113 protein-coding genes, 1 tRNA gene and 2 pseudogenes (1 of these 116 running past the window's edge) are annotated in these 113,614 nt (G+C 48.0%); 82 read left to right on the top strand and 34 right to left on the bottom strand.

What is annotated here, in order from left to right:
* Window positions 1–23 precede the first annotated feature (23 nt).
* From purH to rodA, 6 genes are read left to right on the top strand one after another with little or no spacing between them, the layout of a single operon-like run.
* Window positions 24–1,544, top strand: a complete 1,521-nt coding sequence (gene purH / locus ACHZA1_RS05115) for a bifunctional phosphoribosylaminoimidazolecarboxamide formyltransferase/IMP cyclohydrolase (RefSeq protein WP_394701066.1) — start codon at window positions 24–26, stop codon at window positions 1,542–1,544.
* Window positions 1,545–1,570: 26 nt separating this feature from the next.
* Window positions 1,571–2,593 (top strand): rod shape-determining protein, encoded by a 1,023-nt coding sequence (locus ACHZA1_RS05110; RefSeq protein WP_320054156.1) that lies wholly within the window; start codon window positions 1,571–1,573, stop codon window positions 2,591–2,593.
* Window positions 2,594–2,608: 15 nt separating this feature from the next.
* Window positions 2,609–3,439 (top strand): rod shape-determining protein MreC, encoded by an 831-nt coding sequence (mreC, locus tag ACHZA1_RS05105; protein WP_320054155.1) that lies wholly within the window; start codon window positions 2,609–2,611, stop codon window positions 3,437–3,439.
* The gene (gene mreD / locus ACHZA1_RS05100; RefSeq protein ID WP_320054154.1) at window positions 3,429–3,938 is read left to right on the top strand and encodes a rod shape-determining protein MreD; all 510 of its coding nucleotides are present in this window, start codon (window positions 3,429–3,431) and stop codon (window positions 3,936–3,938) included. Before mreC ends, mreD begins: the two co-directional genes overlap by 11 nt.
* Before the next feature lie 14 nt (window positions 3,939–3,952).
* Window positions 3,953–5,968, top strand: a complete 2,016-nt coding sequence (mrdA, locus tag ACHZA1_RS05095) for a penicillin-binding protein 2 (protein ID WP_320054153.1) — start codon at window positions 3,953–3,955, stop codon at window positions 5,966–5,968.
* Window positions 5,958–7,382, top strand: a complete 1,425-nt coding sequence (gene rodA, locus ACHZA1_RS05090) for a rod shape-determining protein RodA (RefSeq protein WP_320054152.1) — start codon at window positions 5,958–5,960, stop codon at window positions 7,380–7,382. Before mrdA ends, rodA begins: the two co-directional genes overlap by 11 nt.
* Before the next feature lie 210 nt (window positions 7,383–7,592).
* On the opposite strand, the pseudogene ACHZA1_RS05085 reads toward rodA, so the two are convergent.
* Window positions 7,593–7,919: pseudogene (locus ACHZA1_RS05085) on the bottom strand (DUF6261 family protein); the annotation flags it as partial.
* 933 nt (window positions 7,920–8,852) lie between these two features.
* On the opposite strand from ACHZA1_RS05085, the gene ACHZA1_RS05080 reads away from it, so the two are divergent.
* A complete protein-coding gene (locus ACHZA1_RS05080; RefSeq protein WP_320054151.1) occupies window positions 8,853–10,208 on the top strand; it encodes a cyclic 2,3-diphosphoglycerate synthase in 1,356 nt (451 codons plus the stop codon).
* 106 nt (window positions 10,209–10,314) lie between these two features.
* Entirely contained in the window at window positions 10,315–10,884 is a 570-nt protein-coding gene (locus tag ACHZA1_RS05075; protein WP_320054150.1) for a hypothetical protein, read from the top strand.
* Window positions 10,885–10,888: 4 nt separating this feature from the next.
* On the opposite strand, the gene ACHZA1_RS05070 is transcribed toward ACHZA1_RS05075, so the two are convergent.
* From ACHZA1_RS05070 to ACHZA1_RS05055, 4 genes are read right to left on the bottom strand one after another with little or no spacing between them, the layout of a single operon-like run.
* Window positions 10,889–11,023, bottom strand: coding sequence for a hypothetical protein (locus ACHZA1_RS05070; RefSeq protein ID WP_320054149.1), 135 nt, complete (start codon window positions 11,021–11,023; stop codon window positions 10,889–10,891).
* 16 nt (window positions 11,024–11,039) lie between these two features.
* Complete coding sequence (locus tag ACHZA1_RS05065) at window positions 11,040–12,191, bottom strand: cytochrome d ubiquinol oxidase subunit II (RefSeq protein ID WP_320054148.1); 1,152 nt, start codon at window positions 12,189–12,191, stop codon at window positions 11,040–11,042.
* A gap of 3 nt (window positions 12,192–12,194) precedes the next feature.
* Window positions 12,195–13,754, bottom strand: a complete 1,560-nt coding sequence (locus ACHZA1_RS05060) for a cytochrome ubiquinol oxidase subunit I (RefSeq protein ID WP_320054147.1) — start codon at window positions 13,752–13,754, stop codon at window positions 12,195–12,197.
* 7 nt (window positions 13,755–13,761) lie between these two features.
* On the bottom strand, window positions 13,762–13,986 hold the full coding sequence (locus tag ACHZA1_RS05055) for a DUF4492 domain-containing protein (protein ID WP_320054146.1): 225 nt from the start codon (window positions 13,984–13,986) through the stop codon (window positions 13,762–13,764).
* Window positions 13,987–14,238: 252 nt separating this feature from the next.
* Between ACHZA1_RS05055 and ACHZA1_RS05050 the strand changes: the two genes are divergently transcribed.
* Window positions 14,239–14,559, top strand: coding sequence for a hypothetical protein (locus tag ACHZA1_RS05050; RefSeq protein ID WP_320054145.1), 321 nt, complete (start codon window positions 14,239–14,241; stop codon window positions 14,557–14,559).
* A 174-nt stretch (window positions 14,560–14,733) separates the two neighbouring features.
* On the opposite strand, the gene ACHZA1_RS05045 is transcribed toward ACHZA1_RS05050, so the two are convergent.
* The 8 genes from ACHZA1_RS05045 to rsfS all read right to left on the bottom strand — a co-directional run bounded on the left by ACHZA1_RS05045 (window position 14,734) and on the right by rsfS (window position 21,581).
* Complete coding sequence (locus ACHZA1_RS05045; RefSeq protein WP_320054144.1) at window positions 14,734–15,264, bottom strand: methylated-DNA--[protein]-cysteine S-methyltransferase; 531 nt, start codon at window positions 15,262–15,264, stop codon at window positions 14,734–14,736.
* Window positions 15,265–15,315: 51 nt separating this feature from the next.
* Window positions 15,316–15,855, bottom strand: a complete 540-nt coding sequence (locus ACHZA1_RS05040) for an O-acetyl-ADP-ribose deacetylase (RefSeq protein WP_320054143.1) — start codon at window positions 15,853–15,855, stop codon at window positions 15,316–15,318.
* Between the two features lie 13 nt (window positions 15,856–15,868).
* Window positions 15,869–16,213, bottom strand: coding sequence for a gliding motility-associated C-terminal domain-containing protein (locus ACHZA1_RS05035; RefSeq protein ID WP_320054142.1), 345 nt, complete (start codon window positions 16,211–16,213; stop codon window positions 15,869–15,871).
* Between the two features lie 18 nt (window positions 16,214–16,231).
* On the bottom strand, window positions 16,232–17,332 hold the full coding sequence (locus ACHZA1_RS05030; RefSeq protein ID WP_320054141.1) for an AI-2E family transporter: 1,101 nt from the start codon (window positions 17,330–17,332) through the stop codon (window positions 16,232–16,234).
* Window positions 17,333–17,444: 112 nt separating this feature from the next.
* Window positions 17,445–18,095, bottom strand: coding sequence for a phosphatidylserine decarboxylase family protein (locus tag ACHZA1_RS05025; protein WP_320054140.1), 651 nt, complete (start codon window positions 18,093–18,095; stop codon window positions 17,445–17,447).
* Window positions 18,096–18,114: 19 nt separating this feature from the next.
* Window positions 18,115–18,987: a phosphatidate cytidylyltransferase gene (locus ACHZA1_RS05020; RefSeq protein WP_320054139.1), complete on the bottom strand. Its 873-nt coding sequence runs from the start codon at window positions 18,985–18,987 to the stop codon at window positions 18,115–18,117.
* Window positions 18,988–19,069: 82 nt separating this feature from the next.
* Window positions 19,070–21,109, bottom strand: coding sequence for an ATP-dependent zinc metalloprotease FtsH (gene ftsH / locus ACHZA1_RS05015; RefSeq protein WP_320054891.1), 2,040 nt, complete (start codon window positions 21,107–21,109; stop codon window positions 19,070–19,072).
* A gap of 100 nt (window positions 21,110–21,209) precedes the next feature.
* Window positions 21,210–21,581, bottom strand: coding sequence for a ribosome silencing factor (gene rsfS, locus ACHZA1_RS05010; protein WP_320054138.1), 372 nt, complete (start codon window positions 21,579–21,581; stop codon window positions 21,210–21,212).
* Between the two features lie 153 nt (window positions 21,582–21,734).
* Here rsfS and ACHZA1_RS05005 point away from each other — a divergent pair, with 153 nt between their 5' ends.
* Together ACHZA1_RS05005 and ACHZA1_RS05000 are read left to right on the top strand one after the other, a co-directional pair.
* The gene (locus tag ACHZA1_RS05005; RefSeq protein ID WP_320054137.1) at window positions 21,735–22,502 is read left to right on the top strand and encodes a biotin--[acetyl-CoA-carboxylase] ligase; all 768 of its coding nucleotides are present in this window, start codon (window positions 21,735–21,737) and stop codon (window positions 22,500–22,502) included.
* Between the two features lie 76 nt (window positions 22,503–22,578).
* Window positions 22,579–22,746 (top strand): hypothetical protein, encoded by a 168-nt coding sequence (locus tag ACHZA1_RS05000; protein WP_320054136.1) that lies wholly within the window; start codon window positions 22,579–22,581, stop codon window positions 22,744–22,746.
* A gap of 81 nt (window positions 22,747–22,827) precedes the next feature.
* Here the strand turns inward: ACHZA1_RS05000 and ACHZA1_RS04995 are convergent, their stop codons facing one another.
* Both ACHZA1_RS04995 and pyrE read right to left on the bottom strand, forming a co-directional pair.
* Window positions 22,828–23,241: a polyketide cyclase gene (locus ACHZA1_RS04995; RefSeq protein ID WP_320054135.1), complete on the bottom strand. Its 414-nt coding sequence runs from the start codon at window positions 23,239–23,241 to the stop codon at window positions 22,828–22,830.
* Window positions 23,242–23,247: 6 nt separating this feature from the next.
* A complete protein-coding gene (gene pyrE / locus ACHZA1_RS04990) occupies window positions 23,248–23,880 on the bottom strand; it encodes an orotate phosphoribosyltransferase (RefSeq protein ID WP_320054134.1) in 633 nt (210 codons plus the stop codon).
* Between the two features lies 1 nt (window position 23,881).
* On the opposite strand from pyrE, the gene ACHZA1_RS04985 reads away from it, so the two are divergent.
* Complete coding sequence (locus ACHZA1_RS04985; protein ID WP_320054133.1) at window positions 23,882–24,499, top strand: NUDIX domain-containing protein; 618 nt, start codon at window positions 23,882–23,884, stop codon at window positions 24,497–24,499.
* Window positions 24,500–24,570: 71 nt separating this feature from the next.
* Here the strand turns inward: ACHZA1_RS04985 and ACHZA1_RS04980 are convergent, their stop codons facing one another.
* From ACHZA1_RS04980 to ACHZA1_RS04950, 7 genes are all read right to left on the bottom strand, one after another.
* Window positions 24,571–25,977: a TlpA disulfide reductase family protein gene (locus ACHZA1_RS04980; RefSeq protein WP_320054132.1), complete on the bottom strand. Its 1,407-nt coding sequence runs from the start codon at window positions 25,975–25,977 to the stop codon at window positions 24,571–24,573.
* Entirely contained in the window at window positions 25,977–26,456 is a 480-nt protein-coding gene (coaD, locus tag ACHZA1_RS04975) for a pantetheine-phosphate adenylyltransferase (RefSeq protein ID WP_320054131.1), read from the bottom strand. The genes ACHZA1_RS04980 and coaD overlap by 1 nt, the downstream gene beginning before the upstream one ends.
* Before the next feature lie 87 nt (window positions 26,457–26,543).
* On the bottom strand, window positions 26,544–29,000 hold the full coding sequence (gene lon / locus ACHZA1_RS04970; RefSeq protein WP_320054130.1) for an endopeptidase La: 2,457 nt from the start codon (window positions 28,998–29,000) through the stop codon (window positions 26,544–26,546).
* A 92-nt stretch (window positions 29,001–29,092) separates the two neighbouring features.
* Window positions 29,093–30,277 carry a putative sugar nucleotidyl transferase gene (locus ACHZA1_RS04965; protein WP_320054129.1) on the bottom strand — a complete coding sequence of 395 codons (1,185 nt, stop codon included), beginning with the start codon at window positions 30,275–30,277 and terminating at the stop codon, window positions 29,093–29,095.
* An 85-nt stretch (window positions 30,278–30,362) separates the two neighbouring features.
* The gene (locus ACHZA1_RS04960; protein ID WP_320054128.1) at window positions 30,363–30,623 is read right to left on the bottom strand and encodes a type B 50S ribosomal protein L31; all 261 of its coding nucleotides are present in this window, start codon (window positions 30,621–30,623) and stop codon (window positions 30,363–30,365) included.
* Window positions 30,624–30,755: 132 nt separating this feature from the next.
* Window positions 30,756–31,514, bottom strand: a complete 759-nt coding sequence (locus ACHZA1_RS04955; RefSeq protein ID WP_320054127.1) for a Bax inhibitor-1/YccA family protein — start codon at window positions 31,512–31,514, stop codon at window positions 30,756–30,758.
* Between the two features lie 55 nt (window positions 31,515–31,569).
* Window positions 31,570–32,253 (bottom strand): DNA alkylation repair protein, encoded by a 684-nt coding sequence (locus ACHZA1_RS04950; RefSeq protein WP_320054126.1) that lies wholly within the window; start codon window positions 32,251–32,253, stop codon window positions 31,570–31,572.
* A 120-nt stretch (window positions 32,254–32,373) separates the two neighbouring features.
* Here ACHZA1_RS04950 and ACHZA1_RS04945 point away from each other — a divergent pair, with 120 nt between their 5' ends.
* From ACHZA1_RS04945 to ACHZA1_RS04935, 3 genes are all read left to right on the top strand, one after another.
* A complete protein-coding gene (locus tag ACHZA1_RS04945; RefSeq protein WP_320054125.1) occupies window positions 32,374–33,648 on the top strand; it encodes an oligosaccharide flippase family protein in 1,275 nt (424 codons plus the stop codon).
* 159 nt (window positions 33,649–33,807) lie between these two features.
* Window positions 33,808–33,883: transfer RNA gene (locus tag ACHZA1_RS04940), tRNA-His, on the top strand.
* A 202-nt stretch (window positions 33,884–34,085) separates the two neighbouring features.
* On the top strand, window positions 34,086–34,496 hold the full coding sequence (locus tag ACHZA1_RS04935; protein ID WP_320054124.1) for a hypothetical protein: 411 nt from the start codon (window positions 34,086–34,088) through the stop codon (window positions 34,494–34,496).
* 69 nt (window positions 34,497–34,565) lie between these two features.
* On the opposite strand, the gene hydF is transcribed toward ACHZA1_RS04935, so the two are convergent.
* Window positions 34,566–35,765, bottom strand: coding sequence for a [FeFe] hydrogenase H-cluster maturation GTPase HydF (hydF, locus tag ACHZA1_RS04930; protein WP_320054123.1), 1,200 nt, complete (start codon window positions 35,763–35,765; stop codon window positions 34,566–34,568).
* A 944-nt stretch (window positions 35,766–36,709) separates the two neighbouring features.
* On the opposite strand from hydF, the gene ACHZA1_RS04925 reads away from it, so the two are divergent.
* From ACHZA1_RS04925 to dnaJ, 4 genes are all read left to right on the top strand, one after another.
* Window positions 36,710–37,366 carry a DUF4290 domain-containing protein gene (locus ACHZA1_RS04925; protein WP_320054122.1) on the top strand — a complete coding sequence of 219 codons (657 nt, stop codon included), beginning with the start codon at window positions 36,710–36,712 and terminating at the stop codon, window positions 37,364–37,366.
* A 26-nt stretch (window positions 37,367–37,392) separates the two neighbouring features.
* Window positions 37,393–38,700, top strand: coding sequence for a UDP-N-acetylglucosamine 1-carboxyvinyltransferase (gene murA, locus ACHZA1_RS04920; RefSeq protein WP_320054121.1), 1,308 nt, complete (start codon window positions 37,393–37,395; stop codon window positions 38,698–38,700).
* A 109-nt stretch (window positions 38,701–38,809) separates the two neighbouring features.
* Window positions 38,810–39,406, top strand: coding sequence for a nucleotide exchange factor GrpE (locus ACHZA1_RS04915; protein ID WP_320054120.1), 597 nt, complete (start codon window positions 38,810–38,812; stop codon window positions 39,404–39,406).
* Window positions 39,407–39,427: 21 nt separating this feature from the next.
* Entirely contained in the window at window positions 39,428–40,588 is a 1,161-nt protein-coding gene (gene dnaJ, locus ACHZA1_RS04910; RefSeq protein ID WP_320054119.1) for a molecular chaperone DnaJ, read from the top strand.
* 289 nt (window positions 40,589–40,877) lie between these two features.
* Here the strand turns inward: dnaJ and ACHZA1_RS04905 are convergent, their stop codons facing one another.
* A complete protein-coding gene (locus ACHZA1_RS04905; RefSeq protein WP_320054118.1) occupies window positions 40,878–41,189 on the bottom strand; it encodes a hypothetical protein in 312 nt (103 codons plus the stop codon).
* Between the two features lie 218 nt (window positions 41,190–41,407).
* On the opposite strand from ACHZA1_RS04905, the gene ACHZA1_RS04900 reads away from it, so the two are divergent.
* The 4 genes from ACHZA1_RS04900 (at window position 41,408) to ACHZA1_RS04885 (ending at window position 47,318) form a co-directional block, all read left to right on the top strand.
* On the top strand, window positions 41,408–42,349 hold the full coding sequence (locus ACHZA1_RS04900) for an ATP-binding cassette domain-containing protein (RefSeq protein WP_320054117.1): 942 nt from the start codon (window positions 41,408–41,410) through the stop codon (window positions 42,347–42,349).
* Between the two features lie 12 nt (window positions 42,350–42,361).
* Window positions 42,362–43,717 (top strand): ABC transporter permease, encoded by a 1,356-nt coding sequence (locus ACHZA1_RS04895; RefSeq protein ID WP_320054116.1) that lies wholly within the window; start codon window positions 42,362–42,364, stop codon window positions 43,715–43,717.
* Window positions 43,718–43,927: 210 nt separating this feature from the next.
* Window positions 43,928–44,797, top strand: coding sequence for a hypothetical protein (locus ACHZA1_RS04890; protein WP_320054115.1), 870 nt, complete (start codon window positions 43,928–43,930; stop codon window positions 44,795–44,797).
* A 79-nt stretch (window positions 44,798–44,876) separates the two neighbouring features.
* Window positions 44,877–47,318: an ATP-binding protein gene (locus ACHZA1_RS04885; protein ID WP_320054114.1), complete on the top strand. Its 2,442-nt coding sequence runs from the start codon at window positions 44,877–44,879 to the stop codon at window positions 47,316–47,318.
* A 59-nt stretch (window positions 47,319–47,377) separates the two neighbouring features.
* Here the strand turns inward: ACHZA1_RS04885 and ACHZA1_RS04880 are convergent, their stop codons facing one another.
* Window positions 47,378–48,724, bottom strand: coding sequence for a sigma-54 dependent transcriptional regulator (locus tag ACHZA1_RS04880; RefSeq protein ID WP_320054113.1), 1,347 nt, complete (start codon window positions 48,722–48,724; stop codon window positions 47,378–47,380).
* Between the two features lie 512 nt (window positions 48,725–49,236).
* On the opposite strand from ACHZA1_RS04880, the gene ACHZA1_RS04875 reads away from it, so the two are divergent.
* The 8 genes from ACHZA1_RS04875 (at window position 49,237) to ACHZA1_RS04840 (ending at window position 60,552) form a co-directional block, all read left to right on the top strand.
* On the top strand, window positions 49,237–50,154 hold the full coding sequence (locus ACHZA1_RS04875; RefSeq protein WP_320054112.1) for a hypothetical protein: 918 nt from the start codon (window positions 49,237–49,239) through the stop codon (window positions 50,152–50,154).
* 10 nt (window positions 50,155–50,164) lie between these two features.
* Complete coding sequence (locus ACHZA1_RS04870; RefSeq protein WP_320054111.1) at window positions 50,165–51,331, top strand: sigma-54 dependent transcriptional regulator; 1,167 nt, start codon at window positions 50,165–50,167, stop codon at window positions 51,329–51,331.
* A gap of 492 nt (window positions 51,332–51,823) precedes the next feature.
* The gene (locus ACHZA1_RS04865; protein WP_320054110.1) at window positions 51,824–52,201 is read left to right on the top strand and encodes a helix-turn-helix transcriptional regulator; all 378 of its coding nucleotides are present in this window, start codon (window positions 51,824–51,826) and stop codon (window positions 52,199–52,201) included.
* Between the two features lie 700 nt (window positions 52,202–52,901).
* Window positions 52,902–54,644: a WG repeat-containing protein gene (locus tag ACHZA1_RS04860; RefSeq protein ID WP_320054109.1), complete on the top strand. Its 1,743-nt coding sequence runs from the start codon at window positions 52,902–52,904 to the stop codon at window positions 54,642–54,644.
* A 144-nt stretch (window positions 54,645–54,788) separates the two neighbouring features.
* A complete protein-coding gene (locus ACHZA1_RS04855) occupies window positions 54,789–54,965 on the top strand; it encodes a hypothetical protein (protein ID WP_320054108.1) in 177 nt (58 codons plus the stop codon).
* Between the two features lie 836 nt (window positions 54,966–55,801).
* A complete protein-coding gene (locus ACHZA1_RS04850; RefSeq protein WP_320054107.1) occupies window positions 55,802–56,977 on the top strand; it encodes a hypothetical protein in 1,176 nt (391 codons plus the stop codon).
* A gap of 967 nt (window positions 56,978–57,944) precedes the next feature.
* Complete coding sequence (locus tag ACHZA1_RS04845) at window positions 57,945–59,120, top strand: hypothetical protein (protein WP_320054106.1); 1,176 nt, start codon at window positions 57,945–57,947, stop codon at window positions 59,118–59,120.
* Between the two features lie 313 nt (window positions 59,121–59,433).
* The gene (locus tag ACHZA1_RS04840; protein WP_320054105.1) at window positions 59,434–60,552 is read left to right on the top strand and encodes a DEAD/DEAH box helicase; all 1,119 of its coding nucleotides are present in this window, start codon (window positions 59,434–59,436) and stop codon (window positions 60,550–60,552) included.
* Window positions 60,553–60,900: 348 nt separating this feature from the next.
* Here ACHZA1_RS04840 and ACHZA1_RS04835 read toward each other — a convergent pair whose 3' ends face one another.
* Window positions 60,901–61,116 carry a VF530 family protein gene (locus ACHZA1_RS04835; protein WP_320054104.1) on the bottom strand — a complete coding sequence of 72 codons (216 nt, stop codon included), beginning with the start codon at window positions 61,114–61,116 and terminating at the stop codon, window positions 60,901–60,903.
* Window positions 61,117–61,223: 107 nt separating this feature from the next.
* Window positions 61,224–64,349, bottom strand: coding sequence for a glycoside hydrolase family 2 TIM barrel-domain containing protein (locus ACHZA1_RS04830; RefSeq protein WP_320054103.1), 3,126 nt, complete (start codon window positions 64,347–64,349; stop codon window positions 61,224–61,226).
* Window positions 64,350–65,109: 760 nt separating this feature from the next.
* Between ACHZA1_RS04830 and ACHZA1_RS04825 the strand changes: the two genes are divergently transcribed.
* The 5 genes from ACHZA1_RS04825 to ACHZA1_RS04805 all read left to right on the top strand — a co-directional run bounded on the left by ACHZA1_RS04825 (window position 65,110) and on the right by ACHZA1_RS04805 (window position 68,224).
* Window positions 65,110–65,748: a Crp/Fnr family transcriptional regulator gene (locus ACHZA1_RS04825; protein ID WP_320054102.1), complete on the top strand. Its 639-nt coding sequence runs from the start codon at window positions 65,110–65,112 to the stop codon at window positions 65,746–65,748.
* 64 nt (window positions 65,749–65,812) lie between these two features.
* The gene (locus tag ACHZA1_RS04820; protein ID WP_320054101.1) at window positions 65,813–66,025 is read left to right on the top strand and encodes a hypothetical protein; all 213 of its coding nucleotides are present in this window, start codon (window positions 65,813–65,815) and stop codon (window positions 66,023–66,025) included.
* A gap of 20 nt (window positions 66,026–66,045) precedes the next feature.
* On the top strand, window positions 66,046–66,522 hold the full coding sequence (gene trxA, locus ACHZA1_RS04815) for a thioredoxin (RefSeq protein WP_320054100.1): 477 nt from the start codon (window positions 66,046–66,048) through the stop codon (window positions 66,520–66,522).
* A gap of 268 nt (window positions 66,523–66,790) precedes the next feature.
* Complete coding sequence (locus ACHZA1_RS04810) at window positions 66,791–67,405, top strand: CPBP family intramembrane glutamic endopeptidase (protein WP_320054099.1); 615 nt, start codon at window positions 66,791–66,793, stop codon at window positions 67,403–67,405.
* A gap of 51 nt (window positions 67,406–67,456) precedes the next feature.
* Window positions 67,457–68,224 carry a creatininase family protein gene (locus ACHZA1_RS04805; protein WP_320054098.1) on the top strand — a complete coding sequence of 256 codons (768 nt, stop codon included), beginning with the start codon at window positions 67,457–67,459 and terminating at the stop codon, window positions 68,222–68,224.
* Here ACHZA1_RS04805 and ACHZA1_RS04800 read toward each other — a convergent pair.
* Window positions 68,199–69,050 carry a polysaccharide deacetylase family protein gene (locus ACHZA1_RS04800; protein ID WP_320054097.1) on the bottom strand — a complete coding sequence of 284 codons (852 nt, stop codon included), beginning with the start codon at window positions 69,048–69,050 and terminating at the stop codon, window positions 68,199–68,201. The two genes, ACHZA1_RS04805 and ACHZA1_RS04800, sit on opposite strands and share 26 nt — an antisense overlap.
* Window positions 69,051–69,330: 280 nt before the next feature.
* Between ACHZA1_RS04800 and ACHZA1_RS04795 the strand changes: the two genes are divergently transcribed.
* The gene (locus ACHZA1_RS04795) at window positions 69,331–72,603 is read left to right on the top strand and encodes a PDZ domain-containing protein (protein ID WP_320054096.1); all 3,273 of its coding nucleotides are present in this window, start codon (window positions 69,331–69,333) and stop codon (window positions 72,601–72,603) included.
* Window positions 72,604–72,881: 278 nt separating this feature from the next.
* On the opposite strand, the gene ACHZA1_RS04790 is transcribed toward ACHZA1_RS04795, so the two are convergent.
* On the bottom strand, window positions 72,882–73,793 hold the full coding sequence (locus ACHZA1_RS04790) for a hypothetical protein (RefSeq protein ID WP_320054095.1): 912 nt from the start codon (window positions 73,791–73,793) through the stop codon (window positions 72,882–72,884).
* 575 nt (window positions 73,794–74,368) lie between these two features.
* Here ACHZA1_RS04790 and ACHZA1_RS04785 point away from each other — a divergent pair.
* Window positions 74,369–75,118, top strand: coding sequence for a DUF6261 family protein (locus ACHZA1_RS04785; RefSeq protein ID WP_320054094.1), 750 nt, complete (start codon window positions 74,369–74,371; stop codon window positions 75,116–75,118).
* A 468-nt stretch (window positions 75,119–75,586) separates the two neighbouring features.
* On the opposite strand, the gene ACHZA1_RS04780 is transcribed toward ACHZA1_RS04785, so the two are convergent.
* Window positions 75,587–77,944 (bottom strand): UvrD-helicase domain-containing protein, encoded by a 2,358-nt coding sequence (locus ACHZA1_RS04780; protein WP_320054093.1) that lies wholly within the window; start codon window positions 77,942–77,944, stop codon window positions 75,587–75,589.
* Window positions 77,945–78,196: 252 nt separating this feature from the next.
* Between ACHZA1_RS04780 and ACHZA1_RS04775 the strand changes: the two genes are divergently transcribed.
* The 3 genes and pseudogenes from ACHZA1_RS04775 (at window position 78,197) to ACHZA1_RS04765 (ending at window position 80,422) form a co-directional block, all read left to right on the top strand.
* Window positions 78,197–78,892 carry a hypothetical protein gene (locus ACHZA1_RS04775; RefSeq protein WP_320054092.1) on the top strand — a complete coding sequence of 232 codons (696 nt, stop codon included), beginning with the start codon at window positions 78,197–78,199 and terminating at the stop codon, window positions 78,890–78,892.
* A 177-nt stretch (window positions 78,893–79,069) separates the two neighbouring features.
* Window positions 79,070–79,636: pseudogene (locus tag ACHZA1_RS04770) on the top strand (HAD hydrolase-like protein); the annotation flags it as partial.
* Between the two features lie 174 nt (window positions 79,637–79,810).
* Window positions 79,811–80,422 carry an NUDIX hydrolase gene (locus ACHZA1_RS04765; protein WP_320054890.1) on the top strand — a complete coding sequence of 204 codons (612 nt, stop codon included), beginning with the start codon at window positions 79,811–79,813 and terminating at the stop codon, window positions 80,420–80,422.
* Between the two features lie 185 nt (window positions 80,423–80,607).
* On the opposite strand, the gene ACHZA1_RS04760 is transcribed toward ACHZA1_RS04765, so the two are convergent.
* The gene (locus ACHZA1_RS04760) at window positions 80,608–80,883 is read right to left on the bottom strand and encodes a DUF4884 domain-containing protein (protein ID WP_320054091.1); all 276 of its coding nucleotides are present in this window, start codon (window positions 80,881–80,883) and stop codon (window positions 80,608–80,610) included.
* Between the two features lie 77 nt (window positions 80,884–80,960).
* Window positions 80,961–81,362, bottom strand: a complete 402-nt coding sequence (locus tag ACHZA1_RS04755) for a helix-turn-helix transcriptional regulator (protein WP_320054090.1) — start codon at window positions 81,360–81,362, stop codon at window positions 80,961–80,963.
* 108 nt (window positions 81,363–81,470) lie between these two features.
* On the opposite strand from ACHZA1_RS04755, the gene ACHZA1_RS04750 reads away from it, so the two are divergent.
* Window positions 81,471–81,938 (top strand): hypothetical protein, encoded by a 468-nt coding sequence (locus ACHZA1_RS04750; RefSeq protein WP_320054089.1) that lies wholly within the window; start codon window positions 81,471–81,473, stop codon window positions 81,936–81,938.
* Here ACHZA1_RS04750 and ACHZA1_RS04745 read toward each other — a convergent pair.
* A complete protein-coding gene (locus ACHZA1_RS04745; RefSeq protein WP_320054088.1) occupies window positions 81,935–82,873 on the bottom strand; it encodes a DMT family transporter in 939 nt (312 codons plus the stop codon). The genes ACHZA1_RS04750 and ACHZA1_RS04745 overlap by 4 nt on opposite strands.
* A 239-nt stretch (window positions 82,874–83,112) precedes the next feature.
* On the opposite strand from ACHZA1_RS04745, the gene ACHZA1_RS04740 reads away from it, so the two are divergent.
* The 7 genes from ACHZA1_RS04740 (at window position 83,113) to ACHZA1_RS04710 (ending at window position 92,349) form a co-directional block, all read left to right on the top strand.
* Complete coding sequence (locus ACHZA1_RS04740; RefSeq protein WP_320054087.1) at window positions 83,113–84,411, top strand: TolC family protein; 1,299 nt, start codon at window positions 83,113–83,115, stop codon at window positions 84,409–84,411.
* Between the two features lie 27 nt (window positions 84,412–84,438).
* Window positions 84,439–85,692, top strand: coding sequence for an HlyD family efflux transporter periplasmic adaptor subunit (locus tag ACHZA1_RS04735; protein ID WP_320054889.1), 1,254 nt, complete (start codon window positions 84,439–84,441; stop codon window positions 85,690–85,692).
* A 121-nt stretch (window positions 85,693–85,813) separates the two neighbouring features.
* A complete protein-coding gene (locus tag ACHZA1_RS04730) occupies window positions 85,814–86,506 on the top strand; it encodes an ABC transporter ATP-binding protein (protein WP_320054086.1) in 693 nt (230 codons plus the stop codon).
* A 26-nt stretch (window positions 86,507–86,532) separates the two neighbouring features.
* The gene (locus ACHZA1_RS04725) at window positions 86,533–88,866 is read left to right on the top strand and encodes an FtsX-like permease family protein (protein WP_320054085.1); all 2,334 of its coding nucleotides are present in this window, start codon (window positions 86,533–86,535) and stop codon (window positions 88,864–88,866) included.
* Between the two features lie 438 nt (window positions 88,867–89,304).
* Window positions 89,305–89,655: a helix-turn-helix transcriptional regulator gene (locus ACHZA1_RS04720; RefSeq protein WP_320054084.1), complete on the top strand. Its 351-nt coding sequence runs from the start codon at window positions 89,305–89,307 to the stop codon at window positions 89,653–89,655.
* Window positions 89,656–89,696: 41 nt separating this feature from the next.
* Window positions 89,697–91,034 (top strand): sigma-54 dependent transcriptional regulator, encoded by a 1,338-nt coding sequence (locus tag ACHZA1_RS04715; protein WP_320054083.1) that lies wholly within the window; start codon window positions 89,697–89,699, stop codon window positions 91,032–91,034.
* A complete protein-coding gene (locus ACHZA1_RS04710) occupies window positions 91,024–92,349 on the top strand; it encodes an ATP-binding protein (protein ID WP_320054082.1) in 1,326 nt (441 codons plus the stop codon). Before ACHZA1_RS04715 ends, ACHZA1_RS04710 begins: the two co-directional genes overlap by 11 nt.
* Window positions 92,350–92,424: 75 nt before the next feature.
* Here the strand turns inward: ACHZA1_RS04710 and ACHZA1_RS04705 are convergent, their stop codons facing one another.
* Window positions 92,425–94,584, bottom strand: a complete 2,160-nt coding sequence (locus tag ACHZA1_RS04705; RefSeq protein WP_320054081.1) for an elongation factor G — start codon at window positions 94,582–94,584, stop codon at window positions 92,425–92,427.
* A gap of 462 nt (window positions 94,585–95,046) precedes the next feature.
* On the opposite strand from ACHZA1_RS04705, the gene ACHZA1_RS04700 reads away from it, so the two are divergent.
* The 33 genes from ACHZA1_RS04700 to ACHZA1_RS04540 all read left to right on the top strand — a co-directional run.
* Entirely contained in the window at window positions 95,047–96,720 is a 1,674-nt protein-coding gene (locus tag ACHZA1_RS04700; protein WP_320054080.1) for a putative transporter, read from the top strand.
* Between the two features lie 579 nt (window positions 96,721–97,299).
* On the top strand, window positions 97,300–97,719 hold the full coding sequence (gene rpsL / locus ACHZA1_RS04695; protein WP_131837878.1) for a 30S ribosomal protein S12: 420 nt from the start codon (window positions 97,300–97,302) through the stop codon (window positions 97,717–97,719).
* A 26-nt stretch (window positions 97,720–97,745) separates the two neighbouring features.
* Window positions 97,746–98,222, top strand: coding sequence for a 30S ribosomal protein S7 (gene rpsG / locus ACHZA1_RS04690; RefSeq protein WP_320054079.1), 477 nt, complete (start codon window positions 97,746–97,748; stop codon window positions 98,220–98,222).
* 70 nt (window positions 98,223–98,292) lie between these two features.
* Complete coding sequence (fusA, locus tag ACHZA1_RS04685) at window positions 98,293–100,362, top strand: elongation factor G (RefSeq protein WP_394701074.1); 2,070 nt, start codon at window positions 98,293–98,295, stop codon at window positions 100,360–100,362.
* A 15-nt stretch (window positions 100,363–100,377) separates the two neighbouring features.
* The gene (gene rpsJ, locus ACHZA1_RS04680; protein WP_131837875.1) at window positions 100,378–100,683 is read left to right on the top strand and encodes a 30S ribosomal protein S10; all 306 of its coding nucleotides are present in this window, start codon (window positions 100,378–100,380) and stop codon (window positions 100,681–100,683) included.
* A gap of 51 nt (window positions 100,684–100,734) precedes the next feature.
* Window positions 100,735–101,358: a 50S ribosomal protein L3 gene (rplC, locus tag ACHZA1_RS04675; protein ID WP_320054077.1), complete on the top strand. Its 624-nt coding sequence runs from the start codon at window positions 100,735–100,737 to the stop codon at window positions 101,356–101,358.
* Window positions 101,358–101,990 (top strand): 50S ribosomal protein L4, encoded by a 633-nt coding sequence (rplD, locus tag ACHZA1_RS04670; RefSeq protein ID WP_320054076.1) that lies wholly within the window; start codon window positions 101,358–101,360, stop codon window positions 101,988–101,990. The genes rplC and rplD overlap by 1 nt, the downstream gene beginning before the upstream one ends.
* Window positions 101,991–102,001: 11 nt before the next feature.
* Window positions 102,002–102,292 (top strand): 50S ribosomal protein L23, encoded by a 291-nt coding sequence (rplW, locus tag ACHZA1_RS04665; RefSeq protein ID WP_320054075.1) that lies wholly within the window; start codon window positions 102,002–102,004, stop codon window positions 102,290–102,292.
* A gap of 5 nt (window positions 102,293–102,297) precedes the next feature.
* Window positions 102,298–103,122, top strand: coding sequence for a 50S ribosomal protein L2 (gene rplB / locus ACHZA1_RS04660; RefSeq protein WP_320054074.1), 825 nt, complete (start codon window positions 102,298–102,300; stop codon window positions 103,120–103,122).
* A gap of 19 nt (window positions 103,123–103,141) precedes the next feature.
* On the top strand, window positions 103,142–103,411 hold the full coding sequence (rpsS, locus tag ACHZA1_RS04655) for a 30S ribosomal protein S19 (protein WP_320054073.1): 270 nt from the start codon (window positions 103,142–103,144) through the stop codon (window positions 103,409–103,411).
* A 31-nt stretch (window positions 103,412–103,442) separates the two neighbouring features.
* Window positions 103,443–103,856 carry a 50S ribosomal protein L22 gene (gene rplV / locus ACHZA1_RS04650; protein WP_131837869.1) on the top strand — a complete coding sequence of 138 codons (414 nt, stop codon included), beginning with the start codon at window positions 103,443–103,445 and terminating at the stop codon, window positions 103,854–103,856.
* Window positions 103,857–103,861: 5 nt separating this feature from the next.
* On the top strand, window positions 103,862–104,590 hold the full coding sequence (rpsC, locus tag ACHZA1_RS04645) for a 30S ribosomal protein S3 (protein ID WP_320054072.1): 729 nt from the start codon (window positions 103,862–103,864) through the stop codon (window positions 104,588–104,590).
* A gap of 27 nt (window positions 104,591–104,617) precedes the next feature.
* Window positions 104,618–105,037 (top strand): 50S ribosomal protein L16, encoded by a 420-nt coding sequence (rplP, locus tag ACHZA1_RS04640; RefSeq protein ID WP_320054071.1) that lies wholly within the window; start codon window positions 104,618–104,620, stop codon window positions 105,035–105,037.
* A 15-nt stretch (window positions 105,038–105,052) separates the two neighbouring features.
* Window positions 105,053–105,247, top strand: coding sequence for a 50S ribosomal protein L29 (gene rpmC / locus ACHZA1_RS04635; RefSeq protein WP_320054070.1), 195 nt, complete (start codon window positions 105,053–105,055; stop codon window positions 105,245–105,247).
* A gap of 12 nt (window positions 105,248–105,259) precedes the next feature.
* On the top strand, window positions 105,260–105,514 hold the full coding sequence (rpsQ, locus tag ACHZA1_RS04630) for a 30S ribosomal protein S17 (RefSeq protein ID WP_320054069.1): 255 nt from the start codon (window positions 105,260–105,262) through the stop codon (window positions 105,512–105,514).
* 2 nt (window positions 105,515–105,516) lie between these two features.
* A complete protein-coding gene (rplN, locus tag ACHZA1_RS04625) occupies window positions 105,517–105,882 on the top strand; it encodes a 50S ribosomal protein L14 (RefSeq protein WP_131837864.1) in 366 nt (121 codons plus the stop codon).
* 20 nt (window positions 105,883–105,902) lie between these two features.
* Window positions 105,903–106,223 (top strand): 50S ribosomal protein L24, encoded by a 321-nt coding sequence (gene rplX / locus ACHZA1_RS04620; protein ID WP_320054068.1) that lies wholly within the window; start codon window positions 105,903–105,905, stop codon window positions 106,221–106,223.
* Complete coding sequence (gene rplE / locus ACHZA1_RS04615) at window positions 106,223–106,780, top strand: 50S ribosomal protein L5 (protein WP_320054067.1); 558 nt, start codon at window positions 106,223–106,225, stop codon at window positions 106,778–106,780. Before rplX ends, rplE begins: the two co-directional genes overlap by 1 nt.
* Before the next feature lie 5 nt (window positions 106,781–106,785).
* Window positions 106,786–107,055 (top strand): 30S ribosomal protein S14, encoded by a 270-nt coding sequence (rpsN, locus tag ACHZA1_RS04610; protein WP_320054066.1) that lies wholly within the window; start codon window positions 106,786–106,788, stop codon window positions 107,053–107,055.
* 16 nt (window positions 107,056–107,071) lie between these two features.
* Window positions 107,072–107,467: a 30S ribosomal protein S8 gene (rpsH, locus tag ACHZA1_RS04605; RefSeq protein ID WP_320054065.1), complete on the top strand. Its 396-nt coding sequence runs from the start codon at window positions 107,072–107,074 to the stop codon at window positions 107,465–107,467.
* 15 nt (window positions 107,468–107,482) lie between these two features.
* Entirely contained in the window at window positions 107,483–108,040 is a 558-nt protein-coding gene (rplF, locus tag ACHZA1_RS04600) for a 50S ribosomal protein L6 (RefSeq protein ID WP_320054064.1), read from the top strand.
* An 18-nt stretch (window positions 108,041–108,058) separates the two neighbouring features.
* Complete coding sequence (gene rplR / locus ACHZA1_RS04595; RefSeq protein WP_320054063.1) at window positions 108,059–108,421, top strand: 50S ribosomal protein L18; 363 nt, start codon at window positions 108,059–108,061, stop codon at window positions 108,419–108,421.
* Window positions 108,422–108,429: 8 nt separating this feature from the next.
* A complete protein-coding gene (gene rpsE, locus ACHZA1_RS04590; RefSeq protein ID WP_320054062.1) occupies window positions 108,430–108,951 on the top strand; it encodes a 30S ribosomal protein S5 in 522 nt (173 codons plus the stop codon).
* 13 nt (window positions 108,952–108,964) lie between these two features.
* A complete protein-coding gene (rpmD, locus tag ACHZA1_RS04585; protein WP_320054061.1) occupies window positions 108,965–109,147 on the top strand; it encodes a 50S ribosomal protein L30 in 183 nt (60 codons plus the stop codon).
* A gap of 26 nt (window positions 109,148–109,173) precedes the next feature.
* Window positions 109,174–109,620, top strand: coding sequence for a 50S ribosomal protein L15 (gene rplO / locus ACHZA1_RS04580; protein ID WP_320054060.1), 447 nt, complete (start codon window positions 109,174–109,176; stop codon window positions 109,618–109,620).
* A 4-nt stretch (window positions 109,621–109,624) separates the two neighbouring features.
* Window positions 109,625–110,953 carry a preprotein translocase subunit SecY gene (secY, locus tag ACHZA1_RS04575; protein WP_320054059.1) on the top strand — a complete coding sequence of 443 codons (1,329 nt, stop codon included), beginning with the start codon at window positions 109,625–109,627 and terminating at the stop codon, window positions 110,951–110,953.
* Window positions 110,954–110,984: 31 nt separating this feature from the next.
* Window positions 110,985–111,767 (top strand): type I methionyl aminopeptidase, encoded by a 783-nt coding sequence (gene map / locus ACHZA1_RS04570; RefSeq protein ID WP_320054058.1) that lies wholly within the window; start codon window positions 110,985–110,987, stop codon window positions 111,765–111,767.
* A 7-nt stretch (window positions 111,768–111,774) separates the two neighbouring features.
* Window positions 111,775–111,993: a translation initiation factor IF-1 gene (infA, locus tag ACHZA1_RS04565; protein WP_047448221.1), complete on the top strand. Its 219-nt coding sequence runs from the start codon at window positions 111,775–111,777 to the stop codon at window positions 111,991–111,993.
* Window positions 111,994–112,005: 12 nt separating this feature from the next.
* Window positions 112,006–112,122: a 50S ribosomal protein L36 gene (gene rpmJ / locus ACHZA1_RS04560; protein ID WP_320054057.1), complete on the top strand. Its 117-nt coding sequence runs from the start codon at window positions 112,006–112,008 to the stop codon at window positions 112,120–112,122.
* 26 nt (window positions 112,123–112,148) lie between these two features.
* Complete coding sequence (rpsM, locus tag ACHZA1_RS04555; protein ID WP_320054056.1) at window positions 112,149–112,529, top strand: 30S ribosomal protein S13; 381 nt, start codon at window positions 112,149–112,151, stop codon at window positions 112,527–112,529.
* 12 nt (window positions 112,530–112,541) lie between these two features.
* Window positions 112,542–112,934: a 30S ribosomal protein S11 gene (gene rpsK, locus ACHZA1_RS04550; RefSeq protein WP_320054055.1), complete on the top strand. Its 393-nt coding sequence runs from the start codon at window positions 112,542–112,544 to the stop codon at window positions 112,932–112,934.
* A 52-nt stretch (window positions 112,935–112,986) separates the two neighbouring features.
* Window positions 112,987–113,592 carry a 30S ribosomal protein S4 gene (gene rpsD, locus ACHZA1_RS04545; RefSeq protein ID WP_320054054.1) on the top strand — a complete coding sequence of 202 codons (606 nt, stop codon included), beginning with the start codon at window positions 112,987–112,989 and terminating at the stop codon, window positions 113,590–113,592.
* 17 nt (window positions 113,593–113,609) lie between these two features.
* A protein-coding gene (locus tag ACHZA1_RS04540; protein ID WP_320054053.1) for a DNA-directed RNA polymerase subunit alpha crosses the window boundary here: on the top strand, window positions 113,610–113,614 show its start. It continues 988 nt past the right edge of the window; the window shows 5 of its 993 coding nt (coding positions 1–5); the start codon lies at window positions 113,610–113,612; its stop codon lies off the right edge, out of view.

Here is a 113,614-nt window from a genome sequence, read left to right as displayed (position 1 = left end):
CTTTGCCGAAAAATAGCATAGTCGTGGAACCTAAGAAAATCCGAAGCGCTCTCATATCCGTTTACTATAAGGATAATCTCGACAAAGTTGTAAAAGAACTCTCGAAGTTAGGTGTTAAGATTTACTCAACCGGAGGCACCCTCTCTTTTATTAACGAGTTAGGTGTCGAAGCACATTCCGTAGAGTCGTTAACTACGTACCCTTCAATTCTTGGAGGAAGGGTGAAAACCCTGCATCCAAAAGTGTTTGGCGGAATTCTTGCCCGACGTGAAAATCCGAATGACTTGGAGCAACTAAACGAGTATCAGATTCCTGAAATCGATCTTGTTATTGTTGATCTTTATCCGTTCGAGGAAACCGTAGCATCTGGTGCTCCCGATCAGGATATCATCGAAAAGATTGACATAGGAGGCATATCCCTTATCCGAGCTGCCGCAAAGAACCACAAAGATGTGGTGATTGTTGCCTCACGCGCTCAGTACGATGATTTGTACGAAGTGCTGGTAAATGGAGGCGAAACAACCTACGAGCAACGCCGTAAGTTTGCTGCAATGGCTTTTAACGTGTCATCTCACTACGATACGGCAATTTTCTCCTACTTCAATGGCGAATCTGGGGTGTCAGTGTTTAATCAGAGCCTAGAATCAGGAAAGCCTCTCCGTTATGGTGAGAATCCACATCAAAAGGCGTCCTTCTTTGGCGATATCTCTAAGATGTTTGAGCAGCTTAACGGCAAAGAAGTTTCGTACAACAACATGCTTGACATTGATGCTGCAATAGGGCTGATTAACGAGTTTACGGAGCCAACATTTGCTATTTTGAAGCATAATAATGCATGTGGATTGGCAACTCGCGATTCTATTGAGAAAGCTTACGTAGATGCCTTTGCCTGCGATCCTGTTTCAGCATACGGTGGCGTGCTAATCGCCAATAAAAATATCACGGCGGCTTGTGCCGAGGAGGTCAATAAACTTTTCTTTGAGGTGATAATTGCACCAAACTACGATCCCGATGCGCTTGCTCTTCTGAAGTCAAAGAAAAACAGAATAATTCTTGTTGCTAAGTCGTTTGGCTTGCCAGAACTTCAATATCGTTCATTGCTGAATGGTGTTGTGGCTCAGGAGCGCGATACTGCAATTGAAGAAATGGACGACATGAAGGTTGTAACCCATGTTGCGCCACCTAAAAAGGATATTGACGACCTCATTTTTGCGAATAAGGCAGTTAAGCACTCAAAGTCGAATGCTATTGTGCTGGCAAAAGATGGACAGCTGCTCGCCTCTGGAGTAGGTCAAACATCACGTGTTGATGCCCTAAAGCAAGCCGTAGAAAAAGCTAAAACATTTGGTTTTTCGTTGGAAGGTGCCGTACTTGCATCGGATGCGTTCTTCCCCTTTGCCGATTGTGTAGAAATTGCACACAAGGAGGGCATACGATCGATCATCCAACCAGGCGGTTCTGTACGCGATAAAGATTCTATCGAGTACTGCGATGCAAATGGATTGGCAATGGTATTTACGGGGGTACGCCATTTTAAACATTAATTTGTACAAAATAAAGAGAGTATAATATGGGATTGTTTTCATTCCTAACACCTGAAATCGCTATAGATCTTGGTACCGCAAATACCATTATCTACTATAACGATAAGATTGTGGTGGACGAGCCTTCGATTGTTGCCATCGACCAAAATACAGGTCGCTTGGTGGGTATCGGCGAATCAGCTCGTCAGATGCATGGTAAGACCCACGAGAACATCAAGACAATTCGTCCTCTTCGCGATGGCGTAATTGCAGACTTTAAGGCTGCCGAAATGATGATTCGTGGAATGATCAAGATGATAAACCATCGTAGCCGATTATTCCCAAACAACCTTCGCATCGTAGTTTGTATTCCTTCAGGATCTACCGAAGTTGAGGTTCGTGCAGTGCGCGACTCTGCTGAGCATGCTGGGGGGCGTGATGTTTACATGATTTACGAGCCAATGGCTGCCGCTATCGGTATTGGGCTCGATGTTGAAGCACCAAACGGCTGCATGGTTGTTGACATAGGAGGTGGTACTACTGAGATCGCTGTTATTGCGCTAGGTGGTATTGTTTGCAACAAGAGTATTCGTGTTGCAGGTGATGGTTTTACCTCCGATATTCAAGCGTACATGCGCTACCAGCATAACATTAAGGTGGGCGAGCGTACAGCAGAAGATATCAAGATTGCTGTTGGATCGGCTCTTCCTGAACTCGAGAATGCTCCCGAAGATTTTATCGTTCGTGGACCAAATATCATGACGGCTCTTCCTATTGAGGTTCCAGTTTCGTATCAAGAAATTGCCCACTGTCTGGATAAGTCGATTATGAAGATAGAGACCGCAGTTCTTGAAGTGCTAGAAAAGACTCCTCCAGAACTTTATGCTGATATTGTAAACCGTGGAATTTACCTAGCTGGTGGTGGTGCACTTCTTAAGGGATTGGATAAGCGTCTTACCGATAAGATAAATATTCCGTTCCATGTTGCTGAAGATCCACTTCACGCAGTTGCAAGAGGCACCAGTGTTGCACTAAAGAACGTTACTAGGTTCTCATTCTTGATGAGATAGATCTTCAACTAAGCTATGGGTAACTTACTGAGGTTCTTAATAAAGTATCAGGTAATTTTTCTTTTTTTGCTATTTGAGACTTTATCTCTTGCCTTGCTGGTGAATAGTACCTATTTCCAAAGAGCAAAAGTAGTAAGCTATACAAGTGATATGACCAATGTTATCAATGGTCATATCACTAGTTTTTTGCAGTACCTTCATCTTAAGGAGATAAATACCTCGTTAGCGGAGGAGAATGCACGGCTAAAGAACCAACTCGATTGGTATCTGGCTAAAGATACTCTGATAAAGCGAACCAGCATCGACTCTACTCGTGGGCTTAGGTATAGCTACATAATGGCAGATGTTGTAAATAACTCTACCAGCAAGCAGCATAACTACATCACCCTTAACCGAGGAACGGCCCAAGGAGTTCGTTCTGAAATGGGGGTTATGTCGAGCGATGGCATTGTGGGGGTTATTCTCTCCACTTCTAAAAACTATGCCACCGTTGTATCGCTACTCAATTTGAACTTTAAGGTTAGTGCGCGGCTAAAGCGTACCGGGTATTTCGGATCTCTATCATGGGATGGCAAGGATGCTCGGTTTATGAACCTTTCGGATATCCCTCAGCAGGCCAAAATAAAGATCGGCGATACGATTGAGACAACGGGATACTCAACGATTTTTCCAGAAGGTGTTTTCGTAGGGATTGTTGACTCGTACAAGGTGCAGGGGGGAAACTTCTTTCAACTGAAGGTGCGCTTGAAGTGCGACTTCAAAAAGTTGCGCTATGTGCAGGTGATATCCGATTTTAGAAAAAGAGAAAAAGAAACGTTAGAAAGCGCGGTGGCAAATGAAGAATAACCTCTTAAAATATACAATTATATTTATTGCGCTTGTTCTTGTGCAGCAGTTCGTGTTTAATAATATCGAGCTCAACACCTACATGAACCCCTACGTTTACATCCTCTTTATTCTGGTTCTACCCTTCAATCTTAATCGATCGTTGCTGCTGTTGCTGTCGTTTGTTTTGGGATTAACGATCGACCTGCTATCGGGAACGCTGGGGCTGCATGCGGCATCGTGTACTTTAATTGGCTACTTACGGCCCTACCTTCTTTCGATTTTTACCTCGCGCGAGGATTTTGAGCAGGAGCTGGTTCCGACTATAGCGACCTATGGGCTGGCTTGGTTTGTGCGCTATTCTGCAATTCTAATCGTGATCCATCATTGGGTGTTGTTTACGCTGGAGGCCTTTACCTTTGCCAACTACGCTGCAACCATGGTTAGGATTTTGCTCAGCTCTGTGCTAACCCTGTTCTTTGTGATACTTACCGAATACGCATTTTCTAAACAGAAATAGGAGTCTTTTAAGTAATGATTATAGGTGGCTTCAACAGGAAGTACGTACTAGCAATCATGATTGCTGTAGTGTCGGTTGTGATTATTCTCCGTCTTTTTTACATCCAGGTTTTAGATCCATCCTATAAGGTTACCGCATCCAACAACGTGCTGCGCTACATTACACAGTACCCTTCGCGTGGGCTTATCTACGACCGAAATGGGGAGCTGCTGGTTTGTAACGAGGCGGCATACGACTTGATGGTAATCTATCAGCAGCTAAAGCCTTTCGATACCGCTGAGTTCTCCGCCATCCTGAGTATCCCTATTGAGCAAATTCGGAAAACATTGGAGGAGGCTAAGGTCAGATCCTACTACCGTCCGTATGTGTTTGCCAAGCAAATTTCAGCGTTCACCTACGCAACGCTTCAGGAGCGGCTTTATAAATTTACCGGCTTTTACGTTCAACCGCGTACCTTGCGCACCTATCCCCTGAAAATTGCGGGGAACTTGCTGGGGTATGTTGGTGAGGTAAACGATAAAACCATAGAGGAGGAGCCCTACTATAAAATGGGCGACTACATTGGCATCTCGGGCCTAGAGAAGGCCTACGAGGGGGTGCTGAGAGGCCGTAAGGGGGTTGCCATTTCGCTGGTTGACGTGCATAACCGCATCAAAGGGTCGTACCAGAATGGGCGTTTCGACACCTTGGCCATCCTCGGAAAAAATATTGTAGCGACGATTGACGCCAAGTTGCAGGCGTATGGCGAGAAGTTGATGACGAATAAGGTGGGCAGTATTGTGGCCATCGAACCTTCTACCGGAGAAATTCTGGCCATGGTAACTGGGCCCGACTACGACCCAACGGATCTAACCGGGCGTAACCGACGAAAGAACTGGGCAAGGCTGGCGCTAGATCCGCTTAACCCCATGTTCAACCGTGCAACGCAGGCCATGTATCCTCCCGGATCGACCTTTAAGCTGGTGAATGCGCTAATTGGCCTACAGGAGGGCATTATTGATGAGCACACGGCTTATGGCTGTGGTGGCGGTTTCGCCTACGGTGGGCGCGTGCTAAAGTGCCACCCCCACGCATCGCCGCTTAACGTTTACGGCGCAATTCAGGTTTCGTGTAATGCCTTTTTTGCCCGTGAGTACGTAAACTTTATTAATAGCCCAAAGTATGGCTCATCGCATAAGGCCTACCAGGTATGGAAGGATTACGTGAATAGGCTCGGCTTTGGAAGGCATCTGAATACCGACCTGAACTACGAAAAAACAGGTATCGTAAAAAAGCCCGAGTACTTCGACAAGATCCATAACGGGCGCTGGAACGGCTATACGATTGTTTCGATGGGTATCGGGCAGGGCGAACTGGGAACTACGCCGATTCAGATCGCCAACATGGTTTCCACCATTGCCAATAGGGGCTACTACATAACTCCCCATGCGGTTAAGGACATTGAGGGGCAGCAAATCGACAGGCGCTTTAGGACGAAGAACTACGTAGGAATCAACCCTGCGTACTTTAACATGGTTGTTGAGGGCATGCGGATGTCGGTTACGGGAGGTACCTCCTACATTGCCAACATCCCCGGTGTCGAGGTGTGCGGTAAGACCGGTACGGCCCAGAACCCTACGGGAACCAAGAAGGACCACTCCGTATTTGTGGCCTTTGCACCCAAGGATAATCCCAAAATTGCCATTGCTGTTTACGTCGAAAATGCAGGTTTTGGTGCAACCTACGCGGCTCCTATTGCGAGCCTGATGATGGAGAAGTACCTAAAAGATACCGTTTCGCGAAAGCCTCTTGAAGATCGTATCGTGAATATGGACCTTACCACCGAGCTGAAGTACGTATTTGCCGCGCAAAGGGCCGCCAAGGAGGCCAAGGCTAGGGCCAAGAAGGCGCGTGCCGACTCGCTTAAGGGTGCCTCCACGAAAGCCAAGCTGCCCGCTGGCGTGCGTAAAAAGGCCACGGATGCGCCTGCCCGCAAGGGAAGCTCTTCCGAGCAATCGTCAACTATAAAGAAGGAAAACCGTGAGAAATAGCAGTACCGCCAATACAACTACTGGCAAGCTCGACTGGACTACCATCCTGATCTACCTGTTCCTCGTTTTCTTTGGGTGGCTCAACATCTATGCTGCGGTTTACAACGAGGCGCATGCGAATATTTTCGACATATCGCAGCGGTATGGGATGCAGATGATTTGGATAGTGGCGGCCTTTACGATTGCCGCGGTCATCATGCTGCTGGATACGCGCCTGTTCTACGCCTTCTCCGAGATTTTTTACGGCATTACCATAGTGCTGCTGCTGCTGGTGCTGGTGGCGGGTAAGGAGGTGAACGGGCAGCGCTGCTGGTTCGAGCTGGGCGGCCTTCGCATTCAGCCCGCCGAGTTCGCCAAGGTATCCACGGTGCTGCTACTGGCGCGCGTGATGAGCTCCTACAATTTTGTGCTCAACTCGCTTCGAGGCTACCTCCTTGTGGCGGCGGTGCTGCTGCCCCCGCTGGTGCTCATCAAGCTGCAGCCCGATGCCGGCTCGATGCTTGTGTATGGCTCGCTGCTCTTTCTACTGTATAAGGAGGGGATGCCCGGCTGGGTGCTTTCGGTTACCCTGTCGGCCGTCGCGCTCTTCATCTTCTCGCTCCTCTTCGATAAGCTTTACATGGTGATGGCCATTGCCGTGATGGCGCTTGCCGTTGCGGGGTACGCCTACCGCCGTACCAAAACGTCGGTTTTCCTTGGGGTGCTCATCGCCGGACTTTCGGGGGGGGGGTACTACCTGACGCGCCTGCTTGGCGCCGAGGTGGAGCTCTACTACTTCGTTGCTGGTGCTACGGTTTTGGTGGCGCTGGTGATGCTGGTGGTTAGCTTCGCCAAGCACATCAAGCGGCTGTGGATGGTAATCGTGATTTTGGTTGCCTCCATCGGCATTAACTACTCCGTGGACTACGTCTTCCATAAGGTGCTGGCCCTCCACCAGCAGAAGCGTATCAACGATTTGCTGGGAATCGAAAGCGATCCGCTGGGCTGGGGCTACAACGTCAACCAGAGCAAGATTGCCATTGGTTCGGGCGGCCTGGTGGGGAAGGGATTCCTGCAGGGCACGCAAACCAAGTACAACTTCGTGCCCGAGCAAAGCACCGACTTTATCTTTTGTACGATAGGCGAGGAGTGGGGCTTTGTGGGCTCGGTGGTTATCGTGGGGCTATTCACGCTGCTCCTCTTCCGGATCATGCTGATTGCCGACCGCCAGCGCGAGGCCTTCGCCCGCATATTCGGCTACGGGGTGCTCTCCATCTTCTTCTTCCACTTCGCCATTAACATCGGCATGACCATCGGGCTGGCGCCTGTGGTGGGCATTCCGCTGCCCTTCATCAGCTACGGGGGGTCGTCGCTCTGGTCCTTCACCATGCTGCTCTTCATCCTGCTGAAGTTCGACGCCTCGCGCTTCGAGTAGCGGCACCAGGCTGGTGGCTGGCTCTTCCTGGGCGGCCGCCTCGTTGGTGGCGCTCTCGGGCTGCTTCTTCTTCTTGGCGTTGGTGGCGCGCGCCTTAATCTTGGCGACCAGCGGCGCAATCCAAAGGTTTATTTTTTCGATCGCTTCGGCCACCTCCGGGTAGGCCGATACCGCGTTCAGGTAGCCGAACGTGCGGGCCAGCACCCCGCAGAGCGCCCGCTGCGCCTCTCGGCTGCGGATGCCCCCCTGCTCGAGTTGCTGCTGACGGCGCTGCGCCTGGCTCTCCTCGAACCGCAGGTTGGCGGCCTCGAGCAGCGCCAGCGGCTCGTCGCACCAGAGCGTCGTAGCGTCCGCCTGCAGCACGGGTGAGCCTTTGATGTCGGCCAGCAGCAGCCTGATGGCGTTGCTCCTAGCGGAAGCGCCGCCCCGGTGCAGGTTCCACCCCCTTTTGCGCAGCGCGTCGGTCAGGTGCTGCGCCGCCACCCGCTGCTGGGCGGAGCCGTATCTCCCCATCTGCAGGGCCCCCTTGATGGCCATGAGGTGCTCGCGCCGCTCGCGGTCGAGCTGTTGGCTGCGCTGCGTGCCCGACTTGTCGGCCTTGCGCCCAATGCCCCCCTGGTAGCGCGTGATGGCCCTGCCGAGTTCGCCGACCAGCGGCTCGGGCATGCGCCCCGCTGCCTGGAGCTCCGCGGCAATCTCCAATACCCTTCCCGAAAAGGTGCCCAGCTCGTCGATGTGCACCCGCCTAAGACCTATCTTGCTGATCTTCTTCATGCCTGCTTCCTTTTAGGAGCGCGGCTGCTCGCATCGAACCGCACCCAAAGTTTACGATAGTTTAAAGATATAAGCTTACGTTAATAAATTCAATAGCCAAAGCTAACGGGGCTGATATTTTTTTGAAATGCTATAGCATGGCCCATGGGTGGACCATGCCGTAACCATTCGGACAATGGCTTGCCCATTGATGGACCAATGCGTAATCATAGTGTTTTGATTAAGTCCAACGATGGGATAGCACGTAACAGTTCTGTTATATGAAAGACCAGCGATGGACTTTCCTATAGCAGGATCATTTTATAATGATCCACTAACGGGCAATCATATATCAAATGTGATAAGCCATGGTCCACCCATGGACAAATATTTAGCAGTATGTGTGTAAGTACGCCCATCGATGGACCACTACTGAAAAAGTTGTTTGGGTGATGGTCCACCTATGGGCAATGCTGCTGCGGTGCTGTTTGGGATAGGTCCGATGGCTGGTTTCATCGAATCGGTGAGTGGGCGAGGAATGGGGAGGGCTAGCGGGGCTGCTGGGGCCATAATACGGGCGAATCGTACCTTGCCGCACGATCATCAAAAAAAAAAGGCACCTCCGAAAACAAAAAAATAGCTATGGATGTTACTGTATCGTTAAAGATCGTTGAATTTAAGCTTTAATCAAAAATCCATCATTAAGGAGGTTTTAACATGAACAAACGAAACGTAATTATTATCGGCGCTGCTGGTAGAGACTTTCACAACTTCAACACGTTCTTTCGGGAAAATGAGCAGTACAATGTTGTTGCCATTACGGCTGCCCAAATTCCAGATATCGATGGCAGAATGTATCCTGCCGAATTGGCAGGTAGGCTCTATCCTGCCGGAATTCCTATTCACCAGGAGCAAGATCTGCCAAAGCTCATTAAGGATTTAAAGGTTGACGATTGTGTTTTCGCGTATAGCGATGTTCCCTATGCACGGGTGATGGCCATGAGCGCGCTGGTTAACGCCAATGGAGCCAACTTTATGCTCCTTGGTCCAAAGGATACGATGATTAAGAGCACCAAGCCGGTTATTGCCGTTGTGGCTACGCGTACGGGCTGCGGCAAGTCGCAAACCTCGCGCAAGGTGGTCGAGTACCTAATGGCTAAGGGGCTAAAGGTGGTGGCCGTTCGTCACCCCATGCCCTACGGAAACCTGGTGGAGCAAAAGGTGCAGCGCTTTGCCAAGGTCGAAGACCTGAAGAAGCACAAGTGCACCGTCGAGGAGATGGAGGAGTACGAGCCACACGTGGTGCGCGGCAACGTCATCTACGCTGGGGTCGACTACGAGGCCATTCTTCGTGCGGCCGAAAACGATCCCGATGGCTGCGATGTAATCCTATGGGATGGCGGCAATAACGACTTCTCGTTCTACAAGCCCGACCTTACCATTACGGTTGCCGACCCGCACCGCCCGGGCAACGAGCTTAGCTACTACCCCGGCGAGGTGAATCTCCGCATGGCAAATGTTGTTGTTATTAACAAGATGGATTCGGCATCGCCCGAGGGCATTCAAACCGTGCGCGAGAGCATCCGCAAGGTAAACCCCAATGCGGTGGTTGTTGATGCTGCCTCCCCAATTCAGGTGGATAGGCCCGAGCTGATACGCGGCAAGCGCTGCCTTATTGTGGAAGATGGCCCAACCCTCACCCACGGCGAGATGAAGATTGGGGCAGGCACCGTTGCAGCCCGTAAGTTTGGCGCTTCGCAGGAGGTTGATGCGCGTCCGTACCTTGTTGGCAAGCTTAAGGAAACCTACGCAATCTATCCAAACATCGGTTGTGTGCTTCCTGCAATGGGCTACGGCGAGCAGCAGCTGCACGACCTGGAGATGACCATCAACAGCACCGACTGCGATACCGTTATCATTGGCACGCCCATCGATCTTCAGCGCATCATCGACATTAAGAAGCCTTGCGCCCGCGTGTTCTACGATTTGGCCGAGATCGGCAAGCCCGACCTAAAGGGGCTGCTCGACGAGTTTGTGCTCGTTAAGGTGATAAAGAAAATGGCTAGCGCTTAGCCGATACTGTGGTTTATATTTGGAGGAGTGGTCGAATGGCCGCTCCTTTTTTGCGAAATGGAATGTATTTCTCTAATATTTTCTATTTTTATGCAAAATTCTTAGTATGAACAGCCCAGTACGTATGTTGTTTTTAGCGCTCCTTTTGTTTACCAGCCCGCTGCTTAAAGGGCAGGACTCAATGCGGGTGGATATTCCGAAGAAGCTTGATGCCGATTTGATAACAACGGTTATGGGCGACACTCTTAAGGGAAAAGTCCGTAAGGTGGAGGCGGAGTATGTGACCTTCTACATGCTAGGCGAGCGCCTGAAGCAGAAGGTTCAGAAGAACAGCATAACCTCAATTCTCTATAAGGATGGGCGCGTAGAGCGCTTCTCGAACCCGCTTATTCTGAAAAAGGAGAGCGAGGGCGCCTCCAAGATTAAGGTCACCTACTCCGAGGAGGATGTTCAGGTTTACCGTAAGATTGGAGTTGTAGAGGGGTACTATACGGGATCGATTCGGTACGCCTACTCCAACGGCTTCCTCGAAAAAATGGCGATTATGGATGCCAAGGAGCGTGCCTTCAAAAACGATCCACGGGTAAAGATACTCCTCATAAAGAATTGTAACATTACCCGTGGCTATGGAGATGATCCTTCGGCAGTAATTACAGCCGAGGTTTACTACAGGTAGGGCGTTAAGGCCTGTCGGTCTCTTTTCTTTTCTCCTCCACTTTTCTGTACCTGTTGATGGCTACCTCGCTGATCTTGTAGCAAAAGTAGATGAGTATCGGCCAGCTCACCAGCCATAGTATTTCGCTTAAGTATTTCATTTCTTCAAGGGTTGGGTTAGTAGGTGTGCGATTCCTCTTTTATCTCCTGGGCCGAAACCTTCTTTCGGTTCATGCTTCGCCAAGCGTACCAGATGTAGGCTAGCACAAACGGTATTAGTATCGATACGATGCTCATGGCCCTTAGCGTGTACGCGCTCGACGAACTGTTGACAATGGTTAGCGAGCTCTGAAGATCGGCTAGCGATGGGTAGTAGGCCGTGTTGTTGTACCCGATGCTGAGCAGCAACGCCAGCACGGTAAGTACGGTTCCCAGTCCGGCAAACCAAATTCCCTTTGTACTCTTCTTGCATACCAATACCGAGAGTATTCCCCAAAGAACAAGGCAAACACCTGCAGCAAGCAGCACAAGTAGCATGGGTAGCTCTATGAAGTTGGTGAGGTACTTGTACGGCTGCATGTACACCTCGCTTGTTGCAGGGTTAACCGCGAATCCGTTGCTTAAAAGTATCGATGCAAGAAATCCAACGAAGGTAAGCAGGAACGGAACGGCATTGTATAGGACCTGCTTCTTGGCGCGTTGTACAATGGCCTCATGCTCGATGCTGTTAACGAGGTATAGGGCGCCAAGAACCCGCGCCAGAAAGAAGACGGCGAGCCCAAGCAGAATGTTTCGGTAGTCGGCAATCGCCTCCAGCCCATGCCAGGTACTTGCCCAACTCGATATGGTAGGGTTACCTATCGAAGCAAGATTCATCTTATTTACAAAGAAATTTCCCCCGGTAAAGAGCGTGGCAACTGCTGTTCCCAGTAGGATTGTTCCAAAGAATCCGTTGAGGAATAGCATCACCTCGTAGGTTTTTGCGCCTAAAAAGTTTCCGGGCTTCTTCCTGTACTCGTACGATACCGCCTGAATAACGAAGAAGAAGAGTATGGCCATCCAAACCCAGTAGGCCCCGCCAAAGCTGGTGGAGTAGAATAGGGGAAACGAGGCAAAGAATGCGCCGCCAAACGTAACGAGGGTGGTGAAGGTGAACTCCCACTTTCTTCCCAGCGAGTTTACGATTATTGTCTTCTCTTCGTCGGTTTTTCCGATGGCGAACAGGAGCGTTTGTCCTCCCTGAACAAACAGTAGGAACACGAGCAAACTGCCCAATAGCGAAACAATGAACCACCAGTATTCCTGTAGTAGTGTAGGTGTATATTCCATGGCTTAAAGTCCTCCTTCTGGTCCTTTTTTAATTTGTTTTAGCATGATCTGTACCTCTGCAATAAGCAGGATGGTGAACGTTATGGCGAATATGGCAAAGGTTACCATAACGGAGCTGCTGCCAATTTTTGATACCGCCGCTACTGCTGGCATTATATCCTGAATAACCCAAGGCTGTCGGCCAACCTCGGCAACCACCCACCCGGCTTGCCCTGCAATGTACACCAGCGGAATACTCCAGAGCGAAAGGTGTAGGAACCATCTATTCTTGTTCAGACTATCCTTAAATACCAATATGAGCGATGTCACAAAAAGAGCGATAAAGAAAAAGCCAAGAGTCGCCATTACGTGAAACCCGTAAAAGGTTAGCGGCACGTTGGGAACTGTTTCGGCGGGATGCTTTAGGTAGCCGTAGCCGAAGCTCTTAAAATTATCCTCCAGTGTTTTTAGGCTGGCGGCTGCTTCAGTGCGATTACCTGCCTGAATTGACTTTCGGTAGCTGCCAAATGCGGCGATTGCTTTTTCTCCGTTTGCGATTCGTGATGCAATAGGTTGGGCAATCTCGCTTTTACCATCGGTGTTGGTGTACATGTAGCCTCCGGTAAGGATATCGTTTATGCCCGGCACGTAGGCGTTGGCGCTTCCGAAGCTAAGGATGGAGAGCGCACATGGCATTTCAACCTTAAAAAGGAACGACGGCTTCTTATCTCCATAGGTTTTTTCGGGATTAAGGATGCCAAACAGAACAAGACCAGCATTGGTTTTGCCATCGTAAAGCCCCTCCATTGCCGCCAGTTTCATTGGCTGCTTTTCGGCAACCTCCTTTGCCGACCCATCTCCAGTTATTCCTACCAGTAACGACGATATTAATCCAAAAACCGATGCCACAACAATGCTGCGCTTGGCAAAGAGCACCTCGCGCCGCTTAAGCAAGTACCAGCAGCTTACCCCTAAAACAAAAACTGCCGCTGTAACGTAGCCCGAAGCTACCGTATGCAGGAATTTGTTGATGGCAACCGGCGAAAAAAGAACATCCCAGAAGTTGACCATCTCGTTGCGCGCGGTATCTGGATTGAAGTGCATTCCTGCGGGGTATTGCATCCAGGCGTTGGCCACCAAGATCCACAGCGCCGAAAGGTTTGCGCCAAAGGCGGTAAGCCAGCTGGCGGCAAGGTGCGTCTTTTTGCCCACCTTGTTCCATCCAAAAAACATGATGGCAATAAAGGTCGACTCAATAAAGAAGGCCATTATGCCCTCGATGGCTAACGGCGCTCCAAAAATATCGCCAACAAACCAGGAGTAATTAGACCAGTTGGTGCCAAACTCGAACTCCAGGATGATGCCTGTGGCAACCCCAATGGCAAAGTTGATTCCGAAGAGGGTCATCCAAAACTTGGTGGTCTTTTTCCAGAATTCGTCGCCAGTTTTAACGTAAAAGGTCTCCATGATGGCAACCAGAAATGCCAAACCAAGGGTTAACGGCACAAAGATCCAGTGGTACATTGCAGTTAGCGCAAACTGTGCCCGCGACCAGTCAACAAGAGATAAGTCCATTTGCTCCATGGCTATTTTACTTTTTAGGTGTGGTTAGCTGTTCTATTACGTACTCGCTTCGCTCGCTGTCGGTGCCGAAATTCTTTTTTAGGATGTTCGGGAAGAAGAATACTTTGAGGACAGCGAATATTACGAATAACTTAACTAGAATTATTACCCAGAGCGTACGACCGACATCCATCCCTTTAAAACCTTCGTAGTAAAAGGTGAAGACTTTTGATAGAATGTTTCGGTTTGGCATGCCGCTCCTTTTATGGTGTTAATTTCTGTTAGGCTAAATATAGCACTACTGAAGCATTTTTCTGGTAGGTTGGCTGCAATATTTGCAGCAAAATGTTGGGGCATGTGAAGGTTTTTCCTCATGGCACTTCTGCTTACGGTTAATGTTGGCTTGTGGCAGCCTCTGATTCCCGGAAATGGGTGGCTTTCTTTTGCGGTGCAAATGGCATTTGGGCATAGGGTGCCTGTTTCTACGGCAGAAAGAGGATAGTTTGTGGCAAACACTCCTCTTTTTGGCGCAGAAAGAATTCTTTTTGGTGAAAACCAATCTTATTCTAGCGTAGAAATGGTTCTTTTTATTGTGGAAAGAACCTGTTCTTGCTCAGAAAGCATCTCTTTTAGTGTGGAAAGAGATCATTTTTTTGAAAACCAATCTCACAACAGCGTAGAAACGGTTCATTTTGTTGCAAAAGGAACAGTTTCTGGTCGAGATGAAGTTCTTCCTTCGCTAGAAGGAATTCTTTCTAATGTAAATTCAAGTGTGTTTTGCTCGGATGCATTTGTGTTCGATGCTATTTACGCTCTTTCTACGTGAATTTATCCACTGGGCGGCAGGACGTAAAGGCATAGTCGAAGCGGGGTCGTGCTTTCGTTCCGAATTTAGGCAGGTTTTCTTTCGCCATAGGTGGCAAAATGTGCGCTGCTATGGCGAGGCGTGGGAAATTCTCCTTATAGGCTGCCAGAAACTGCTGTTTAATCGTGGTAAATGCTAGAAAAGCTGGAGCTGGCTTGTGCCTTTTGAATCCTCCAAGCGTAGCAGCGCCCTTTTTGCGTCGATGCCTCCCGCATACCCAACCAGTTCTCCTTTTGCGCCAACTACCCTATGGCATGGAATAATGATGGATAGCGCATTTGCACCGTTGGCGGCGGCGACAGCCCTAACGGCTTTCTCGTTGCCCATTCTTTTAGCAAGGTCTAAGTAGGTTTCTGTTGAGCCGTGGGGAATTTGGAGCAGCGATCTCCATACGCTTTTCTGAAAGTCGGTTCCAACCAGTAGGAGAGGGATGCTGAATTCCTCCCTTTGCTTGCTGAAGTATTCATTTAGCTGGGCTTTGGTATTGGCAATAACCTCCGATTCGGTGATGGCATAGCTTGCGCCTAAGCCTTTGGCTATCCTATCGTCTATTTGCTTTCGCTGTCTTCTATACCTCCAGTCGCAAAGGCAAAGCCGATTGTTGAACGAGCCAATAATGAGCTCCCCAACATCTGTTTGAAAGTACTGGATCTCGATAAATGGCATCGGTTGAAGGATTGATTGGAGGAATGCGAAGTGGGATGTGCTTGCTTTACGCTACATAGTGCCAAGGATGCGGTCGTATATCCTTTTGCTTTCCTCATCGAAGCAGACGAAGATCACTTGCTCTATGCTTTTGTTGTTGGAAAGATGCTTTGCTACCTCGTGTACCGCAATGATGGCTGCCTTTTCCTTTGGGTAGCCATAAATGCCTGTGCTAATGTTTGGGAAGGCTATGGTTTTGCAGCTATGCGCTACGGCAAGGTCCAACGAACTCTTGTAGCAACTGGCAAGTTTTAGAGGTTCGTCTTTAGAACCTCCGTTCCATACAGGTCCAACCGTGTGGATTACATACTTGGAGGGTAATCTTCCTCCAGTAGTGATTACGGCTTCTCCCGTTTTGCAGGAACCTTGCTCTGCAACAATTGCCCGGCATTCTTCGAGAATCGAGGGGCCTCCGTCACGATGTATCGCCCCATCGACCCCACCACCACCTAAAAGCGACGAGTTTGCCGCATTAACAATGGCATCTACCGCTATTTTGGTGATGTCTCCAAGAATAACCAGGATTCGTCCGTTGGCAAGATTCTTTTCCATGGAAGAGGTTATACTACTTCTTGCTTAGAACGTAGAAAAAACCATCCTGGTTTAAGGTCTTATCCTTATTCTTGATGATGTAGGAGTACATGCCATCGGCAACAGCGTTTCCGTCCGATGTTTTTCCATCCCAGGCATACTTCTTTCCAGTAAAGTCTGTTGAAAAAACAGGGCTGCCACTCTTGCTGAAGATCTTAAGCTCAAAATCGGTATTGGTGAGGTTGAGTGCAGAAAGATCAAAAGTGTACAGCTGGGTTGTAGCATCCCTTGATACGGTAATGCTTAGATCTGTTTCTTTCTCCTTCGAACAGGCAAAGAGAATCACGCTGAGTAGTAGGGCGAGAAATGTCTTTTTCATAAATCCCTTATTTCGGTTTTAAATGTTTTCGGTAAGCTTTTGAACGACTCTAAAGTTATTGAAAAATTCTTTAGCAAATACGCGGAGCACGGTATAAGTTGGAATGGCGAGCAGCATGCCCAATATTCCGGCAAGGCTTCCTGCAATCAGGATCACTAAAAATATTTCCAGCGGATGCGCGTTTACGCTATTGGAGTAGATCAGCGGTTGGAAGACAATGTTGTCTATCAGGTGAACAACCCCGAAAACAATGATAATGTAAATAATCAGATGAACAATTTGTGACATGGTAAGGATGTCGATATTGGTGGTTATGGTGAGAAATACCCCAACGAAGGTCCCAACAAGAGGGCCAATGTAGGGCACCACATTTAAAACACCGGCAATAAGGCCAATTACCAACCCCTGGCTAAAGGGAATACCAATTATGCGAAGACCCAAGGTCAGCATTATCATTATCAGCAGCGATTCTGACAAAATACCGATAAAGTAGCGCATTAGCAGCTTCGTAATCTCGTCGAGGGCGCGGGTGACATTCTCTTCGTACCGCGTCGGGAATACCAGTATCACCGCCTCAAAGAATAGATTTTCGTCCTTCAAGAAGAAGAAGGTGATAAAGGAGATGGAGAACGCTGCGATAAAAAGGTTTCCGATGAATTCAGTAAACCGGCTAAAGATGCTCGATATGGAGCTGATGCTGACAACCGACTTTACCTGGCTGGTTAGCGATTGCTCTAGGTTGAGGTTCTTCGCTTCGGGTAAATATTTTGACAATCCCTCCTCAAAGCTCGATAGGGTAGGCGAAAACTCGTTTACCAGCGAGGTGACGTTGACGTTTGCCAGTTTGTTGGCCTCATTTACGACAAGGGGAATGAATGTTTTAAAGAAAATAAAGACTAGCAACCAGATAAGGATAAGGGTAGTTCCGGCGCAGAGCCATTTGGGAACCCTGAATTTCCCTATTTTTATCCGCATTTGCAGCTTAACCAGCGGCTTCCCGATGATTGATAGAACCGCCGAGATAAGAATGTAGGCAACTATCGATTTAAAGTACCAAAGTAGAAATATAATAATTGAGGCAACGGCTACAACTAGAATATATCTGGCAAGCTTGTTCATCTATAATAATTTTAGGCGAATATACGAATTAACCCCTGTAGTTTCGATAGGTGAGCGTAAACATAAAAGAGGGGAGTGCTGCTCCCCTCTTTGCCATATTTTTTTGGTAATGCTACTTTAGTCGTGCAATAACCGTTTGACCACCAGTTGTCTTTTGGTTGAGGTCAACCTCAATTTTAGTCCCTACAGGAAGAAGAATGTCAACGCGCGAACCAAACTTGATGAATCCCATTTGCTGATTCTGCGCTACGCTTTCGCCTTCTTTGGCGTAGCATACAATACGGCGAGCCAGCAAACCTGCAATTTGGCGAACTAGAATTTTATCTGTTCCGTTGTTAAGTACAACGGTGGTGCGCTCATTCTCTGTTGACGACTTTGGATGCCAGGCAACCATAAACTTTCCGTGGTGATGCCTGAAGTATTCAACCACTCCCTTCATTGGATACCAGTTGATATGCACATTCCACACCGACATGAAGATAGAAACCTGAATTCTTTCATCCTTAAAGTACTCTGCTTCGTGCGTCTTTTCTATAACAACAACCGTTCCATCTGCTGGTGCATAAAGAACGCCATCGTCCGTAAGCTGTGGGCGACTGGGGAACCGGAAAAACCGAAGAAGAAAGATGTAAAGTAAGCCGAAGACTACAATACTAGGTCCGTAAATGTAGGAAGGGGTTAAAACAATTAGTAATGCCAAGGCTGCTACTATCAGCAGTAGCGTCTTAATTAGCATCGAATGTCCTTCTTTGTGAATGCGCATGTAAGTGCCTGTAATATGATTAAACAATAATAAACATCAAGTAAACAAATGCCGCTGGGGCAGCCAGTAGTATGGCGTCAAAACGGTCGAGCATACCTCCGTGTCCGGGGATAATGTTACCAGAATCCTTAATGCCGAGACTACGCTTAAGCATCGATTCTACCAAATCGCCAAGGTCTGCAAATATAGAAACAACTATCGCAAGTCCGATCCATTCTGGACGGGTCAAACCCGAGAAGCCTAATTTTCCAAGAGGTGCAATATGTGGGTAAGCATAGTAAAGAGCTATGCTCATTAGGCAGGTAAATACTACTCCGCCAATTATTCCTTCCCAGGTCTTCTTTGGGGAGATCCTTTCGAAGAACTTGTGCTTTCCTATTGCCATTCCTGTTAGGTAGGCGAAGGTGTCGTTCGTCCATACTAGAATAAATAGGGCAAGGATATAGTACCAGTCGAAAATCACACCGTCAAGATTCGAGAACTGGAGAAATACCAAAAAGTTAAGGATGGCGAAGGGTATTGCGATGTAAAATACCCCCAGAAGCGTCATTGCAACATTCATAAAGGGGTTTGGCTTATCCCTAAACAATTCGGAAATAAATATCCCGATGTAAATGAGCAATGGAAATGCTAGGTAAACGACATCCTGATATCCTCCAAATGCAAATACAAAAAAGGAGATGAAGGTGCCGAGCCCGGCAATTAGCCCAAACGAAAAGTTGGGTGCAATCCCTGCCTTTTTTATGTTGATGTAAAACTCGTTTAGGGTTAGCCCGATAATAATGAGCATTAAGAGCAAGAAGGTCTCGTACCCAATAATAATTCCCGATACTAAAATTGCAACAAAGATAGCACCGCTTAGGGCTCTGGTTGTAAAATTGTTAATTTTCAAAACGTTTGGCTGTTTTCTTTGCTTGTTTTACATATTCCTTATGGCATATCGCTCTGTAGCAATAATTGCAACAAAGGTATGCTTACTCGTTTGAATTTTCCTTTTGAGATTCGCTGTCGGCTTCTGCACTGTTCTCTTCAGGTGCTGCTTCTCCAAGAGATTTTGCTTCTTCAACGGGTTTTACGCTTAGAAGTTCTTCTTTTGCGCCCTTCCTTTTGCCAAAAATTGCCTCTAAGTCTTCGCTGAAGATTACTTCTTTTTCAAGGAGTAGTTCAGAAAGCTTATTAAGCCCTTCTCGATTTTCATTTAGGGTGCTTTTAGCACGTAGGTAGGCTTCCTCAATAATACTCTTTACCTCAGAGTCGATAGTTTCGGCAGTCTTTTCGCTATATGGCTTGCCAAACATGTATTCGTTTTGACCTGTTGAGTCGTAGAAACTGAGGTTTCCAAGTTCCTTGTTCATGCCGTAGTACGATACCATGGCATAGGCTTGCTTGGTTACTCTCTCGAGATCGTTAAGTGCGCCAGTTGAGATTTTTCCAAATACAATTTCCTCGGAGGCACGTCCGCCCAATGTTGCTGCTAACTCGTCCATTAACTGTTCGCGGGTGGTTATTTGTCTTTCTTCGGGGAGATACCATGCTGCGCCAAGTGCTCGTCCACGAGGAACGATGGTTACTTTAAGAAGCGGATTGGCATATTCAAGTAACCACGAAACGGTAGCGTGTCCGCCCTCGTGGTAGGCTATGGTTTTCTTTTCGTCGAGAGATATTATCTTGTTTTTCTTTTCAAGGCCTCCAATGATACGGTCTATGGCATCAAGGAAATCCTGTCTCTCTACCTGTTTCTTATCCTTGCGGGCTGCAACAAGGGCTGCTTCGTTACATACGTTGGCAATGTCGGCACCCGAGAACCCTGGGGTTTGCTTGGCAAGGAAACTTGTTTCGAGTTCTGGGGCTAACTTTAGTGGACGGAGGTGAACCTTGAATATTTCAGCACGTCCGTTTAGGTCGGGGAGCTCAACGTAGATTTGTCGGTCAAAACGTCCGGCGCGAAGTAGTGCCCGGTCGAGAATATCGGCACGGTTGGTTGCTGCGAGGATGATTACTCCTACGTTGGTGCCAAAGCCATCCATCTCGGTTAGCAGCTGGTTGAGGGTGTTCTCGCGTTCGTCGTTGCCCGAGAAGTTGGCGTTTTTGCCTCTGGCACGGCCAATCGCATCGATCTCATCAATAAATACGATACATGGTGCTTTTTCCTTTGCCTGCTTGAAGAGGTCGCGTACGCGCGATGCGCCTACGCCGACAAACATCTCTACAAAGTCAGATCCCGAGAGGGAGAAAAAGGGAACGTTGGCTTCGCCAGCAACTGCCTTTGCGAGCAATGTTTTTCCGGTTCCTGGAGGGCCTACGAGGAGAGCTCCTTTGGGTATTTTACCTCCTAGTTCGGTGTATTTTTGTGGGTTCTTTAGGAAATCAACAATCTCCATTACTTCAACTTTGGCCTCGTCGAGTCCAGCAACGTCGTTGAAGTTAACCCTTACGTGGTTTTCCTTATCGAACAGCTGCGCCTTAGACTTGCCAACGTTAAAGATGTTGCCGCCGCCTCCGCCGCCTGCTCCTTTAGACATGCGTCGGATGATGAATACCCAAAATCCAATGATTAGTGCGGTATACAGTAGGAAGGTGAATATGTCGCCAGTCCAATCCTTCTTGTTGTTAAAGGTAATGGTGGCTTGACTTCCTGCTGGAAGTGTTCTCTGGTAATCTTCGATGTTTTTTTGGAACTCGTCGGGCGATCCGATGGAGAAGTAGAACTGAGGACCATTCTTTGATGGCGAGCTGAAACTGTTCTCAAAGTCTTTCTTGTAGTTTTTAACCCTATCCTTTTTTATGTAAACGTCTACGCGCCTATCGTTGCTAACGATATCTAAGCGTTCAACGTCTCCTTTGGGGAGCATTTGGGTTTTTACTTTTTGCAGGTTTGTCTCAACTGGCGATCCGCCGCTGTAGAAAAAGTTTAGGCCTATGATGGCAAGGGCCACGATAGCATAAATCCAGTATATGCTAAATTTAGGTTGAGGAAACTTGCTGCCCCCTCCTTGTTTGTTATTGTTGTCCATGTCGTTTTTTCCGTCGATATTGAAAAAGGCCTTTATGCGGCTACTGATGGGTAGCAAAACCTTCGCTATGCTTTTGTTCGTGTATGGTGTTTTTTTCTGTCTATCCATGTTTTACTCTTTTTGCATCGGCCCAAAGATCTTCCAACTTGTAAAAGTCCCTTTGTTCGGTTTGAAATACGTGCAGCACGACATCTCCGTAGTCGAGTAATACCCAAAGGCAATTATCGTACCCTTCGCTGTGCCATGGTTTTTCGCCTGTTTTTTCCAGCACTTTGTCATGCACACCGTCGGCAATGGCTCCTACCTGTGTGGTAGAGTTGGCGTTGCATACTATGAAATATTGGCAGACGGCATTATCGAGCTTCCTTAAATCGAGGCTTACGATGTTTTCTCCCTTCTTATCGTCAGCGGCCTCTACTATAGCAGTAACTAGTTCTTGGGTATGATCTTTGACGCTGGTTTGCTTTGCCATTAAGCTGCTGTTCTAAATAATGTTTGCGTGCAAATGTACTTGTTTGTACCAATATTAAGCGCAATAAATCCAATCTAAATCCCGCTTTAATGGGCAAAGTAACAAAAAAAAACAAAATAAAGTTTAATACTTTTGCCCCTCAAACGGTAATGTATGAGTAAAACTTTCACGAATCGTATTGGTGGTGTTATCGGGTCGAATGTCGTGTACGAGCCTGTTGCGGAGTCGACAAATACGGAGGCCACCTTGGCGCTTGCCCGAAAGGAGCCGGAGGGGGCTACTTATATTGTAGACTTTCAAACCAAAGGACGGGGGCAGCGGGGAAACTTCTGGGAAAGCGAGGAGGGAAAGAACCTTACCTTCTCGATTCTTACGTACCCGGGCTTTGTGGAGGTGTACGACCACTTCTACCTCTCGAAGGTGGTGGCCAACGGGGTGGTGCAGGCTTTGGAGCAGCTTGGCGTTCGAGCAAAGATTAAGTGGCCAAACGATATCTACGTGGGCGACCTGAAGGTGGCCGGCATTCTTATCGAAAATGGCCTGATGGGGAATTGCCTCTCGCATAGCATCTGGGGCATTGGGCTTAACGTTAACCAGCAGGCTTTTGCCAGCGATGCGCCAAATCCAACGTCGATGGCGCTGATTCTGGGTCGCGAGCTGGGCCGCAACGAGGTGCTGCAGGCCGTGCTGGGCGCTATCGATGGCTGGTACGCGAAGCTGAGGAATGGCGAAAAGGCCGATATCGATGCCTACTACTTTAATGCACTATACCGAAGTCAGGGTGTGTACTGGTTTATGGCCGATGGCGAGCGCTTCAGGGCCTCTATAAAGGAGATTCAGCATACCGGCGAGCTGGTGCTGGAGGATGAGAGGGGGGCGCTTCGCTCGTTTGCATTTAAGGAGGTGGCGTTTATTATCTAGCGACATCGGTAGAATTGCTAGCGACATTGGTAGAATTGGTAGCAACATCGGTAGAATCGGTAGCGACATCGGTAGAATGGCTAGCAACATTGGTAGAATGACCAGCAACATGGGTAGAATTGCCAGCGACATCGGTAGAATAGGTGGCAACATGGGTAAAATAGCTGGCGACATTGGTAGAATTACCAGCGACATTGGTAGAATTACCAGCGACATCGGTAGAATTGATGGCGTACTCGAATAGGATATGCGAAAAAGGAGGCAACCGTCTGATTGCCTCCTTTTTTATGCTAGCATATGGTGCTGTGCTCGACCTACATCAGCGCTACCGGCTGAAGGCCTTGGCGATTTGGTCGGCCATCTGGTCGATGCCGCCTTGGAGCTTGCCCTTGAGCATCATCTTCATCATCATGTTGAGGTCGGCATGGAGGGTTAGCTTCATGCGAACGTCGTAGGGGGCTACCTCCTTGAGCTGTATCCAGAATAAAAACTCGAAGGGGATTTTGCCGTCGCCGGTAAGCTTGAGGGTTTTGTGGGGTTCCTTGTCGACGAACTTGAGGCCGATGTCGAAGCCTTTTACCTTAAAGTGGCAGGTGTTTTCGTCGGCCTGCCAGTCGGTGAGCTGCCCGTCGGGCACCATGTTTACCATCCCGTTGAAGTTGCGGAAATCCGAGAGCGCGGTGAACACGGACTCGGCGCTGTTGCGGATGGCGACTACTTTGCTTTCTATTTCTGTCATGATTCTCTACTTTCTCCACTTGTCGGGGGCGATGCGCCACTCCTTTAAATCGTTCAGCTGATCTTCCTTTACGTAGCCCGACTCGAGGGCCGACTCGATGAGCGCGTTGTAGCTGCTAAGCGTATCGATCTTTACGCTGGCGTTGGCGAAGTTGTCTTCGGCGGTCTTAAAGCCGTAGGTGAAGATGGCCACCATGCCGAGCACCTCTACGCCTGCCTGGCGAAGCGCCTCGACAGCGCTAAGGCTGCTGCCGCCGGTGGAGATGAGGTCTTCGACCACCACCACCTTTTGGCCTTTGGCGTACTGGCCCTCAATCTGGTTGCCCAGCCCGTGCCCCTTTGGCGCCGAGCGCACGTAGATGAACGGCTTCTGCATCTCCTCGGCTACCAGCACGCCGTGGGCGATGGCTCCGGTGGCCACGCCGGCAATCAGCTCGGCTTCGGGATACTTTTCGGCGATAAGCTGAGCAAAAGATTGGTAAATTTGTCGGCGGATTTCGGGGTACGAAAGGGTTACCCGGTTGTCGCAGTAGATGGGCGAGTGCCAGCCCGATGCCCAGGTGAAGGGCTCGCTGGGGCTCAGCTTAACGGCCTTAATCTTGAGCAAGCTTTGTGCTATTGCTTTTTCAACGCTAGTCATTATGAAGAAAATTTATTTTAACGATCGGTTTATCGGGGTTGCCGGATTGAACCATGACGTTAGCACCGCTGAGGGGATGGAGCAAATCCTTGTAACCGACTGCAAAGATATTCCAAATCTTGTAAAATACTTTGATGATACGCCTTCCATCGCGGGGCTAATCCTGAAGGGGGCGGATAAGAAGGCGATCTTTAAGGCGGTGCGCGCCTGCTTTTCCGCCATCGAGGCGGCGGGTGGCCTGGTGGAAAATCCGCGCGGCGAGGTGCTGATGATCTACCGCTTCGATAGGTGGGATTTGCCCAAGGGTAAGGTGGAGCGCGGCGAGGAGGTTGAGGAGGCCGCCGTTCGCGAGGTGGAGGAGGAGTGTGGCATTGCCGATCTTACGGTTGACGCGAGGCTGTGCAAGACGTACCACGTTTACACGATGTACGGCAAGCGCATGTTTAAAACTACGCACTGGTACCGGATGCGCCACGATGGCAGTGGCGCGCTAACCCCCCAAACCGAGGAGGCAATTACTGACGCCCGCTGGGTGGCGCCTGCCGATTTGGCAGCATGCCTCGAAAATACCTACCAAACGATACGGGAGGTTTTCCGTAGCGCTGAGGAAGGGTTTTAGAGCGAAATGATGGAATAAAAGAAAAGCGCAGGCACTCCGCCTGCGCTTTTCTTATTCGTTTAGCTCCTTTCCTACATCATGTCCCAGCCCCGCAGCTGGTTGAAGAGCGTAACCTCCAGTTTCTCGTGAGGGTTTGGCGCTGGCGAGAGCTCCATGGTTCCCTTGGGGTTAATCAGGAAGTAGGTGGGGTAGGCCCTAACGTCGTACTGTTTGATGATGTTGGGCTCCTTTCCGTAGTGGAGAAAGGTCCACTTGTAGGGCTTCTTCGACAGGAAGTGCCGTAGGTCCTGGATGTCGGAGTCGGTGGATATGGATACGATCTCCACCTTCGAGCCGTACTTCTTGTAGATCTGCTCGAGCAGGGCAAAGTCTTGCAGGCAGGTGTAGCTGTTTACCGAGCAGAAGTTGAGGTAGACGAACTTTCCCCTAAATTGCTCGAGCGTTACCAGGTTGCCCTTGATGTCGTATAGCTTAATTTCGGGAGGGAAGTAGCCGGGGAGCAGCCGGATTACTTTTTCTCTTATGTTGGTGGCAATTGCCTTATGCTCGGGGATGGCCGTGGTGAAGTAGAGCGAGTCGAGCAGCACCAGCAGGCTTTTCCGGGAGAAGTTGTCCTCGTAGAAGCCGTCGTAGATGCCCTTGAGCATGACCAGCTCCAGTAGCTGGTCGTTCTTGAGTACGCTATCCTTCGAGAGCACCTTTTTTAGCCTCGAAAGGCTTGCCGCACCAATGCTGGCACCGACGTTGTCGCCTTTTGATGGGCCGTTGTGGAAGAGGAAGAACCGATCGTAGATCTGGTTGAAGAGCTCCATGTACGAAGGGTTGTTGTAGAGTATCGGCTGGTTCATGAAGTACTTATCCGAAATTCCCTTCGACTTATAAACCATGGTCAGGTGGTTCAGGAGCCCCATCCTGTACTTTTTGTATGCCTCGAAGTAGGCGTTGTGCTGCTTACCCCCAATGGTGTCGAGCCGGTACACCGATGTGTCGATCTTTACCTTCCCCTTGTTCTTAAAGGATTCCTCAGCAATGGCGTTAAACTTTTCGTTGAAGCTCTCGTCAAAGGCGCTGATCAGGTAGTTGAGGTCGGTTGGGGGGCAGCCGCTGATTCCAACCTGGAAGGTCTCCTCCTTGAAGAAGGGATTCAGCCGTTCCTCCTCGGTTTTTGGAACCTTTGGCGGGAGCATAAGGGTGTACTCCTTGCCCGGTTCGGCAAAAAAGTAGCCCTTTTGGGCGCCGAGGACTACGAATACAAAGGTGGGCTCAACAACCCTTAGCGCGCCCTTGAAATTTCCGTTCTTATCAACCCGTACCCCTTCGAGGTACTCCTCGTTGTAGGTAATAAGGTCGCTGTAGGTTTGAAAAGTTAGGCTATCGCCGGCGTACGATGGGGCGTTACCTTTTATGTGCGCCACTTGGCTGTAGCCAACATGGGCAGCTAGCAGGATTAACGATAGCAGCAGAACTTTTTTTGCCATTACTCTTTAAGGTATTTCTGGATATCCAACGATTTCGGAATGAATGGGGTTACATCGCCGCTATTCTGAATGATTTCCCTAACGATACTCGAGTTGATGGGCGTGTGACTGGTCGAGGTCAGCAGGAATACGGTTTCGATGTTGTCGTTCATCATCTTGTTCATCTGCCCTATGGCACGCTCGAACTCGAAATCGGCAGATGTTCTTAGCCCTCTAAGGATAAACGTTGCGTTGATAGAGCGGCAAAAGTCAACGGTTAGCCCTTCGAAGGCAGCAACCTCTACGCGGGGCTCATTGGCGAAAATCTCCTGCACCATGCGGATGCGCTGCTCTACGCTAAAGCGGTTGTGCTTGGTGGTGTTCTGGCCAATGGCAACAATAATCCGGTCGAATAGGTCTAATCCACGTAGTACAATAGACTCGTGGCCCACGGTAAAGGGGTCGAACGAACCCGGGAAAACGGCAATTCTTTCCATCATTAGGATAACGGTGAGTGAGGTGCAAATGTAAAAAGTTCGAAGGATTTCTTCGAACTTTTACATTTTTATCTTCTTTGCTATGGCAGGTTATACGAGCTTCTTGGGCTTTTTTACCTTTTCGTCGAGGAGCGCGAAGGCTAGCGCCTCGTCGATGGTTTCCACAAAGTGGAACGTTAGCCCCTTGATGTAGTCATCCTTTATCTCTTCGATGTCCTTTCGGTTTTCGGACGATAGCATGATGTCGGTAATTCCGGCACGCTTAGCGGCAAGAATTTTTTCCTTGATGCCACCTACCGCAATAACCTTTCCCCTAAGGGTGATTTCGCCCGTCATGGCGGTAGACTTGCGAACCTTTTGCTGGGTGAATGCAGATGTAAGGGCAACAGTCATGGTAATGCCTGCCGATGGACCATCTTTAGGTATTGCACCTTCGGGCACGTGGATGTGTACGTTCCACTTCTCGAAGATTTCGGGGTTGACGTTTAGCTCATCGCTGTGCGACTTGATGTACTCCATGGCAATTACGGCAGATTCCTTCATCACATCGCCAAGGTTTCCGGTAAGGGTAAGGTTTCCTTTGCCGGGGCTAAGGCTGGTTTCGATGAAGAGAATCTCACCGCCAACTTCGGTCCACGCAAGGCCTGTAACCACGCCCGCAAACTCGTTACCTTGGTAGAGGTCCTTAACAAACCTAGGTGCACCAAGTATCTTGCGGATGTCCTCCACCGAAAGGGTAGGAGTGTACTCCTCCTCGAAGGCGATGTGCTTGGCAACATTGCGAACTACCTTGGCTATAACTTTGTCGAGGGTTCGAACTCCCGATTCGCGGGTGTACTCGTCGATGATGAGTTCCAAAACCTTCTTGGGAAATTTGGCTTGCGCCTTATCCACGCCATGCGCTTCCAGCTGTCGGGGAACAAGGTGCTGCTTGGCAATCTCGTACTTTTCCTCGGCAAGGTAGCCGCTAACCTCAATCATCTCCATTCTGTCGCGTAGCGCAGGGGCAATGGTGCCGATGTTGTTGGCTGTAGTTATAAACAGCACCTTAGACAGGTCAAAGTCGAGGTCTAGGTAGTTGTCGTGGAAGGCAAAGTTTTGTTCCGGATCGAGCACCTCCAGAAGCGCCGATGCGGGGTCTCCCTGAAAGTCTTTGCCAATTTTGTCAATTTCATCGAGGATGATGACAGGATTGGCATACTTCGACTTCTTTATGGTTTGGATGATGCGTCCGGGCATTGCCCCAATGTAGGTCTTGCGGTGTCCGCGGATCTCTGCCTCATCGTGCAGGCCGCCAAGCGAGATGCGTCCGTATTCGCGGCCAAGTGCTTTGGCAATAGATTTACCCAGCGATGTTTTTCCAACTCCGGGAGGGCCGTAAAGGCATAGTATCGGCGATTTTAGATCTTTCTTTAGCTTCAAAACGGCAAGGTGCTCTAAGATGCGTTCCTTTACCTGATCAAGACCAAAGTGATCTTCATCGAGTATCTTTTTTGCTCTTTTAAGATCGAAATTGTCTTTCGAGAATTCGTTCCATGGAAGTTCGAGCAACAGCTGTAGGTAGTTCAGTTGAATGGAATACTCAGCAACGGCAGGATTCATTCTTTCGAGTTTAGAAAGCTCCTTTTCGAAGAATGCTTGCGTGTCGTTGTTCCACTTCTTTTCAGACGCAGCTGCCCTTAATTCCTCAATTTCCTGCTCGTTTGGATTGCCACCAAGCTCATCTTGGATGGTTTTCATCTGCTGATGAAGGTAGTACTCTCGCTGTTGTTGGTCGAGGTCGAACTTTACCTTTGCCTGGATATCGTTCTTAAGTTCGATTAACTTCATCTCCTTCGTGAGATACTGAAGCAAAGCAAGCGCACGCTCCTTTAGCGAAAAGATGTCAAGCAACTTCTGCTTCTCGTCGTTTGTGATGTCGGAGTTGGAGCAGATAAAGTTGACAAGGAACGTTGGGTTGTCGATATTCCTGATGGCAAACGAAGCCTCGTTTGGAATGTTCGGCGATAGTTTGATGATCTTTAGCGCAAGATCTTTTACCGAACTTACAATCGCATCGTAGTCGTGATGTGGCTCCAGCGGAGTTGCATCTTCAAGTTCCGTTATTTGACCTTTTAGGTAAGGATCCGTTTCTACAATTTGGTTTAGTTCGAATCTTTTAATTCCTTGAAGAATAACGGTAGTACTACCGTCCGGCATTTCCAGAATCTTCAGAATTTGACCGATTGTGCCTATCTTGTATAGGTCCTCTTGGCTTGGATCTTCAATCTTCGAATCGATTTGAGAAACGGCGCCAATAATTTTGTCCTTAGCATGTTGTTCGCGAACTAGCTTAAGCGATTTCTCGCGACCTACGCTGATAGGAATAACTACGCCTGGGAATAGCACGGCATTCCTTAGCGCTAGAATTGGTAGCGGGTCTGGAATCTCGGAACTGTCTATCTGCATTTCGCTATCGTTGGCGATAAATGGGATAAACTCGTTGTTGTCCTCTGATGCGCTCGAAATTAAAATATTTTGGAGCGATATATCTGATTTGTTACTCATACAAATTTTATTCGGCTACCGACAATTTGTCAGCGGGTTGCTTTCTTGTTCTTTTATACGGATTATGGCAATAGGTGTGCCACAATTTTATGCTAGAAGGAGCGCTCTTTTTCGGTTTGCTCAAAAATAGCAGCGAGAATTTCCTTGTCAATTTCGCTAAACTCACGACAACGCCTTGCTAAGGTAGCGGTTATGGCAGTGGTGTAGTTGCAACTCTTGTAGGTTATATACCCTTGTGTTCCTCCCCAAGCAAATGAAGGAATAATGTTTCGTGGAAATCCCGAACCAAAATAGTTGGTGCAAACACCTATCGAAGTGCCCGTACTGAACATCGAATTGATGCCAGTTTTGCTATAGTCTCCCATGATAATGCCGCAAAATTGCAGTCCTGTTTGAATGAAGCGCTGCTGCTCATAGCTCCACATCTTAACTAAGGCAAAGTTGTTTTTTAGGTTCGATACGTTGGTGTTTGCTCCTAAGTTGCACCATTCTCCAATTACCGAATTGCCTAGGTATCCGTCGTGAGCCTTGTTGGAGTAACCAAAGATAACGCTCTCCGAAACTTCTCCTCCCACTTTCGAGTGGGGACCAACGGTGGTGTTGCCGTATATTTTGGAGCCGAGTTTAACGCTACTATTGTTGCAAAGTGCAAACGGTCCTCTAACTAGGGAGCCTTCCATTATCTCGGCATGCTTGCCAATGTAAATTGGTCCAGTAGTGGAGTTGAGTATGGCGCAGGTAATTTGAACTCCTTCTTCAACAAAAATATTGTCTCCGATTACGGTATTGGTGTCGTCAATAGGTGCGCTCTTTCTGTTGTGGGTTAGCAACTTAAAATCAGCCGTAATTTCTTTGCCATTTTGAGAAAATATATCCCAAGGATGAACAATGCGAGATATTTCGGCGTCAAATTCACGCGCTTGAAATTCTGCTATGCTGGTGCTGCAAAAATTGGAGACCTGGTTTGCCGTACACTTTACAGCAATGGTAATATTGCCTTTCACAAGGGCTTGTCCCAACTTCAAGCGCATAATGCACTCAACAAGAGAAGCCGATGGAAGTACTGAGGCGTTTATAAGAAGGTTCTCTTTTGATATTTTTGCAGGATATTTTTTAGATAGGTAGCTTTGAGTCAGATGTGAAGGTGTACCTTTAAGGTACATTGCCCATTTTTCTTTAATGGTTAAAATGCCCACTCTTACTTCGGCAACCGGTCGCGTAAACGACAGAGGCTTTAGGTTAAGCCACACTTCGTCGTCAAAAAGTATGATTCCCATGCGTTAGTTGATCTTTACTGCCAAAGGTACACAAAAAAAGCCCCGAGAACGGAGCTTTTTGAAGTATAAGCTAGTTGAATGCTAATTATTTCTTCTTGTCGTAGTGCTTCTTATAGCGGTTCATGAACTTATCAACGCGACCAGCAGTATCGATAAGCTTCATCTTGCCAGTGAAGAATGGGTGAGATGCGCTCGAAATTTCAAGCTTGTAGAGAGGATACGATTGACCATCAATCTCGATGGATTCTTTAGTGTTGATGGTTGACTTCATCAAAAATACTTGCTCGTTTGACATATCTTTGAATGCCACAACGCGATAGTTCTCAGGGTGAATACCTTGTTTCATTGTATAAATTTTTTACTCTTCTCTGTCATTTTTCTAACGGCTTGCAAAGTTATACACTAATTTCTAATTTACAAAACAAATAGTAACGTTTTGTGCCTTTATTCAATAGGGTATTCTTAGCACGTTATTGGATTAGTCTCTGCGCGATAGTTTTGCTAGTAACTTGAGCATCTCGATGTAAAGCCAGATTAACGTTACCATTAATCCGAAAGCACCATACCATTCCATGTGCTTAGGAGCACCTGCTTGTTCGCCTTTTTCGATAAAGTCGAAGTCGAGAAGGAGGTTAAGCGCTGCAACAACCACTACTACTAGGCTAATGCCAATGCTGAGGAGGCTGCTGTCCATCATAAATCCAACGTTTCCACCAAACATGCTTACTATCCATGTGACAAAGTAGAAAAGTGCGATTGCTCCAGTAGCGGCAATAATGCCAACTCGGAACTTGTTAGTTACCTTAATAATGCCAGTTCTGTAAATGAAGAATAGCAGGAATGCAGTGGCAAGGGTTAACCCAACAGCATTCATTACAATGCCATGATAAGTGGCTTCGAAAAATGCAGAAATAGCACCTAGAAAAAGGCCTTGTAGCATTGAGTAGATTGGCGAAAGCCATCCTGCCGTTCGTGGTACAAACGAGATGATAAGACCAGTAATCAAACCGCCAATTGCGCCACCAATCATCCAAGGAGTTGCTGTTTTAACACCATCAAGCGTGTCGGGTTGCATAACCATGCTCCATGTGTACGATGCACTTAGGATAACTAAAGCAAGCATTAGCATTGCCTTGCCCATGGTTCCTTTTACAGTCATGGTGTTGGTTCCTGTAAAGTCGCGAGCGGTACTTGTAAAAATGTTCCTTCCAAAAACTGGATTTGAAGAATTGAACATGATATAAATTAATTAAAGTTGTCTATTCAGGTGTGTTGATTTGCAAAATGCATGCCTAAGCAAATTTCTCTTGGAGGTTGTTGTCGGAAAGTATCCATGCAACTTCCTCTGCAATCCATTTAGCCGAAAAGTTGTCGCTCTTTGCTAATTTGTCAGCCAGTTTGACAGCCTTCCCGTTTAGCGCTTTGTTTCTTTTCCCGATCTCTCGTAGCGCGAATGCTGCTGCGCTACGAGTATGCGGCGATTGGGTTTCGGAGAGTCCTTCAATTATGGCGAAGTATGGCTCGAATATCTCGTTTCGTATTTCGGGTTTTTCGGAAGCAATTTTCCCTATGATCATCAACCCCGCTTTTTGTAGGTATTCGTTCTTGCTCAATGACCATTCCGAAGCCTTGAATGGAGCATATTTACTTTTCCAGAAAAGGTTGATTACAGCCTGCTCTACGATTTCGTTGTTGATGAAATCGGTTGACCATCGTTCCATGAGGTCGGCGCTGAGATTCTCGGGTGTCTCGATGTAGATTGCTGCGAGTTTAGCTTCGCGGTAATCCATGGCGTACAGCTCTTCGGCGAGTTCGTGGTTGCCGTAGTATGGTTCAACTAGTCTCTTAATGATTGGAGCGTTAACTCCATAGTTGATCTTGTAGATAATCCCTCTTTTAAACATGCTGTCAACAACATCCCCACTCTTGTGTTTAAGGATGAGAGAGAGAAGTTCGAGGGCGATGCTATTCTCCATAATTGCGTTGTGTAATTCCTGTTTAGGAGCGTGGCAAAAATAAGCATTTGGGGGAATGATGCGCTCGCATCTCAACCTTTTCTCGCTTTAGCAATGTATATTTGTTAGAAAATTGTTCGCATGATTAGTATTGGCGAGTTGCAACGGCTCATTAAATCGGATTTTACTAGAAACGTGGGGACGCTCTTTACGGGTAATGGCATCTCTATGGCAGTTAATCTTTTGTCGTTGCCGATTTTATCCCGATTGTACACTCCCGAAGAATTTGGGAGTATCGCTCTTTACGTCGCAATAGCGCAGCTGATTGCTGTTTTTGTTTCGGGACGGTACGACTACGCATTGATGCTTCCTCGAAAAAGCGGAGAGGCGTTAAAGGTGGCGTTGAGCGGAGTGGTGCTTTCGTTTTACATGTCAATTCTAGTGGCGGTGGTGCTGTACTTCTCGTACGATCGGTTGTTGGCGTTTTTCCCACATCCAACCTTTGCTCGGCTGATTTGGTTGTTGCCAATCATAGGCTTTCTGCTCTCGGTTCGTCAGATTCTTAGCATGTGGTTTTCGCGTCGGAGCCGATTCAAATTTACATCACAAAGCAAGGTGCTGCAAACTGTTGTTGCCAATGGAGTAAGACTCCCTCGTGCTATTTATGCTAACGGGGTGGCCGGGCTTTGGTTGGGATTTGTTGTTTCGGAGCTGGTGGCTCTTGTTCAGGGGATGTTCTTCTTTTGGAAACATGATTACAGGTTGCTGAGGACCTCTAAAAAAACAGAGTTTAAGGAAACGCTGGCTAAGTATGCTAGCTTTCCAATGTACTCCATGCCGATATCATTCCTAAACTCCATTTCTACGAATCTGCTTATCTACGCCTTCTCTTACTCGTTCTCGGCATCTGTTGTTGGGCTGTATGAGCGATTTTCGAAAATGATAAGTGTTCCGTTGGATATGGTGAGCTCGTCATTTAGCATCGTGTTTTTTCAGAAGATGTCGTTCGTGTCGTCGAAGCGGAGGTTTTATAGGCGAGCGTACTTGGTTTGCCTTTTGATAGGTGGATTGATGAACCTGCCTGTAGTTCTCTGGGGTCCAAAGATTTTTTCGTTTGTCCTTGGCGGTAATTGGCAGTTTGCAGGGGAGATGGCTCGATATCTTGCCCCTTTGATGGTGTTTGGGTTCGCTAATAAATGTATTGGTACCACCTTCTCAACCATCAACAAGAATGGAGTAATGCTGGTTTGGCAGCTGTCCTACTTGGTGTTGACTTTGGGGTGGGTTGTTGTGTTTAGAGACCATAGCGTGCTTTTTATTATCAAAACGTATGCGCTTTTGGGGGCTTTGCTGAATATTGTGCTTGGTGTTTACGGGTACTATTTTGTAAAAAAAGCGGATTTGGGCACTGTGTAGATGTTTTTAAGTGAATTTCTGCAATGCCTTAACCGTTTGGTTTGTAAAGTAAATAATGGGTTGTAGTGGCTGAGTGCCCATTCTTGGAGGCGAAAAATGTAGCAAGGGTATTTGCAGAAAAAAAAATGTTCGTATATTTGCATCCGAATTACAAGACACGGTGGATGTAGCTCAGTTGGTTAGAGCATCAGATTGTGGTTCTGAGGGTCGGCGGTTCGAGACCGCTCTTCCACCCGAAAAAAATGAAAAGCGCGTTTGAGTTTGTCAAATGCGCTTTTTTTTTTGCTCCAATTTCTCGATATTCTGAAATTTTCACTTACCAGTTATCGGCTGTTTTCGACCAGAAATCTACAAAAACATACCAGTTGGTAAGATTTTGCACTTTTTTTGATCTGTATTTGGTGCTTTTTGTGTTTCTTATGAAAAAAACAAGATCTATGAGTGATGTGAAATCTACCAAAAGTTCATCTGTTCTTGGATGTGCAGACTCGAATGTGCTAGGTAACATTTCGGATGCGCGGAAATATGCTCGAAGCTGCTTCGTTCTTACCAGCGATCTAAAGCATTTTATAGATATGGTTTACCTGTATGCAACGCAGAAGAATTTTTTGCCCTCGTACGTGAGCGGTAACGAGTTTAAGAGTGCCATAGACGATATGCGCAGATTTGAGATAGCGGAAAGTGTTGGCAGTGGTGGTGCTGATGCCCGAATTGTGACATCTAAAAATGCATATACGTACGCGCTTATCGTTTATGGGTTTGTAAAAGAGCTCGCAGTAGCGGGCAACCACGATGCAAATAGGGCTTACGATGTATTGAAACAGCTAATGCCGTATAGGATATGCTAGCTTTGCTAGGGGAATAGTAAGAAAAAAGGGGCTTTTGCCCCTTTTCTTATTTTGTGGAATGTCCAAGCCCTATTCTACAAAAGGCGCAATTGCCCTTTCGAAGATACCTTTAATATATGCAATCGCCATCCCGTAGTTGGTTACCGGAATCCCTGCCTCGATTGCTGCTTTTAGCCTGTTGTGCAGCTGCTTTCTGGTAATCATACAGCCGCCGCATTGGATTACGATTGCGTAATCGGTAATTGGTCTGACTAGGGAGCTTAATCCGGCAACAACGTCAAACTCTACCTGCTTCCCCGTGAATTCCTTTATCCATCTAGGGATTTTGTGGCGCCCAATGTCGTCGCAGCTGGTGTGGTGGGTGCAGCTTTCGAGGATCAGCACCCGGTCGCCATCCTTAAGCTCGGCGATTCGTGGAGTTCCCTTGACGAATTCGGCGAACGGGCCTTTTAGCCTCGATAGGGTGATGCTGAAGGAGGTGAGCGGAATCTCGCGGGGGATCATCGCATTTGCCCTATCGAATATTTGGCTGTCGGTTACGGCTAGCGCGGGCTTTATGCCCGTTGCTTTTAGGAAGTGCTCAACGGCATTCTCCTTTAGTGTTACGGCAACGGCATCGTTGTCCAGCGAGTCGCGGATTGCCTGAACTTGTGGCAGAATCATGCGCCCAGCAGGGGCTTCGGTGTCGATTGGCGTTATGAGGAGCACGATGTCGTCCTTCTTTATGATGCCCTTAAACATGGAGGGCGCGGTGTAGGCGGTGTCGGGCATGGCTGCCTTGATGCTCTCCACCAGTTGGTCGAACCCCTCGCCGCTTTTGGCGCTTACCTCTACGAATGGGATTCGCTGGTTGGTGAAGAAACTGGCGTGCTCGTCGGTTGCCCTGGCGACATCAGCCATGTTGTGCACCACGATGAACGGGGTGTCGTAGGCTTTAAATTCGTCGATCAGCTGGCTTTCGTAGTCGCCAAACTGGCTTTGGGAGGTAACCAAAAGGGCGAGGTCTACAATCTTTATCGATTCGCGGGTTTTCTCGATCCGCATTTGCCCCAGCTCCCCCTCGTCGTCGATGCCGGCGGTGTCTACCAGTACAATTGGGCCAAGGTTGAGGATTTCTACCGATTTTTTTACCGGGTCGGTGGTGGTACCGGCATGGTCGGAAACAATCGCCACGTTTTGCCCTGCAAGCAGGTTTGTGATGGCGCTTTTGCCGTTGTTCCTTCGGCCGTAGATGCCTATATGGGGCTTGTTGTCGCGTGTCTTCGTCATTGGAGGTGATTTTTGCGCTAATATAAGGCAATTGGCGCGAGGTTGAAGGTGGAGGATCCCGAAATTGTGCCCTTGCAGCCGTGCCGGAGCGTGAGGCATCCCGCTAAAATCGAAGATGGTTGCGAAGCGCTCGCATGGAATTGCTGTCGGCACCGAATTGATGGCTTGCTGGAGGGGGTGTTCTACGTGCGATGCGGGATGGAATGACTAAATTAGTCGTCGGGATGATTAATTTAGTCATCGAATTGTGTAAATTAATCATTGATTTGACTAATTTAGTCATTGGTGTGTGTAAATAAGTCATTGTGATGAGCAAAATAGTCATCGGTTGGTGTAATTTGCTCATTAGTTTGATTAAATAACTCATCGTGATGTGTAAATTGCTCATTGGATAGACTAAATTACTCACTAAAATGAGCAAATTGCACTAGCAAATGAGGAAATTCATCATCTCGTTGACTAAATTCGTCATCGCGGTGATGAATTTAGTCATCACGATGACTAAAAAGAGCAATCGTAGGCAGCTCGGAGGTGAAGGTTGGGGTTCGGCAGCCCGATCAAGCGCCTCGCGAAGGGATGCGAGGGGGTAACCATGGGATGCATCTGGGTTGGCAGCGCTAAAATCTTCCTTTTCCCATCGGCATTAGGGGGCGAAGCGGCTCCTATCCCCCCATCTGGGGCGATGCATGCTAGCGCCGAGCCATTGGAAGGCGATGGTTGGGTGGCGGGTAACGCCCTCCGCCAAAGCCTGATTTGCGGGTGGGCTACCGTGCGCCGAGGTTTTATTAAAGCTTAAAAAAAGAGTTGAGGAGGGTGCTTTCATCAAAGTTTTTTCTCACTTTTGCAAATTATAATTCCGCTCCGCCAGCACATTGCCTGTGGCATCATCTCTTAGGGCAACTGCCGGATGCAGATTACACATCATTTACGATTACAACAGCAATATGAGCCAACTTGATATCAACGAAGAGGATGAATTAAGGGATTACAATTCTCAGCGTACAAGGCTAATCCTTCCCGAATACGGCCGCCACATACAAAAAATGGTAGACTACGTTTCCGCCATAGAAGATGTTGAGGAGCGCAACCGAATGGCCCTTATCCTAATAGGGGTAATGGGTAACCTTAACCCCCATTTGCGCGACATTAACGACTTTAAGCATAAGCTTTGGGATCATCTGCTCGTGATCTCTGACTTTAAGATCGATATCGAATCGCCCTACCCCAAGCCAAGCCGGGAATCGGTTAGCGAGCCACCAAGGCGCATTGACTATCCGGCCCATCCCATAAGGATAAAGCATTACGGACGGGTGATAGAGCAGATGGTTAAGGATGTTTCTGAGATGGAGGAAGGCCCAATAAAGACCTTCTACATAACCTCCGTGGCCAACCAGATGAAGAAGGCTTACCTTACCTGGAACAAGGATTCGGTTAGCGATGAGACCATCATCCGCGACCTTGGGGTGCTCTCGAACGGGAAAATTAAGCTTAACCTAAGCACAAAGCTGATGGATACCCGCGAGTTTAAGCCAAGCGGTGCTGGTCCCTCTTCGACGGGTCCTAGCAAGAGACGTCACCCCAAAGGTGGTCGGAAGAAGTAGGATACTAATACTTTAAAAATAAAGCTATGGGCACTTTTGTAGTTAAAGGAGGGCGCCCTTTAAAGGGTGAGATCACTCCTCAAGGTGCAAAAAACGAGGCGCTTCAGGTAATAAGCGCCGTTTTGCTGACTCCTCAAAAGGTTACCATCTCGAATATTCCCAATATTCTTGATGTGATGAAGCTGATCCAGCTTCTTAGCAAGATGGGTGTTGCAGTTGCCAAAGTTGACGAATCGACCTATACCTTTGAGGCAAAGAACGTAAATTTTGACTACCTCAAAACCGATGACTACCGCAAGGATGCATCGAGCCTGAGGGGGTCAATTATGGTTGTAGGCCCGCTCCTGGCCCGCTATGGAAAAGGGTTTATCCCTCGTCCAGGTGGCGATAAGATTGGCCGTCGACGCCTTGATACCCACTTTATAGGATTCGAGAAGTTGGGCGCCAAGTTCAACTTCGATGCAAACGACAGCTTCTTTACCGTTGAGGCCAACGAGCTAAGGGGAACCTACATGCTTCTTGATGAGGCATCGGTTACCGGTACCGCCAACATCGTTATGGCTGCCACAATGGCAAAAGGAACAACAACCATCTATAACGCCGCCTGCGAGCCCTACGTACAGCAGCTCTGCAAGATGCTGAACCGGATGGGCGCAAAGATTTCGGGTGTAGGCTCTAATCTGCTAACCATCGAAGGGGTAGAGGAGCTTGGGGGTACTGAGCATCGCCTACTTCCAGATATGATCGAGATCGGCAGCTTTATTGGTTTGGCGGCTATGACCCATAGCGAGATTACCATTAAGGACGTATCCTATCCCGATCTTGGAATAATTCCAGACAGCTTTCGCAGGCTGGGCATCAAGATGGAGCTTCGTGGCGACGACATCTACATCCCTGCTCAGGATCATTACGAGATCGATACGTTTATTGATGGCTCAATTCTTACCATTGCCGATGCGCCTTGGCCAGGGTTAACGCCCGACTTGTTGAGTATCTTCCTAGTGGTGGCCACACAGGCAAACGGAAGCGTGCTTATCCACCAAAAGATGTTCGAAAGCCGACTGTTCTTTGTCGATAAGCTAATAGATATGGGCGCTCAGATTATTCTATGCGATCCGCATCGCGCTACGGTTATTGGTCACGACAACAAGATAAAGTTACGTCCTACAGTTATGAGCTCGCCCGATATACGTGCAGGAGTGGCGCTGCTAATTGCCGCGCTGTCTGCCGATGGAACAAGCGTTATTCATAACATCGACCAAATCGATAGAGGCTATCAGAATATAGATTTAAGGCTGAATGCCCTTGGTGCGAATATTTCGCGAGGGTTGTAGCGCTAGTACATAGCGGTTGTGCTTCAGGTTGCGTCATTATGTCATTGTTGGCTAATGGCAAACAATTTGCTAGGCAATCGGTATTGTTGAGAAAAATTAAATTACAAAGATGACTAAGTCGAAGCATAAATCGGATAAAGAAGTTGAAAATCAATCTCCCCTGGAGCCGAATGTACCTGTAGAAGAAAATTTGGCTGCGAATGAGGCAGGAGAAGCAACGGAAGCACCAGAAGGTACCGAGGCTGCTGATGCCATTTCAGCAGGTGCTGATGAGGTGAATGAAAAAATTGCAGAGTGGAAAGAGAGGTACCTTCGACTAACCGCCGAATACGACAACTACCGTAAGCGTACCCTTAAGGAGCGCGAAGAGCTTGTTAGAACGGCCGGTGAGGGTATGATTAAGGATATTCTTACCGTTGTTGACGACTTTGAGCGTGCTTTGCTTGCGCTCGAAAAGCTTAGCGACACCGCTGGCTTTGATGGGGTAACCCTTATTTACGACAAGTTTATGGCGATGCTCAAATCGAAGGGTGTGGCTGTGATTAATAGGGTTGGAGAACCTTTTGATACCGATTTCGAAGAGGCTATAACCAAATTTCCTGCACCTACTCCCGAGCAAAAGGGTGCGGTGATAGATGTAGTTCAAAAAGGGTATTTGCTAAACGGGAAAGTGATTAGATACGCCAAAGTTGTTGTTGGCGAATAGATAAAATAGCGTCAAAGAACAATGGCAAAAAGAGATTACTATGAGGTATTAGGGGTTTCCCGAAATGCCACCCAAGAGGAGATGAAGAAGGCCTACCGCAAGATGGCCATCAAGTATCACCCCGATAAAAATCCAGATAATAAGGAAGCCGAAGAGAAGTTTAAGGAGGCTGCCGAGGCGTTTAGCGTGCTAAGCGACGATAATAAGCGCGCGCGCTACGATCAGTTCGGGCATGCTGGTGTTGGAACATCGGATGCAGGTAGCAGCGGCTTTGGCGGTTTTGGTGGAGGTATGTCTATGGACGATATCTTCTCGCAGTTTGGCGATCTTTTCGGAGGTCATTTTGGTGGGTTTGGCGGATTTGGTAGAAGCCAAGGTCGTAGAACCAACCGAGGAGGAGATATTCGCGTAAAGGTTCGCCTTAATCTGCAGGAGATCGCCTACGGTGCCGACAAGAAGCTAAAGATAAACAAGCAGGTTAAGTGTAATTCGTGCAACGGAACAGGTGCAGAGCATGGAACATCATTCTCTACCTGTAACACATGCAACGGTTCAGGAACTGTTATTGGGGTTACCAACTCAATATTCGGACGAGTTCAAACGCAAAGTACTTGTCCAACCTGTCGTGGTACAGGAAAATCTATTACAAAGCATTGCTCCAGCTGCTCTGGATCCGGTGTCGTTAACGACTCGGAGGTGGTTTCGTTCCACATTCCAGCAGGTGTTTCGGAGGGTATGCAGCTCAACGTTTCGGGAAAGGGAAATGCACCTCAAGGTGGTGGTGTTAATGGCGATTTGCTTGTCGTTATTGAGGAAGAACCACACGAGGAGCTCATCCGCGACGGAAACGATTTGGTGTATACGCTTTTCCTCGGATTCCCCGATGCCGTTCTTGGCGGAACTTCGGAGGTTCCTACAATTGACGGAAAGGCGCGCATTAAGATTGAACCAGGAACGCAGCCCGGAAGGGTTTTCCGCCTAAAAGGCAAGGGGCTACCCGATGTTGATGGCTATGGTCGAGGAGACATTCTGGTTTACGTAAACGTTTGGGTTCCCAAAAATCTTTCTGCTGCCGAAAAGGTTCAGATTGAGAAGATGCGCGAGTCGAGCAGCTTTGCTCCGAAGCCTGATAAGTCGGATATGAACTTCTTCGATCGCATAAAGGGAATGTTTGGAAGGTAGCTCAGGGGCTGGAAACGTAAATTCTAGCTGTAAAGTATAGGAATGGGAGGATGGCGCTGCTGCACCAATCCTCCCATTCCTTTTAGGGGGTGCGGTGGCATAACTAGCGGACGTTTACCGCTATTTCCCCCTCGCTGTACAGATCAAAACGTTCGGAGAATTGCTCTTTCCCTCGCGACGTTTCCTCAAAACCATCGAAGGTTTTCTGTTTCCCTTGCGACGTTTCCTCAAAACCATCGAAGGTTTTCTGTTTTCCTTGCGACGTTTCCTCAAAACGGTCGACGGTTTTCTATTTTCCTCGCGACATTTTCTCAAAACCATCGACGGATTTCTGTTTTCCTTGCGACGTTTTCTCGAAACCATCGACGGTCTTCTGTTTTCCTTGCGACAATTTCTCAAAACCATCGAAGGTTTTCTGTTTTCCTTGCGATGTTTCCTCAAAACCATCGAAGGTTTTCTGTTTTCCTTGCGATGTTTCCTCAAAACCATCGATGGTTTTCTCTTTTCTACGCGCCATTTCCGCAAAACCACCTAACAATTTCTCCTCGGCATCTGAGGTTTTCTCAAGGTTGTAGAACGGTTTTTCCTTAGCAGCTATCATTTTTGCAAAATTATCCCCGAAATTCTGTAACATCTTCGCAAATTCGCAACTAAGTATATGTGAAAAGCAGGCGAGGTAGCATCAGCCTGCATGGCCCTCTAGCAGGATGCGCTCTGCTTTGATCGGTTAACCAGCCGCATTGGAGCGCATCGGGGTGTGGGGGCTATGGAATGTGAACTATTTCACTAAATTTGGAAAAGAGTAAAAATCGAATTAGTATGGAAATATTTAGAGCGGAAAATGTTGTAAAAAGGTATGCCGACCATTTAGCCCTAGATAACGTTAGCCTAACGATTCCTCAGGGGAAAATTTACGGGCTGCTCGGGCCTAATGGTGCAGGTAAAACCACCCTGATCCGAATCATTAATCAGATAACGATGCCCGATAGCGGTAAGATTTACTTTAAGGGCAACGAGATGAAGATGGATGACGTGCAGTGCATCGGCTATTTGCCCGAGGAGCGCGGGCTTTACAAGAAGATGAAGGTGGGCGAGCAGGCTATGTACTTTGCTCAGCTTAAGGGACTGTCGCATTCTGATGCTCAGAAACGCCTGAGGTACTGGTTCACGAAGTTCGAGATCCAGGCTTGGTGGAATAAGAAGGTGGAGGAGCTCTCGAAGGGGATGGCACAGAAGGTGCAGTTCATCATCACCATCCTTCATGAGCCCGAGCTGATGATCTTCGACGAACCTTTTAGCGGATTCGACCCCATCAACGCCAACCTGCTGAAGGAGGAAATCCTTGAGTTCAAGAAAAAGGGGCATACCATCATCTTCTCCACGCACAACATGGCCTCGGTGGAGGAGCTCTGCGACAACATTACCCTCATCAACCAATCGCGCAACGTGCTTAGCGGCGATATCGACGAGATCCGCCACAGCTACGGCGATAACATCTACCAAATCGACTACGTTGGCGAGGCTGGCGCGCTTAATGTGCTCCATAACGGCTACCAAATCGTCGACGAGATCAGCGAGAAAGGGCTGTCTAAGGTAAGAATTAAGCTTCAGCCCGATCAGTCGGGAAATCCGCTTATCACCGCTGTACTTCCACTTGTCGAGGTGGTCAACTTCCAAAAAATCATCCCAAGCATGAACGACATCTTTATAAAGGTTGTTCAGGGGGAGTCATCGCTAAAGACTGCTAGCTATACCGAATAAAACAATACTGCAATGAATAAGACACTACTTATTATAAAGCGCGAATTCATGACTAGGGTGAAGAAGAAAAGCTTCATCATAATGACCGTGCTAACCCCAATTCTGATGGGGGCACTTATGATTGTTCCAGGCATGCTTGCCTCAATGGGCGATACCTCCAACAAGAAGATAGCGGTAGTCGACAAGACTAAGCTGTTTGTGAATAAGCTGCAGGGAAACGACAAGGTCTCGTTCGAGTACATCACAGAGCAGGACTTCCCCGCCTACAAGAAGGCAATGAAGGAAAAGGGGGTCGACGCCATCCTGGTAATCAACCAAGGGATCATCAACAACCCCAAGGATGCTACCATCTACTCGCCCGAGGACGTGAGCGTGGAGATGAGCAGCAAGATAGAGTCGAACCTGGAGGAGCTGATTAAGGAGGAAAAGATGCGCACCTTCAACATCCAGAACCTGGATGCGATGCTGAAGCAGGTGAAGTCGTCGGTAAACCTTAACACCATCAAGCTCGACGAGAACGGCATGGAGAAGGAGACCAACACCATGGTGATAATGGGCATTGCCTACATCTTCGGATTCCTGATGTACATCTTCATCTTCCTTTTCGGCAGCCAGGTGATGCGCGGCGTAATCGAGGAGAAGTCGAACCGCGTGGTGGAGGTCATCATCTCGTCGGTAAAGCCCATACAGCTGATGATGGGCAAGATTATTGGCGTTGCCGCCGTAGGGTTGCTGCAGTTCACCATTTGGATACTGCTCTCGCTCGCCATCTTTATGGGGGTAAAGGGGTATATGATGAATTCCTACTCCGATAAGATGCCGCAGCAGCAAGCGCAGATTACCTCGGTGATGAGCGCTCAAAGTGGGCAGCAGGTAAGCGCTGAGAATATGGAAAAGATTCAGGATGAGTTTGGCGATACTGCAAAAATCTTCAACTCTATATCAGAGCGAATCGTTCCGATTCTGTTCTACTTTGTGATCTTCTTCCTAGGCGGCTACCTGCTCTACTCATCGCTGTTTGCGGCGGTAGGTTCGGCGGTTGACAATGAGACGGAAACGCAGCAGCTCATGCTCCCCATCACCATTCCGATCATTCTGGCGCTGATGATAATGATGCACACCTTCCAGAATCCGAACAGCTCCATCTCGTTTTGGTTCTCGATGATTCCGCTTACCTCGCCAATCGTGATGATGGCTCGAATACCCTTTGAGATCCCAACCTGGGAGGTAATCATGTCGATAGCAATCCTGTATGCAACGATTTTTGCGGTGATCTGGCTCTCGGCTAAGATTTACCGTACAGGAATACTGATGTACGGCAAGAAAACAACGTTTAAGGAGATGATAAAGTGGATTAAGCATTCATAGAGATTTGATCCAACACAAGAAAGCCGCGCTTCATAGGGCGGCTTTTTTGTGTAATTATGGGGAATCAGTTCCACAGCGTAATTCTAAAGCGTCAAACTTCTTATTGCTCTATATGTTTGGCAAGTAGGGTATTGTTGAATGTTGATGGCGAATTTTGTACATTGGATTACATTTTGCACTACATTAGTAAACCAAATTAAAATTGAGCAAATGAAAAAGTTTCTGATAGCAATCGCAATCGTGGTACTTGCTGCGTCGTGCGGAAATAAGCAGGAGGTTGATAAACTTAAGGCTGAAAACCAAAAGCTTTCTCAACTGGTGAGCGTAAAGGACACAACGCTGAACAACATATTCATGTCGCTTAGCGAAGTAGAGGAAAACCTTGAAGCCGTAAAGCAAAAGCAGAATATCATCAGCGTAACCACCAAGCAAGGCGAGCTTAGCCGTGATGTTAAGGATCGAATAAAGGATGACATCGCGCAGATAAACGAGCTTCTGGAGAAGAATAAGCAGACTATTGCCAGCCTTCAGGGTACCGCAAAGAAGCTAAAGGCAGCAAACCTTAAAATTGACGGTCTCGAAAAGATGATCGCCGAACTAACCAAGCAGAATGGCGAAAAGGATGCCGAAATTGCCTCGTTGAAGGAGCAGCTAACCAAACTCAACTTCCAACTTGCCGATCTTAACACCCGCGTTGATACGCTAACAACGCGTAAGCGCGCCTTGGAGGAAAATGTAACAGCTAGGACAAACGAGCTGAATACTGCCTACTTCGTTATTGGGTCGCAAAAGGAGTTAGAGCAAAAGGGCATAATCAATCGTTCGGGAGGCTTTATTGGTATTGGCAAAACGGCTACAGTTAGCGCTAACGTAAACCTCGATGCGTTTACCAAGATCGACATTCGTACGTTCCAAGGTATTGAGATTGGACATAAGAATGTGAAGATCTTGAGCACTCATCCATCCGATTCGTATAATCTGAAGGTTGATAGCAAGAACTTCTGTTCGGGTATCGAGATAACCAACAGCAAAAAATTCTGGCAATCGTCAAAGTACTTAGTTATAACCTACCGAAAGTAGACTTTCTTTGAATTGAATTTATTGCGTGAAATAGGGCTGGCGCTTGCTAGCTCTATTTCTTTCTTTATCTATAGGCATCATGGTTTATTTCCCAACCAAAAGTATCGGACGTAAAGTTTTTATCTCGTTTTTTGTTCTGCTGGCACTTGGTATTGTTGCCTTCCTTTACAGCTACCTTCGAGTAGTGCAGCTATCGAATACCTTAAGCAATGCACCTGCGTCTACCCAAAAGTTGACTCTGATAAATCAGACGCTGGTGAAGATTTACGAGTCGGAGGCTAATGCAAAGCTTTATGCCGCCTCTGGTGATGCTTCTTTTTTAAAGAGCTACGTAGAGCAAAACAAGGATATAGACTCGAATCTTCAGTTGTTGAGTAATATTTCTATTGATGCAGAGCAACAAATCTTGCTGGGTAACATTCTTATCATACAAAACCAGAAGGAAAAGGTAGTTGGCGATATCATTACGCTTAATCAAAAAAAGAATAAACGGGGCGATTATAAATCAATTATCAAGTCAAAGTCAGATAGTTCAGAGGTAGAACTAAAGCACAAGGTCTATTCGACGATAGGTTCGACTCCTCCCAAAGAACAGGTAGTCGTACGCAAGCGAACGTTTTTTCAGCGTTTTAAAGCATTGTTTAAAGACGATGAGACTCCTGTTGTTCCCACCCATCTTGGAATGCAAAAAAAGGTAGACTCCATTACCGTACAGCAAACCAAGAAGGATAACAGCCTAGTAAAGTTACGATCGCAGCTTTCATCGATGCAGGCGCAGGAGAATATCAACGAAAAGCTATTTAAGCAGCAAGAGGTTGATCTCCTGAAAAAGGACAAATTGCTAACAGATCGAATGCTCTACCACATTACGATGATGAGCAAGCAGGAGATTAAGATCAATAATCAGAAACTGGCTCAGTTTAATAGCGCTGCAAGAAGCTACATGAAAAAGCTTATCCTCCTAGGAGTCTCCTCTTTCTTTGTGGTTATATTCTTCCTTATCCTAATTTTTAGGGATATCAGATTAAGCGCACGAATGCAAAAGCAGTTGGAGGATTCAAATGAAAGAATTCAGGACTTGCTGAAGGTGAAGGAGCGGTTTCTCGCCAATATGAGCCACGAGATTCGTACCCCTCTTTCTGCAATCATGGGTTTTTCCGACTTCTTGCTCAACAAAAAAAAGTATTCAGAGGAAGAGATAATGGCGATCAACTCTTCGGCAAAGCATCTGCACTCTATTGTAAATGAAATTCTAGATTACTCTAAGGTGGAGTCGAATGCCGTTGAGTTGGAGTTTTCCAACTTCTCGTTGGATCGATTCCTTAATGAGATCATCACAGAGATGAGCATCAAGGCTAAGGAAAAGGGAGTGGGGCTAGTTCTTAATTTAACGGGGATTCCTCAAAAGGTAAATCTTGATCGGTTGAGGTTGAAGCAGGTGATGCTGAACTTGATTAGCAATGCCATAAAGTTCACCGATAGTGGAGAGGTGGTAGTAAACGGCTACGTGCAAGACGAAAAGTTGAAGATAGATGTTGTTGATACTGGCATTGGAATTCCGGCTTCCGCTCAAGAAAAGATTTTTGAGGAGTTTACCCAAGCTGATGGATCGGTTGCTCGCAAGTTTGGAGGAACTGGACTTGGTTTAAGCATTAGCCGTAAACTCGTTATTTTAATGGGTGGCAATTTAGTGCTGAAGTCGGAGGAAGGTGTTGGGAGCTGCTTTAGTGTGGAATTTTCGCTCGAAAAGATCCACATTGAGGAAATAGGTATACATAATCCAGTAGTAGCGTCTCAGCCAATCTCTAAAAAAGTACTCTTTATTGATGACGACAGCTACGTGAGGCTTCTTGTTGGAAAAATCTTTGCCGCAAATGGTATCAATTTTGATATTGCAGAGAGTGGGGCTAAAGGTGTTGAAATGTGTAGAAAGGGAATTTATGGACTTGTAGTTACCGATTTGCACATGCCCGGAATGAGCGGCATCGAGGTTGTGAAGGCTATTAAGGAGAATAATCCAACTGCAAAGGTACTCTTCCTTTCGGCTGACGTGAGCAGTTCGATGACCAACGAAATGATGGCAATAGGTGCAAACGGGATACTACAGAAACCATTTACAGAGATGGAGATTATAACTGCAATTTCGAGTATTATGCAAGTTCCAGATGTTGATGTTAGGGATGATAAAAAGCCGCTGTGCAATTTATCGAAGGTTACCGCTTTTATTGGTGATGATAGGGAGGAACTTAAGCAAATAGTAGATGCCTTTGTGGTGTCGGCTGACGAATCGATTGCCTTTATAGCAAGCAATAATAGGGTGGGCAACGAGGTGCCTGTTGCAGATAAGGCGCATAAACTGCTCACTAGTTTTCGACAGTTCGAAATTACAGATGGAGTAGAGTACTTGCGAGAGATAGAGAAATGCCGACATGGTAAGTTACTTTCCGAAGTGCAAAGTGAGATTGAAGAATTACAAAAACTTTGGGTAGGCGTTAAAAGTTACCTGAACGAAGTTGTTTAGCCGCAATCTGCTTATGATATAACGAGAGAGGCGCCTAAAGGGTGCCTCTCTTTGTATTGTTAGATGTCGATTCCGTACTGCTTTAACTTGTTGTAAAGCGTCTTTCGATCGATTCCTAGGAGTTTTGCTGCTTGCGATTTGTTATACTTCGCTTTTACAATGGTGCTGATGATTAACTCCTGCTCCGATTTTTCTTTTATGCTCTTTAGGTCGACAGCATCGGTATTTAGTGTTGGACTTGATGGCGTAAGCGACGATTCGAGCATCTCCTCGGGAAGCGAGTCGGTGGTTACGATGTTGTTGGATGCTAATAGCACTGCTCTACGAACAACATTCTTCATTTCACGGATATTACCAGGCCACTCGTAGCGCATGAAAACGTCGATGACGCTTTGGTCGAAGGAGATGTTTCGCTTCCCAAATTCTTGAGCCGCTTTATCTTTAAAATAGTTCACAAAATCGAGGAGGTCTTCCTTGCGCTCACGAAGCGGAGGCAGGTTAATGCTAAACTCGTTGAGACGATGGTATAAATCCTCCCTAAACTCCCCCGTTTTTAGTGCATTCTTCAGATCCTCGTTGGTAGCTGAAATGATGCGAACGTCTATGGATGTTTCCTGGGTAGAGCCAATTCTGCGAATTTTTCGTTCTTGAATTGCCCTAAGCAGGTTAACTTGTACGTCGTAGGAGAGGTTGCCGATTTCGTCGAGGAAGATGGTTCCTCCATTAGCCTCTTCGAAGTGGCCAATCTTGTCGTTAACGGCGCCTGTAAAAGAGCCCTTAACGTGTCCAAAGAGCTCGCTGCCTGCAATGTCTTTAGGCAGTGCGCCACAGTCTACAGCAACAAACTTGGTATTCTTACGCTTGCTGAACTGGTGTATGCGGCGGGCGGCATACTCCTTACCCGTTCCGCTTTCGCCAAGGATTAGCACCGACATTTCGGTTGGACCTACAAGGTTGATGTAATCCTGAACCTTTTTGGCTGCCTCGCACTTGCCCTCGATATATTCGGGATTTTTACTCTGAGCGGGTTTTGCCTTTTGCTTGCTTGTGCTTTCCAGCCCGCTCTTTATAATGTGAAGTATTTCGTCTGGGTTAATGGGTTTTGCCACATACTCGAAGGCTCCCATCTTTATGGCATTTACGGCAATCTTAATATCCGCATAGCCTGTCATGAGGATAACAACAGTGTCTGGAGAATTGCGCTTAATGGTACTCAGCAGATCGACCCCATTTCCATCTGGAAGCCTATAGTCTGTTAGGATAATGTCAAAAACAGAATTCGTTGCAGCCTTTAAGCCATCGGTGAGGCTAAAGGCAACAGCAGCATCCATTCCGTTTTTGCTAAAAAATGACTTAAGCATCAGGCAAAATGAGGCATCGTCATCTACTACGAGTATCTTGGGCATCTTCACAAATCGAAAATATGTACGAAGTTAAGGTATTTTTTTTACGTCACCCTATCATTTAAAACTATTAAAGCATCTACAGCCAGCTGTGAAAAACAAAGAAGGGATGACCTCGCGGAAATCCCTTCCTTAAACCTTTCTTCTCTTTCTTATAACAAACCTTGTGTTTTGTTATGTCAAAACGACTCTAAGCCTTGTCTATAGTTAGGGTTTCGCCAAAATTGTGCCAAACGGGATGTGGCTGAAATTGTGAAGGTACTTATCCGTTGGAAGTCAGAGAAGAAAAACTTTTCGGAAGTCTGCGTCATTTTTCTTAGATGTGGATAAAATTCTACAGCTTGAGAGTGGGTGTGTATCGACAAGGTGTGGATTTGGGTGGGGTGTCACGGCATGTGTATTACGTATTACGAGGTTGTTCGATTTTCGGGATACGTGCGTTGTGCGACGTGATGATGAGATGGCGAGTAACTACGAATGCTTTAAAGGTGTATCTTTCGAATAAAAAAGTAGGGATGCGAATAGGGGTTATTGATATGGGAACAAATACCTTTAACCTGCTTGTTGCTGAGGGGTATGGTTCTAACTTCGTGATAGTATGCCACCGTACTATTGGCGTTATGCTTGGCAAGGGTGGCATAAATAGCGGCACCATTGCGCCTGAAGCCTACCAACGGGGTTTGCTGGCTTTTGACGAGCATGTGACGATGGCTAGGGAGCTAGGTGTTGAGGTGGTGAAGGCGTTTGCGACTTCGGCAATTCGTTCGGCTAAAAATGGGGGCGATTTTGTTGATGAGCTTGTCGGGAAATACGGAGTTGATGTTGAGGTGATATCGGGTGATCGTGAGGCCGAACTGATCTTTAAAGGCGTAGCTGCATCGGTAACCCTTGATAGCAATCGTGTGCTGATAATGGATATCGGAGGTGGAAGCAACGAGTTTATTATATGCGATCGGGGTGGCATACGCTGGAAGCAGAGCTTTCCGCTGGGAATGTCGCGCTTGCTGGAGCGCTTTAGGCCATCTGATCCGATGCTTATGGCGGAGGTTGAGGCGGTGGAGTGCTACCTTACCGAAGGGTTAGAACCTCTTTGGACGGCCTGCCAGCTTTATCATCCACAGATAATGGTGGGAGCAAGCGGAGCTTTTGACACCTTCCGGGATGTTCTTTTCTTTGGAAAAGATTCGGATGCCCCCATCTGCAACATCGGGTTGGAGGAGCTAGAGGCGCTGCATCGGCGTTTGCTTGCGAGCACGCTGGAGCAGCGGCGGAGGATGGAGGGTATGGACGAGCTGCGCGTTGAGATGATTGTGCTGGCTTCGATTGCAACTAACTTAGTATTACGCAAGGCGGCTATTGGGCAGCTGATCCAGTCGGACTACTCCTTAAAGGAGGGGGCTGCTGTGGAGTTGCTGGGGGGCGCTGTAAAATAATCTTCAAAAAATGGGTAAAGTACTTGTTGTAGATGACGAACGGGCTATACGTAGCACGCTAAAGGATATTCTGAGTCTCGAGGGGTTTGATGTGGCGCTTGCCGAAAATGGTGCGGCGGGCATCGAGCAGTTCGAGCAGGGGGGCGTTGATGTCGTTTTTCTGGACATCAAAATGCCGGGGATGGATGGCATTGAGGTGCTGGAGCGCCTTCAGGTGATATCGCCCGAGGTGCCGGTGGTGATGATCTCGGGGCACGGCACCATCGACACGGCGGTGGAGGCCATCAAGAAGGGGGCGTACGACTTTATTGCCAAGCCGCTCGATCTGAACCGCATCCTCATCACCCTAAGAAATGCTACGGATAAAACTTCGCTGGTGCAGGAGGCCAAGAAGCTGCGCACGAAGATGAACAAGACCTACGAGATTGTGGGTGAGTCGGTCGCGATCCGAAGGGTGAAGGAGATCATCGAGAAGGTGGCGCCCACCGAGGCCCGCGTGATGATTACCGGGGCCAACGGTACGGGCAAGGAGCTGGTGGCCCGCTGGCTGCACGAGAAGAGCAGCCGTGCGGCGGGGCCCTACGTGGAGGTAAACTGCGCGGCCATCCCTTCGGAGCTCATCGAGAGCGAACTCTTCGGGCACGAGAAGGGGGCCTTTACCTCGGCCATCAAGCAGCGCAAGGGCAAGTTCGAGCAGGCCGATGGCGGTACGCTCTTTCTCGACGAGATCGGTGATATGAGCCTGTCGGCGCAGGCCAAGGTGCTGCGCGCTCTGCAGGAGAACCGCATCAGCCGAGTGGGGGGCGACAAGGATATCGCCGTGAACGTGCGCGTGGTGGCGGCCACCAACAAGAACCTGACCGACGAGATTGCCAAGGGTAGCTTCCGCGAGGACCTGTACCACCGCCTGAGCGTGATTCTTATTCACGTGCCATCGCTGGCTGAACGTAAGGAGGATATCCCGCTGCTGGCCGAGCACTTCCTGGACGCCATCAGCGCGGAGTACGGCATGGGGCGCGCCACTATCACCCCCGAGGCCATTGACGAGCTGCAGAAGCTGGGATGGACGGGCAACGTGCGCGAGTTCCGCAACGTTATTGAGCGCCTGATGATCCTTTGCGGTAGGGAGATTACGGCGGAGGATGTGGTGATGTACGCTTCGCCTAACTTTGGGTAGCGCGTTTTACCACGAAGGACTTTAAGGGAAACGCCAAGGGTGCTAGGATTATTTCTGGTGCCCTTGGCGTTTCCTTTTATGGAAGATGGTGCTGCGTGTGCGTACTTCTTTTGTTGGAGTACGAGGAGTAAATATTGGAGCACAAGGAATACATGAACAAGTGTGTGAAATAACGATTCGAGTGTGAGGAATGCAGGCGTAAGTGTGTAAAACGCAGGAGCAAGTTGGAGGAATACAGAGACAAGTGTGTGAAACAACGTAGCAAGTGGGAGGAATGCAGTTGCGAGTGTGTAAAACAACGATGCGAGTGGAAGGAATGTAGTGGCAAGTGTGTAAAACGATGAGACAAGTGGGGTAAATGCAGGGCATCGTATATCCTAAAAGTGAAGGGAGGGAGGAATGGACGGGGAAAAAAGCTAAATTGGGGGCTGGTAACCCGACGCGATATTTCGTAGGGTGCCGCTTAACCTAATTTTCCTAAAACCTATAGGCATGATAAGGCTTAACGTAACACGAGTTTTAAAGGGGCTAGGGGTACACCACCCCAGCCGATTCCTGAAGGAGAAGGGGTACTGCTCCACCACCGCCCACCGGATCTTGAACATGGATTTTATGCGGCTGAGTCTCGCCGATTTGGAGCGGCTGTGCCTGCTGCTGGGGTGTACGCCCAACGATGTGTTGGAGTGGGTTCCCACTAAGGGGCAGGAGGCGCTGAAAACGCCGCTGCAGCAGCTGCGCATGGACGATGAGCCCTTTTTTGACGAGCTGCTGGCCCAGGTGAGCTACAGCGACCAGCAGGAGGTGCGCCGGATGCAGGAGGAGCGCATCGCCCAACGGCAGAGCGCAGCCGAGCAGCATACGGAGATCTAGCGGTGTGGCCTTTTGCAGGTATCAGCGCAGCCGTTGTGGTGGCTGCGCTTTATTTTTTTGCTGCTTTTTGGTTGCGGCAGGTAGGTTGCTGCTTTGCTGAACTTAAGTTGCCAAGGGGATGGCAACTGGCAAATTTTCCATTATCCTATTGGATGAATTGTTTACTTCGTTTTATGTCTAGCCTGCCTCTACTGTACGGATGGAGGGCGTAGGGGATGAAAGCGTAGGCCAGAGCCCATAGCCGACAAACTAAGGATTTTTCTCAAAACTCAAATGCATACTCATGGCTCGTCATCCTCCCGCTCAGGCGGGATGGCTGGAGTGGGTTTACTCGTTTAAATCAGCATTTTACTTTACATAGCGTTCTTAACCAACCCCTACCTCCCGCTTAAGCGGGAGAATAAACAGTTTCAATCATGCGCTGGCACTTAATTACTATCCTTTTCTTTCAAAAGATATAACTCTATCATCCGCTTACCTTGACGGCTATGGGCAGAGCTTTCGCTTAGTTGAGGATGCTGGGACAAGCCCGGCATGACAGCACTGATTGAACGAAACGCTTAAGTTGATGACATTGGAAAGCGCCTACGCTTAGCTGAGGCAATAGCCCACCTATAGCCGTTGGCTAACGGGGGCTAGGCTAAATTGTTACTTTTGCTACATTTGCGGGAATCACCATACTTACTAAAATCGAAAAGCTATGAAGGTTAAGGTTGGATTTATTGCACTTGCACTGCTGCTATCGGCGGGCGCGATGGCGCAGCACGGCAAGAAGAAGAAGGCGAAAGAGCCGGTAAAGGCAGAGGTTAAGGCGAAGGATGAGAATATGGCTGTATCTACGGACGCGAATATGGCTGTATCTACAGACGAGGTCGTAGAGGTGGCCGTTTGCAGCGAAGAGTCGGTTGCCGCTGTCGGCAGCGAGACATCGGGCAGCCTGTCGCAGTTTAAGCCGCTGAAGAGCATCCGCTACGATAACCGCTACGAGACCTTCGAGAGCATCAACGATAGCTACGACTACTACTGCGAAAGAGACATCAAGAATAAGTCGGAGCATCTGGGGATTGTGGATAAGAAGGGGAACGTGGTGCTACCCCACCTGTTTGGGAGGTCGTACCGAAGCGTCGGCAGCTCGTGCGTGATGCTGAGCATCAACGGTAGCTACGGGGTGTTCAACCTCGACGAGCTTCGCTGGAGCATCCCCATGGAGTATTCCGATCTTGCCAGCTTGAGCAATGGGCTGTTTAGGGCCAAGAAGGGGAGCAAGTGGGGCGTTATAGATAGTAACAACCGGGTAATTGTTCCTTTCGAGTGGTCGGAAATTAGCAGCCTCAGCAACCTGGAGAACTACATTCGGGTTACCCAAGATGCCTACCCTAACGACCTTTACGGGGTGTACAGTTTGGTGGAGAAGCGGCTGGTTATTCCCTGCGCATACACGAACCTCTACCAACTGGATGGGCAGAACTATTTTTCGGTATCCAACGGCACCAAGTACAACCATGTCGACATCAGCAACACATCCCGCTTTAAGACATGGTACGACGAGATCAGCGAGAACTCGAAGGGAAGGAATTTCTACATTGTCAAAAACGACGGAAGGTATGGCGTGGTGAATGACAGCGAACGCGTGGTTGTGCCCATCGAGTACCTAGAGTTTAACCGATACGCCTTCTCCGATGGGTCGCACCTGGCCCGTAACAAGGAGGGGAAGTACGGCTTTATCACCATAGATGGGCGGGTGACGCTACCCTTTCAGTACGATAAACTGACCAAGAGCAGCGGGCTCGATAACATGGTGGCGATGCAGAACGGGAGATGCGGCTTGGTGCAGGTTAACGACGGGATGCCCTACGAAATTACCACCTGCAGCTACGACGACATCCAGGGCAATAGTAAGGTGTTTATTGTGGAGAAGGGTGGCAAGTACGGGCTGCTTGATAGCTATGGCAAACCAGTTACCGAGATCAAGTATCGCTCGCTGGTGGCGCTGGATAGAAGTTCGAGCAACGGGGGCTTGTACGTGGCCCAAACGGAAGACCGCTTCGACCTGATTAGCGAGTCGGGGAGGGTTGTCAACTCGGAGCCCTACGCCGAGATTACCCCCATCGTTAAGGGAGAGCGCTCGTCGTACTACGAGCCCAAGTACACCTACCTTAAGGCCAAGGCTAAAGGCGGCAAGTACCAAATTATCGACAAGGTGGGAGCCACCAACAGCAAGCCGTTGTTTGACGATATAATATCGGAGAATGGCAATCTTTTTATCGTTAAGTCGAAGAATAAGTGCGGACTTTACTCTCTGCTCGACCATACGCAGGTTGCCGACTACGAGTTCGACAGCATCATAAAGTCGAAGGAGGGCTACGTTGGATTTAACGGGAAGAAGATTACCATTTTGGTGGTTAACTCGGGCAAGGTTACCAAGATTGAAACGGTGAAGTAGTATCGGTTTCAAAAATATAGGGCAAAGGCGGCAGAAATGCCGCCTTTTGCTTGTTATATAGGTTAATGCTGGCGGCATATTGGGGGAAAGGGGGGGGGCGATGCGGCAGCGGGCGGCATCATCCATTCCGGCAATCCCAACGAGGTGACTGTTACTTGGACGAATAATAGCTACTTCGGAAAGGGTGTTATCATGGCTGAAGTAGAGGTGCTGGTAGATTATACCAATGCTTCGGGTAAAAAACAAACTTTGTCGCGCAAGATAAAGCTATACCGTCGACCCGAAACAGGGGCGGTGTACGGACAAAGGAACGGAATATAGCGTATATCGAGCCGTTTAGGCTTCGCTATCGCTATTGTTAGAAGTACCAAAAGTAGGAGGGCCGTGCAGCAATGTACGGCTCTCCTTATAATAGGTAGTGAATGGTCGAAACCGCTGCTGGCATTAACGGAATAGTTGAAGACAGATATGAAATAGGCGAAGACAGGTCAGTAATTGGTGAAGACAAGCAAGAAATAGCAGAAGACAGGTAAGAAATAGCCGAAGACGGGTGTGAAATAGCCGAAGACAGATGTGAAATAGGCGAAGACAAGTGTGAAATAGGCGAAGACAGGTCAACAATTGCCGATGACAACCTTGCAACTCGATATTTCAGGTCAACAATTGCCGATGACAGGTCAGCAATTCGATCTGTCGGGTCAACAATTGGCGATGACAACCCTGCAATTCAATATTACAGGTTAACAATTGCCGATGACAACCCTGCAATTCAATATTACAGGTTAACAATTGCCGATGACAACTTAGCAATTCAATATTACGGGTAAACAATTGCAATTTCACCTCAAGCAATTCAATATGTCAGATTAAATCATGACTAGTTCAACTCAACCTATTCGTTATAGAATCTTTTACCCCATCCTCCGTACTGAAATTTTGTAAGTCGAATAAAGCGCTATCTTTGCGCTTCATTAAAATAGGGCAAGTTGGCTGAATTTCCCGAATTTAGTTTCGAAAAATACTCGCTAATTCGAGCAAGAATGCTACGCTTGGTGCAATATGGGCATCTGCATATTTATGTATTGCCATCTGCTTTACTGATGTAACTATTTGATGATATCTAACTTGATTTCTAATTACAAACAGCCAATAAATTTATGCTGAGATTTATTCTAGCTTTAATGCTAATTGCAAAGTCGATGATGTCTTTTGGACAATTTTATCTTATCGACCCGTATGAATCGTATACAAAAGCGCAGGTAATTGCTAACCTTAAAAAGGATGATGGATATGCGAAATTGAACGCCGATTTCTTTTTTAAGGGAACAAGTAAACGGGTGGAGTATAGCTCGAATGACACATTACTCAAAAGCCGAACGCTTAAAAGGGTGACATTATTTGGTGTAGATGGCAGTATGCAATACGATTCGTTGGTGGTTGCATCAAACGATAATTTGGCAAATCAATTTATAAATGAGGTTTCGGAGCTAACCAATGGCCGTATACAGCTAGACTCATTGATAGCAGCACCGTATAACTATTTTGTTAGGCAGCTTACACGAAAGGATACCATGCTAACCCTAAAGTATGTTTGGAATGGTAACTTAAAGGGGGTGGATACAATTTTACTGAATAGAAATGGCGATTTAGCAGAGTATCGTACCGAATCGAGTGTAAAACATTTTACCTATAATGATAAGGGGTGGCTCGTATTAAAAAGGGAGATAACACCGATGGATACAACAGAACAAAAAATCAGCTATTCCCCCGATTTAATTACTCTCGTAGATACTAAAAAAGGGAACTATAATCAGGATATACACAAGTGTTACTACTCCTTTAACAAGAGTTCTCAGCTGGTAAAAGATTCTATCTGTGTTATAGAGCAGCAGTACGATTTGACTAGCCCTGGTACCTTACTAAACACCAACACCTCTTCGTCTTTTACAGCATATAAGTTTGATGCTGAGGGCAGACATATCTCTACGGAGTGTGATAGTACAAAGCATGAAATTCTATACCAGAATGGAAAGGTTGCAGAGGAAAAAACATTTACAAATGGTGAACTTTCATCCCGAACGGTATATGAGGACATAGACGATAATACCGTAAAAGGTAGCGGCTACACTGCTTTAGGTACAGTGCCTTTCGAAACTAGCTTTACTACAAGAAAAAATGGTGTTGTAGTGGCTTATACTTCAGCTAATAAGCTGTACGAGCCAGTGCAGAAGAACGTAATACTACTTGATGATAAGGGCCGTATGCTATCTTCTTGCGGTATTGCATTAGGCGAAAGCGCAGACTGTAAAGTTGTGGAATATACCGATTATTAATAGGAAGAAAGTAAGGGGATTTACTTTTAGAATTACCCCTAGATTAATTGTCGGTTTATTGGCAATTATTGGGATGAAAAACATTCCTTAATATTTTATGAGACGCATGCAATGAGTTCCTACCAGCCAGAATTAGTGCTGTGAGAGTAGGGATGTATTGCATGCGTCTTGTTTTATTAAAGCATTTAAATAAAGATCGAAAGATTTGATATTTGGTATATTAATATGAGCGCTATTTGTAAAATAATTATTCTCCGTTAAATGTAGTATCCTCGCTTATAACCGTCAGGCTAAGATATTAATACAGTGCAAACGCATTTAAAAATAGCAAAACACAGAGACACCGAGACTCAGAGTTCACAGAGCATAATCTCTTCTGGTTTTGATCCTTTACGATCATAGGTCACAGAGTGCAGCCTGTGGCTGCGAGAAACAAAAGTGCTTTGCACTTCTGTCCCTTTTCTCTGTGGCTTTTTCCATACGTGCTTCACGCCTAACTCTGCCCAGATAACATGCATGGTAGCGTTGCTGTATCCGCTATTTCTTATCCCGCTACCAGCTTATGATGGACAAATTCTGAAATAGTTCGGTGTTACTCTGTGTTTCTGTGTCTCTGTGTTTCTAAAGGAAATCCTAAATGTGGTTGTTTTGGATATTAGTATTACTGATTCGATTTTTAGAAGTGCGTTATTCCCTCCGTTGGAAGATGGCGTGGGTGAGGTTGCTCGTTAAAATCAGGGTTGTTATTCCATTTAGCATATAGAGTTATCTTTATGTCTCATTAAAATAGAGCACGTTGGGTTATTTTTCTCTATTGGGTAGAAAAAGAACCTTACTAATTCGAGTAAGAATGCTAAGTTTGGTGCAATATGTGCATCTGCATATTTATGAATTGCCATCTGCTTTACAGATGTAGCTACATGATGATATATCGCTTGATTTCTAATTACAAACAGACAATATATTTATGCTGAGATTTATTCTAGCTTTAATACTAATTGCAAAGTCGGTAGCGTCTTTTGGACAATTTTATCTTATTAACCCATATGCATTGTATACAAAAGCGCAGGTAATTGCGAACCTTAAGAGGGATGAGGGATATGCGAAATTGAACGCCGATTTCTTTTTTAAGGGAACAAGTAAGCGGGTGGAGTATAGCTCGAATGATACATTATTCAAAAATAGGCAACTTAGGAGGTTGACATTATTTGGATTGGATGGCAATGTACAATACGACTCATTGATTGTAACACCTAACGATTATTCGGTTTATGAAAGTCTAGCCGATGATTCTGTACTAACGGATGTTAAAGTACCGAACAACTCTTCACTAGCAGCCCCTAATGATTATTTAGTTAAGCAGCTTGTAAGAGAGGATTCTATGCTATTTGTAAAAACCATAAGAAATGGACGCTTGCAGCAATTAGATACACTTCTATTTTATAAAAATGGCGATTTGGCATGGTACCGTACAGGTTCACATGTAAAACACTTTACCTATAACGATAAGGGGTGGCTCGTATCAAAAAGGGAGATAACATCGATAGATACAACAGAACAAAAAATCTGCTATTTCCCCGATTCAATTACGGTAGTTGAAACTAAAAAAGGAAATTATAATCAGGATATGCGCAAAGAATTTTACTATTTCAACAAGAGCTCTCAGTTGGTAAAAGACTCTGGCTATGTTAGAGAGCAGCTGTATGATACATCTAGCCCTTATATTTTACGATATTCAGACACCACTTCGTCTTGTACAGCATATAAGTTTGATTCTGATGGACGGCACATCAGCACGGTTAGCAAGGGTACTAAGTTTGAAATTCTATACCAAGATGGAAAGGCAATAGAGGAGAAAATATATTCTAATGGAGAACTTGAATATCGAAAGGTTTACGAATACTTAAGCGACAATACCGTAAAAGAAAGTAAATACAACCCTGATGAGACTTCGCCCTATGAAGTTAACTATATAACAAGTAAAAATGGTGTTGTAGTTGGATATACCTCAATTGATAGCATAAGTAAGCCAATACATAAGGAAATAAAACTATTGGATGATAGGGGACGGATGCTATCATCTTGCAGTGTTACATTAGGCGAAAGTGCAGACTGTAAGATTATGGAATATACTGATTATTGATAGCTATTACTCTATTTAGCGTACATAATCCACGCCTACCTCTCTAGAGAAGTGAATAAACAACTTCAATCAGGCAGTTTTGGTTCCTAGTTATTACTGTACTTTAAAAACCAAGATTCATAGAACTTAGATTGACGGGTATAAGATGCGCCCAGAAATCGCAATTGCTAGAGCGCAGCGAGGATATTACGCCTATATTGATAGCTAGCCATCTCCTTAAACTCTGTGTTTCTCGGTGTCCTTTGTGTCTTTGTGTTGAAATATTGTAGTTCAAATAAAGCGCTATCTTTGTGCCTCATTAAAATAGAGCAAGTTGAGTAATTTTGCCGAATTGGGCATCGAAAAGCCCTACCTACTGGCGCTAGCCGATATGGGGATTGTCACCCCAACCGATATTCAGGTTAAAGCAATACCGTTTTTAGTTGAGCAGGGAACAGACTTTGTTGGTCAAGCCCAAACGGGCACCGGTAAAACGGCTGCCTTTGGGCTTCCGCTGCTGGCCAAGGTCGATGCGGATAATGGAAGAATACAGGGATTGATCCTTGCGCCCACGCGCGAGCTATGCCAGCAGATTGCCAAGGGGCTGTTCCACTTCACCAAGCATCTGGATAAGAAGATATTTGTTGAGGGCGTTTATGGAGGCACCAAGATCGACCAGCAGGTGGCCAACCTCACGCGGCCAACGCATATCCTAGTTGCTACACCGGGTCGGCTTGTCGATCTGCTCGACCGGAAGGCGGTGGATTTGTCGCAGGTGCGCACCGCCATCCTCGACGAGGCTGATGAGATGCTGAGCATGGGCTTTAAGGACGAGCTTGAGGCCATTCTGAACCATATTCCGCAGGAGCGCGCCACGTGGCTCTTCTCGGCAACCATGCCCGACGGCATTCAATCCATCATCGACGCGCATATGAGCGAGGATGCGTTCCGTATTCAAGCCTCGAAGGTGGAGGTAATCAACCGCGACATCACGCACCACTACGTGCTTACCACCATAAAGGATAAGCTAACCATGCTCCGCCGATTTCTGGATGGGCAGGGCGAGAACCGTGGGGTGATCTTCTGCCGTACCCGTCAGGATGTGCAAACCCTAACGCAGCAGCTCGTCGAGCGCGGCATTTCGGCCGATGCCATCCACGGCGACCTGATGCAGAAGGAGCGCGACAAGGCCATGCGCGCCTTTAAGAAGAAGCGCGTGCAGATTCTGGTGGCTACCGACGTTGCCGCACGCGGTATCGACGTGGAGAACCTCGCCTACGTGGTGCACTACGACCTTCCCGAGCAGGTGGAATACTATACGCACCGCAGCGGACGTACGGCACGTGCAGGTAGAAAGGGGCTGTCTATTTCCTTAATCGGAAGCAACGAGGTGCATAAGTTGCAGGCCATCGAAAAGAAGCTGGACATCAGCATTAAGAAGGTGGAACTGTAGAGGAGGAGTTAAAGGAAGTTAGATGGAGTTATTTCAGAAGATATAGGAAGGGGAATCGTAAAGACGCTAAACGGGATGATGAAGTTCGAAATATTAAAGTCGATAAAGAATCTCTGGAACGTTTAATCAGGGCTCTGAATCCTCCCGTTTGGACGGGAGGTAGGGGGTGGGTTAAGAACGCGAAGGGGGGAAACGAACAAACCCACTCAGCCCTCCCGCCTAAGCGGGAGGATAGCGTGCTGCTATTGGGTGTTTATACTTTTGAACTCGGTCTTAGCCTGACGGCTATGGGCGTTACCTCAAGATCGATATCTAACGTCTAAAAACTAACGTCTAGCATCTCCTCATCTACCTCTTCGTCGAATGCAGGTATAGCGCCTCCAGCTTCTCGCGCGCCCAAGGCGTGCGGCGAAGAAACTTTAGGCTCGACTTTATGCTGGGGTTCTCCTTAAAGCAGTTGATGCTGATGCGGATGGCAAGGCCGTCCCAGCCGTAGCGGGCTTGCAGCTCGGTGAGAATGGCCTCTAGGGTTTTGCCGTGTAGGGGATTGTTCTTTTGCTCCATGGTGTAGGAATATTGGCAAAGGTAGAAATATAAAATCGATGCAGCTACCATAAAAAAAGGAGGGATCAAGCGATCCCTCCTTTTTTTATGGTATGCAGATTAAGTGGCTAGTACGAACTCTTTACCGGTGTGATGGTAAAGGTAAAGTCGTAGTCGCCGTAGGGTAGCATGTACTGTGGAAGAGGTCTTGCGCCCCAGCTGGTAACGCAACCTAGACCCATTTGCACCTTATCGATGTGAAGGTTCACAAAGTTAACAGGAATCAGCTCCTCGGAGTGGCGCTGATGCTTATCGATGCCGTCGTCGAGCTGTTCTGTGGTGAAGTTTAGGGCCGAAGCAGAGAAAGGTTCGGCACCAACGAAGCGGAGACCATCACCGCTGATGTTGCGCTGAATCCACCAGCGGATATCCGTCTTATTACCATTCTCCTGAGGGCGGATGAAGGGGTAAAACTGCTCGGCAACGGTTTGGCGGTACTTGCCAATAAAGGTAGAGGTGTTACGGTCGGCGTAATTCTCTATAGGACCACGGCCGTAGTACTCCAGGCGATCCATGCTGGCGGGTAGCTGCACCTCCATGCCAAAGCGGAACATGTAGGGAGCCTTTGTGCCCTTGTCGGCAACCATCTTCTGGTTAACGCGTACCTCACCAACGTTGTTGATATCGTAGGTAAGGGTCAGGGTGGCATTTACCTCTTTAATGGAGTAGGTTGCAACGACGTGTACCACGCCATTGTTTACCTGGTGGTCGAGCGACTTTAGCTCGTAGGTCGGATTCTTCCACACGGCGAAGTCTATTTGGTTTCTGGCACCAAAATCGTTGTCGGTAGGACCACGCCAGAAACTAGGCTTTAGCTCAGCTTCATCGGTAAACATCGGAAGGTTGTTCACCACGTACTGGCTCATCCATCCGGAGTGCTTGCTGAAGTCCATGCTAAAGTTATCGCCTTTTATGCGGAGGTAGTTGTTGTCGTTGGCAATCACCTTAGGGTTAATCGTTGGGCAGTTGACGCATTCCGATACGTTGGTAAGAGGGGTATTGGCAGGTGCCTTGTACTCCTTAATGCTTAGCTGGTTTCTGGAAACCTGATGCCCGATGGCTAGCAGCGGATCGGCTACCTTCTGCTCGAAGTAAACGTTGAGCAGCACCTCCTTGTACTTGTCGAATGATGTAGCATCGTAGGGTAGCGTCATCTCCTGCGTTTGGTGAGGGGCTACGCTCATATTTTCTACGATGTTGCGCTGGATGGTATTGCCATCGGCTACGAGTTCCCAAACCATGCGATAGCTCGAAAGGTCGATGAAGAAGTTCTCGTTGTAAACCGCGATCTTTCCTTGAGCAAGATCAACAGGCTTCACCCAGATTGATTGGTACTGATGCCTTACCTCGTCCATGTGCGGGTTAGGGCGACGGTCGGGGTTGATAAGCCCGTTGTCGAAGAAGTTATTATCTGTGGCGTCGTAGCGATCCCAGTCGCCACCGTAGGTGAGGATGGGCTTGCCCTCCTTATTGGGGAAGCGGATAGACTGATCGACGAAATCCCAAATGTAGCCACCTTGATAGCTTGGGTACTTGCGAACAAGATCCCAGTACTCCTTAAATCCGCCCTCGGAGTTACCCATGGCGTGGGCGTACTCGCACTGGATCAGTGGGCGGGTAGGGTTGCTCTTTAGGTACTTCTCGCAGTGGTTATAGTCGGCATACATAGGGCAGTAGATGTCAGATGCATCAGTTCTGATCATCTGCTCGTACTGAACGAATCGGGTTGTGTCGGCCTTCTTCACCCAATCGTAGCATTTCTTAAAGTTTGGACCAGAACCTGCCTCGTTGCCCAGCGACCAGGTGATGATGGCGGCGTGGTTACGGCTTCGTTGAACGTGGCGCTGGTTGCGCTCCATGTGGGCCTTTTCGAAAAGCGGATTCTTGGCAAGCGTCTTTTCGCCATACCCCATACCGTGCGATTCTATGTTTGCTTCGGCAACCATGTAGATACCGTACTGGTCGCACAGGTCGTACCACAGGTTATTATTTGGATAGTGACAGGTGCGAACCGCGTTGATGTTATTCTCCTTCATGATGCGGATGTCCTGCAGCATGCGCTCCTCCGAAACGTAGTATGCCGTCTTTGGATCCATCTCGTGGCGGTTGGCACCCTTAAAGAGCACTGGTTGTCCGTTAACCAGCAGCTGTGCATTGCGCATCTCTATCTTGCGGAAGCCTACCTTTAGCGGAATAACTTCGATTATCTTGCTTCCTTGGGCAACGGTTACCGTAAGCTGGTATAGGTTGGGCGTTTCGGCGCTCCATTTGGCTACGTTGGGCACTTTGATGGTCGAATTCATCACCTTACCATTTGATGTAAGCGTGCTGGTAGCCACCTGCTCGCCTTTGGCATTGGCAAGCTGTATGCTGATAGCAGCGCCCGACGATTGCGAGGTCATATCCAGCTTAAGGCGAAGTTCGCCATTGGTGTAGTTCCTATCGAGGTCGGCTTCAACGTTGATGTCGTCTATACGTTTTGCCTCGCGGGTGTAGAGGTAGCAGTCGCGGGCTACCCCCGAAACGCGAAGGAAGTCCTGATCTTCGAGGTACGAACCATCGCACCAGCGGAACACCTGAAAGGCGATGAGATTCTTCCCAGGCTTGAGGTACTTGGTGATATCGAACTCGGCCTCCAGTTTGCTGTCTTCGCTGTAGCCAACATACTTGCCGTTCACCCAAAGGTACATGTTCGACGATACGGATCCGAAGTGGGCAATTACCTGCTTGCCGTTCCAGTCGGAAGGAAGGTCGATTACACGGCGATACGAGCCAACGTGATTATTCTCTGTAGGGATTTTTGGAGGGTCGGGCGTAAACTGGTTCGACCAAGGGTAGCCTGCATTTACGTACTGCAGCTTCCCAAAACCGTTTAGTTCCCAAATTCCAGGAACGGGCATGTTGGCCCACGCTAGGTCGTTGTAGCCTAAGTTGTAGAAATCGGTAGGGCGAGCATCTGCATCCTTAACCCAGTTGAACTTCCAGTTCCCATTAAGGCTAAGGAAGCGATCGGAGGCCTTCATGGAACCCTTTAGCGCCTTCTCCTTCGATTCGTACGAGAAGAAGTTGGCATGCATTGGGTAGCGGTTCACCTCGTTGGCGTTTGGATCTTTCCATTCGTCCTTTTGGGCAAATGCCGAGGAGGCGTATAGTAGCAGCGCTAGCTGCAGGCACCTCCGTAGAGAGTATTTCATAAAATTAGTACTTATTAGGTTGTTAAATTTTTTGTTGTTTGCTGCGGTTAACCACGGGGGCTAGTGTGCCTCCGCGTTGCCGCTACGAGGGGGGGCTGCCTCCCCATGGTTAGCTGTTGCCCGCCATAACCAGGCCTTCGCCTATCGGCGATAAATATAGCAATTGCAAGGGGCAGTTGTCAAAGGCAAAAGGTGTAGTAAATAGTCATAATGGTGGTATAGGAATCTTGCGGGCGTACTGGTGGGGGAATTGTACGTTGGTGAACATGCATAATTCGATACGTGTAGGTATCGTGTGGCGATAAGTTTAGCAGTGCTGGTCCCTGTGATTTTATTTTACTTTTCGGCTAGGGGAAGGTGTTGCCCCTGTAAATTTTGGCTATAGCGCTGCTTTTTTGCTGTACTGCAAAGGCTCTGATGCCAATTTGTCAGCGGGGTGCGTTCGGGGTGTGTTCGGAGTGTGTTCGGACTCCTTCGCTTTGAAACGATGAATGTGCGACATAATGTCAGTGTTTCTATTTTGTAGAATTTGAGGTTCGATGCTTCTCTCCGATGTGCTGCCCACCGCCCTGAAAAGCGAGTGTTTCTCATCCAATAGTTTACTCATAGCCTTTTCTGCGGTATTACACCCTGGATGGGGTGTGTTGATTACGCTTACCAAAAGAGGAATGCTTTCGCATACAATTCTAGGCCGTGCATGTGCTGCCTGAGGAATGTCCGCAATTCTTGCTACATTGGCGGCACCTAAATAAAGGCAACCATGTACCAGACACTTTCGGAAGAGCTACGGATCGTAGCGGAGGCGCAGGCCTCCTTTAAGCACTACGCGGCAGGCGATGCGCTTTTCCGTCAGGGCAGCTACATCAGCTCGGCGGTAATCGTGCGGGAAGGGATGGTAAAGATCTTTAGGGTTGACGAGCAGGGAAACTCCCACTTCCTCTACTTCCTCTCCGCAGGCGAACTTTGCGTACTGTCGACGCTCTGCTGCTTGCGCATGCGGCAGGCTGACATGCGCGCCGTGGCGTTTACCGACTGTGAGGTGATGTTTATCCCATCGCCCTATCCCGAGATGTGGATGCAGGAGTACCCCGAGTGGAGCCGATACCTGCTGCAAAGCTTCAACCTCCGAATGTCGGAGCTGCTCGATACCTTCGACAGCGTGGTGTTTAAGCATCTCGACGAAAGGCTGCTCTTTTACCTTCATCAGCATTACAAAGTAGGAGGAGAGCTGCTGAGCCTTTCTCATCAGCAAATTGCCGATGAGCTCAACTCGTCGCGCGAGGTAATTACCCGCTTGCTCAAGAAGCTCGAGGATGGTGGATACGTGGAGGTGAACCGATCGTTTGTTCGAATCCTTCCATCTATTGGTGCCAATTCCAACGGTGACAAAAATCACTGATAAGAATACTACGGCAAGCTATTTTTGGCAAACAGATATAAGTTGTTTGCTAAATCGGAAAATGATGAGCTACTTCAGGCAATATTTTTGGAGGATAGTAGGAGCGCTATTAGGAGTGCTCGGTGGTTTTTTGTACTGGAGGTTTATTGGGTGCAGCTCCGGATCATGCCCCATTACCTCTAACCCCTACATGTCGATGTTCTGGTTTGGGCTGATTGGCCTGCTGCTGGGATCATCAAACAAGAAAGGGGAGAAGCGTGTTGACAGGCAAGAATAATTAAAACAAAAGATAGAGACATGAAGAAGATTCTACTAGTGGCCCTAGCCAGTATGCTGCTTGCTGGCGTAGGTTATGGACAGAAGAAGGCAAAGGCCAGCAGCGCGAAGGCACCTAAAGCGGCGGTTGCGGTGGGCATTAAGCACATCACCAAGGCCGACTACCTGAAGCTGGTGTGGAACTACGAGAAAAATCCCAAGGCCCTAGTTTTTGAGGGTAAGCTACCCGTTATTGTTGACTTTTACGCAACATGGTGCGGTCCCTGCAAGCGTGTGGCGCCAATCCTTGAGAAGTTGGCTAAGAAGTATGCCGGTAAGATTAACATCTACAAGGTGGATGTAGATCAGGAGAGCGATCTTGCCTCTGCGCATGGCATCCAAAGTATTCCTACTATGTACTTTTATCCGAAAACTGGGCAGGCACAGGTTGTTAATGGGGCAATGGGCGAGGAGCAGATCGAACAGGTTATTCAACAGGTTCTACTTTCGAAGAAGTAATTCGAACCTTGACTTTATAACGCTAAAAGGATGGAGATGCTCCATCCTTTTTAACTTTCTCCTAACCTAAAATTGGAAATAGACATGAACCCTCACTTGATCGATGCTGTTAGTATAGCATAAATTCGTCGATGTAAGCGGTTTCCTCCTTTCTTCCTATTAAGCGATCTTATTTAGCCTTGGTGCTTGTCCTAAAAGCATTTTATACTTAAAGTTTTTTAGTCCTGCTGCTTGTATCGGCATTGCTGTTCCATCATAAAGGTAGGCTATGAAGGCTTGTTTGCGGTTGCTAGAATTGCTGACGATATACGTGGTGATTCCGTTACTTTTCTACTTTAAGTACATTCCCATCCATAAGCTAGTAACGCTCTCTCTGGTTTTTGGGTATTGCTTGGCGGTTCTTCTGATTAACCGAAACTTTAAGCGGAGTAGCCTTTCGTTTATAGGGTTTAAGGGATGGGTTGGGCTTCTGTTGAGGGTGCTAATTGCAACGCTGACTATTTTAGCGCTTACCTATATCATTATTCCTAGTTATCTGTTTGTGCTACCTTACGACAAGCCGATGTACTGGGTTGCTGTTTTCTTCCTTTACCCAATCTGGTCGGTAATTCCTCAGGAGTTTATTTACCGTTCGTTCTTCTTTAATCGGTACAAGCTTCTTTTTCGTAACGAAAAGGTGATGGCAATTGCTAGTGCAACTCTTTTCGCTTTTCTCCATATTGTTTTCCACAACTGGATTGCGGTAGCCTGCTCGTTTTGTATTGGGCTGTTATGGAGCTTTGCCTATCTCCGCCATCGGTCGCTGGCGGCAATATCCGTAGAGCATGCTATTGTGGGGATTATACTCTTTACGGTGGGGTTGGGGAATATCTTTTTTAACTGAAACATTGGGGACTATAAATTGCTACATTTGCTGCCCATATAAAGTATGGAAATGGAAACAAGTCGTTTAGGTCAGAAGAATTTTAGGCAGCTGAATTCTGCTATTGTTGATGTCGCTATCTTACCCTGGGGTGCAACCGAACCTCACGGATATCATCTTCCCTATGGAACCGACTTTTATCAGGCCGAAGAGCTTTCGGTGAGTGCAGCTAACCTTGCCAACGGGCAGGGCATAAATGCGATTGTGCTTCCCCCGATTCCTTTTGGATCTCAAAATCAAGGACAGCGAGAGGTGCCTGGTTGCATAAATTTGCGGACAACTACGCAGCTTGCCATCTTGGACGATATCGCAGCATCGCTATGCGGGCAGGGTATTCAGCGTTTCGTTATTTTCAATGGGCATGGAGGTAATGATTTTCACTTTGCCATCCGTGATCTGCAGCTGAAGTACCCCGAGCTATTGGTAGTTGTTGTGGAATGGTGGAGGCACCCTTCCATTCCTAAGCTTGTCGAGAACCCTGGAGAGCATGCAGGTGCCCTAGATACCTGCATTATGATGCGTCTATTTCCCGAATTGGTTTCCTCGATGGAGGATGCTGGCAGCGGACGTAGCGTTGGCTTTAATATCAGTGCGCTAAACGAAGGGTGGGCTTGGACTCCCCGCGATTGGTCGGAGGTGTCGGAGGATACCGGCGTGGGCGATCCAAGAAGTGCAACGCCTGAACTGGGCGCCTTGGTGGTTGATACGCTTGTAGCCGACCTTGCCAGTCTGCTCGTAAAGCTGGTAAAGGTGGCTAATATCTATCAGCGGATTTCTTAGGTTGCTTTCCTTTCAGGGGCAATCCCTCTAGTCTAACAAATCGGTATCCCATGCTTCGCAGCTGGGGTACGATTTTACGCATAGCCTCCACCAAATTACTCTCTGGGTGGTTAAAGTGCATAATAACAATGGCACCTGGCTTGGCATTCTCAGTTACATTCTTTACAATTTCTTGGGCGCTGGTCTTTGGAACAGCATCTCCTGACAGAATATCAAAGCTGATTACGGTAATGCCCAGCTTCGAAGCAATTCTTACCCCTGCTTCGTCGGTAAAGGCGGTGGCCGAGCGGTAGAACTTGGGTTTACGTCCCGTTAGCCTCTCTATTTTTATGGCGTTAGCCTCCATCTCGTCGAAAGCATCGGCAGGGGTGGCGGTTCCCTTAATGCCGTACTCGCTTTCGCCCTTAACGGCGCATGGTCGGTGGCGGAAGCCGTGGTTTTCAATTTCGAAGAGCGTATCCTTTGCCAGCTGCAAAAAGGTTTTCGGGTTGGCATCTATCCATAACCCAGTAACGAAAAGGGTTGCAGGTACCTTCTCGGCTCTCAGGTATTCGATGAGCGGGCTGTTGTAGCGATTCCCCTTGCGACCACCTCCACAGGCATCGAAGGTAAAGGCGATAACCTTTGACGAGGTGGCAATATCCTCGTCAACTCCCTTTACAAATTCGCCCCAACGGCCAGGTGTCGTATTCTGAAATTGACTTACAATTTTGGATTTTTGCTCGATATATGTTTTATCGTTGTTGAGTTGCTTTATTAGCTGGCGATTGGAGTACTGAGTTTGCCCCTCTTTTGCCAGGAGCATGAATGCTAAAAGAAAAATCATCGTTTTTGAATATACAGGTTGCTCTATTATGGGTAATTCTTCTACAAAAGACGCCATTCATCTCTTTTGTTCGAAATATTGGCTGTTAAATAGTGCAGGCTTTGCTCCTGCAACGGCGCTTCCCGATACCGTGAAGACTTCTGTTAGAGCAGCAATCGTGTTTAAGAGTCTAAGAACATAATATTTTAGTCGTCGTTTTATTTTTCGTCTCACCGAGAATATCTTTACGAATAAACCGTTACTTTTAACGTTTATTGTAAACTACCATAAACAAAACATTATGCTACGAAAACTTCTGGGATTGGTGGCCATTATGGGGTTCACGTCGGCGGCAATGGCCATCGACGATGCCCGAATGCTTCGCTATCCCGACATCAACGGAAATAAGATTGTGTTCGTTTACGCCGGCGATATCTGGTCGGTGGATGCCAACGGTGGCGATGCCAAGCGGCTTACCTCGCACGAGGGGCTGGAACTTTTCCCTAAGATCTCGCCCGATGGCAAGTGGATTGCCTTTTCGGCCGAGTACTCCGGCAGCCGTCAGATTTGGGTGATGCCATCCGAAGGGGGCCCTGCCCGCCAGCTTACCTACTACAACTCGGTGGGCATTATGCCTCCCCGTGGTGGATACGACAACGTGGTGCTCGATTGGACGCCCGATAGCAAGCAGGTTATGATTCGCGCCAACCGTACTCCCTTTGGCGAACGTAACGGGAGGTACTTCCTAGTTAGCCTCGATGGTGGGCTCGAGAAGCCGCTCCCCATTATCGACGGTGGCTTTGCGGTGCTTTCGCCCGATGCCCAGCAGGTGTGCTTTACGCCTGTCGATCGCGAGTTCCGCACCTGGAAGCGCTACAAGGGCGGTCGTGCTACCGAGCTGTGGACCTACAACCTAAAGGAGAACACCTCGGAGCAGATAACCCATTTCGTAGGAACCGATCAGTGGCCTACCTGGGTTGGCGATAACATCTACTACGCTTCGGATCGCGACCTCAAGCTCAACATCTACAAGTATAATACTAAGACCAAGCAGAACGAGCAGGTTACCTTCCATAAGGATTTTGACGTGATGTGGCCTTCGGGACGCAACGGTCAGATCGCTTACGAGAATGGCGGATACCTGTATAAGCTGAACACAGCAACAGGCAAAGACGAAAAGGTGAAGGTGAACATCAGCTTCGACAACACCAACCTGCTGCCCTACTATAAGAATGTAAAGGATGACATCCACAGCTACGCCATTTCGCCAACCGGGAAGCGTGCCCTGTTTGATGCTCGCGGCGATATCTTCTCGGTGCCTGCCGAAAATGGGGTGATCGAGAACCTCACCCAAACGCCTGGCGTTCGCGAGGTATATCCTACCTGGTCGCCCAACGGCAAGTACATCGCCTACCATTCCGATGCAACTGGCGAGTACGAGGTTTACCTACTCGAGAATAAGAAGGGGGCTGCTCCACGCCAGCTAACCACCGGCTCTAAGGCTTGGAAGTACGGCTCCGAGTGGTCGCCCAATAGCCGTTACCTGGTGTACAGCGATCGCACGCTGAACCTTTACCTTGTTGATACGCAAACTGGGAAGCAGTCGGTGATCGACCATGCCGTAAACGACGAGATTACTACCTACACTTTCTCGCCCGACTCGCAGTGGATAACCTACACCAAGGAGGGCAGCAACGGTCAACCAACCGTATGGGTTTACAATATCCCTAATGGTAAGGCATCGCAGCTGCTGGATAACACCTTTATCAACATTCAGCCTGTGTTCAGCCGCGACGGAAAGTTTATCTTCTTTGTATCGAACCGCGACTTTAACCTAGCATTCTCCAGCTTCGAGTTCAACTACCTCTACAATAACGCCTCTAAGATCTATGCCGTAGCCCTTAAGAACGATGGGTCGAAGCTGACTAAAGATAAGAATGACGTAGAGTCGGTTGCCGAGGATAAGAAGGCAGAGGATCCTAAGAAATCTGGAAAGGAAAAGGAGGAGGCCGCTAGTAAAGATCAGGTGCCTGTTTCTGTTTCTATCGACTTCGATGGCATCAATAGCCGCGTGATGGCGTTGCCGATGGATGCCGATGCCTACAGCATTGTGGGTAGCGTTGATGGTGGCGTTCTCTATACCTCGAAGGATAAGCTGATGCGCTACAGCATTGCCGACGCGAAGTGCGAGGAGGTTATGGATGGCGTAGGTAGCGTTATTGCTTCTGCCGATGGAAAGAGCTTCATGTACAGCGCTAAAAAGGACTTTGGCATTGCCAAGGTTACCACCGGACAAAAGGCTGGCGCTGGCAAGCTGAACCTGGATAAGCTGGAGCTGAAGATATTCCCTCGCCAGGAGTGGAACCAGATATACACCGATGCTTGGCGCATCTTCCGCGACTACTTCTACGTTTCCAACCTTCATGGGGTAGACTGGAATGCCGTTAAGGAGCGTTACAGCGCTTTGGTACCTTACGCGCCTAGCCGTTTCGACCTCGACTACATCCTGAATGAGGTGGTGTCGGAGGCAAACGTTGGGCATGCCTACGTGGACTGGGGCGACATCAAGCGCGTAAAGCGTGTGGATACCGGTCTCCTCGGTGCTAATCTGGTTGCTGATGATGCCGTCGGTCGCTATAAGATTGCCAAGATCTACCAGGGCGAAAACTGGAACCCCGAGCGTCGCTCGCCGCTTACCGAGCAGGGCGTAGATGTTAAGGAGGGCGACTACCTCATCAGCATCAACGGAAAGGACATCACCACCAAGGCTAACCCCTACGAGTATCTTGAGAATCTGGCCAACGTAAATGTCGAGATTACCGTTAGCGCCAATGGAAGCCTGAATGGAGCACGTACCTCAACTATTAAGCCTATCGAAAGCGAGCTCGAGCTGATGGGACTCGATTGGGTTAACGAGCGCAGGGCTATGGTCGATAAGCTCTCGGGTGGCCGAATTGGCTACATCTACCTGCCCAATACCGCCGTTGAGGGTAACCGCGAGCTGCACCGCGGCATGTACGCCTACCACGATAAGGAGGCGCTCATCATCGACGACCGCTACAACGGTGGTGGCTTTATCCCCGATAGAATGATTAATATGATAGACCGCCGCACGCTGGTTTACTGGTATCGCAACGGCTTACAGCCAATGAAAACGCCAGGGGTTGCTCACGATGGGCCAAAGGCCATGCTTATCAACGGCTACTCGTCGTCGGGTGGTGATGCGCTTCCCTACTTCTTCCGCAAGACTGGGCAGGGTAAGCTAATTGGTACCCGCACCTGGGGTGGCTTAGTCGGCATCAGCGGCAACGCCAACCTTGTTGATGGTGGTTCGCTCTCCGTTCCACAATTCGGTATCTACGACGAGAATGGTCAGTGGATTGTCGAGGGACAAGGCGTATCGCCCGACATCGAGGTGGTTGATCGACCCGAAAAGCTGGCCAAGGGCGAAGATCCCTGCATCGAACGTGCCGTAGAGGAGCTGCTAAAGGAGCTCAACGCTAATCCTGTAAAGAAGGTGACGCCTCCTGCCGCTCCCGATAGAAGCAAGTGGATTGAGAAGGATATCAAGTAGGATATTTCTTTCTGAGAATATAGGCCTGACAGGTTTCCGAAACCTGTCAGGCCTTTTCTTTTGAATTAATTGTAAAGGTGGTAAAGCTGTAGCACCCAAGCATTGCCAAGTGTAGCAAAAAGCAAGCGCAGTCATACCTTGGCTGCGCTTATGTGTTTGCAAGTTTACCATTCATTGGTGGTTTTAGTCCGCTACTTATATTTGGCAAGCGGCGGGGTTCTGTAAATCTCCACTTGCAATTCCACCCGCTTGTTGACGATACCACGTTTTGACCATTTTTATATTAGTTCATCTATAGTCTTCACTCCTAATTGTTCCAAGCATTCTTTTCGATAGTTTGGAATTTCAGCAAATTCAAAATTATCTGTTTTACCATCTAATTCGACTATAGAATCATTCCCAATTACAGTTTGTCCTTTTCTCTTATATATTGAGCACTCTCCAGCAGCATATAAAGCTATTTTTTTACATGACTCAGGTTTAATAGCAACATTGAATCCCTTTCCATTAACTCTCATACTTGGATAAAGTATACCGTCTATATTAGGGTTTTGCGTTACTGTTTCAGTGAACAATGCTGAAATCATATAATCAGTGTCATCATCCACCTCTTTTGCAAATTCATCAGCAATAAATTTATGATACTTAAGAGATCTTTCTACAAACAAAACGTCTTCTTGTTTTATGAAATTATTATAAGCATCAACTATTTCCTTTGTATAATCATTTTCAGTGTAAAATTCATCTTTAGCAATAATTGCAAATAAATTCAAATCCTCTTCAGCTAGCCATTTGCTAAATGTTATTCTCTTGTAACCTGAAGTCGTTTTATCTCTTAACCATGGTAATGATTCAAGAGCTCCTATTATTCTTGTATTAAACTCTAATGGTGAAGGAATCACTGGTAAAAAACTTGCATAAAACATTGTTTGATTTGGTGTACTTGCTCTTTGGTATGTTTTATTGAAAATTTGCGGTTTGAATGACAAGTCTGATTTGTTTCTAAATCGCTCGTCTTCTTTGTTTGGTCTCGCTCTCATAAATGTTGCCCCTTTATGAATAACAATACGCATATAACTAACTCTACCTACTTGAGTCATCAATTTCTGAATCTCATTAACTGGTTGTTTAGATAAATCTAAATTTTTAAATTCAGATATTATTTCATCAATGGGTTTTTCTACTAACATTTCAGTCCTACACAACATATATATATTTGTTTATTGGTAATTACAACGAACTCTTTTAAATCTTTAACCCTCCCTGTACACCGTAGCCTACATCATCGCTCGAGGCTAGGCGAAGTCTACCGAACGCAACCAAAAGTAGCAAAAAAGCAAGCGCAGCCGTGGTGGTATCTGCATTTATGTAGTATTCGTTTTATTTTGCTTTTATCGGTGGGTAGCTACAGATACTTAAGACGTCTACCAGAGCAATTACACCCCTGTAATTAGCCCACCGAAGTCTGGCGGAGCAATTACACCCCTGCAAATGGTTCACCGAAGTCTGGTGGAGCTCTTGCACCCCTGCAAATGGTTCACCGAAGTCTGGTGGAGCTCTTGCACCCCTGCAAGTGGCCCACCGAAGTCTGGCGGAGCAATTGCACCCCTGCAAATGGTTCACCGAAGTCCGGCGGAGCAATTGCACCCCTGCAACACCCCCTACATTTATTTTTTCAAAAAAAAGATGCGTAAAATTTGGTTTGCTTTAATGTTATTTTGCTATTTTAGCATTCGTATTGTAAAACTTATGAAAACTAAAGATTATGATTGACCCAATTGGTTTCAAAAAGCTAAGCCTAGACGAGAAGCAAAACTTTACCGACGAGGTATTTCCAATGGTAAAAACCGCATTAGGCGAAAGCCCCACCTTTAAATCCTACATCGAACCGGTAGGAACGGTCTACTCCCGTCTTAAGGTAGCCGCAAAAGCGATAAGCCATCCGGAGCTGACCTCCGATGTTAACGAGGGCGACGACCTTCGCGACGGCGGAACCCGATCGCTAAAGAGTGCCGCCGATCATAGCGCCAACCGTACCGACCCCGCTTGGGCAACGGCAGGGCAGCGCGTTCTAAACCTCTTCAAGGACTTTGGTGAGAACATGGCCGACCTTTCGCTTGCCAAGGAGACTACGGCAATTGACAACTTCCTTGGCGCCATCGACAGCAACCCCGAGCTGAAAAAGGATATAACCACAATTCAGGGCGACATCTGGCTGCAGGATATTAGAGATGGCCAGCAGAAGGTAAAAAGTGGTATCGCCAAGCGCGACGCCAGCAAGAAGTCGGAAGAAGCTGCCGCCACCGATATCGCCAGGGAGCTGGGCTCGAATATCGATAAGCTCTTCCGCTACATCAATATGAAGATTGAATTTGAGCCAACCCCAGAGCTTCAGGCGCTTTCGATCGAGATCAACAAGGTTATTGCCCGATACCGCAAGAACGTTACCCTCCGAGCTACTCTACGCGAAAAGGCCAAGAAAGAGAAAGAGAAAGAGAAACCCAAAGATAAATAAGGCATACTGCAGTGAGTGCAGGACTTCATATGAGTACATAATTGGTTAGTAAAGAAAGGGGCTGTAAAGCCCCTTTCGCTTTTGGTATCACCCGCGGCCATCTTGCAGCACATAGAACCAGAAAAGCAGCCGACAGCTAGGGATTTCGTCTTTATGATTTACACTACTCTATTTCGAAGGATATCCCCCGCCGGCGGGGGTAGGGGGTGGATCTTTTAGAAGTTTATAGCAGTCATTAGCATCAAGTTTTTACCTCTAACGTCTACTTTCCTCCCCCTTCCCCCTCCAAAGGGGGATATGCTTTGTGCTACGACTTGCTGATTCCTTTACGTCCACTCCCATTATGTTCGATGTTTTTTTTAAGCGAAATCCCTGAGCCGACAGTTTCTCTTTTTGTTGAGGGATTAAAAAAGTAAGCCTCGAAGAATATCAAATTCTTCGGGGCTTTACTATTGATGCGTATTCTCGCTATCTCTTTACAATCCTCAGCTTGGCAAACTTCAGCAGCAGCGTTTTGTTTCCGGCAACGGTAAAGGCAACGGTAGCTTTGATTTCGGGAGCCGAGCCTTCCAGCGCCTCTATCTTTCCGAAGCCGAAGCGCTCGTGCTCCACCTCCATGCCTACCTCCAGTTCGCTCATGTCGGCAGGGTCGGTGATGGCGCTTACCGGGTGGTGTTGAGGCGTTGGTGCAACCGTGCGCTGTGCCGATATGGTGTTGGCCTTAGGCTTAAAGTGCTGCGTGCTGTAGTTGTTACCTCCGCCCGATGACGAAGATGGTAGGCTTCCAAGCAGGCTATCCTCGTTCCAGTCGATGTAGCTGCTGTCGATATCCTTTATGAAGCGGCTGGGAACGCAGCTGGTGATGTTGCCCCACTTGTAGCGGCTTTGCGCGTACGATATGGTGGCGGTAATCTCGGCACGGGTAACGGCCACGTAGAATAGGCGGCGCTCCTCCTCCAAGTCGTCCTGCGACTGGCTCGACATCTGTCCGGGGAAGAGGTTTTCCTCCAATCCCACCAAAAAAATATGCTTAAACTCCAGCCCCTTGGCCGAGTGGATGGTCATCATCGAAACCTTATTCTTATCCTCTGGCTTTTCGCTGTCGGCATCGGTGAGTAGCGCCACATTCTCCAAGAATCTGTCGATGGTGATGGGCAGCGGCTCGCCGCTCTCCTTGGCGTTTTCCTCAAACTCCTTGATGCCGTTAAAAAGCTGCTCAATGTTCTCGAACCGCGACATCCCCTCGTTGGTCTTATCCTCCTTCAGGTCCTTAATGATGCCCGCTTGCGTGGCCACCATCAGCGCAAAGTCGTAGGCGCTTTCGGTGTAGATGGCCGACTGGAAGCCTTGTATGAGTTGCGAAAACTCGCCCAGCTTCTTGATGGCTCCGCCTTTGAGCCCCACCTTGTCGAGTGGCGCCTGCGTTACGATGGTCCAAAGATTGGTGGCGTTGGCGGCGGCAGCCTGCTCCAAGTGGGTGAGGGTGGTGTCGCCAATCCCGCGAGCAGGGTAGTTGACGATGCGCTTAAACGCCTCGTCGTCGTTATGGTTGATGATAAGGCGGAGGTAGGCCACCATATCCTTAATCTCCTTACGCTGGTAGAACGATAGTCCCCCGTAGATCTTGTAGGGGATGTTCTTTTTGCGGAGCGCATCCTCGAAGATACGCGACTGCGCGTTGGTCCGATAGAGGATGGCAAAATCCAGATACTCGCAGTGCTCCCTGTATATAATGTCGGATATCGATCCGGCCACCAAGAAGCCCTCCTCCTGATCGGTGTAGGCCTTTAGCACCTTAATTCTATCGCCCGGATCCTTCGCCGAGAACGACTTCTTCTTAATCTGCTTGCTGTTTTTGGCGATGATGCTGTTGGCCGCATTCACGATGGTTTGCGTCGAGCGGTAGTTCTGCTCCAGCTTAAAGAGCTGGTAGTTGGGGTAGTCGTTTCGGAAGTTGAGGATGTTCTCGATCTTCGCCCCACGGAACGAGTAGATGCTCTGCGCATCGTCGCCCACCACGCAGAGGTTGCTATGCTGCTCCGAGAGCTTCTTCACGATCAGGTACTGCGCCATGTTGGTGTCCTGGTACTCGTCTACCAGAATATACTTGAAGATGTTCTGGTACTTGTTCAGCACATCGGGATGGTCGCGGAAGAGCACGTTGGTGTTCAGCAGCAGGTCGTCGAAGTCCATAGCACCCGACAGAAAGCACTTCTGCATGTACTTCTTGTAGATGTCGGCAATGCGCGGACGGCGGTTGGCCGCATCCATCGTAACCAGTGTCGACGTGTTGGCGTAAACCGCTGGCGTTACCAGGTTGTTCTTGGCAAGCGAGATGCGGCTATGCACCTCGTTCACCTTGTACACCTGTTCGTCGAGGTTCATCTCCTTGATGATGGACTTGAGCACGCTGCGCGAGTCGGCGGTGTCGTAGATGGTAAAGGTCGATGGGTAGCCCAGTTTATCGGCTTCGGCCCTTAGGATGCGCGCAAAGATGGAGTGAAAGGTTCCCATCCAAAGGTACTTCGCCTTTTCGCCCACCACGGTTTTGATACGCTCCTTCATCTCGGCCGCCGCCTTGTTGGTAAAGGTGAGCGACAGCACGCAGTGCGGGTTCACCCCATCGGCTAGCATGTTGGCAATACGGTAGGTGAGAACCCTAGTTTTCCCCGAGCCAGCCCCCGCAATTACCAGCGTCGGACCGTTATAGTTTACGACAGCCTGAAGCTGTACCTCGCTTAATCCTTCTAAAAAATCCTTCGACACGTTTTGTTCGTTTACGTTACTCCGCAAAGGTATCCACCCCATAAGGTTATACCAAATCATTTAGTAAAATTATCCTTGTTGAAAGCATTCTCCCATTATCGTTGATCTGACGCGAAATCCATAGTCGCCCGAAAAATTCCGTCGTTTGGGCTTAGCTGTATTTTTTTATAACTTCGTCCAAAATTTAAGAAGGTGTGCGGCACCGTTCGGCTGTAAATTAGAATGGCTGCTAACATTTAAGGGAAGGGAATTAATATATGTATATGGCTAGAAATATTAACTATACGAGTATGATCTCGCAACTTAAACATGATGAAAAACTTAGTTTTTTTACCACTTCTCCTTCTTTTGATGGGTACGTCTTCTTATGCACAAGACCCGGAACGTAAATGGGCCTTCGGAATCTTTCTTGGTAAGAACGAGTACGACGGTGATTTTGGTAGTGGCATTGCAAATCCCGACATCGCCTTTTACCCCTTGGGTGGTTTGTCGCTCAACCGCTACCTAACCCCCTCATTCGATGCTGCCGTTTTCTGCACCTATGGGCAGTATGGCTACTACAAGTCACCTCAATTTTCCTTCTTGGGCACCAAAACCGATGGCAGCCTTCTGCTTTACTATAAGCTGGCCAACGGGCACATCTTTAGAAAGGATGCGCTGCTCCGTCCGTTCCTAGCTGTAGGCCTTGGCGTTGCCACCTACAGCGGTAGCCGAATGGAAGGCGGAACGGACATCACCCTTCCCATCGGTGGTGGAATCAAGTACTGCTACAGCCGTAGCGTTGCCTTCCAGTACCAGCTGCTGATGAACTACACCAACAACGACAATCACGACGGTTTTGTTAACGGATACAACGAGGTGTACGTTACCCATACCATTGGCCTTGTGCTTACCCTAGGCACATCTGAAGATAAGCACGGCAAGTACACCCCAACCTCTATTGGATGCCGCCAGCTGGCCCCTCGTCCCAAACCTTCTAAGAAAAAGAAGGGGCGACTCATCTTCTAGCCCTCTTGTACCCTTTAACGCACTAGCGTACGGCGCCAGCACTGCTGGCGTTTTTTGCTTACTGACTTCTTGCTAGAGGAGGAGCGTAGCCACAGGCTGACTTTGTGTCTTGCGATCATAAAGGATTAATACCAGAAAAGAATAGACTCTGTGAACTCTGTGTTTTGTAATTTTTAAATGCCCTTGCCCTGCTGCCAGCTCAACAACAATGTCCCCGAGCCCCGAATTTTTGCTAGCTTTGGCGCTAGTAACAAAACCGTAACCCCAACAAAAATGGCCTACTCCCACATCGTATTCGATATCGATGGTACGCTGATTGATACCGAAACCGCCGCTCTCGCCTCCCTTCAGGACACCATCCTCGAATTGCAGCATCGGAAGGTAGAAATCGAATCGCTGAGGTACACCTTTGGAATACCAAGCGAGGTTACCCTGCGCGAGCTAGGCTTCGAGGATATTACTGCGGGTTGCAGGGTTTGGAACGATAGCATGAAGAGGTACTTCCATACCATTAGCGTATTCGATGGAATTGCCAATCTCCTCAACGAGCTCAAGGCCCAGCGCTACCAGCTGGGAATTATCACCTCTAAAAATAGGAAGGAGTACAAGACCGACTTCCTGCCTTTTGCCCTAGCCAGCTACTTCGACATGGTAATCACCGTTGAGGATACCCCACGTCCGAAGCCAGCTCCCGATCCTCTCCTTAGGTATATGGAACTAGCCGGCGCCAAGAGGGAGGAGGTGCTTTACATCGGCGACAGCATCTACGACATGCAGTGCGCCCTCGATGCAGGCGTCGACTTTGGACTTGCCCGCTGGGGATGCCACTCCGTAAGGCACATCTACGCCACCCACTACTTCAATTCGCCCCAGGATATCTCCTATCTTTTAGGCAAGAATACCGATCCATTTGCCCAGATGCCCTGGCTGAGGTGGGCTATGGAACTGCAGTTTATCGCCCAGGCTGGGATTACCTACTCTAAAGATACCTTTGATATCGAACGCTTCGAGCGGCTGCGCGAGATTGCCGCTGAGATCATGACCCTCAAGTCGGGCCTAACGATGGAGCACGTTAGGAGCGTCTTCTGCAACGAGGAGGGGTTTCAAACCCCTAAGCTCGATACCCGTGCTGCCATCTTTCAGGATGGTAAGATTCTGCTTGTGCGCGAAACCAACGGCACCTGGTCGCTCCCCGGTGGCTGGGTAGATGTTAACCAAACGATAAAGGCCAACACGGTTAAGGAGGTGAAGGAGGAGGCCGGGCTCGACGTTGTTCCAGTTAGGCTTATCGCCGTTCAGGATCGCAACATGCACAACATCCCGCTGTACGCCTACGGCATTTGCAAGGCCTTTGTCCTATGCGAGGTGGTAGGCGGCGCCTTCGTCTCCAACAACGAAACCACCCATAGCGACTACTTCGCCTTAGGCGAGCTGCCACCCTTGGCGCTCGAAAAGAACACCGAAGCGCAGGTAAAGCTCTGCTTCGACGCCTACCACTCCGGCCCCAGCTGGCAGGTCGTTTTCGACTAATGTTCATTGGCTTTTTGGGGAGGAGTATAGGGGGAAATTTCGGCATCGAGCGAAACCGAAGTCCTATGACAGTAGTTGATTCATTATTTGGTTTAGTGGTACTATCTTTCTTGATAAACATTTAGCCCTCAACCAAAGCAATAAAGGTCGAAGTCCCAGACTTCGACCTTTATTGGACTACCAACTTATTTTTCTGTATTTGTTCGTACGATATTCACCACCCGTTCTTGGGTCGAGTCGGCCTTAATGCTGGTTACCTCGCCCTTGCAGTTCGTAAAGTACACCCAGTGCCCCTGGTCGTAGAAGCGGTAAACCTTGCAGCCATCGTGCTCGAAGAGGTAGCTAACCTCGTAAGTTTTGTTGTTGGCCGGAGGCGTTTCGGTAATTGGGCGTTGAATTGTGCACGAGTGGAGCAAAAGAGCTCCAACGATTGTTGCCGAAAAAACTAGTGTCCTTTTCATTGGTATAGTAGTTTGTTTGATAGATGTGTCGGAATAATAGTAGAGAACAGTACCCCTAGACTTCGCTCGGGGTACACTTAATCAACCAAATGCTCGCCAGACGAAACCGAGGGGGCTACTTTCGCCGTCCCCTTCTTTAGGGCAATCCGCTCCTCCATCAGCCGCTGCAGCTCCTGCTGGTCGCTGTAGTCGAGCTGGTTCAGCAGGTGGTCGAAGTAGGGCTCATACTTGATGCGCAGCTGCTGGAGCGGCGTGTCCAGCTCCACCTGATCCTGGTAGGGCACCCACTCTAGGATGTCATTGGGCGTGCAGCCCAGCTTCAGGCACAGCTGCTCCAAGTCCTCGAGCCGGAACCGCGAGTGGTTCATCACCACCAGCCGTTGGGCCGTAGAGTAGGTGTAGCCCTTTTCCACCAGAAACCGCGTAGGGCGATGCACCCCAAGCGCCCTGAAAACTCGTGAAAGGTTTATTCGTAGCATAGTCGTAACTCTTAGAAAGGTTATACCTGTTAGGTTGTTAGGCCTAAGGTAGCGTTTTTTTGATTCCTAATTTCTACTGATGTAAAGATTGATGCAGATTCTCGATAAATGTTTGCATGTACGTGTAAGGAGTATGCAGGTACTCACGAAATGTTTGTTGATGCTACTTTCCTGTTTGCAGGTACTCACGAGGTGTTTGTTGGTACTCCTTTCCTGTTTGTTGATACTCGCGAGATGTTTGTTGGTACTCCGTTCTTGTTTGCGGATACTCACGAGGTGTTTGTTGATACTCTTTTCCTGTTTGTTGATACTCGCGAAATGTTTGTTGGTACTCCTTTCCTGTTTGTGGATGCTCGCGAGATGTTTGTTGATACTCCTTTCCTGTTTGCAGGTACTCTTGAAGTATTTGTTGGTACTCGCTATCCCGCCGCATCTACTTGCAAGGTAGCTGAGCTCTCTGCTAGCAGCGGCGGATGTAGCGGCAATGCTGCTATCGTTAGGGCAATCCGTAGGGTGTATGCTTGCTGCCGTAGCTGTAGATATTCGAAGTGCGGTGGTTGTTTGGTAGGCATCTAGGGCACATCTGCCTCCTTGACTTTAGCGTTTGGCCTTGTGGCGCCGCTCTTTGGTTGCCGCTTTCCATCATCCTTCCGCCTCCCCAGCACCACCAGCAGCACCGAGGCAATTACTAGGCCGATACCCGCCAGCTGGTAGCCCGATATCGCCTCGCCAAACCAGCCGATGCCCACCAGCAGCGCCGTAAGCGGCTCCATCGAGCCCAGCACCGAGGCCGAGGTCGAGCCGATCTCCTTCACGGCCAGCACCAGCGTCAGGTTCGATATGATGGTCGACACGATGGCCAGCAGCAGCAGGTTTACGCCCACCCGAGGGCTCGTTATGGGTACAATGCCGCCGTTGGCAAGCGCAATAATTCCAAAAAAGATGGTAGAAACCAGTAGCACGTAAAGGGTAACGGTGCTTCCCCTTACCTCGCGCAGCCCCGTTTTGTTCAGCCCCACCACGTAGAACCCGTAGCAGAAGATGGTGATGAAGGAGTAAGCCACGCCGCGCAGGCTAAGGTTAGCCCCGGGGCTCCACGCCATCAGCGCCACCCCGCCCAGCGACAGCACAATGGCCACTGCAATGCCCAAGCTGGGTCGCTCGCCAAACAGCACGAAGAGGATCAGCGCTACCATCACCGGGTACAGGAAGTTGATGGTGGTGGCTATCCCCGTGGGGATGTAGGCGTACGAAAGAATCAGGAACAGGGCCGTACCCCCGTAGCACCCCGCACCCAGCACTACCAGCTCCAGCAGCTGCCGGAGGCTTACCCGAAACGATTCGCCCCGCAGCTTCAGGAAAAGCCCGTAGAGCAGCGTCGAAAGCAGGAAACGGTAGAAGAGCACCGAGTAGGGCGTTTGCCCGCTGCCCATGGCGGTTACCGAGAAGAGGGGGAGCAGCCCAAACGTGGCCGACGATATGATGGCGTAGGCGATGCCTTTGCGTTGCATTTTTTGCGGCAAAGATAGCCGTTTTATGGCGATAGCGCTCTTTGCCGTTGCTGTAAAAAAATCACCCGTTGCTGTAAAAAAAATAGACGATGTTGGCAGTAGCCCTTTGAGCCTCTTGGCTGAACGTTAGCGGTGTAGCGTTTTGGGCATACGGTTGGCATGAATGGGGTAAAACGAAACTACCGAATCAGTAAGCGATGCAAACAATAAGAAGACTGGTTGTCTATTTAAGTATATCGATGGGGATAATTCCCTGCCAGGCGCAGGATGGCGCGTGGAGCCTAGAGCGTTGTGTGGGGTATGGGGTGGCACATAGCCCTGCCATGCAGCGCGAGGCGGCACAGGTGGGGATATACCGTCAGGATCTTAAGGAAGCGGTGGGGCGGCAGCTACCTTCGGTTAGCGCCAGCACCTCAGCGGGGTGGACTTTTGGGCGCCTACCCGATCCTCGGACAAATGAGTATGTTAACGAGAGCCGAATCTTTGGAAACCGCATGAGCATTGGGGCCGATCTTATGCTTTTCTCCGGATTTAGTTTGGTAAATGGGAGCCGGCTAGCTAACGTCAACCGGTTGGCGGGCATGGAGCATCATCTGCAGGTTGCCAACAACCAGGGGGTGGCTATAGCTACTGCTTACTACGATGCACTCTTCAGGAGCGGCATGGAGCAGCTTGCTCGCGAGCAGCAAGCGCAGAGCGGGCGAATGGTGCAGCAGCTGCTGCGCATGGCCGAGTTGGGCCTTAAGTCGCGGGCTGATGTTGCTGAGGCTAAAGCTAAGTGTGCTACCGATAGCTACAACCTTACCCTCAGCCATAACGAGCATCAGCTGGCACTCGTTACCCTAAAGCAGGCGATGTCTTTCCCCCAATCGGATACGCTCATCCTTCCTTCTGGTCAACCCGATAGCTTTGCCTATGCCCCTGTAGCGGTAGAGAACCTTTACAAGCAGGCTTACGCCTCGCAGCCCCGAGTAAAGGAATCGGAGTATCGGCTCCGCAGGTGCCTCTTGCAGGTTTATGTGGCAAAAGGGCGCTCGTTGCCAACCCTATCGGTGTCGGGTGGCTACTCTACATCCTACTCTAGAGACCTAGTTAAGGGTGGTGATGATGCCTACTCCCGCCAGCTGAAGGATTTGGCAAGCCACTATGTGGAGGTTAACCTGCGCATCCCTCTCTTTAATGGTCTAAAGTCTCGTGCGGATATACGGCGAAGCCAGTTAGAGCGTCAGATGGAAAAGGCCTCCTACGATGAGACCATGCAGCAGCTCTATGCCGAAGTTGCAAAGGCGGTGGCCGAATTTGAGGGGGCTCGCGAGGCGTTGGCGCAGGCACGCCTTCAGCAGGAGGCGCAGCTGCTGGCCTACCAAACCAACGAGCGCAAGTATGCCGATGGGCAAATTGGCATAATAGAGTTGCACAGCAGCGCCAATACCCTTCTCAAAGCAAAAGTCGAAGCGCTCAAGGCACAGGTGCTCTACGCCCTCAACGCGCGGGTGGTGGCTTACTTTGGAGGAAAACTTTTTGTGGAAAAGATGTAAAGCAATAAAATCAACAGGATTATGTCGATGGATAGGATTATTGAGAAGCAGTCGAAGTTAACTAAGCGAACGCTTGCCTATATAGGGTTAGGTATCGCCGTTGTTGGGCTTGTCGTGCTTTTTTTGGGGACCGACTATAGCGGAACATCGCGGGTCGAATCCGATAGGTTAACTGTGGACGTAGTTCAGCATGGGGTATTCAACGACTACGTTAGGCTGATGGGGCAGGTGCAGCCTATTACTACAATCCAGCTTAGCGCCATCGAAGGAGGTATGGTGCAAAGCCGGCAGGTGGAAGAGGGGGCTATGGTAAAGCAGGGAGATGCCATACTGCACCTGAGTAACCCTATGCTTAACCTGAACATTCTAGAGAGCGAGGCGCAGCTGGCCGAAAAGTCAAACTTCCTTCGGAATACCCTAGTACAGATGGAGCAGGAGCGGCTTACGCTGAAGCGCGAGAAGTTGCAGCTCGATTTGGATATCGAGCGCAAGCACCGGAAGTATCAGCAGCTTTCGAAGCTATACGGAGAGCAGTTCGCCTCTAAGGAGGAGTATCTACAGGCTAAGGAGGATTACGAGTATGCGGTAAAGAACCGCGAGCTGGTGGTGGAGCGTCAGCGGCAGGATTCGGCGTTTCGTGGCGTGCAGGTACATCAGATGGAGGAGAGCCTCTCCAACATGCGCCGTAACCTTGCCCTTATTCGTCAGCGAATGGATAACCTAGTGGTGAGGGCTCCGCTTACCGGGCAGCTTGGTTTGCTAGAGGCCGAGGTGGGGCAATCCATTGCAACCGGACAAAAGATTGGGCAAGTAAATGTGCTTACCGACTTCAAGATAGAGGCCAAGGTCGACGAGCACTACATCGATAGGGTGAAATCCGACCTGCAAGCTTCGCTGGAGAGCCAGGGTAAAACCTACAGGCTGCGGGTTCGGAAGGTATTTCCCGAGGTACGCTCAGGGCAATTTCGTGTAGAGCTGGTCTTTGTTGGGGCTCGACCCGAGAATCTTCGCACCGGACAGTCGTATCAGCTCGACGTGCAGCTGGGGCAACCCGCCGAGGCTACGCTTATTCCTCGTGGCGGCTTCTACGACCTTACTGGCGGACAGTGGATCTTTGTTGTCGATCCGAATGGGGCGGAGGCTACCCGTCGAAGCATCCGTATTGGAAGGCAGAATGCCCAGTTCTACGAGGTGCTCGATGGATTGAGGCCTGGCGAGAGGGTTATTACATCCGGCTACGATCTGTTTGGAACCAGCCGCAGGCTGCTTATTAAGAAGTAAAAGAATCTTTTAAACGTAAAATGCCGAAGAGGGTGTGAAATGGTTGAGGATATGCCCATTTTTGTGGTGGTGCTTCCTTTTCTGCTTACCCAATTCTGCAAAATATAAACGAAGAGAAATCATGATACACACGGAAAAACTATCCAAGGTATTCAGGGCGGCGGATGTTGAGACGATGGCGCTGAAGGAGGTGTCGTTGTCCATAAAATCGGGAGAGTTTGTAGCCATTATGGGGCCATCGGGGTGCGGCAAGTCTACGCTGCTTAATATTCTAGGACTGCTGGATAGCCCAACATCGGGTAGCTACTCCTTTAACGAGACGGAGGTTTCGGCGCTAAAGGAGCGCGAGCGAACATCGTTCCGTAAGGGCAACATCGGCTTTGTCTTTCAAAGCTTCAACCTCATCGACGAGCTGAATGTATACGAAAATGTAGAGCTGCCGCTGGTTTATCTTAGCCATAAGGCTTCCGAGCGGCGTAGGATGGTCGAGCAGGTGCTCGATCGTATGGCCATTGGCCATCGTGCGAAGCATTTCCCCAATCAGCTCTCGGGAGGCCAGCAGCAGCGCGTGGCCATTGCCCGTGCCGTTGTTACCAATCCTTCCCTAATTCTTGCCGATGAGCCTACCGGTAACCTCGACTCGAAAAATGGGTTGGAGGTGATGCATCTGCTAACCGAGCTGAACCGCGAGGGGACAACCATTGTAATGGTAACCCACTCCGACAGGGATGCCTCGTATGCGCATCGGGTAATCAACCTGCTGGATGGCGAGGTAATCATGCAGCACGAGCCCAAACCCTCCATGGCCCTATAGTAGCTTCGTAAAATTGAGGATAAGCCATGATGAAGCATACGTTAAAGGCAGCTTTTAGGGATAGGGGGATAACCTTAACCAGCATTGCAGGTTTGGCCATGGGGCTTGCTGCAGCCATCTTCTTGCTCACCCATTTGGTGTTCGAGTTTTCTTACGATAAGCATCATTCGAAAATTGATCGAATTTACCGCCCGCTTTCGATTTGGAAGGAAAATGGCGGCGATGCTACTTACTTTTCCATCTGCCTGCGATCGTTGAAGCAAAAGCTCGAAAGTGTTCCCGAGGTGGAAAAGGTTGCCCAGCTGTACGACTTAGGTGATCCAATGGCCACTAAATCGGGCGGTGAGATGGTTGCGCTAGGGAGAACCTTTATGGTCGATTCCACCTTTATCTCAATCTTCGACGCGAGGCCGGTGTACGGAACGCTGTGCGCAAAATCGCTTCAGCCCAACTCGCTAATACTGGTTCGTTCCGAAGCTCAACGCATCTTTGGCAGTGGCGATCCGGTTGGTAAGTCGCTTGTGGTGGAGAAGGAGCCGTGCGTGGTTGCTGCAGTTGTGGAGGATCAGCCGCTTAACTCCATGTTTCAGTACAAGGTGCTGGTCGGAATGCATCCAAAGCGAATCGAAGGGATGCAGGGGCTGGAGTTTCCTACCTATGTGCTGTTCAAGAAGGGGGTAAACATTGCCGATGCCGCCAATAAGTGCAGCAAGGTTGCTGCGGCCGACTTGGCTGCCCGATTCCCCGATAGGGAGCTGGCCTATTCCTGCGAGATGGAGCCTTTTGCAAGGGTCCACTACAGCACTAAAGCCAACTACGACTTGGTGAAGGCAATGGATGGCATAAACCTCGTGTTCCTTGTTGTGGTGGTGCTATTCCTTTTGGGGATTGCCATAACCAACTACATAAACTTGAGCATTATTAAGGGCGAGCGTCGCGCAAAGGAGATTAGCATTCGTAAGGCCAACGGCGCCGATAGGCGGATCATCCTTTGGATGCTGATGGAGGAGTCGCTGGTGGTTACCACCCTTGCGTTTGCACTTGGCTTTGCCCTGCTCTACCTCTTTGGCGATTTTGCCTCCTCCTTCTTCGATGTAAACCTGCCCAAAAAGTTTCTGCTCAACCCTGCTTTTTACCCTTGGATTGCTGTAGTCTATCTGTTTGCGGTGGTTGCCTCGTCGGTCTATCCCGCGATGTACCTGTCGAAGTGCAGCCCCATCGAGCTGCAGCGAAACTCCGTTAAAAGGAGGCATCGGCTTACGGTAAGCTCGGTGGTGCTACAGTTTACCGCGGTGGTCTTCTGCCTAACCTCCATAACGGTGGTGTGGTTGCAGATGCGCTTCGAGAAGAATCTTCCTCTGGGCTACCGTGTAGATGGGGTGCTAACGGTGGTCATGCCCGAAAATGTTGATAAAGCCCGTATGGCAGCCATTGTCGATGAGCTGAAGAAGAGTCCGCTGGTAATCTCGGCCAGCGCTTCCGATCACGTCCCCTTTGCAGGGTGTAGCGGTGAGGGGCTGCAAAAGCCGGGCGAAAGCATGATATACTCGGTGGACGAGCGGCGATGCGATGCCAACTATTTTGACACCTACAACATACGGATTGTGGAGGGGCGCGGTTTTACGGGAAACGTTGGGCAAGATAGCACCTCGCTCGTCCTCTCGCAGGAGACCGTCAAAAGCTTGCAGCTGCACAATCCGGTGGGGACTACGCTGCTGCTAAATGGCAGGCCCATGCAGGTTGTAGGTATTGCCGCCAATATTCGTTGGGGGTCTGCCCGCCGTGGTGTTGCATCGCACATCTACAACACGGGGTGGGGCACTTTCGGCCAGCTCTCCATTCATGCAGACCCCAAGCGCATGCCGGAGGCTTCGAAGTACATCAAGAGCGTGCTCGATAGGTACTATCCATCGGCTCCGCTAACCTTTACCAAAGCATCCGACTGGGTGGATGGCTTCTACAGCAGCGATAGGAGCATCTTCAACATCATAGTCTCCGGTGCCGTAATGGCAATCCTGCTGGCCCTGATGGGGCTTGTGGCCCTCAGCCGCTTTGTGGCCCGGCAAAAGGAGCGCGAGGTGGCCGTTCGTAAGGTGCTTGGCGCAACCATCGGCGAAACGGTGTGGTCGATGATCCGGTACGTGCTGGTCCGCATCCTACCTGCCCTTCCGCTGGGCTTTGCCCTAGCCTACTACGCCATGCATCGCTGGCTGATGTCGTTTGCCATCCGTATCGACATGGAGTGGTGGATGTTTGCGGGGGCCATCGTCCTAACCTTGCTGTTGGCGCTCGTAATAGTGGCTGCGCAAACGTTCAGAACGGCCATGGTAAACCCGGTGACCGTGCTGCGAAAGGAGTAGCGCCTTTAGCTAGGGCGAACCTTGATGCTACCATGCGGGGCGCTTGTCCGGCGTGGCAGCATTCCCTCTTTTGGGTAGCCCCAACGCCTAGAAGCGGAAGTAGTGCTCGGAAAAGGAAATGTAAATCTCATATTATATGAGTAAGTATTGAAAATATATGATGAAAGTTCGAATATATGTGGTATGATACCACCACCAAGCGTTCATATACCATTAAATGATGGTTAATAACCGGAATATAGTGGTTGAGTACCGAAAATATATGGAATGATACTATTAAATAGTGGTTGTATGCCGAAATACTATGGTTGATGATCGATAATTAATTGTGATGTGCCTGAAATATCGGATTAAATACCGCTCCAGACAGCACAAGTGTCGTGGTAATGTAGTATCTTGGGGAGGTAAAAAAGCTACAAACCAATAATACCATCAGCTATGCTAAAGCTAGACATATCGAGGGTGCTGCTGCTTAAGGGCGGATCAAAGCCCTTTACGTTTCTGCTCAAGTTGGGCTACAAGCGGGCAAAGGCATTCAACATGGCCAACAACCGCAACTCCTCCGTTGCGCTGCACGACCTAGAGCAGATCTGCCTTCGCCTGAACTGCACTCCCAACGACGTGCTGGAATGGACGCCCAGCAAGTCGGAAGACGATATCGCCAACCACGCCCTGCAGTCCATCCGCCGTAAGGACAACGCGGTGGGGCTGGTAAAGCTGGTGGAGGGGTTGCCTGCCGAGGAGATGGCCGCCGTAGAGCAGTTTATCCGTGAACGGGCAAAGAAGTAGAGGCGGCTGTTCGCTCGCCTGATGATGACTAAACAACAGTGATGAAGAACTCAGAAATCGTTCTGGTTGTAGATGATAGTAGGAGCGTGCTGGAGGCGCTTTCGGTACTGCTCAAGCCCCACTTTGCCAAGGTGGTTACCCTCTCGAACCCGGCAGGGCTACATGCGTCGCTGCGCGAGCAGGCGGTGGATGTGGTGCTGCTCGACATGAACTTCAGGGCAGGGATCAACAATGGCAACGAGGGGCTCTTCTGGCTCAACCAAATCCTAACGGCCGCACCCGGCGTGTCGGTGGTGATGATGACGGCCTACGGCGACGTGGAGCTGGCCGTTAAGGCCATCCGCCAGGGCGCCATCGACTTTATCGTTAAGCCGTGGGACAACCGGAAGATGGTGGAAACCCTAAAGGCTGCGGTGAGGCTAAGCCGATCGAAAAACCAGGCCAACCGTAGCTCCCAAACCGTTGCTGAGCCCATACCCGTAGGGCGGTCGGCCTCCTTTCGTCGGGTGCTCGACATGGCCTCGCGCGTGGCGGCAACCGATGCCAACGTGCTGATAACCGGCGAAAATGGAACGGGCAAGGAGGTGGTTGCCCGCGAGATTCACCGCCAGTCTGCCCGTGCCTGCCGTCCAATGGTCTCGGTTGATATGGGGGCCATTCCCGAAGCGCTCTTCGAGAGCGAGCTCTTTGGCCACCTCAAGGGCGCCTTTACCGATGCCCATGCCGATAGGGTAGGAAAAATGGAGGCCGCATCGGGGTCCACGCTATTTCTCGACGAGATCGGCAACCTCTCGCTGCCCATGCAGGCCAAGCTGCTCTCCGTTTTGCAGAACAGGCAGGTTGTTCCCGTGGGGGGGAATACCCCCATCCCCGTAGAGCTGCGCTTGGTATGTGCCACCAACGGCAACCTCTGGGGCATGGTGGCTGATGGTACGTTTCGCGAGGATCTGCTCTACCGCATAAACACCATCCACATCGAGGTTCCCCCGTTGCGCGATCGGCGCGAGGATGTGGCGCTGCTCGCCCAGCACTTCCTGCAGCAGTACGGCAAAAAGTACGGGAGGTTTGGCGTTACCCTATCCGATGCTGCCGTCGAGAAGCTGGAGCGCTACTGCTGGCCTGGCAACATTCGCGAGCTGCAGCATGCCATCGAAAAGGCGGTGATCCTCTCGGAGGGCACCACCATCACGGAGCACGATTTCAGCCTCTCCTCGCCAGCAGCGCCTGTAGCCTCGTTCTCCGGAACCCTCGACGAGATGGAGCAGCGGCTCATTGCCCAGGCAATCGAGCGCAATGCCGGAAACATGACGGCCGTAGCCGCCGAGCTCGGCATCACGCGTCAAACGCTCTACAACAAGGTAAAGAAGTATGGGCTATAGTCGGCGCTACAACTGGCAAGTCCTCGCCCATGTGGGGGGAGTGGTTGCTGCCGCTGCAGCCGTTGGTGCCTCTTTCGGACTAAGGTGGAGCCTCCCTGCTGGGGTGGTGTGCGTGCTGCTGCTCCTGTGGTCGGTCGTTCGACTTTACCGATTTCTGGGGATGATTCACGAGCAGGTTTTCTACTTTGTCCGCGCGGTCGAGAATGACGATACCAGCATCCTATTCCCCTCAAAGGTGGGCAACGTCACCTTAGATAAGCTTTACGATGCGTTGAACAGGCTCAATAGGCATCTGCATCAGGTAAAGGTAGATGGCCAGCTGCAGGAGAAGTACTTTGGGCACATCCTTTCTCAGGTAGATGTGGGGGTGATCCTTTTTCGCCGTGATGGAGTAGTGCGCGAGGCCAACGCAGCAGCACTTCGGTTGTTCAAACTGCCGGTACTTACCCACCTGCGGCAGCTCGATAGGGTTTGCGACGGGCTAACCCAGCAGCTGATGCAGCAGCCCGATGTTGGCAAGCGGCTTCTATCCATCCCTATTGCCGAATCGGTTGTTCAGGTGGTGGCGCATAGCTCAGCGGTCGATCTTCAGGGGGAGTCGTTTGTGCTGATGACCCTTCAGGATATCCGGGGAGAGCTCGAACGTAAGGAAATCGATGCTTGGGCTAAGCTGATCCGGGTGCTGAACCACGAGATCACCAACTCGCTTACCCCCGTTGCGTCGCTATCCGAATCGCTGCTCTCTTTATGGAATCAGGAGCTGGTGAGCCCCGATAGCCAGCTTGTCGACTCCACCCTTCGTGGCCTAAGCGTAATAGAGGAGCGAAGCCGCTCGCTGGTTAGCTTCGTGAACTCGTACCGCATGCTGACAAAGCTGCCCGAATTGCACCTGAGCGCGGTTGCCGTTGGCGACTTCATGGATCGAATTAGTATTCTGGCATCCCAATTCCGCTCGAACCGTATTTCCATCTTGGTTGATCCTCCAGCCACCCCCTTCGTCTTTATGGTCGACGAGGCGATGCTGATTCAGGTAATGCTGAACCTCGTGAAGAACGGTGTCGAGGCAATTGACGGCGTTGGAGCAGTTAAAATTGGGGCTAGCCTACATAACGATAGGGTTTGCCTATCCGTTGAGGACAGCGGCTATGGTATCCCACATGAGATTGCCGACGAGGTCTTCATCCCTTTCTTTACCACCAAAGCGCAGGGGTCGGGTATTGGGCTAAGCCACTCGCAGCAGATCGTTCGAGCGCATGGCGGAAACATCAGTTTTACCTCTATGCCAGGTTGCACGCGTTTTGTAGTTGAGTTGTAGTACTTGCGATTAACATGCAAAAAGGAGGAACTCCTTTCGAAGCGCCTCCTTTTTTATAGTTGATATTTAGGATGTCTATTCTTCTACAGCCACAGCCTCGTAGGCCTTCAGCAGCTTCTCCTGAACATCGGAAGGCACCTGCTCGTAACTCGAGAATTTCATGTTGTAGGTAGCCCTACCGCTGGTGAGCGAGCTTAGCGTGGTCGAGTATTTGTGCATTTCGGCCAACGGAACCTTTGCCGTTAGCTTCTCGAACCCCTTAGCGCTGCTCATCCCCTCGATAATGGCTCTACGGTTTTGCAGGTCGCTCATCACATCACCCATTTTATCGGCAGGTACGAGCACCGTAACGTCGTAGATTGGCTCCATAATCTTAGGACCAGCATTCTTAAAGGCTTCCTTAAAGGCGTTACGGCCGGCCAGCTTAAACGAAAGCTCGTTGGAGTCTACTGGGTGCATCTTGCCGTCGTACACGTACACGCGGATGTCGCGGGCGTACGAACCGGTAAGCGGACCTTCCTCCATCTTCTCCATCACACCCTTTAGTATGGCTGGCAGAAAACGGGCATCAATAGCACCGCCCACAATGCAGTTGTAGAACTCTAGGCTTCCGCCCCATGGCAGCAGCTGAACTTCCTTGCCCTTATTCAGGTTAAGGTTAAGCTCCTTGCCGTCGATCTTGAATTTCGACTTGGCCTCTACGCCCTCAACTATTGGCTCTATGATGATGTGCACCTCTCCAAACTGTCCGGCACCGCCCGACTGCTTCTTATGGCGGTAGCTGGCGTTGGCCACCTTAGTTATGGTTTCGCGGTATGGAATCTTAGGCGCATAGAACTCAATCTCCAGCTTATTGTTGTTGGATAGCTGCCATTTCAGGATGTTAAGGTGATGCTCGCCCTGCCCGGATAGAATGGTTTGCTTAAGTTCCTTCGAGTACTCTACCAGTATGGTTGGATCTTCCTGATGTGCCTTGTTGAGCAACTCGCCGAGTTTCTCCTCGTCAGCTTGATTCTTTGGCTTTACAGCCGTTCTAAATTTTGGCTCAGGGAACTTCATCGGTGCAAACTTCCAGTTCTTACCGCTACCCGCTAGCGTATGGTTTGTCTTTGTGCTCTTCAGCTTAACGGTGCAGCCGATGTCGCCAGCAAGCAGCTCGGGAACCTTCGCTCTATTCTTACCAGCGGTAACATATAGCTGCGACAGTTTTTCCCGTGTTCCGTTATTGTTGTTGGTAAGCTCAATCCCTTCGGTAATCTTACCCGAAACTACCTTAAAGTAGCTGATCTCGCCAAGGTGCTGTTCAATCTGTGTCTTGAATACGAAGATGCAGGGTGCACCTGCTGCGTCGAAGGCAACTTCGGTGCCATCAACGGTAGTTGGCTTTGGTTTTTGGTTGGGGCTAGGGGTATTGTTGATGAGAAACTCCATCATGCGGCGGATGCCGATATCCTTCTTAGCCGAAAGGCAAATAACGGGGAATACGTCGCGGTGGGCGATTCCCTTGCGGAGTCCTACCCGAATATCCTCTTCCGATAGTGTGCCCTTTTCGAAGAACATCTCCATTAGGGCGTCATCGTTTTCGGCCGATGCTTCAACCAGCGCGTTGTGCAGCTCGTTGGCGCGCTCCTCTTCCTCGGCAGGGATAGGCAGGTCGTGTACTACGCCGCTATCGCCGTCGTGCTTGTACATTTTCATGGTGAGCACATCGATGAAGGAGTCGAAGCCTGGACCTGTGGTAATGGGGTATTGGATTAAAACAACCTTCTTGCCGAAGGTTTTCTGTAGTGATTCGAGGGTGTTCTCCCAGTTGGCCTTCTCGTGATCGAGCTGGTTGACGGCTAGGATAATTGGCTTGTCGTACTCTTCGGCGTAGCGGCCAAAGATTTGGGTGCCTACTTCGACTCCGTTTACGGCGTTAATCACCATAATTCCAGTGTCGGCGATGCTGAATGCCGAGAATACGCCGCCCGAGAAGTCGTCGGAGCCAGGCGTGTCAACAATGTTGAGCTTGCGGTCGAGGTATTCCGTGTAGAGTACCGTAGAGAAGATAGAACGCTTGTAAATATGCTCCACCTCTGTATGGTCCGATACGGTGTTTTGGGCGTCAACACTTCCTCTACGGTCGATGACTTTGCCCTCGTAGAGCATCCCTTCCGCTATGGAGGTTTTGCCGGAACCCGAGTTGCCGAGCAAAACCACATTCTTAATTTCATTAGTTTGGTACGTTCTCATATGAAACCGTTTTTTTTAGTTGTTGGGTGTACAGTCATCAGCTCTTTTAGATTTTTTGGTGCCGATGACGATTCGAAAGTTATTAAAAAGATTGAGAAAACGCACTGAAATCGTTAAATAGATGTAATAAATTTTGAAAATAATTTTATATGGCTAATGAAGTGCGGTTATGGCGCTTGTAGGGGCTTCTTTCATTCTTTCTAGTTGGCCAATCTCTGCTGATGCTTTGCTCCCGGCAGTTGCTGTACGCTTTCTGAAGCTTACGAAAAACTCCCAGTGGTCGCTGTATGTCTTCCGAAGCTTACGAAAAGTTCCCGGTGGTTGCTGTACGTCTTCCGAAGCTTACAAATCTTTCCCAGCGGCTGCCGTGTGCTTAACGACCGCGAAGTTTCCTATTTAGTGATTACATTTGTTGAACTTTTTTTGAATTGAATATTAAGGTACTTAATCCTCAGCATCTATATGGAATGGTTTGGGACTTTATTCGTTAATCACTCGGTTATACAGGCGGTGGTGCTGCTGTCAACCATCATCGCGGTAGGTCTTTCTTTGGGGCAGCTTAGGGCTTTCGGCATTTCGTTGGGGGTGACGTTTGTGTTTTTTGTTGGGATTTTGGCTGGGCATTGGGGCTTTTCGGTAGATCCAACAATTCTTAGCTACGCCGAGAGCTTCGGCCTAATTCTCTTCGTTTACGCGCTAGGGCTTCAGGTGGGGCCGTCGTTCTTTGCCTCGTTCTTCAAGGGAGGGATACGGCTAAACGCGCTGGCCTTTGGGGTGGTTGCTGTTGGTACGCTAATGATGCTTGGTTTTTACTTTGCCACCAGCATTTCGCTTCCGCAGCTTACCGGTATCTTTTGCGGCGCCGTAACCAATACACCTGCGCTCGGTGCTGCCCAGCAAACCTTGAAGCAGCTTTCGGGGGAGGCCGCCATGCAATCCGACCTTGCGCTGGGCTGTGCGGTGACCTATCCGTTGGGGGTGGTTGGCGTAATCCTTGGGCTGGTTGTGCTGCGCCAGCTCGTCTCGTCGGCAAAGGCTGGGGGGCAAGCAGCCGACGACTTCTCGAAGAGTGAAACCTTTATTGCCAGCTTCTACGTCTCCAATCCCGCCATCTACGGGAAGAGCGTGGAGGAGGTCGCTTCGATCATCACCAAGAAGTTTGTCATCTCGCGGGTGTGGCATGGCGATAATGTTATCATTCCAAATTCGGAAACCATCCTAAGTAAGGGCGATAAGGTTTTGGTGATAACCGACCCGAAGGAGCTGAGGGCGCTAACAACCCTGTTTGGCAAGGAGGTGGAGTACGACTGGAACAAGAGCGATATCGACTGGAATGCGATCGATTCGCAGCTGGTGTCGCAGCGTATCATCATCACCCGTTCGGAGATCAACGGTAAGAAACTCTCGCAGCTGAGGCTGAGAAATCGGTTTGGGGTTAACATCACCCGAATCCACCGCTCGGGAATTGATCTGCTGGCAACTCCCGACCTAACGCTGCAGCTGGGCGATAAGGTTACGGTTGTCGGCAACCAGCATTCGATTAAGGAGGTGGAGCAGGAGTTGGGAAACCGGGTTAAGAGCCTGCACGAGCCCAACCTGGTGGCCATATTCATCGGCATTGTACTTGGACTAATCCTAGGATCTATTCCAATTAGCATTCCGGGGGTCTCGCTTCCTATTAAGTTGGGCTTGGCGGGAGGGCCTATCGTTGTAGGTATTCTAATGGGGGCATTCGGGCCCCGTTTCCATATCATTACCTATACCACCAAAAGCGCGAACCTAATGCTGCGGGGCGTTGGGATCAGCCTATACCTCGCTTGCCTAGGGCTTGATGCCGGTAAGCATTTCTTTGAAACCGTATTCCGTGCCGAGGGGCTCATCTGGCTTGGTGTCGGATTTATTCTTACCGTTCTGCCCGTTTTGCTGGTGGGTGCGTATGCCCTTACGGTGCGAAAAATGGACTACTCAACCGTAAGCGGTATGCTTTGCGGGAGTATGGCCAACCCCATGGCGCTAAACTACGCCAATACTACTGCCGAAAGTGACGTGCCCTCGGTGGCGTACGCTACGGTATATCCGCTGTGCATGTTTATCCGGGTGATTATCGCCCAACTGATCTTGCTCATCTTTATGTAACGGATTGGTCTCTTTGCGTGTTATTGATGCAAAACGGGAGGATGCGCTAAACTTCGATTTTTAGCAGGCCACCAACTGTACTATACCTATAATAATTGTAGAATTTATCGACACCTCATTCGATCGATACGTATTGGCAGTTTTGTTCTTGTTTTTTCAGCCGATGTAGATTTTCTGGAGACTATTATGACAGGGGAAGGATCGTTAATCAGGGTGTTTTTTGCAGGAAAGGATGTTTTTAGCGACTCTTGTAAGCTAAATATTTGTAAATTGTATGTTTTTTTGATAGAATTTGACCTGAGTTCTAGTTCTTTTATACTGTTTTCGTTTTAAACACGCATATTGGAGCGTAATCTATGTAAGTGTCACAGAAACATATATTGTAAGGAAAAGATTGAGGCGCTACAGGTGATGTGTGAAACACGTTGAAATAGTCCATCGTAAATGGTTCAAAAGCAATCAAAATACTTTTAAATAAGAGTCTAAATGCTTGGCGTTAATGAAAAAAAGAAATACCTTTGCAAACCAATTTGTTAAAGTGTACCTAGAATCGTTACAAAACAAAAGCAAGTAACTTTTATGCCTACTATTCAACAGTTAGTTAGAAAAGGAAGGACAAAGAAGGAGTACAAGAGTAAAGCTCCTGCTTTGGACGCATGCCCACAACGTCGTGGGGTATGTACACGCGTGTATACCACAACCCCTAAGAAGCCAAACTCAGCTATGCGTAAGGTAGCTCGTGTTCGTCTTACCAATGGTTTAGAGGTAACCGCCTATATTCCAGGAGAAGGTCACAACCTTCAAGAGCACTCAATCGTGCTAGTACGCGGTGGTCGTGTTAAGGACCTCCCAGGTGTTCGTTACCACCTAGTTCGCGGTGCATTAGATGCCGCTGGTGTAGAAGGGCGTAACCAACGTCGTTCTAAGTATGGAACCAAAAAGCCAAAGGCAGGTAAAGGTGGCGCAGCTGCTGCTCCAGCAAAAGGCAAAAAGAAGTAATTAAAAATTATTTGAAAATCAGTTAGATGAGAAAGACGAAGCCTAAAAAAAGGATTCTACTTCCAGATCCCAAGTTCAAGGATACCCTTGTAACCAGGTTTGTAAACAACCTGATGCTGGATGGAAAGAAGAGTATTGCCTACACCATCTTTTATGATGCAATGGATCTAGTAGGTGAGAAGATGAAGGACTCAGAAAAGGCTCCTTTAGAAATATGGAAAAAAGCAATTGATAACGTAACTCCCCACGTAGAGGTTAAGTCTCGCCGTGTTGGTGGTGCAACTTTCCAAGTGCCAATCGAAGTACGCGCTGAGAGAAAGATGTCTCTTGCTATGAAAAATCTTATCCTTTACGCTCGTAAGCGTTCGGGACGTACCATGGCTGAGAAACTTGCTGCAGAAGTAATGGCTGCTTTTAACGAGGAGGGTGGTGCATACAAGCGTCGCGAAGATATGCACAAGATGGCTGAAGCGAACAAGGCATTTGCTCACTTCAGATTTTAATTAACAGATTTGACGAAAAGGTACAGCATTCATGAGCAAAGATTTACAATATACTAGAAATATCGGGATCATGGCGCACATCGACGCAGGTAAGACTACAACTACCGAGCGTATCCTTTACTTCACCGGTAAGACTCACAAGATCGGTGAAGTGCACGATGGTGGCGCGACCATGGACTGGATGGTACAGGAGCAGGAGCGTGGTATTACCATTACCTCTGCTGCAACTACTACCTTTTGGAATTTCGGTGATAAAACTCATAAGATTAATATTATCGATACCCCAGGTCACGTAGACTTTACCGTTGAGGTAGAACGTTCTCTCCGTGTTCTCGATGGCGCTGTTGCCACTTTCTGTGCCGTTGGTGGCGTTGAGCCTCAGTCGGAAACAGTGTGGCGTCAGGCTGACAAGTACAAAGTTCCACGTATTGGTTACGTGAACAAGATGGACCGTATTGGCGCAGACTTCTTCAACGTTGTTGCGCAGGTTAAGGAGCGCCTTGGCGCGAATCCTGTACCTATCGTTGTTCCAATCGGAGCAGAAGATAAGTTTCGCGGTATTGTCGATCTAGTTTACAAGAAAGCCTACGTTTGGGATAGTAACAACGAGAAAGATCCTTTCAAGGTTGTTGATGTTCCTGCGGAACTAGAAGCAGAGGTTGCCGAATGCAGAGGTCAGCTTGTTGAAGCTATCGCTGAATTCGACGACACCCTGATGGAAATGTTCTTCGAAGATCCAGATTCGATCTCTCCAGATCAAATTATCGCTGCGCTTCGCCAGGCAACCATCGCTATGAAGGTTGTTCCTATGATGTGTGGTTCTTCATTCAAGAACAAGGGCGTTCAATACCTACTAGATGCCGTAATTCAATACCTTCCAAGTCCAATGGACGTGGATTCAGTAGTTGGAACGAACCCTGATACTGAAGAAGAAGTAGTTCGTCACCCAGATGCAAAAGAACCTCTTGCAGGTTTAGCATTTAAGATTGCAACTGACCCATTTGTAGGTCGTTTAGCATTCGTTCGTATCTACTCTGGACGTATTGATGCAGGTTCTTACGTATACAATAGCCGTTCGAACAAGAAAGAGCGCGTTTCGCGTATCTTTCAAATGCACGCTAACAAGCAAAATCCAGTAGAGTTTATCGAAGCTGGTGACATTTGCGCAGTAGTTGGTTTCAAAGATGTTCGCACTGGCGATACCATCTGTGAAGAGAACAACAAGATTGTTCTTGAGTCGATGAGTTTTCCTGAGCCTGTTATTGGTCTTGCTATCGAGCCTAAGACTCAGAAGGACCTTGATAAGCTTGGTGTAGCTCTTAATAAACTTTCGGAAGAAGATCCAACCTTTACAGTAAGAACTGATGAAGAGTCAGGACAGACTGTAATTAGCGGTATGGGTGAACTTCACCTTGAAATCATCGTAGACCGTCTAAAGCGTGAATTTGGTGTAGAAATCAACCAAGGTGCTCCTCAGGTTAACTACAAAGAAGCTATCACCGGAAAGGTTGAGCACCGCGAAGTGTTCAAGAAGCAAACTGGTGGTCGTGGTAAGTTCGCCGACATCATCGTTGAGATTGGACCCGCAGACGAAGATCACGTAGGTCTTCAGTTTGTTGACGTTGTTAAAGGAGGTAACATTCCTAAGGAATACATTCCATCAATCCAAAAGGGATTTGCTTCGGCAATGGCTAATGGCTGCTTGGCAGGTTACACTGTTGAGAGTTTAAAGGTAACCCTTAAGGACGGTTCGTTCCATCCAGTTGACTCTGATGCCCTTTCGTTCGAAATCTGTGCACGTAACGCCTTCCGTCAGGCATCTCCAAAGGCACGTCCAGTGCTTCTAGAGCCTATCATGTCGGTTGAAGTTGTTACTCCAGAAGAGAGCATGGGGGATGTAATCGGTGACTTCAACAAGCGTCGTGGTCAAATCGTAAACATGGACTCAAGAGGTGGTGCACGTGTTGTTAAGGCTAAGGTGCCACTATCAGAGATGTTCGGTTACGTAACCGTGCTTCGTACTCTAACCTCTGGTCGTGCAACTTCTACAATGGAGTTCTCTCACTACGATGAGGTTTCGCAAAACCTTGCCAAGGACATTATTGAGAAGTCTCAAGGCCGCATTAAGAGTGTAGAATAATCAACAAAAAGTAAAATGAGCCAAAAGATAAGAATCAAATTGAAATCTTACGATCACACCTTGGTTGACAAGTCGGCTGAGAAGATCGTTAAGACCGTGAAGTCTACCGGCGCAGTTGTTAGTGGCCCAATTCCACTTCCAACTCACAAGAAGATCTTCACCGTAAACCGCTCGACCTTCGTTAACAAGAAGAGCCGCGAGCAGTTTGAGTTAAGCACCTTCAAGCGTCTACTCGACATCTACAGTTCTACTCCTAAGACCATTGATGCTCTTATGAAGTTAGAACTTCCAAGCGGTGTTGAAGTTGAAATCAAGGTGTGATAGAAACTAGAACTTTAGTTACTAAAGCTGTTATATTTTAATTTTTAAACAATGCCAGGTCTAATTGGAAAAAAAATCGGAATGACTTCCGTTTTCAGTGCCGAGGGAAAAAACATTCCATGCACTGTTATTGAGGCTGGTCCATGCGTAGTTACGCAGGTTAAGAACGCAGAAGTAGATGGCTACTCTGCTCTCCAACTTGCCTATGACGAAAAGAAGGAAAAGCAAACCAGCAACAGCCTCTTAGGACACTTCAAGAAAGCTAACACCACTCCAAAGCGCAAGCTTGCTGAGTTTGGCAACGACTTTGTGAAGGAGTACCTTCTTGGTGATGTAGTAACCGTAGGCGAACTTTTCGAAGATGGCGACTGGGTTGACGTTACCGGAATCTCTAAAGGTAAAGGTTTTCAGGGTGTAGTAAAGCGTCACGGCTTCGGTGGTGTAGGTGGCCAAACTCACGGTCAGCACAACCGCCAGCGTCACCCCGGTTCTATGGGTGCATCATCTTACCCATCTCGCGTATTCAAGGGCAAGCGTTTGGCTGGCCGTATGGGGGGCGATCAGGTAAAGGTGCTTAACCTTAAAGTTCTTAAGGTTATCCCAGAGAACAACCTACTACTAGTAAAAGGATCTATTCCTGGAGCAAAGGGTTCATACTTAATCATTGAGGAGTAATGGAATTAGCAGTTTACAACATCGCCGGTCAGGATACCGGAAGAAAGGTAACCCTGCAAGACAGCATCTTTGGCGTTGAGCCAAACGATCACTGTATCTACCTCGACGTAAAACAGTACCTCGCAAATCAACGCCAAGGAACTGCTAAGTCGAAGCAGCGTAACGAAGTATCAGGATCAACCCGTAAGCTTAAGCGCCAGAAGGGTACCGGTACCGCTCGTGCAGGTAGCATCAAGTCGCCAGTTTTTGTTGGTGGAGGACGTGTTTTTGGTCCAGTACCACGCGATTACAGCTTTAAGTTGAATAAGAAAACGAAGCTCGTTGCACGTCGTAGTGCTCTTGCCTACAAGGCAAAGAATGCTGCTATCAACGTAGTTGAAGGTTTCAACTTCGAAGCTCCAAAGACAAAGGAATTTGTTAGCGTTATTAACAACCTAAAGGTTGCTGATCACAAGCTACTTTTTGTAGTTTCTGATGTTAACCCTGTAGTTGCGCTATCCGCTCGTAACCTGCCAAACGTAAAGGTAGTTCGCGCAGCCGATCTTAACACCTACGATGTGATGAACGCGCAAAGCCTACTCGTGACCGAAGGGTCATTCGAGGTTATAAACAGAATGTTTGGTATTTCGTAATTCAACTAGAAATGGAGATTATTTTTAAGCCAATACTAACCGAAAAAATGACGATTCTGGGCGAGAAATTGAATCGTTACGGTTTCATAGTTGATAACAAGGCTAACAAAATCGAGATCAAAAAGGCCGTTGAGGAACTTTATGGCGTGACTGTTGCCGATGTTAACACTATGCGTTATGCAGGTAAGAGAAAATCGCGCTACACCAAGGCTGGTCTGCTAGTTGGTAAAACCAACTCGTACAAAAAGGCTATTGTGACCTTGAAGAGTGGAGATAAGATTGATTTTTATAGCAATATCTAGGAGAAATGGCGTTAAGGAAGTTTAAGCCCGTAACACCGGGTACCAGACATAAGATTATAGGTGCATTCGACGATATCACTTGCTCGACACCTGAGAAATCGTTGCTACAACCTCTTAAGAGAAGCGGTGGACGTAATAACAGCGGTAAGATGACCATGCGCTACATTGGTGGTGGTCATAAGAAGATGTACCGTATCATCGACTTCAAAAGAGATAAGGATGGAATGGATGCAACCGTGAAGACGATTGAGTATGATCCAAACCGTAGTGCTCGTATTGCATTGCTAACCTACCCTGATGGGGAAAAGCGTTACATCATTGCACCAACGGGTCTTAAGGTTGGACAAAAGATTGTTTCAGGCACAGGCGTTGCTCCAGAAATTGGTAACACTCTTCCATTGGGCGAAATGCCACTCGGTACTGTAGTTCATAATATCGAGTTGCATCCTGGGCAAGGTGCTGTGATGGCACGTAGCGCCGGAACTTATGCCCAGTTACTAGCCCGTGAGGGTAAATATGCCGTACTTAAGTTGCCATCAGGCGAAACTCGTATGGTGCTTACTACTTGCCGTGCTACCGTAGGTACAGTATCTAATCCCGACCATGCTCTTGAAGTAAGCGGTAAAGCTGGTAGGAAGAGATGGCTCGGACGTAGACCTCGAAACAGAGGTGTTGTTATGAACCCAGTAGATCACCCAATGGGTGGTGGTGAAGGACGTCAGTCGGGAGGTCACCCAAGATCGCGTAAGGGTATACCTGCAAAGGGATACAAGACCCGTAACAAGAAAAAGGGATCCTCTAAGTTCATTATTGATAGAAGAAAGAAGTAATTGATTAATTGAATTCGCCATGAGTCGTTCACTGAAGAAAGGACCATACATTGAGCCTAAACTGGAGAAGCGCATCGTCGAGATGAATGAGAGCAACAAGAAAGTTGTGATCAAAACATGGTCGCGTGCTAGCGTTATATCTCCAGACTTCGTAGGTCATACTGTAGCCGTACATAACGGAAACAAGTTCATTCCTGTTTACGTTACCGAGAACATGGTAGGTCATAAACTTGGAGAGTTTGCTCCAACTCGTACCTATCGTGGACACGGCGGAAATAAGAAAAAATAGTAGCTAACACCGAAATCGATCGTAGATTACAATGGGTGCAAGAAAAAGAATAATGGCCGATAGACTAAAGGCCGAAAAGAAGCAGAAGGCAATTGCAATCCTTCGCAACTGTCCCAGCTCTCCACGAAAGATGAGGCTGGTAGCAGACCTTATCCGTGGTGTAGAAGTAAACAAGGCTTTAGGTATTCTTAAGTTTACCAAAAAAGAAGCTTCGATTAAGCTCGAAAAACTGTTACTCTCGGCTATTGCCAATTGGCAAGCAAAGAACGAAGGTGCTCGTCTTGATGAGACGAATCTTGTCGTTGCCGAAATTTTCGTTGATGAAGGCAAAATGTTGAAGCGCGTACAACCCGCTCCACAAGGTCGTGCACATCGTATCCGCAAGAGATCTAATCACGTAACCATCGTGGTTGGCGAAAAGAAAGAAACAGAAGTTAAAAGCTAAATCGAATGGGACAAAAAGTTAATCCAATAGCAAATCGTCTAGGTATCATCCGTGGATGGGATTCGAACTGGTTCGGTGGAGATAGCTTCGCTCAGAAACTGGTAGAAGATACCAAGATCCGCGAATACCTTAATGCACGTCTGGCAAAGGCTAGCCTTGCTAAGATCGTCATTGAAAGAACGCTTAAGCTCATTACGGTTACTATCCACACTGCCCGTCCAGGCATTATCATCGGGAAAGGTGGTCAAGAGGTAGACAAACTGAAAGAAGAGCTCAAGAAGATTACCAGCAAGGAAGTTCAAATCAACATCTTTGAGGTAAAACGCCCCGAGCTCGATGCTGCCATCGTAGCCAACAATATTGCCCGTCAAGTAGAAGGACGTATTTCGTACCGTCGTGCCATCAAAATGGCTATTGCTTCTACCATCCGTATGGGAGCCGAAGGTATTAAGATCCAAATTTCTGGTCGCGTTGGTGGTGCAGAAATGGCTCGTACTGAAACCTACAAAGAGGGTCGTATTCCTTTGCACACCTTTCGTGCCGATATCGACTATGCACTTGCCGAAGCCGTTACCAAGGTAGGTGTTTTAGGCATCAAGGTATGGATTTGCAAGGGGCTTGTTTACGGTAAGCGCGATCTATCTCCTAATGCAGGATACCAAGGTCAAGGCGCTCCATCACAAGGTGGTGCTCCACGCCAAAACAAGGGCGGTGCAAAGAAGAAAAGAAAGTAATCGTTGAAAGAGAAAAGCTTTTAAGAAATGTTACAGCCTAAAAAGACAAAGTATAGAAGAGTCCAAAAGGGCAAGATGAAGGGAAACTCCCAACGAGGACATCAGCTTGCCTTTGGGTCGTTTGGCATCAAGGCTCTAGAAGAAACTTGGATCACCGGTCGCCAAATAGAAGCTGCCCGTCAAGCTGTGGTTCGTTTTATGAAGCGTGAAGGACAGATTTGGATTCGTATCTTCCCTGATAAGCCTATCACCAAGAAACCTGCCGAAGTACGTATGGGTAAGGGTAAGGGTGCTCCAGAAGCATTCGTTGCCCCCGTATCACCAGGTAGAATCATAATGGAGGCAGAGGGTGTCCCTCTCGAAGTAGCAAAGGAAGCACTTCGCCTTGGTGCTCAAAAGCTTCCTATTAACACAAAATTCGTCGTAAGACGTGATTACGTTGAATAATCAGGAGGAAGCAAAATGAAAGCCAACGAAGTTAGAGAAATGTCTAGCAAGGATATCCTCGAGCGTATCGCTACAGAAAAGGAGGAGATGGTTAAGATGAAAATCAACCATACCGTATCTCCTCTTGATAACCCTATGCTTATAAAAAAGAGCCGTAGGAATGTTGCGCGTCTGCTCACCATTCTAGCACAAAAAGATCAGAACAAGTAACGCAAGCGAACCATGGAAAGAAATCTTAGAAAAGAGAGAATCGGGGTCGTTGTCAGTAATAAGATGGAGAAATCTATAGTTGTTGCTGTAAAACGTAAAGTAAAGCACCCTATATATGGTAAATTCGTCAATAAAACTACTAAATTTGTAGCCCACGACGAAACTAATACTTGCAGTGAGGGCGATACCATCAAGATTATGGAAACTCGACCTATGAGCAAGACTAAGCGCTGGAGACTTGTTGAAATTATCGAAAGAGTTAAATAATTATGATTCAGCAGGAAAGTAGATTATCAGTAGCAGATAATAGCGGAGCAAAGGAAGTCCTTTGCATCCGCGTACTTGGCGGTACAGGTAAACGATATGCCGGAATCGGCGATAAGATCGTTGTTACCGTTAAGAGTGCTATGCCCTCTGGCGATATCAAGAAGGGTACCGTATCTAAAGCTATCGTTGTAAGAACCAAGAAGGAAATTCGTCGTCAGGATGGCTCGTACATTCGTTTCGACGATAATGCTGTTGTGCTTCTTAATAACCAAGGCGAAATGCGTGGAACCCGTATCTTTGGGCCAGTAGCTAGAGAGCTGCGCGATATCAACATGAAGATCGTTTCGCTTGCTCCAGAAGTGTTATAACGCAAAAAACGAAACATAAAATGCGCAAATTACACGTAAAAAAAGGGGACCTCGTTTACATTATCGCTGGTGACGATAAGGGTAAACAAGGCCGCGTGCTTGAAGTTCTTGTGAAAGAAAATCGTGCCGTGGTTGAGGGCGTTAACATGGTATCAAAGCATACCAAGCCAAACGCAAAGAATCCTCAAGGTGGAATCGTTAAGCAAGAGGCGTCTATCAACCTCTCGAACTTAATGATCGTAGACCCATCTACCGGAAAACCAACTCGTATCGGTAGAAAACGCGATGAGAACAATAAATCAGTGCGTTATGCAAAAAAATCAGGGGAGGTAATTAAGTAATGAGTTACGTACCTACATTAAAGACAAAGTATAACGAGGAAATCGTTCCTGCACTCGTGAAGGAATTTGGTTACAAGAGCGTTATGCAAGCACCCCGGTTGGAAAAGATCGTTATCAACCAAGGGTTAGGTCAGGCCGTTGCCGACAAGAAGATTATCGAAGTAGCAATCAACGAACTTTCTGCCATCTCTGGTCAGAAAGCCATTGCAACTAACTCTCGTAAAGACATCGCGAACTTTAAACTTCGTAAGGGTATGCCTATCGGAGTTAAGGTTACCCTTCGTAGCGAAAAGATGTACGAGTTCCTAAACAGACTCATCTGCATCGCAATGCCACGTATCCGAGACTTCAACGGTATTCCAGAGAAGTTCGACGGACAAGGTAACTACACCTTAGGTGTGCAAGAGCAAATCATCTTCCCAGAAATTGATATCGATAAGATTACCAAAATTTTAGGAATGGAGATTACGTTCGTTACTACAGCGAAAACTGACGAAGAGGCCTACGCACTTCTTAAAGGGTTCGGATTACCATTTAAAAACGCTAAAAAGAACTAATCGATATGGCAAAGGAATCCATGAAGGCTCGTGAAGTGAAGCGTGCAAAGCTTGTTGCCAAATACGCTGAGAAACGTGCCGCTTTAAAAGAGGCTGGTGACTATGCTGGTCTAGCAAAACTTCCTAAGAATTCTAATCCGGTTCGCTTGCACAACCGCTGCCAGCTTACGGGCCGTCCAAAAGGTTATATGCGCGATTTCGGAATTAGCAGAATCACTTTCCGCGAGATGGCATCAAACGGATTGATTCCTGGGGTGAAAAAAGCAAGTTGGTAATTTAATATTTTGCAAGATGACTGATCCAATAGCAGATTTTTTAACAAGAATCCGCAACGCCGTGAAGGCGAATCATAAGGTAGTTGAGATTCCTGGCTCGAAAATGAAAGAAGCGATCACCAAGATCCTTCACGAGCAAGGTTACATTCTTAGTTACAAGTTTATAAAGGAAGATTTTAAGAGCTCTATTAAAATTGCTCTTAAGTATCATCCAGAATCTCACCTTCCTGCAATAAAGGGAATTAAGAGAATCTCACGCCCAGGTCTCCGTAAGTACTCCAACGTGAGCGAATTGCCTCGCGTACTTAACGGTCTTGGAGTGGCTATCCTTTCAACTTCTAACGGTGTTATGACCGATAAGGAAGCAAGAGCACAAAAAGTGGGTGGCGAAGTAATTTGCTACGTTTACTAAAAAACAATTAGCACAATGTCAAGAATAGGAAAATTACCTGTAAACTTACCACAAGGCGTAACCGTAACGGTTGGCTCAGATAACGTGGTTAGCGTAAAAGGCCCTCTTGGAGAACTTAAGCAAAAGGTTGATCCAGACATTAAGGTTACTGTAGAGGGAAATGAGGTTCATGTAACCCGTCCTACTAATCAGCCACGTCACAGGTCTCTGCATGGTCTGTATCGCTCGCTAATCAATAACATGGTTGTAGGTGTATCTCAAGGATACACTGTACAACAGGAGTTGGTTGGTGTCGGTTATAAGGTTGAAGTAAAAGGCGATGTACTTGAGTTCAGTCTTGGTTACTCGCACGATATCTTTCTGCAGCTTCCTCCAGAAATTAAGGCCGAAGCAAAGGCGGAAAAGAAGGGTAATCCAATCCTTACCCTTAAGAGCATTGATAAACAACTCATTGGAGGTGTTGCCGCCAAGATAAGATCTCTTCGTAAGCCAGAGCCTTATAAAGGTAAAGGTATTAAGTTCGTTGGCGAACAGCTTCGTAAAAAAGCTGGCAAGTCTGCTAATGCTAAATAGTTTTAAAGGAGAAAAGTTATGGCTTTATCAACATTAGAAAGAAGAATACGCATTAAGCAACGCATCCGCAAAAGAGTAAGCGGAACAGCTACCCGTCCACGCATGACGGTTTTTAGAAGCAACAAGCAGATCTACGTTCAGATTATCGATGATCTAAATGGTGTTACTTTGGTTTCAGCCTCTTCGATGGATAAAGAAGTAGTCGAAAAAACAACCGGACTTCAAAAGAGCGAGGTGTCGAAGTTAGTTGGTAAACTTGCCGCAGAAAGAGCCCTTGCAAAGGGCATCGATGCTGTGGTATTCGACAGAAACGGTTATCTTTACCACGGAAGAGTTCAATTATTAGCCGATGCTGCCCGTGAAGGTGGCCTTAAATTCTAATAAAGCGTATGTCAGCAAATACTAACATAAGAAAAGTAAAGTCAAGCGATATTGAACTTAAGGATCGTTTGGTGAGCATACAGCGCGTTACCAAAGTAACCAAAGGGGGTAGAACCTTTAGTTTCTCTGCAATTGTTGTTGTAGGGAACGAGAATGGAATCGTTGGTTATGGACTTGGTAAGGCAAGTGAGGTAACCGCTGCTATTGCAAAGGGCATCGAAGATGCTAAGAAAAACCTTGTTAAGGTACCAATTCTAAACAAGACCATTCCTCACGAGCAAGTGGCTAAGTTTGGTGGTTCGCGCGTTTTCATGAAGCCAGCAGCTTCGGGTACTGGCGTAAAGGCAGGTGGTGCTATGCGTGCTGTGCTCGAAAGCGTTGGTGTGCATGACGTACTTTGCAAGTGTAAGGGTTCTTCGAACCCTCATAACCTAGTGAAGGCTACTGTTCTGGCTCTTACTGAAATGCGCGATGCTTATAGCGTTGCTGAGGTTCGTGGTATATCGCTAAAGAAAGTATTTAACGGTTAATTTTGTAGAGATTATGGCAATGTTGAAAATTACTCAAGTTCGTAGCCGCATCGGTTCGAACAAGCGTCAAAAAGCAACTCTTGATACTCTAGGTCTCCGTAAAATGAACCAAAGTGTAGAACGCGAAGGAACTCCTTCCGTTCTAGGCTTGATACAGGCGGTAAACCATCTTGTTAAAGTAGAAGAGGTTAAGTAGTAGGTTTAAAATAAAAAAAAACTTCTATGAATTTAAGTCAGCTAAAACCTGCTAAGGGTTCAACACATAGCGAAAAGCGTATTGGTCGCGGACAAGGTTCAGGTCATGGGGGAACATCTACTCGTGGACACAAAGGAGCCCAATCGCGTTCAGGCTATTCGCATAAGATTGGATTTGAGGGAGGACAGATGCCTTTGCAGCGTCGTTTGCCAAAGTTTGGCTTCAAAAATATCAACCGTGTAGAGTATAAGGCTATCAATATCGACACCCTTCAGGCTCTATACGAAAAGAATGGCTGTACAGTCATTGATATTCAAACAATTATTGATGCTGGTCTAGCTTCTAAGAACGATCTAGTAAAGGTTCTTGGACGCGGTGAACTAAAGGCAGCCCTTGAAGTGCACGCTCACGCTTTCTCGAAGTCGGCTGAAGCCGCTATTGAGGCACAACAAGGAAAAGCCGTAAAACTGTAATCGAATGAAAGCTCTAATACAGACACTTAGGAACATCTTTAAGATAGAAGATCTTAAAAAAAGGATTCTATACACATTGGGAATAATTGTGATTTACAGGTTGGGTAGTTTTGTGGTGATTCCCGGTATTGATCCAAATAAGCTTACTGCGCTTGAAAATCAGGCTTCTGATGGGCTTATGGGATTGCTTAATATGTTCTCCGGCGGTGCTTTTGGCAACGCCTCCATTTTTGCACTAGGGATTATGCCCTACATTTCGGCATCTATCGTAGTTCAACTTCTTGCCATCGCTGTACCTTATTTTCAAAAATTGCAGCGGGAAGGTGAAAGTGGACGCAGAAAGATGAATCAGATTACCCGTTATCTTACCGTAGCGATCCTTCTTGTACAGGGTCCTGCGTACATAGCAAACCTGCATGCACAACTTCCTGTAGATGCGTTTGTTCTGAAAGGAGCTTTCTTCACCATCGAAGCTACGCTTATTCTCATCGCTGGTACGATGTTTGTAATGTGGCTTGGCGAGAAGATTACTGAAAAAGGTATCGGCAACGGTATCTCCCTAATCATCATGATTGGTATTATAGCTCGTTTGCCATTTGCTTTCTGGTCTGAGTTGCAATCTCGACTAGGCGCAAATGCTGTTGGAGGTATTATAATGCTAGTTGTTGAGTTGGTGTTTATGTTCTTAGTATTCTGTGCTACCATTGCACTTGTACAAGCAACTCGCAAAGTACCGGTGCAATATGCGAAAAGAATTGTTGGTAATAAACAGTATGGCGGTGTTCGCCAATACATTCCGCTGAAAATTAATGCAGCAGGTGTAATGCCGATCATCTTTGCTCAGGCCATCATGTTTATTCCAATGATGTTCACTCGCTTTAACTCTGATATTGCTAGCAGCATTGGTATTGCATTTTCGGACTATACCGGATTTTGGTATAACTTCACTTTCGGTATCCTTGTTGTTGCATTTACGTATTTTTACACAGCCATTACAGTTAATCCGCTAATGATGGCTGAAGATATGAAGAAGAACGGAGGTTTTATTCCAGGTGTGAAACCGGGTAAGAAAACCGTAGAGTATCTAGACACTATCATGTCGAGGATTACGCTACCCGGTTCAATTTTCTTGGCGCTCATTGCAATTCTGCCAGCATTTGCAATGAAAATTGGAATAAGTAACCAATTCGCACACTTCTTCGGAGGCACCTCACTACTCATTCTAGTGGGGGTTATCCTTGACACTCTTCAGCAGATCGAAAGCCATCTACTTCTTCGCCATTATGACGGTTTGATGAAAACCGGGCGATTGAAGGGTAGATCTGGAATGTAGTAGCGAATGCATAATGGTTCTTTTAAAACAAATGATCAACTTAAAAACGGAAGAAGAAATCGAGATAGTCAGGGAAAATAACCTGCTTGTATCGAAAACTCTTGCAGAGTTGGCAAAGCATATAAGGCCAGGGATTACTACCCTGGCCCTTGATGCGATTGCCGAGCAATACATTCGCGACAACGGTGCCGTTCCCGGATTTCTTGGTTATCAAGGCTACCCAAACTCTTTATGCGTATCGGTTAACGATACGGTTGTACACGGTATTCCCTCGAAGTACGCGTTACGCGAAGGTGATATCGTTTCAGTTGATTGCGGTACCTATTATAAAGGATTCTATGGTGATAGCGCATACACCTTTGAGGTCGGCGAGGTAAGTTCAGACGTGAAAAAACTTCTGGAAGTTACCAAGGAGTCGCTTTTCAAAGGCATTACCTTTGCTGTAGAAGGAAATAGAGTAGGTGATGTATCGGCTGCTGTACAACAGCATGCTGAAGCTAATGGGTTCTCAGTAGTGAGAGAGATGGTTGGACACGGGCTGGGAAAATTAATGCACGAGGAACCTGAAGTACCTAACTATGGTTCGCGTGGTAGAGGCCCTAAGTTGCAAACCGGGATGGTTATATGCATTGAGCCAATGATCAATCTAGGCAAAAAGCAAATCTATATGGAGCGTGATGGTTGGACTATTCGCACTTCAGACAGAAAGCCTTCTGCACACTTTGAGTTAGCTGTAGCGATAAGAAAAGGGGAAGCAGATATTCTTTCGACCTTTAAGTTTATTGAAGAAGTTTTAGAAGAAAAAAGAAGATAAAACCAGTATGGCAAAGCAAGCTGCAATCGAAAAAGATGGTGTAATCATTGAAGCATTGTCTAATGCAATGTTTCGTGTCGAGTTGGATAACGGACACGTTATTACTGCTCACATTTCCGGAAAGATGAGAATGCACTACATTCGTATCCTTCCCGGAGATAAAGTGCGTGTTGAAATGTCTCCCTATGATCTGAGTAAGGGGAGAATATCTTTTAGGTACAAATAAAAAAGACAGACGATGAAAGTTAGAGCTTCGGTCAAAAAACGCAGTGAGGATTGCGTTATCGTTAGAAGAAAAGGTCGCGTATATGTGATCTGCAAAAAGAACCCTAAGTTCAAAATGCGCCAAGGATAATTATTATAATTAATTAACAGACGTTTATGGCACGTATTGTTGGGGTAGACTTACCCAAAAACAAAAGAGGCGTTATCGGTCTTACATACATCTACGGTATTGGAAGAAGCACCGCCGAAAAAATTCTTGATAAAGCCGGAATTAACCACGACACTAAGGTTAATGCATGGACTGACGAACAAGTTGGTGCAATCCGTTCTATTATCGGAGAAGAAGACATCAAGGTTGAAGGAGAACTTCGCTCAATTGTACAACTAAACATCAAGCGATTGATGGATATTGGATGCTACAGAGGTATCAGACACCGTCTTGGTCTTCCACTACGTGGACAAAGCACCAAGAACAATGCACGTACTCGTAAGGGTAAACGTAAAACTGTGGCTAACAAGAAAAAAGCAACTAAATAATCTTAGCAAACAATGGCAAAGAAAAATACTGCTTCAGTTAAGAAAAGAGTTGTTAAGGTTGAAGCTCTTGGGCAACTTCACGTTCACTCTTCCTTCAACAACATTATTGTATCGTTGACTAACAACAACGGACAAGTGATCAGCTGGTCGTCTGCAGGTAAGATGGGTTTCAGAGGATCAAAGAAGAATACTCCATATGCAGCACAAACTGCTGCTGCTGATTGTGCTAAGGTTGCTTACGATCTTGGCCTTCGCAAGGTTAAGGCTTACGTTAAAGGACCGGGTTCAGGTCGTGAATCTGCTATTCGTACCATCCACGCAGCAGGTATTGAAGTGACTGAAATTGTTGATGTTACTCCACTACCACACAACGGATGTCGTCCTCCTAAAAGAAGAAGGGTGTAATTTCCTATTGCGTAGATAATAATTTTAACTTAACTTTAAAATTTGTACAGAAATGGCAAGATATACTGGACCACGTGCAAAAATTGCTCGTAAGTTTGGAGAGCCTATTTTTGGGCCAGATAGGGCATTCGAAAAGAAAAATTACCCTCCTGGACAACATGGCTTGACACGTAAGAGAAAAAAACTATCAGAGTATGGTGCTCAACTTCGTGAGAAGCAAAAGGTAAAATACACCTATGGATTGTTGGAAAAGCAATTCCGTAACCTATTCGAAAGAGCAGCTCGCATGAAGGGCGTTAAGGGTGAGAACCTGCTACAACTTCTTGAAAGCCGTCTAGATAACGTGGTTTACCGTATGGGTGTTGCGCCAACTCGTGCTGCTGCACGTCAGCTCGTTGGCCACCGTCACATTACCGTTAATGGTAATGTGGTAAATATTCCTTCGTACATCCTCCGTCCTGGTGACATTGTTGGTGTTCGTGAGAAGTCAAAGTCTCTGGAGGTTATTGTCAACTCAGTAGAATCACGTAGAAACAAGTATTCTTGGTTAGAGTGGGATGCAACTTCAATGACTGGTAAGTTTATGAACCGTCCAGAAAGAAGTGAAATTCCTGAAAATATCAAGGAACAATTCATTGTTGAACTTTACTCTAAGTAGTAACTAACGCAACGACTATGGC

The sequence above is a fragment of the uncultured Acetobacteroides sp. genome, from assembly GCF_963667355.2.
In the GTDB taxonomy this organism is placed as follows: Bacteria; Bacteroidota; Bacteroidia; order Bacteroidales; family ZOR0009; genus Acetobacteroides.
This window is presented reverse-complemented; position numbering and strand designations above follow the sequence as displayed.

Bases quoted from the DNA above. Each gene is read 5' to 3' on its own strand.
- ACHZA1_RS04750 (WP_320054089.1), top strand. From the start codon at position 81,471: ATGTTTGCATGTACGTGTAAGGAGTATGCAGGTACTCACGAAATGTTT.
- lon (WP_320054130.1), bottom strand. From the start codon at position 29,000: ATGAGTAACAAATCAGATATATCGCTCCAAAATATTTTAATTTCGAGC.
- ACHZA1_RS04935 (WP_320054124.1), top strand. From the start codon at position 34,086: ATGAGTGATGTGAAATCTACCAAAAGTTCATCTGTTCTTGGATGTGCA.
- mrdA (WP_320054153.1), top strand. From the start codon at position 3,953: ATGATTATAGGTGGCTTCAACAGGAAGTACGTACTAGCAATCATGATT.
- ACHZA1_RS04790 (WP_320054095.1), bottom strand. From the start codon at position 73,793: ATGTTAGTAGAAAAACCCATTGATGAAATAATATCTGAATTTAAAAAT.
- murA (WP_320054121.1), top strand. From the start codon at position 37,393: ATGGGCACTTTTGTAGTTAAAGGAGGGCGCCCTTTAAAGGGTGAGATC.
- rpmJ (WP_320054057.1), top strand. From the start codon at position 112,006: ATGAAAGTTAGAGCTTCGGTCAAAAAACGCAGTGAGGATTGCGTTATC.
- rplE (WP_320054067.1), top strand. From the start codon at position 106,223: ATGAGTTACGTACCTACATTAAAGACAAAGTATAACGAGGAAATCGTT.
- rpsE (WP_320054062.1), top strand. From the start codon at position 108,430: ATGTCAGCAAATACTAACATAAGAAAAGTAAAGTCAAGCGATATTGAA.
- rplC (WP_320054077.1), top strand. From the start codon at position 100,735: ATGCCAGGTCTAATTGGAAAAAAAATCGGAATGACTTCCGTTTTCAGT.
- rpsM (WP_320054056.1), top strand. From the start codon at position 112,149: ATGGCACGTATTGTTGGGGTAGACTTACCCAAAAACAAAAGAGGCGTT.
- ACHZA1_RS04710 (WP_320054082.1), top strand. From the start codon at position 91,024: ATGGGCTATAGTCGGCGCTACAACTGGCAAGTCCTCGCCCATGTGGGG.
- infA (WP_047448221.1), top strand. From the start codon at position 111,775: ATGGCAAAGCAAGCTGCAATCGAAAAAGATGGTGTAATCATTGAAGCA.
- ftsH (WP_320054891.1), bottom strand. From the start codon at position 21,109: ATGGACAACAATAACAAACAAGGAGGGGGCAGCAAGTTTCCTCAACCT.
- ACHZA1_RS04905 (WP_320054118.1), bottom strand. From the start codon at position 41,189: ATGATAGCTGCTAAGGAAAAACCGTTCTACAACCTTGAGAAAACCTCA.
- ACHZA1_RS05075 (WP_320054150.1), top strand. From the start codon at position 10,315: ATGAACAGCCCAGTACGTATGTTGTTTTTAGCGCTCCTTTTGTTTACC.
- rpsK (WP_320054055.1), top strand. From the start codon at position 112,542: ATGGCAAAGAAAAATACTGCTTCAGTTAAGAAAAGAGTTGTTAAGGTT.
- ACHZA1_RS04830 (WP_320054103.1), bottom strand. From the start codon at position 64,349: ATGAAATACTCTCTACGGAGGTGCCTGCAGCTAGCGCTGCTACTATAC.
- rpsN (WP_320054066.1), top strand. From the start codon at position 106,786: ATGGCAAAGGAATCCATGAAGGCTCGTGAAGTGAAGCGTGCAAAGCTT.
- ACHZA1_RS04730 (WP_320054086.1), top strand. From the start codon at position 85,814: ATGATACACACGGAAAAACTATCCAAGGTATTCAGGGCGGCGGATGTT.
- rplO (WP_320054060.1), top strand. From the start codon at position 109,174: ATGAATTTAAGTCAGCTAAAACCTGCTAAGGGTTCAACACATAGCGAA.
- ACHZA1_RS05030 (WP_320054141.1), bottom strand. From the start codon at position 17,332: ATGAACAAGCTTGCCAGATATATTCTAGTTGTAGCCGTTGCCTCAATT.
- ACHZA1_RS04720 (WP_320054084.1), top strand. From the start codon at position 89,305: ATGCTAAAGCTAGACATATCGAGGGTGCTGCTGCTTAAGGGCGGATCA.
- ACHZA1_RS04995 (WP_320054135.1), bottom strand. From the start codon at position 23,241: ATGACAGAAATAGAAAGCAAAGTAGTCGCCATCCGCAACAGCGCCGAG.
- rpsS (WP_320054073.1), top strand. From the start codon at position 103,142: ATGAGTCGTTCACTGAAGAAAGGACCATACATTGAGCCTAAACTGGAG.
- ACHZA1_RS04915 (WP_320054120.1), top strand. From the start codon at position 38,810: ATGACTAAGTCGAAGCATAAATCGGATAAAGAAGTTGAAAATCAATCT.
- map (WP_320054058.1), top strand. From the start codon at position 110,985: ATGATCAACTTAAAAACGGAAGAAGAAATCGAGATAGTCAGGGAAAAT.
- ACHZA1_RS05040 (WP_320054143.1), bottom strand. From the start codon at position 15,855: ATGGAAAAGAATCTTGCCAACGGACGAATCCTGGTTATTCTTGGAGAC.
- ACHZA1_RS04845 (WP_320054106.1), top strand. From the start codon at position 57,945: ATGCTGAGATTTATTCTAGCTTTAATACTAATTGCAAAGTCGGTAGCG.
- ACHZA1_RS04870 (WP_320054111.1), top strand. From the start codon at position 50,165: ATGGGTAAAGTACTTGTTGTAGATGACGAACGGGCTATACGTAGCACG.
- ACHZA1_RS04735 (WP_320054889.1), top strand. From the start codon at position 84,439: ATGGATAGGATTATTGAGAAGCAGTCGAAGTTAACTAAGCGAACGCTT.
- ACHZA1_RS04795 (WP_320054096.1), top strand. From the start codon at position 69,331: ATGCTACGAAAACTTCTGGGATTGGTGGCCATTATGGGGTTCACGTCG.
- rplX (WP_320054068.1), top strand. From the start codon at position 105,903: ATGCGCAAATTACACGTAAAAAAAGGGGACCTCGTTTACATTATCGCT.
- ACHZA1_RS05065 (WP_320054148.1), bottom strand. From the start codon at position 12,191: ATGGAATATACACCTACACTACTACAGGAATACTGGTGGTTCATTGTT.
- rpmC (WP_320054070.1), top strand. From the start codon at position 105,053: ATGAAAGCCAACGAAGTTAGAGAAATGTCTAGCAAGGATATCCTCGAG.
- ACHZA1_RS04810 (WP_320054099.1), top strand. From the start codon at position 66,791: ATGAAGGCTTGTTTGCGGTTGCTAGAATTGCTGACGATATACGTGGTG.
- ACHZA1_RS04885 (WP_320054114.1), top strand. From the start codon at position 44,877: ATGGTTTATTTCCCAACCAAAAGTATCGGACGTAAAGTTTTTATCTCG.
- ACHZA1_RS05045 (WP_320054144.1), bottom strand. From the start codon at position 15,264: ATGCCATTTATCGAGATCCAGTACTTTCAAACAGATGTTGGGGAGCTC.
- ACHZA1_RS05110 (WP_320054156.1), top strand. From the start codon at position 1,571: ATGGGATTGTTTTCATTCCTAACACCTGAAATCGCTATAGATCTTGGT.
- ACHZA1_RS04890 (WP_320054115.1), top strand. From the start codon at position 43,928: ATGAAAAAGTTTCTGATAGCAATCGCAATCGTGGTACTTGCTGCGTCG.
- rplN (WP_131837864.1), top strand. From the start codon at position 105,517: ATGATTCAGCAGGAAAGTAGATTATCAGTAGCAGATAATAGCGGAGCA.
- secY (WP_320054059.1), top strand. From the start codon at position 109,625: ATGAAAGCTCTAATACAGACACTTAGGAACATCTTTAAGATAGAAGAT.
- ACHZA1_RS04825 (WP_320054102.1), top strand. From the start codon at position 65,110: ATGTACCAGACACTTTCGGAAGAGCTACGGATCGTAGCGGAGGCGCAG.
- rplF (WP_320054064.1), top strand. From the start codon at position 107,483: ATGTCAAGAATAGGAAAATTACCTGTAAACTTACCACAAGGCGTAACC.
- mreD (WP_320054154.1), top strand. From the start codon at position 3,429: ATGAAGAATAACCTCTTAAAATATACAATTATATTTATTGCGCTTGTT.
- rplB (WP_320054074.1), top strand. From the start codon at position 102,298: ATGGCGTTAAGGAAGTTTAAGCCCGTAACACCGGGTACCAGACATAAG.
- ACHZA1_RS05005 (WP_320054137.1), top strand. From the start codon at position 21,735: ATGAGTAAAACTTTCACGAATCGTATTGGTGGTGTTATCGGGTCGAAT.
- rplW (WP_320054075.1), top strand. From the start codon at position 102,002: ATGGAGATTATTTTTAAGCCAATACTAACCGAAAAAATGACGATTCTG.
- pyrE (WP_320054134.1), bottom strand. From the start codon at position 23,880: ATGACTAGCGTTGAAAAAGCAATAGCACAAAGCTTGCTCAAGATTAAG.
- dnaJ (WP_320054119.1), top strand. From the start codon at position 39,428: ATGGCAAAAAGAGATTACTATGAGGTATTAGGGGTTTCCCGAAATGCC.
- ACHZA1_RS04805 (WP_320054098.1), top strand. From the start codon at position 67,457: ATGGAAACAAGTCGTTTAGGTCAGAAGAATTTTAGGCAGCTGAATTCT.
- ACHZA1_RS05055 (WP_320054146.1), bottom strand. From the start codon at position 13,986: ATGCCAAACCGAAACATTCTATCAAAAGTCTTCACCTTTTACTACGAA.
- rplR (WP_320054063.1), top strand. From the start codon at position 108,059: ATGGCTTTATCAACATTAGAAAGAAGAATACGCATTAAGCAACGCATC.
- ACHZA1_RS04745 (WP_320054088.1), bottom strand. From the start codon at position 82,873: ATGCAACGCAAAGGCATCGCCTACGCCATCATATCGTCGGCCACGTTT.
- ACHZA1_RS05025 (WP_320054140.1), bottom strand. From the start codon at position 18,095: ATGCGCATTCACAAAGAAGGACATTCGATGCTAATTAAGACGCTACTG.
- rplD (WP_320054076.1), top strand. From the start codon at position 101,358: ATGGAATTAGCAGTTTACAACATCGCCGGTCAGGATACCGGAAGAAAG.
- ACHZA1_RS04820 (WP_320054101.1), top strand. From the start codon at position 65,813: ATGAGCTACTTCAGGCAATATTTTTGGAGGATAGTAGGAGCGCTATTA.
- ACHZA1_RS04785 (WP_320054094.1), top strand. From the start codon at position 74,369: ATGATTGACCCAATTGGTTTCAAAAAGCTAAGCCTAGACGAGAAGCAA.
- ACHZA1_RS04700 (WP_320054080.1), top strand. From the start codon at position 95,047: ATGGAATGGTTTGGGACTTTATTCGTTAATCACTCGGTTATACAGGCG.
- rpsQ (WP_320054069.1), top strand. From the start codon at position 105,260: ATGGAAAGAAATCTTAGAAAAGAGAGAATCGGGGTCGTTGTCAGTAAT.
- ACHZA1_RS04950 (WP_320054126.1), bottom strand. From the start codon at position 32,253: ATGGAGAATAGCATCGCCCTCGAACTTCTCTCTCTCATCCTTAAACAC.
- ACHZA1_RS04800 (WP_320054097.1), bottom strand. From the start codon at position 69,050: ATGATTTTTCTTTTAGCATTCATGCTCCTGGCAAAAGAGGGGCAAACT.
- mreC (WP_320054155.1), top strand. From the start codon at position 2,609: ATGGGTAACTTACTGAGGTTCTTAATAAAGTATCAGGTAATTTTTCTT.
- ACHZA1_RS04740 (WP_320054087.1), top strand. From the start codon at position 83,113: ATGGGGATAATTCCCTGCCAGGCGCAGGATGGCGCGTGGAGCCTAGAG.
- ACHZA1_RS04715 (WP_320054083.1), top strand. From the start codon at position 89,697: ATGAAGAACTCAGAAATCGTTCTGGTTGTAGATGATAGTAGGAGCGTG.
- ACHZA1_RS04835 (WP_320054104.1), bottom strand. From the start codon at position 61,116: ATGGAGCAAAAGAACAATCCCCTACACGGCAAAACCCTAGAGGCCATT.
- ACHZA1_RS05080 (WP_320054151.1), top strand. From the start codon at position 8,853: ATGAACAAACGAAACGTAATTATTATCGGCGCTGCTGGTAGAGACTTT.
- ACHZA1_RS04765 (WP_320054890.1), top strand. From the start codon at position 79,811: ATGCCCTGGCTGAGGTGGGCTATGGAACTGCAGTTTATCGCCCAGGCT.
- ACHZA1_RS04865 (WP_320054110.1), top strand. From the start codon at position 51,824: ATGATAAGGCTTAACGTAACACGAGTTTTAAAGGGGCTAGGGGTACAC.
- ACHZA1_RS05035 (WP_320054142.1), bottom strand. From the start codon at position 16,213: ATGAAAAAGACATTTCTCGCCCTACTACTCAGCGTGATTCTCTTTGCC.
- ACHZA1_RS04880 (WP_320054113.1), bottom strand. From the start codon at position 48,724: ATGCCCAAGATACTCGTAGTAGATGACGATGCCTCATTTTGCCTGATG.
- trxA (WP_320054100.1), top strand. From the start codon at position 66,046: ATGAAGAAGATTCTACTAGTGGCCCTAGCCAGTATGCTGCTTGCTGGC.
- ACHZA1_RS04965 (WP_320054129.1), bottom strand. From the start codon at position 30,277: ATGGGAATCATACTTTTTGACGACGAAGTGTGGCTTAACCTAAAGCCT.
- rpmD (WP_320054061.1), top strand. From the start codon at position 108,965: ATGGCAATGTTGAAAATTACTCAAGTTCGTAGCCGCATCGGTTCGAAC.
- ACHZA1_RS04760 (WP_320054091.1), bottom strand. From the start codon at position 80,883: ATGAAAAGGACACTAGTTTTTTCGGCAACAATCGTTGGAGCTCTTTTG.
- ACHZA1_RS04900 (WP_320054117.1), top strand. From the start codon at position 41,408: ATGGAAATATTTAGAGCGGAAAATGTTGTAAAAAGGTATGCCGACCAT.
- rpsJ (WP_131837875.1), top strand. From the start codon at position 100,378: ATGAGCCAAAAGATAAGAATCAAATTGAAATCTTACGATCACACCTTG.
- ACHZA1_RS04705 (WP_320054081.1), bottom strand. From the start codon at position 94,584: ATGAGAACGTACCAAACTAATGAAATTAAGAATGTGGTTTTGCTCGGC.
- fusA (WP_394701074.1), top strand. From the start codon at position 98,293: ATGGCGCACATCGACGCAGGTAAGACTACAACTACCGAGCGTATCCTT.
- ACHZA1_RS04875 (WP_320054112.1), top strand. From the start codon at position 49,237: ATGCGAATAGGGGTTATTGATATGGGAACAAATACCTTTAACCTGCTT.
- ACHZA1_RS04955 (WP_320054127.1), bottom strand. From the start codon at position 31,514: ATGTTCAATTCTTCAAATCCAGTTTTTGGAAGGAACATTTTTACAAGT.
- rsfS (WP_320054138.1), bottom strand. From the start codon at position 21,581: ATGGCAAAGCAAACCAGCGTCAAAGATCATACCCAAGAACTAGTTACT.
- rpsL (WP_131837878.1), top strand. From the start codon at position 97,300: ATGCCTACTATTCAACAGTTAGTTAGAAAAGGAAGGACAAAGAAGGAG.
- ACHZA1_RS04960 (WP_320054128.1), bottom strand. From the start codon at position 30,623: ATGAAACAAGGTATTCACCCTGAGAACTATCGCGTTGTGGCATTCAAA.
- ACHZA1_RS04895 (WP_320054116.1), top strand. From the start codon at position 42,362: ATGAATAAGACACTACTTATTATAAAGCGCGAATTCATGACTAGGGTG.
- ACHZA1_RS04755 (WP_320054090.1), bottom strand. From the start codon at position 81,362: ATGCTACGAATAAACCTTTCACGAGTTTTCAGGGCGCTTGGGGTGCAT.
- ACHZA1_RS05070 (WP_320054149.1), bottom strand. From the start codon at position 11,023: ATGAAATACTTAAGCGAAATACTATGGCTGGTGAGCTGGCCGATACTC.
- ACHZA1_RS04850 (WP_320054107.1), top strand. From the start codon at position 55,802: ATGCTGAGATTTATTCTAGCTTTAATGCTAATTGCAAAGTCGATGATG.
- rpsG (WP_320054079.1), top strand. From the start codon at position 97,746: ATGAGAAAGACGAAGCCTAAAAAAAGGATTCTACTTCCAGATCCCAAG.
- rpsD (WP_320054054.1), top strand. From the start codon at position 112,987: ATGGCAAGATATACTGGACCACGTGCAAAAATTGCTCGTAAGTTTGGA.
- ACHZA1_RS05000 (WP_320054136.1), top strand. From the start codon at position 22,579: ATGGCTAGCAACATTGGTAGAATGACCAGCAACATGGGTAGAATTGCC.
- ACHZA1_RS04725 (WP_320054085.1), top strand. From the start codon at position 86,533: ATGATGAAGCATACGTTAAAGGCAGCTTTTAGGGATAGGGGGATAACC.
- ACHZA1_RS04775 (WP_320054092.1), top strand. From the start codon at position 78,197: ATGAAAAACTTAGTTTTTTTACCACTTCTCCTTCTTTTGATGGGTACG.
- ACHZA1_RS04860 (WP_320054109.1), top strand. From the start codon at position 52,902: ATGAAGGTTAAGGTTGGATTTATTGCACTTGCACTGCTGCTATCGGCG.
- ACHZA1_RS05060 (WP_320054147.1), bottom strand. From the start codon at position 13,754: ATGGAGCAAATGGACTTATCTCTTGTTGACTGGTCGCGGGCACAGTTT.
- ACHZA1_RS04945 (WP_320054125.1), top strand. From the start codon at position 32,374: ATGATTAGTATTGGCGAGTTGCAACGGCTCATTAAATCGGATTTTACT.
- rpsH (WP_320054065.1), top strand. From the start codon at position 107,072: ATGACTGATCCAATAGCAGATTTTTTAACAAGAATCCGCAACGCCGTG.
- rplV (WP_131837869.1), top strand. From the start codon at position 103,443: ATGGGTGCAAGAAAAAGAATAATGGCCGATAGACTAAAGGCCGAAAAG.
- ACHZA1_RS04980 (WP_320054132.1), bottom strand. From the start codon at position 25,977: ATGGCAAAAAAAGTTCTGCTGCTATCGTTAATCCTGCTAGCTGCCCAT.
- coaD (WP_320054131.1), bottom strand. From the start codon at position 26,456: ATGATGGAAAGAATTGCCGTTTTCCCGGGTTCGTTCGACCCCTTTACC.
- rpsC (WP_320054072.1), top strand. From the start codon at position 103,862: ATGGGACAAAAAGTTAATCCAATAGCAAATCGTCTAGGTATCATCCGT.
- ACHZA1_RS04925 (WP_320054122.1), top strand. From the start codon at position 36,710: ATGAGCCAACTTGATATCAACGAAGAGGATGAATTAAGGGATTACAAT.
- ACHZA1_RS04985 (WP_320054133.1), top strand. From the start codon at position 23,882: ATGAAGAAAATTTATTTTAACGATCGGTTTATCGGGGTTGCCGGATTG.
- ACHZA1_RS04780 (WP_320054093.1), bottom strand. From the start codon at position 77,944: ATGATTTGGTATAACCTTATGGGGTGGATACCTTTGCGGAGTAACGTA.
- rplP (WP_320054071.1), top strand. From the start codon at position 104,618: ATGTTACAGCCTAAAAAGACAAAGTATAGAAGAGTCCAAAAGGGCAAG.
- hydF (WP_320054123.1), bottom strand. From the start codon at position 35,765: ATGACGAAGACACGCGACAACAAGCCCCATATAGGCATCTACGGCCGA.